At 69.9% G+C, this 115343-nt stretch carries 100 protein-coding genes and 1 tRNA gene (1 of these 101 running past the window's edge); 65 read left to right on the top strand and 36 right to left on the bottom strand.

Going from position 1 to position 115343, the window contains the following annotated elements; genetic code table 11:
- Both GTZ93_RS40365 and GTZ93_RS40360 read right to left on the bottom strand, forming a co-directional pair.
- The coding region annotated (locus tag GTZ93_RS40365; protein ID WP_161663338.1) for a non-ribosomal peptide synthetase crosses the window boundary (this coding region is incomplete at its 3' end): on the bottom strand, positions 1-14931 show 14931 of its 15176 nt. The annotated region extends 245 nt beyond the left edge of the window.
- Between the two features lie 364 nt (positions 14932-15295).
- Positions 15296-16129, bottom strand: a complete 834-nt coding sequence (locus GTZ93_RS40360) for a mechanosensitive ion channel family protein (protein ID WP_139919817.1) — start codon at positions 16127-16129, stop codon at positions 15296-15298.
- 178 nt (positions 16130-16307) lie between these two features.
- Between GTZ93_RS40360 and GTZ93_RS40355 the strand changes: the two genes are divergently transcribed.
- A complete protein-coding gene (locus GTZ93_RS40355) occupies positions 16308-17471 on the top strand; it encodes a lipase/acyltransferase domain-containing protein (protein WP_120581166.1) in 1164 nt (387 codons plus the stop codon).
- 11 nt (positions 17472-17482) lie between these two features.
- Here GTZ93_RS40355 and GTZ93_RS40350 read toward each other — a convergent pair whose 3' ends face one another.
- Positions 17483-18019 (bottom strand): hypothetical protein, encoded by a 537-nt coding sequence (locus tag GTZ93_RS40350; RefSeq protein WP_161663337.1) that lies wholly within the window; start codon positions 18017-18019, stop codon positions 17483-17485.
- A 261-nt stretch (positions 18020-18280) separates the two neighbouring features.
- Between GTZ93_RS40350 and GTZ93_RS40345 the strand changes: the two genes are divergently transcribed.
- Together GTZ93_RS40345 and GTZ93_RS40340 are read left to right on the top strand one after the other, a co-directional pair.
- A tRNA-Arg gene (locus GTZ93_RS40345) sits at positions 18281-18354 on the top strand.
- 145 nt (positions 18355-18499) lie between these two features.
- Positions 18500-19024 carry a hypothetical protein gene (locus GTZ93_RS40340; protein ID WP_139915579.1) on the top strand — a complete coding sequence of 175 codons (525 nt, stop codon included), beginning with the start codon at positions 18500-18502 and terminating at the stop codon, positions 19022-19024.
- Positions 19025-19063: 39 nt separating this feature from the next.
- Here GTZ93_RS40340 and GTZ93_RS40335 read toward each other — a convergent pair whose 3' ends face one another.
- The 24 genes from GTZ93_RS40335 to GTZ93_RS40220 form a co-directional block, all read right to left on the bottom strand.
- Complete coding sequence (locus GTZ93_RS40335) at positions 19064-19840, bottom strand: DUF3626 domain-containing protein (protein WP_257978963.1); 777 nt, start codon at positions 19838-19840, stop codon at positions 19064-19066.
- Between the two features lie 64 nt (positions 19841-19904).
- Positions 19905-21002 carry a glycosyltransferase family 4 protein gene (locus tag GTZ93_RS40330; protein WP_139915581.1) on the bottom strand — a complete coding sequence of 366 codons (1098 nt, stop codon included), beginning with the start codon at positions 21000-21002 and terminating at the stop codon, positions 19905-19907.
- A gap of 121 nt (positions 21003-21123) precedes the next feature.
- Positions 21124-22407: a hemolysin family protein gene (locus tag GTZ93_RS40325; protein WP_139915582.1), complete on the bottom strand. Its 1284-nt coding sequence runs from the start codon at positions 22405-22407 to the stop codon at positions 21124-21126.
- A gap of 84 nt (positions 22408-22491) precedes the next feature.
- A complete protein-coding gene (locus GTZ93_RS40320) occupies positions 22492-22875 on the bottom strand; it encodes a response regulator (RefSeq protein ID WP_120567753.1) in 384 nt (127 codons plus the stop codon).
- A gap of 95 nt (positions 22876-22970) precedes the next feature.
- Positions 22971-23822: a metallophosphoesterase family protein gene (locus GTZ93_RS40315; protein ID WP_139915583.1), complete on the bottom strand. Its 852-nt coding sequence runs from the start codon at positions 23820-23822 to the stop codon at positions 22971-22973.
- Positions 23823-23883: 61 nt separating this feature from the next.
- Entirely contained in the window at positions 23884-25071 is a 1188-nt protein-coding gene (locus tag GTZ93_RS40310; protein ID WP_139915584.1) for a ceramide glucosyltransferase, read from the bottom strand.
- Positions 25072-25158: 87 nt separating this feature from the next.
- Positions 25159-25842, bottom strand: a complete 684-nt coding sequence (phoU, locus tag GTZ93_RS40305) for a phosphate signaling complex protein PhoU (RefSeq protein WP_120567750.1) — start codon at positions 25840-25842, stop codon at positions 25159-25161.
- A gap of 29 nt (positions 25843-25871) precedes the next feature.
- The gene (gene pstB, locus GTZ93_RS40300) at positions 25872-26615 is read right to left on the bottom strand and encodes a phosphate ABC transporter ATP-binding protein PstB (RefSeq protein ID WP_120594271.1); all 744 of its coding nucleotides are present in this window, start codon (positions 26613-26615) and stop codon (positions 25872-25874) included.
- A gap of 46 nt (positions 26616-26661) precedes the next feature.
- Positions 26662-27573: a phosphate ABC transporter permease PstA gene (gene pstA / locus GTZ93_RS40295; protein ID WP_139915585.1), complete on the bottom strand. Its 912-nt coding sequence runs from the start codon at positions 27571-27573 to the stop codon at positions 26662-26664.
- Positions 27570-28565 (bottom strand): phosphate ABC transporter permease subunit PstC, encoded by a 996-nt coding sequence (gene pstC / locus GTZ93_RS40290; protein ID WP_169821295.1) that lies wholly within the window; start codon positions 28563-28565, stop codon positions 27570-27572. The genes pstA and pstC overlap by 4 nt, the downstream gene beginning before the upstream one ends.
- Positions 28566-28623: 58 nt before the next feature.
- Positions 28624-29448, bottom strand: coding sequence for a phosphate ABC transporter substrate-binding protein (locus tag GTZ93_RS40285; protein ID WP_139915586.1), 825 nt, complete (start codon positions 29446-29448; stop codon positions 28624-28626).
- A 109-nt stretch (positions 29449-29557) separates the two neighbouring features.
- Positions 29558-30247, bottom strand: a complete 690-nt coding sequence (locus GTZ93_RS40280; RefSeq protein WP_120580417.1) for a response regulator — start codon at positions 30245-30247, stop codon at positions 29558-29560.
- Positions 30248-30545: 298 nt separating this feature from the next.
- Positions 30546-30932, bottom strand: coding sequence for a hypothetical protein (locus GTZ93_RS40275; RefSeq protein ID WP_121752175.1), 387 nt, complete (start codon positions 30930-30932; stop codon positions 30546-30548).
- 172 nt (positions 30933-31104) lie between these two features.
- Positions 31105-31584: a SixA phosphatase family protein gene (locus tag GTZ93_RS40270; RefSeq protein ID WP_120580413.1), complete on the bottom strand. Its 480-nt coding sequence runs from the start codon at positions 31582-31584 to the stop codon at positions 31105-31107.
- Between the two features lie 65 nt (positions 31585-31649).
- Positions 31650-32099, bottom strand: coding sequence for a DUF1634 domain-containing protein (locus GTZ93_RS40265; protein ID WP_139915587.1), 450 nt, complete (start codon positions 32097-32099; stop codon positions 31650-31652).
- The gene (locus GTZ93_RS40260) at positions 32096-32959 is read right to left on the bottom strand and encodes a sulfite exporter TauE/SafE family protein (protein ID WP_139915588.1); all 864 of its coding nucleotides are present in this window, start codon (positions 32957-32959) and stop codon (positions 32096-32098) included. Before GTZ93_RS40260 ends, GTZ93_RS40265 begins: the two co-directional genes overlap by 4 nt.
- A gap of 96 nt (positions 32960-33055) precedes the next feature.
- Complete coding sequence (locus GTZ93_RS40255; RefSeq protein ID WP_139915589.1) at positions 33056-33310, bottom strand: hypothetical protein; 255 nt, start codon at positions 33308-33310, stop codon at positions 33056-33058.
- Position 33311: 1 nt separating this feature from the next.
- On the bottom strand, positions 33312-35078 hold the full coding sequence (locus GTZ93_RS40250) for a chloride channel protein (protein ID WP_139915590.1): 1767 nt from the start codon (positions 35076-35078) through the stop codon (positions 33312-33314).
- Between the two features lie 171 nt (positions 35079-35249).
- Positions 35250-36857 carry a S1C family serine protease gene (locus GTZ93_RS40245; protein ID WP_139915591.1) on the bottom strand — a complete coding sequence of 536 codons (1608 nt, stop codon included), beginning with the start codon at positions 36855-36857 and terminating at the stop codon, positions 35250-35252.
- Positions 36858-37037: 180 nt separating this feature from the next.
- Positions 37038-37988: a metallophosphoesterase family protein gene (locus tag GTZ93_RS40240; RefSeq protein WP_139915592.1), complete on the bottom strand. Its 951-nt coding sequence runs from the start codon at positions 37986-37988 to the stop codon at positions 37038-37040.
- A 13-nt stretch (positions 37989-38001) separates the two neighbouring features.
- On the bottom strand, positions 38002-39363 hold the full coding sequence (locus GTZ93_RS40235; protein WP_139915593.1) for a sensor histidine kinase: 1362 nt from the start codon (positions 39361-39363) through the stop codon (positions 38002-38004).
- Between the two features lie 7 nt (positions 39364-39370).
- Positions 39371-40051 carry a winged helix-turn-helix domain-containing protein gene (locus tag GTZ93_RS40230; RefSeq protein ID WP_120576306.1) on the bottom strand — a complete coding sequence of 227 codons (681 nt, stop codon included), beginning with the start codon at positions 40049-40051 and terminating at the stop codon, positions 39371-39373.
- A 128-nt stretch (positions 40052-40179) separates the two neighbouring features.
- Entirely contained in the window at positions 40180-40668 is a 489-nt protein-coding gene (locus GTZ93_RS40225; RefSeq protein ID WP_120576305.1) for a hypothetical protein, read from the bottom strand.
- On the bottom strand, positions 40665-41594 hold the full coding sequence (locus GTZ93_RS40220) for a hypothetical protein (protein WP_139915594.1): 930 nt from the start codon (positions 41592-41594) through the stop codon (positions 40665-40667). The genes GTZ93_RS40225 and GTZ93_RS40220 overlap by 4 nt, the downstream gene beginning before the upstream one ends.
- Positions 41595-41723: 129 nt before the next feature.
- Here GTZ93_RS40220 and GTZ93_RS40215 point away from each other — a divergent pair, with 129 nt between their 5' ends.
- The 28 genes from GTZ93_RS40215 to GTZ93_RS40080 all read left to right on the top strand — a co-directional run bounded on the left by GTZ93_RS40215 (position 41724) and on the right by GTZ93_RS40080 (position 65988).
- Positions 41724-42323, top strand: coding sequence for a YceD family protein (locus GTZ93_RS40215; protein WP_121779992.1), 600 nt, complete (start codon positions 41724-41726; stop codon positions 42321-42323).
- A 58-nt stretch (positions 42324-42381) separates the two neighbouring features.
- A complete protein-coding gene (gene rpmF / locus GTZ93_RS40210; RefSeq protein WP_014395447.1) occupies positions 42382-42570 on the top strand; it encodes a 50S ribosomal protein L32 in 189 nt (62 codons plus the stop codon).
- A 20-nt stretch (positions 42571-42590) separates the two neighbouring features.
- Complete coding sequence (plsX, locus tag GTZ93_RS40205) at positions 42591-43652, top strand: phosphate acyltransferase PlsX (protein WP_139915595.1); 1062 nt, start codon at positions 42591-42593, stop codon at positions 43650-43652.
- Between the two features lie 43 nt (positions 43653-43695).
- Complete coding sequence (locus GTZ93_RS40200; protein WP_139915596.1) at positions 43696-44697, top strand: beta-ketoacyl-ACP synthase III; 1002 nt, start codon at positions 43696-43698, stop codon at positions 44695-44697.
- Between the two features lie 28 nt (positions 44698-44725).
- Complete coding sequence (gene fabD, locus GTZ93_RS40195; protein ID WP_120576300.1) at positions 44726-45664, top strand: ACP S-malonyltransferase; 939 nt, start codon at positions 44726-44728, stop codon at positions 45662-45664.
- Positions 45661-46410: a 3-oxoacyl-[acyl-carrier-protein] reductase gene (gene fabG / locus GTZ93_RS40190; RefSeq protein WP_120576299.1), complete on the top strand. Its 750-nt coding sequence runs from the start codon at positions 45661-45663 to the stop codon at positions 46408-46410. Before fabD ends, fabG begins: the two co-directional genes overlap by 4 nt.
- A gap of 106 nt (positions 46411-46516) precedes the next feature.
- A complete protein-coding gene (gene acpP / locus GTZ93_RS40185; protein WP_014395452.1) occupies positions 46517-46765 on the top strand; it encodes an acyl carrier protein in 249 nt (82 codons plus the stop codon).
- Between the two features lie 86 nt (positions 46766-46851).
- The gene (fabF, locus tag GTZ93_RS40180; protein WP_139915597.1) at positions 46852-48108 is read left to right on the top strand and encodes a beta-ketoacyl-ACP synthase II; all 1257 of its coding nucleotides are present in this window, start codon (positions 46852-46854) and stop codon (positions 48106-48108) included.
- A 104-nt stretch (positions 48109-48212) separates the two neighbouring features.
- Entirely contained in the window at positions 48213-48659 is a 447-nt protein-coding gene (gene rpiB / locus GTZ93_RS40175; RefSeq protein ID WP_121762699.1) for a ribose 5-phosphate isomerase B, read from the top strand.
- A 57-nt stretch (positions 48660-48716) separates the two neighbouring features.
- Positions 48717-49973, top strand: a complete 1257-nt coding sequence (glyA, locus tag GTZ93_RS40170) for a serine hydroxymethyltransferase (protein WP_120576296.1) — start codon at positions 48717-48719, stop codon at positions 49971-49973.
- A gap of 9 nt (positions 49974-49982) precedes the next feature.
- Positions 49983-50486 (top strand): transcriptional regulator NrdR, encoded by a 504-nt coding sequence (nrdR, locus tag GTZ93_RS40165; protein ID WP_120576295.1) that lies wholly within the window; start codon positions 49983-49985, stop codon positions 50484-50486.
- Positions 50487-50496: 10 nt separating this feature from the next.
- The gene (ribD, locus tag GTZ93_RS40160) at positions 50497-51660 is read left to right on the top strand and encodes a bifunctional diaminohydroxyphosphoribosylaminopyrimidine deaminase/5-amino-6-(5-phosphoribosylamino)uracil reductase RibD (protein ID WP_120576294.1); all 1164 of its coding nucleotides are present in this window, start codon (positions 50497-50499) and stop codon (positions 51658-51660) included.
- Between the two features lie 40 nt (positions 51661-51700).
- Entirely contained in the window at positions 51701-52366 is a 666-nt protein-coding gene (locus tag GTZ93_RS40155) for a riboflavin synthase (RefSeq protein WP_121762696.1), read from the top strand.
- 26 nt (positions 52367-52392) lie between these two features.
- Positions 52393-52893 (top strand): 6,7-dimethyl-8-ribityllumazine synthase, encoded by a 501-nt coding sequence (gene ribH / locus GTZ93_RS40150; protein ID WP_139915598.1) that lies wholly within the window; start codon positions 52393-52395, stop codon positions 52891-52893.
- 5 nt (positions 52894-52898) lie between these two features.
- Positions 52899-53324, top strand: coding sequence for a transcription antitermination factor NusB (nusB, locus tag GTZ93_RS40145; protein WP_120576291.1), 426 nt, complete (start codon positions 52899-52901; stop codon positions 53322-53324).
- Positions 53321-53812: a M17 family peptidase N-terminal domain-containing protein gene (locus GTZ93_RS40140; protein ID WP_120567723.1), complete on the top strand. Its 492-nt coding sequence runs from the start codon at positions 53321-53323 to the stop codon at positions 53810-53812. Before nusB ends, GTZ93_RS40140 begins: the two co-directional genes overlap by 4 nt.
- A 54-nt stretch (positions 53813-53866) precedes the next feature.
- Positions 53867-54241 carry a response regulator gene (locus tag GTZ93_RS40135; protein WP_120567722.1) on the top strand — a complete coding sequence of 125 codons (375 nt, stop codon included), beginning with the start codon at positions 53867-53869 and terminating at the stop codon, positions 54239-54241.
- Positions 54238-56469 (top strand): chemotaxis protein CheA, encoded by a 2232-nt coding sequence (locus GTZ93_RS40130; protein WP_139915599.1) that lies wholly within the window; start codon positions 54238-54240, stop codon positions 56467-56469. The genes GTZ93_RS40135 and GTZ93_RS40130 overlap by 4 nt, the downstream gene beginning before the upstream one ends.
- Positions 56470-56503: 34 nt before the next feature.
- Entirely contained in the window at positions 56504-57067 is a 564-nt protein-coding gene (locus tag GTZ93_RS40125; protein ID WP_139915600.1) for a chemotaxis protein CheW, read from the top strand.
- Positions 57064-57585 carry a chemotaxis protein CheW gene (locus GTZ93_RS40120; RefSeq protein ID WP_139915601.1) on the top strand — a complete coding sequence of 174 codons (522 nt, stop codon included), beginning with the start codon at positions 57064-57066 and terminating at the stop codon, positions 57583-57585. Before GTZ93_RS40125 ends, GTZ93_RS40120 begins: the two co-directional genes overlap by 4 nt.
- A gap of 45 nt (positions 57586-57630) precedes the next feature.
- Positions 57631-58020: a hypothetical protein gene (locus tag GTZ93_RS40115; protein WP_139915602.1), complete on the top strand. Its 390-nt coding sequence runs from the start codon at positions 57631-57633 to the stop codon at positions 58018-58020.
- Between the two features lie 159 nt (positions 58021-58179).
- Positions 58180-60171, top strand: coding sequence for a HEAT repeat domain-containing protein (locus GTZ93_RS40110; protein ID WP_139915603.1), 1992 nt, complete (start codon positions 58180-58182; stop codon positions 60169-60171).
- A gap of 13 nt (positions 60172-60184) precedes the next feature.
- Positions 60185-61057, top strand: coding sequence for a CheR family methyltransferase (locus tag GTZ93_RS40105; protein WP_180945998.1), 873 nt, complete (start codon positions 60185-60187; stop codon positions 61055-61057).
- Positions 61057-62100, top strand: coding sequence for a chemotaxis-specific protein-glutamate methyltransferase CheB (cheB, locus tag GTZ93_RS40100; RefSeq protein ID WP_139915604.1), 1044 nt, complete (start codon positions 61057-61059; stop codon positions 62098-62100). Before GTZ93_RS40105 ends, cheB begins: the two co-directional genes overlap by 1 nt.
- Before the next feature lie 69 nt (positions 62101-62169).
- On the top strand, positions 62170-62553 hold the full coding sequence (locus tag GTZ93_RS40095) for a response regulator (protein ID WP_120576283.1): 384 nt from the start codon (positions 62170-62172) through the stop codon (positions 62551-62553).
- Positions 62554-62580: 27 nt separating this feature from the next.
- Positions 62581-63354: an ABC transporter ATP-binding protein gene (locus GTZ93_RS40090; protein ID WP_120576282.1), complete on the top strand. Its 774-nt coding sequence runs from the start codon at positions 62581-62583 to the stop codon at positions 63352-63354.
- Positions 63351-65072, top strand: coding sequence for a putative ABC exporter domain-containing protein (locus GTZ93_RS40085; RefSeq protein ID WP_139915605.1), 1722 nt, complete (start codon positions 63351-63353; stop codon positions 65070-65072). Before GTZ93_RS40090 ends, GTZ93_RS40085 begins: the two co-directional genes overlap by 4 nt.
- A gap of 25 nt (positions 65073-65097) precedes the next feature.
- The gene (locus GTZ93_RS40080; protein WP_139915606.1) at positions 65098-65988 is read left to right on the top strand and encodes an NAD(P)-dependent oxidoreductase; all 891 of its coding nucleotides are present in this window, start codon (positions 65098-65100) and stop codon (positions 65986-65988) included.
- A gap of 14 nt (positions 65989-66002) precedes the next feature.
- On the opposite strand, the gene GTZ93_RS40075 is transcribed toward GTZ93_RS40080, so the two are convergent.
- Genes GTZ93_RS40075 through asnS form a run of 3 tightly spaced genes read right to left on the bottom strand, consistent with a single transcriptional unit; the run spans position 66003 to position 68081 of the window.
- The gene (locus tag GTZ93_RS40075) at positions 66003-66203 is read right to left on the bottom strand and encodes a hypothetical protein (RefSeq protein WP_139915607.1); all 201 of its coding nucleotides are present in this window, start codon (positions 66201-66203) and stop codon (positions 66003-66005) included.
- A gap of 52 nt (positions 66204-66255) precedes the next feature.
- Entirely contained in the window at positions 66256-66642 is a 387-nt protein-coding gene (locus tag GTZ93_RS40070) for a hypothetical protein (protein WP_139915608.1), read from the bottom strand.
- A 38-nt stretch (positions 66643-66680) separates the two neighbouring features.
- Positions 66681-68081: an asparagine--tRNA ligase gene (asnS, locus tag GTZ93_RS40065; protein WP_139915609.1), complete on the bottom strand. Its 1401-nt coding sequence runs from the start codon at positions 68079-68081 to the stop codon at positions 66681-66683.
- Positions 68082-68298: 217 nt separating this feature from the next.
- On the opposite strand from asnS, the gene leuS reads away from it, so the two are divergent.
- The 3 genes from leuS to lptE all read left to right on the top strand — a co-directional run bounded on the left by leuS (position 68299) and on the right by lptE (position 72031).
- Positions 68299-70800: a leucine--tRNA ligase gene (gene leuS / locus GTZ93_RS40060; protein ID WP_139915610.1), complete on the top strand. Its 2502-nt coding sequence runs from the start codon at positions 68299-68301 to the stop codon at positions 70798-70800.
- Between the two features lie 18 nt (positions 70801-70818).
- A complete protein-coding gene (locus tag GTZ93_RS40055; RefSeq protein WP_139915611.1) occupies positions 70819-71409 on the top strand; it encodes a hypothetical protein in 591 nt (196 codons plus the stop codon).
- Positions 71410-71509: 100 nt separating this feature from the next.
- The gene (gene lptE, locus GTZ93_RS40050; RefSeq protein WP_139915612.1) at positions 71510-72031 is read left to right on the top strand and encodes an LPS assembly lipoprotein LptE; all 522 of its coding nucleotides are present in this window, start codon (positions 71510-71512) and stop codon (positions 72029-72031) included.
- A gap of 46 nt (positions 72032-72077) precedes the next feature.
- Here the strand turns inward: lptE and rpsT are convergent, their stop codons facing one another.
- Together rpsT and mazG are read right to left on the bottom strand one after the other, a co-directional pair.
- Entirely contained in the window at positions 72078-72344 is a 267-nt protein-coding gene (gene rpsT / locus GTZ93_RS40045; protein WP_120576275.1) for a 30S ribosomal protein S20, read from the bottom strand.
- A gap of 172 nt (positions 72345-72516) precedes the next feature.
- Positions 72517-73707 (bottom strand): nucleoside triphosphate pyrophosphohydrolase, encoded by a 1191-nt coding sequence (gene mazG, locus GTZ93_RS40040; protein WP_139915613.1) that lies wholly within the window; start codon positions 73705-73707, stop codon positions 72517-72519.
- Between the two features lie 106 nt (positions 73708-73813).
- Between mazG and GTZ93_RS40035 the strand changes: the two genes are divergently transcribed.
- The 20 genes from GTZ93_RS40035 (at position 73814) to GTZ93_RS39940 (ending at position 98306) form a co-directional block, all read left to right on the top strand.
- The gene (locus GTZ93_RS40035) at positions 73814-75976 is read left to right on the top strand and encodes a tetratricopeptide repeat protein (RefSeq protein ID WP_161663336.1); all 2163 of its coding nucleotides are present in this window, start codon (positions 73814-73816) and stop codon (positions 75974-75976) included.
- Between the two features lie 3 nt (positions 75977-75979).
- Positions 75980-77098 carry a DUF4388 domain-containing protein gene (locus GTZ93_RS40030; protein ID WP_120576352.1) on the top strand — a complete coding sequence of 373 codons (1119 nt, stop codon included), beginning with the start codon at positions 75980-75982 and terminating at the stop codon, positions 77096-77098.
- A 96-nt stretch (positions 77099-77194) separates the two neighbouring features.
- Entirely contained in the window at positions 77195-78274 is a 1080-nt protein-coding gene (locus GTZ93_RS40025) for a PhoH family protein (protein WP_139916098.1), read from the top strand.
- A gap of 214 nt (positions 78275-78488) precedes the next feature.
- Complete coding sequence (locus tag GTZ93_RS40020) at positions 78489-81002, top strand: HDIG domain-containing metalloprotein (RefSeq protein ID WP_139916099.1); 2514 nt, start codon at positions 78489-78491, stop codon at positions 81000-81002.
- Complete coding sequence (ybeY, locus tag GTZ93_RS40015) at positions 80999-81880, top strand: rRNA maturation RNase YbeY (RefSeq protein WP_167548707.1); 882 nt, start codon at positions 80999-81001, stop codon at positions 81878-81880. Before GTZ93_RS40020 ends, ybeY begins: the two co-directional genes overlap by 4 nt.
- Before the next feature lie 51 nt (positions 81881-81931).
- Positions 81932-83254 carry an Lnb N-terminal periplasmic domain-containing protein gene (locus GTZ93_RS40010; RefSeq protein ID WP_139916100.1) on the top strand — a complete coding sequence of 441 codons (1323 nt, stop codon included), beginning with the start codon at positions 81932-81934 and terminating at the stop codon, positions 83252-83254.
- A gap of 50 nt (positions 83255-83304) precedes the next feature.
- A protein-coding gene (gene prfB, locus GTZ93_RS40005; RefSeq protein ID WP_257979037.1) for a peptide chain release factor 2 occupies positions 83305-84427 on the top strand; the annotation gives its coding sequence in 2 pieces (ribosomal slippage) (positions 83305-83373 and positions 83375-84427; 1122 coding nt in all).
- 156 nt (positions 84428-84583) lie between these two features.
- Entirely contained in the window at positions 84584-85216 is a 633-nt protein-coding gene (locus GTZ93_RS40000; RefSeq protein ID WP_139916101.1) for an RNA polymerase sigma factor, read from the top strand.
- Positions 85213-85593: an anti-sigma factor family protein gene (locus tag GTZ93_RS39995; protein WP_120576357.1), complete on the top strand. Its 381-nt coding sequence runs from the start codon at positions 85213-85215 to the stop codon at positions 85591-85593. The genes GTZ93_RS40000 and GTZ93_RS39995 overlap by 4 nt, the downstream gene beginning before the upstream one ends.
- A gap of 89 nt (positions 85594-85682) precedes the next feature.
- Positions 85683-87242: a lysine--tRNA ligase gene (gene lysS, locus GTZ93_RS39990; protein WP_139916102.1), complete on the top strand. Its 1560-nt coding sequence runs from the start codon at positions 85683-85685 to the stop codon at positions 87240-87242.
- 12 nt (positions 87243-87254) lie between these two features.
- Positions 87255-89624: an ABC transporter permease gene (locus GTZ93_RS39985; RefSeq protein WP_139916103.1), complete on the top strand. Its 2370-nt coding sequence runs from the start codon at positions 87255-87257 to the stop codon at positions 89622-89624.
- A 2-nt stretch (positions 89625-89626) separates the two neighbouring features.
- Positions 89627-90301, top strand: a complete 675-nt coding sequence (locus tag GTZ93_RS39980; RefSeq protein ID WP_121781039.1) for an ABC transporter ATP-binding protein — start codon at positions 89627-89629, stop codon at positions 90299-90301.
- A gap of 76 nt (positions 90302-90377) precedes the next feature.
- Positions 90378-92849 (top strand): outer membrane protein assembly factor BamA, encoded by a 2472-nt coding sequence (gene bamA / locus GTZ93_RS39975; RefSeq protein ID WP_233596847.1) that lies wholly within the window; start codon positions 90378-90380, stop codon positions 92847-92849.
- A gap of 119 nt (positions 92850-92968) precedes the next feature.
- Positions 92969-93535 carry an OmpH family outer membrane protein gene (locus tag GTZ93_RS39970; RefSeq protein ID WP_139916104.1) on the top strand — a complete coding sequence of 189 codons (567 nt, stop codon included), beginning with the start codon at positions 92969-92971 and terminating at the stop codon, positions 93533-93535.
- A gap of 15 nt (positions 93536-93550) precedes the next feature.
- Positions 93551-94615, top strand: coding sequence for a UDP-3-O-(3-hydroxymyristoyl)glucosamine N-acyltransferase (gene lpxD / locus GTZ93_RS39965; protein WP_139916105.1), 1065 nt, complete (start codon positions 93551-93553; stop codon positions 94613-94615).
- Entirely contained in the window at positions 94615-95082 is a 468-nt protein-coding gene (gene fabZ, locus GTZ93_RS39960; protein WP_120550015.1) for a 3-hydroxyacyl-ACP dehydratase FabZ, read from the top strand. Before lpxD ends, fabZ begins: the two co-directional genes overlap by 1 nt.
- A 34-nt stretch (positions 95083-95116) precedes the next feature.
- Positions 95117-95893 carry an acyl-ACP--UDP-N-acetylglucosamine O-acyltransferase gene (gene lpxA / locus GTZ93_RS39955; protein WP_120576362.1) on the top strand — a complete coding sequence of 259 codons (777 nt, stop codon included), beginning with the start codon at positions 95117-95119 and terminating at the stop codon, positions 95891-95893.
- 30 nt (positions 95894-95923) lie between these two features.
- The gene (locus tag GTZ93_RS39950) at positions 95924-96727 is read left to right on the top strand and encodes an LpxI family protein (RefSeq protein ID WP_120576363.1); all 804 of its coding nucleotides are present in this window, start codon (positions 95924-95926) and stop codon (positions 96725-96727) included.
- A 74-nt stretch (positions 96728-96801) separates the two neighbouring features.
- Positions 96802-97827, top strand: a complete 1026-nt coding sequence (locus GTZ93_RS39945; RefSeq protein WP_139916106.1) for an OmpA family protein — start codon at positions 96802-96804, stop codon at positions 97825-97827.
- Positions 97828-97835: 8 nt separating this feature from the next.
- A complete protein-coding gene (locus GTZ93_RS39940) occupies positions 97836-98306 on the top strand; it encodes a hypothetical protein (RefSeq protein WP_120576365.1) in 471 nt (156 codons plus the stop codon).
- Here the strand turns inward: GTZ93_RS39940 and GTZ93_RS39935 are convergent.
- The 3 genes from GTZ93_RS39935 to lpxB form a co-directional block, all read right to left on the bottom strand.
- Complete coding sequence (locus GTZ93_RS39935) at positions 98299-98928, bottom strand: MarC family protein (RefSeq protein WP_121753388.1); 630 nt, start codon at positions 98926-98928, stop codon at positions 98299-98301. The genes GTZ93_RS39940 and GTZ93_RS39935 overlap by 8 nt on opposite strands.
- Before the next feature lie 12 nt (positions 98929-98940).
- Complete coding sequence (locus GTZ93_RS39930; protein ID WP_139916107.1) at positions 98941-99645, bottom strand: polyprenol monophosphomannose synthase; 705 nt, start codon at positions 99643-99645, stop codon at positions 98941-98943.
- Between the two features lie 71 nt (positions 99646-99716).
- Entirely contained in the window at positions 99717-100877 is a 1161-nt protein-coding gene (gene lpxB, locus GTZ93_RS39925) for a lipid-A-disaccharide synthase (protein WP_139916108.1), read from the bottom strand.
- Between the two features lie 63 nt (positions 100878-100940).
- Between lpxB and GTZ93_RS39920 the strand changes: the two genes are divergently transcribed.
- The 9 genes from GTZ93_RS39920 to GTZ93_RS39880 all read left to right on the top strand — a co-directional run bounded on the left by GTZ93_RS39920 (position 100941) and on the right by GTZ93_RS39880 (position 111934).
- Positions 100941-102827, top strand: coding sequence for a DUF4388 domain-containing protein (locus tag GTZ93_RS39920; RefSeq protein ID WP_139916109.1), 1887 nt, complete (start codon positions 100941-100943; stop codon positions 102825-102827).
- Positions 102828-102829: 2 nt separating this feature from the next.
- Complete coding sequence (locus tag GTZ93_RS39915) at positions 102830-104614, top strand: ABC transporter ATP-binding protein (RefSeq protein WP_139916110.1); 1785 nt, start codon at positions 102830-102832, stop codon at positions 104612-104614.
- 220 nt (positions 104615-104834) lie between these two features.
- Positions 104835-106010, top strand: coding sequence for a PHP domain-containing protein (locus GTZ93_RS39910; protein ID WP_139916111.1), 1176 nt, complete (start codon positions 104835-104837; stop codon positions 106008-106010).
- Between the two features lie 20 nt (positions 106011-106030).
- Entirely contained in the window at positions 106031-107299 is a 1269-nt protein-coding gene (locus GTZ93_RS39905) for a 3-deoxy-D-manno-octulosonic acid transferase (protein WP_139916112.1), read from the top strand.
- Positions 107296-108297 (top strand): glycosyltransferase family 4 protein, encoded by a 1002-nt coding sequence (locus tag GTZ93_RS39900; protein WP_139916113.1) that lies wholly within the window; start codon positions 107296-107298, stop codon positions 108295-108297. Before GTZ93_RS39905 ends, GTZ93_RS39900 begins: the two co-directional genes overlap by 4 nt.
- Positions 108297-109328, top strand: coding sequence for a glycosyltransferase (locus tag GTZ93_RS39895; protein ID WP_139916114.1), 1032 nt, complete (start codon positions 108297-108299; stop codon positions 109326-109328). Before GTZ93_RS39900 ends, GTZ93_RS39895 begins: the two co-directional genes overlap by 1 nt.
- Positions 109325-110404, top strand: a complete 1080-nt coding sequence (gene lpxK / locus GTZ93_RS39890; protein ID WP_139916115.1) for a tetraacyldisaccharide 4'-kinase — start codon at positions 109325-109327, stop codon at positions 110402-110404. The genes GTZ93_RS39895 and lpxK overlap by 4 nt, the downstream gene beginning before the upstream one ends.
- Positions 110405-110435: 31 nt before the next feature.
- Entirely contained in the window at positions 110436-111449 is a 1014-nt protein-coding gene (locus GTZ93_RS39885; protein WP_139916116.1) for a bifunctional heptose 7-phosphate kinase/heptose 1-phosphate adenyltransferase, read from the top strand.
- Positions 111446-111934: an adenylyltransferase/cytidyltransferase family protein gene (locus tag GTZ93_RS39880; protein WP_139916117.1), complete on the top strand. Its 489-nt coding sequence runs from the start codon at positions 111446-111448 to the stop codon at positions 111932-111934. The genes GTZ93_RS39885 and GTZ93_RS39880 overlap by 4 nt, the downstream gene beginning before the upstream one ends.
- A 169-nt stretch (positions 111935-112103) precedes the next feature.
- On the opposite strand, the gene GTZ93_RS39875 is transcribed toward GTZ93_RS39880, so the two are convergent.
- The gene (locus tag GTZ93_RS39875; protein WP_139916118.1) at positions 112104-113213 is read right to left on the bottom strand and encodes a glycosyltransferase family 9 protein; all 1110 of its coding nucleotides are present in this window, start codon (positions 113211-113213) and stop codon (positions 112104-112106) included.
- An 82-nt stretch (positions 113214-113295) separates the two neighbouring features.
- Here GTZ93_RS39875 and GTZ93_RS39870 point away from each other — a divergent pair, with 82 nt between their 5' ends.
- Both GTZ93_RS39870 and gmk read left to right on the top strand, forming a co-directional pair.
- On the top strand, positions 113296-114174 hold the full coding sequence (locus GTZ93_RS39870; RefSeq protein ID WP_120576379.1) for a YicC/YloC family endoribonuclease: 879 nt from the start codon (positions 113296-113298) through the stop codon (positions 114172-114174).
- Entirely contained in the window at positions 114171-114794 is a 624-nt protein-coding gene (gene gmk, locus GTZ93_RS39865; RefSeq protein ID WP_120576380.1) for a guanylate kinase, read from the top strand. Before GTZ93_RS39870 ends, gmk begins: the two co-directional genes overlap by 4 nt.
- Positions 114795-115343: the final 549 nt, after the last annotated feature.

Below are 115343 nucleotides of genomic sequence, written 5' to 3'. Positions count from 1 at the left end.
AGCCCAGGGCATCAGCTCACCGCCGGTGAGCAGCTGACTCACGCCCGCGAGCGCTTCGCCCTGGTTCAGGGCCATCTGTTCGAACAACGCGGTCGTGAGGAACAACGCCGACACCCGGTGGCGGCGAAGCTGCGTGGCCAGTTCCTCCAGGGAGAGCGCATGGGGCGGAGCGAGCACGAGCTTCGCGCCGTGCAACAGCGCGCCCCAGATTTCGAGCGTGGAGGCGTCGAAGGCGACGGGCGCGAACTGGAGCCAGACTTCATCCGGCCCGAAGCGCATGAAGGTGCTGCCGAGCACCAGTCGGGTGATGCCTCGGTGGGGCACGCAGACGCCCTTGGGACGCCCCGTGGAGCCCGAGGTGAACATGACGTAGGCCAGGGACTCGCCATCCACGGAGATGTCGAGCGCATGCTTGGGCCGTGCGGCGATGACGTCCTGCTGCGCGTCCAGCCAGACGCGGGTGCCAGAAGCGGGCAGCTTGGCGGCGAAGGGCTGGTGGGTGAGGACGACGCCGACGTCCGCGTCCTCCAGCAAGGTGGCGATGCGCTCCACGGGCGCATTGCGATCCACGGGCACGAAGGCGGCGCCCGCCTTGAGGATGGCGAGGATCGCTGTCACCAGCTCGAACGAGCGCTCGATGGCGACGCCGACGCGCGCACCCGGGACGATGCCCAGCGCGCGCAGGTGATGGGCGAGCTGGTTGGCACGGACTTCGAGCTGCGCGTACGTCAGCGTGGCGTCCCCTTGCTCAAGGGCCACGGCGTCAGGAGTGCGCTGGACCTGCCGGGCGAAGTGGATGTGGACGGGCACGTCCGTGGGACTGGCGACGGTGGTGTCGTTCCAGTCCACGAGGATGCGCTGGCGTTCCTCGCGGGAGAGCAGCGTCAGCTCGGCCACGGACTGCTCGGGCCTTGAGGCCACGGCCTCCAGCAGCGTGCGCAGGTGGCGGGACATCCGCTCCACCGTGTCCTGCTTGAACAACGCGGTGCTGTACTCCAGCCACCCGACGAACCCCTGCGCCGAGTCCTGCAACGTCAGGGTGAGGTCGAACTTGGCGGAGCGCGCCTCTGCGGCCACCTGCCGGAAGGCGAGGCCCGGGACGCGCAGCTCCTCCGTGGGCGCGTTCTGCAGCGCGAACATCACCTGGAACAGCGGGCTGCGGCTCGCGTCGCGCACGGGCTGCACGGCTTCGACGAGCTTCTCGAAGGGCAGGTGCTGGTGCTCGTAGGCGGCGAGCGTGGTGCCTCGCACCTGGGCCAGCAGCTCGCGGAAGGTCGCCATCGGCTCCACGCGTGCGCGCAGGACGAGCGTGTTGACGAAGAAGCCGATGAGGCCCTCGGTCTCCGCCTGGGTGCGTCCGGCGATGGGGGAACCCACGCTGATGTCATCCTGGCCGGCGTAGCGCGACAGGAAGACCTGGTACGCCGCGAGCAGCACCATGAAGGGCGTGGCGCCTTCGCGTCCGGCCAGCGCCTTGAGGGCTTCGGACGTCTCCCTCGGAATCTGGATGGAGAGGGCCGCGCCTTCATGCGACTGGATGGACGGGCGCGGATGATCCGTCAGCAGTTCCAGCGCGGAGGGCGCCCCCGAGAGTTGCTGCTTCCAGTAGGCGAGCTGGGTCTCCAGCGTTTCGCCCTGGAGCCACTGGCGCTGCCACGCCGCGAAGTCCGCGTACTGCACGGGCAGCGGTGACAGGTCCGGCGCGATGCCCTGGGTGAAGGACTCGTAGAACGTCACCAGCTCCCGGACGAGGACGCCCATGGACCAGCCGTCGGAGACGATGTGATGCATCGTCACCAGGAGCAGGTGGTCCTCGGCCGCCAGCCGCACGAGGGCGGTGCGCAGCAGCGGGCCCGTTTCCAGATGGAAGGGCTGGTGCGCATCCTCTTCGACCTTCCGCCGGGCTTCGGCTTCCCGCTGGGCCTCGGGCAGCGCGGACAGGTCCACGAGCGGCAAGCCCCACGTAGCGGGTGCATGGACGTGCTGGACGGTCTGGCCCTGGTGCTCGCGGAAGGTGGTGCGCAGAGAGTCGTGACGGGTGACGAGCGCTTCGAAGGCGCGGCGCAGCGACTCCACGTCCACCTGGCCCGTCAGCCGGAGCGCCGTCGGGAGGTTGTACGACGCATCTCCTGGAGTGAGCTGATCCAGGAACCAGAGGCGCTGCTGGGCGAAGGACAGCAGCCGTGGACCCTCTTCGGCCGTCCGGGTGAGTGGGGGCAGGCGGAGACTCGGCGTCTGGACCTGGAGGCGCTGGGCGAGCGCGGCCACCGTGGGGGCCTCGAAGAGGGCCCGCAGCGGCAGCTCCGTGCGGAAGGCGGCGCGCACGCGGGAGACGAGCTGGGTGGCCAGCAGGGAGTGGCCACCGAGCGCGAAGAAGTCGTCGTGGATGCCCACGCGCTCCACGCGCAGCACCTGCGTGAAGAGGGCCGCGAGCTGCTCCTCGGCGGCGGTGCGCGGCGCGACGTAGGTGGAGGCGAGCGCGATGCCCTGGGGCGCGGGAAGGGCTTTGCGGTCCACCTTGCCGTTGGCGTTGAGCGGCAGGGCCTCCAGCACCAGGAAGGTGGAGGGCCGCATGTGCTCCGGCAGGAACTGCTTGAGCCAGTCCTTGAGAACGTCCGCCGTCAGTGCGGAGTCCGTGCCTTCTGTGGGCACCACGTAGGCCACGAGCCGCTTGTCGCCGGGGATGTCCTCGCGAGCCAGCACCACGGCGGCATGCACCTGGGGATGCTTGAGGAGCGTGGACTCGATTTCACCCAGCTCGATGCGGAAGCCGCGGACCTTCACCTGGAAGTCGGCGCGGCCCAGGTAGTCGAGCATCCCGTCCACGCGCCAGCGCACCACGTCGCCCGTGCGGTAGAGGCGTGCACCGGGCGTGGAGGTGAAGGCATCCGGAATGAAGCGGTCCGCGGTCAGGTCGGGGCGGTTGAGGTAGCCGCGCGCCACGCCTTCACCACCGAGGAAGAGCTCACCCGCGACGCCCACGGGCACCGGGCGCAGGGACTTGTCCAACACGTACGCACGGACGTTGGGCAGGGGCCGGCCGATGGTGGGAATGGGAGAGGCGTCGAAGGCGCAGGCGGTGGCGTCGACGGTGCACTCGGTGGGGCCGTAGACGTTGAAGGCGCGCAGACGCGGGTGCTGAGCCAGGCGGCTCCAGGTGCCGGGATCCACCGCCTCGCCGCCCACCAGCGCGCGCTGGGGGAGGGTGTCCTTCTCCAACAGGCCTTCATCCACCAGCAGGCGCAGGTGCGCGGGAGAGCAGTCGAGGACGTCCAGCGCGTCGTGAACGATGCGCTTCACCAGCTCACCGGCGTCGGAGCGGGCCTCGTCGGGGACGATGCAGAGGGTGTGGCCGTCGAGCACCTGCACGAGCTGTTGGACGGAGGCGTCGAAGGACAGCGGGGCGTTGACGCTGACCCGCTCCGCCGCGCTTCGGCCCTGGTGCACGGTGGTGGCCAGCCCCTGCCGCAGGTTCATCACGGAGCGGTGCTGGATCATCACGCCCTTGGGGCGGCCGGTGCTGCCGGACGTGTAGATGACGTAGGCGAGTTGCTCGGAGGACACGGCCACGCCGGGCGCTTCGCGGGATTCCCCGTCGAAGTCCGCCACGTCCGGGTCAAGGCAGACGACGTGCGCCGTGTGCGGCGGCAGGACGTCGCGCAAGCGCTGCTGGGTGAGCACGACCGGCGCGCCGGTGTCCGTGAGGACGTGGGCGAGCCATTCGCGCGGATAGCGGGAGTCGAGCGGCACGTACGCGCCGCCGGCCTTGAGGATGCCAAGGATGCCGATGAGGGCCTCCACGGAGCGCTCCACGCACAGCACCACGCGCACGTCGGGGCCGACGCCCAGCTTCACCAGCCGGCGCGCCAGTTGGTTGGAGCGCGCGTCCAGCTCCTGGAAGGTGAGCTGCTGGTCGCGGCAGACGACGGCCAGGGCCGCAGGCGTGCGAAGGGCCTGGGCCGTGAAGGCCTCGTGGAAGCAGGTGTCGCGCGGGAACTCCGCGTCCGTCCTGTTCCAATCGACGAGCAGTTGCTGTCGCTCCGGAGCGGTGAGCAGCGGCAGGCGAGAGAGTGTCGAGCCCGGCTGAGCGGCGATGGCCTCCAGCAGGACGCCGAAGTGGCCCACCATGCGCTGGGCGGTCGATGCGTCGAAGAGATCGCTGCTGTACTCCAGGACGCCCATGAAGCCCTGGGGCGACTCCTGCAGCGTCAGCGTCAGGTCGAACTTCGCCGAAGCCGATTCGAGCGGGAGCTGTTCGAACGACAGGCCCGGCACGTTCAGGGCCTCCGTGGGCGCGTTCTGCAAGACGAACATCGCCTGGAAGAGCGCGCTGCGGCTCAGGTCGCGCACGGGCTGCACGGCTTCGACGAGCTTCTCGAAGGGCAGGTGCTGGTGCTCGTAGGCGGCGAGCGTGGTGCCTCGCACCTGGGCCAGCAGCTCGCGGAAGGTGGATTCCGGCTGGACGCGGGCGCGCAACACCAACGTGTTGATGAAGAAACCGATGAGGCCTTCGGTCTCCGCCTGCGTGCGGCCGGCGATGGGCGTGCCCACGCTGATGTCGTCCTGTCCGGAGTAGCGCGACAGGAGCACCTGGAAGGCGGCCAGCAGCAGCATGAAGGGGGTAGCGCCTTCACGCTGGGCCAGGACCTTGAGCGCATCGGACACGGGCCGCGCGAGCCGCAAGGGGACCGTTGAACCCCGATGTGACTGCACGGGCGGACGCGGACGGTCCGTGGGCAACTCCAGCGCGGCGGGAGCACCCGCGAGCTTCTCCTTCCAGTAGGCGAGCTGGGCCTCCAGTGTTTCGCCCTGGAGCCATGCCTGCTGCCAGACGGCGAAGTCCGCGTACTGCACGGGCAACGGCGCGAGGTCTGGCACCTGATCCGCGTGGAACGCCGCATAGAGCGCCGTGAGCTCACGAACGAGGACGCCCATGGACCAGCCGTCGGAGACGATGTGGTGCATCGTCACGAGGAGCAGGTGCTCCGCATCGCCCAGGCGCACCAGGGACGTGCGCAGCAGCGGACCGGCTTCCAGGTCGAAGGGGCGCAGGGCCTCCACGTTCGCGAGGCGCCGCGCCTCTTCTTCCCGCTGGGGATCGGGCAGTGAGGACACGTCGAGCAGAGGCATCGTCCACGCAGTGGGCGCGTGGATGTGCTGCGCGGGCTGGCCCTGATGCTGGACGAGCGTGGTGCGCAGCGTCTCGTGCCGGGCGACCAGCGCTTCGAACGCACGGCGCAGGGATTCGATGTCCACCTGGCCCTTCAGCCGAAGGGCCGCGGGGATGTTGTACGCGGCGCTGCCGGGCTGGAGTTGGTCCAGCAGCCACAGGCGCTGCTGGGCGAAGGACAGTGGCGGCGGGCCTTCGTGAGCGACACGAGTGAGCGGTGGCAGGCGTGCGCCGGACGTGGCGGTACGCAGGCGCTCAGCAAGGGCGGCGACGGTAGGGGCTTCGAAGAGGGAGCGCAGAGGCAGCTCCGCATCGAAGGTAGCGCGGATGCGAGAGACGAGCTGGGTGGCCAGCAGGGAGTGGCCACCGAGCGCGAAGAAGTCGTCGTGGATGCCCACGCGCTCCACGCGCAGCACCTGGACGAAGACGCCCGCGAGCTTCTCTTCGGTGGCGTCGCGAGGAGCGACGAAGTCCGCGAGCGGCGAGGCGTCCGGGACGGGGAGGGCCTTGCGATCCACCTTGCCGTTGGCGTTGAGAGGCAACGCCTCCAGGGGGACGAAGGCGGCGGGCACCATGTACTCGGGCAGGTGCTGCTTGAGGTGGGCGCGGAGGACGGAGACATCGAGCGCCTCACCTACGACGTAGGCGACGAGGCGCTTGTCCCCGGGGACGTCCTCACGAGCGAGGACGACGGCTTCGCGCACGGAAGCGTGAGCGAGGAGGGAGGCTTCGATTTCGCCCAGCTCGATGCGGAAGCCGCGGACCTTCACCTGGAAGTCGAGCCGCTGGAGGTAGTCCAGCTGGCCGTCGGCGCGCCAGCGCACGACGTCGCCGGTGCGGTAGAGGCGGGCACCCGGCGTGGAGGAGAAGGGGTGCGGGATGAAGCGCTCGGCACTCAGGGCCGGCTGGCCGAGGTAGCCCCAGGCGAGGCCTTCACTGGCGAGGAAGAGCTCACCGGGGACACCCACGGGCACCGGCTGGAGGTGGGCGTCGAGGACGTAGGTGCGGGTGTTGGCGATGGGGCGACCGATGGGAGGCCGCGTGCCGTCGTCGCGCGAGGAGGCAGCGACGGGGGTGAAGGTGGCGACGACGGTGCTCTCAGTGGGCCCGTAGTGGTTGAAGAGGGCAGCGGGGAATGAAGGAGGCGGCCCGTGGTGGAGGGCGTCTCCGCCCGTCAGCAGTGCGCGCAGGGCGATGGGGCGAGGCCACTCTTCACGCAGCACGGCTTCGGCCAGAGGCGTCGGCATGAAGCAGGTGGTGATGGCTTCGCGGGCCAGCCACTGAAGCAACTGGGATGGCTCCGCACGCACGGCTTCGGGCGGGACGACGAGGCTGGCGCCAGAGGCGAGGGAAGGCCACACCTCCCAGGTGGAAGCGTCGAAGGCGACGCCCGCGGTGAGGGCCGTGGAGTCCTTGGGCGTCAGCGCGTAGGTGCGCTGGTGCCAGGAGACGAGGTTCATCAATGCGCGGTGGTGGACAGCGACGCCCTTGGGCCGTCCGGTGCTGCCGGAGGTGTAGATGACGTAGGCCAGGTCCTCCGGGCCCACGGGCATCTCCAGCAGCGGCTGCTGGTGCGCCGCAGTCTCCACTTCAAGCGAGAGGACGCGAGCGGAGAGGGGCGGCAGCGAGTCGCGCAGGTGCTGCTGGGTGAGGAGGACAGAAGCACCGCAGTCCTCCAGCATGAAAGCCAGACGCTCCGGAGGGACACCGGGAGAGACGGGGACGTAGGCGGCGCCCACCTTGAGTGCGGCGAGGAGGCCCGCCACCAACTCAGGAGAGCGCTCGGCGAGGACGGCGACGCGGCTGCCACGGGAGACACCGGCCGCGTGCAGTTGGACAGCAAGGCCATGGGCCCAGGCGTCGAGGCCCGCGTAGCTGATGCTTCGATCCCCCATGCGCACGGCGACAGCATCAGGCGTACGTCGGGCGTGCTCCGCGACGACGTGGTGGATGCAGGTGTCGCGCGGGAAGGCGACATCAGTCTCGTTCCACTCAACGAGGAGATGCTGCCGCTCCGCCGCCGTCATCACCTCCAGCGTGGACACGCGAGCGTCGGGCTGGGCGGCGAGGGAGGAGAGAAGGACGCCGAAGTGGCCCATGAGGCGCTGGGCGGTGGAGGCGTCGAAGAGGTCGGAGCTGTACTCGAGGAAGCCGGTGAGGCCCTGAGGCACCTCGAAGAGGGTGAGGGCCAAATCGAAGCGGGAGGAGTTGCCCTCCAGAGGGATGGGCTGGAAGGCCATGCCCGGCACGCGCAGGGCTTCTGCGGGTGCGTTCTGCAGGACGAGCATGACTTGGAAGAGCGGGCTGCGGCTCAAGTCACGCGAGGGCTGGAGGACCTCCACCAGCTTCTCGAAGGGGACGTGCTGGTGCTCATAGGCCCCGAGCGTGGTGGCCTTCACCTGGGCCAGCAGCTGGCGGAAGGTCGATTGAGGCTGGACCTGCGTGCGAAGGACGAGGGTGTTGACGAAGAAGCCGATGAGGCTTTCGGCCTCTGCGTGAGTACGTCCAGCGATGGGAGAGCCGACGCTGATGTCGTCCTGGCCGGAGTAGCGCGAGAGCAGCAGCTGGAATGCGGAGAGCAGCAGCATGAAGGGAGTAGCGCCCTCCCGCTGAGCCAGGCTGCGAAGGGAGTCCGTCAGCTGCGAAGGGAAGTGCACGGGCACCGTGGCGCCGCGACGTGACTGCACGGCCGGACGAGGACGGTCCGTGGGCAGCTCCAGTGCGGCGGGAGCACCCGTCAACTGGCGCTTCCAGTATCCGAGCTGTGACTCCAGCGTCTCGCCCTGGAGCCACTGGCGCTGCCAGAGGGCGAAGTCCGCGTACTGCACCGGCAGTGCTGCGAGCGACGGCTCACGGCCCGCGGAGAATGCGGCGTAGCTCGTGGCCAATTCCTTCACGAGGACGCCCATGGACCAGCCGTCGGAGACGATGTGGTGCATCGTCACGAGGAGGACGTGCGTCTCTTCAGCCAATCGCAGGAGGGCGGTGCGCAGCAGCGGTCCATGGACGAGATGGAAGGGCTGCCGGGCTTCCAGAGTGGCAAGCCGCAGCGTCTCCGCTTCGCGCGCGGACTCATCGAGGGACGAGAGGTCCTGCACAGGGAGCGCCCATGCGGCCGGGGCATGGATGCGCTGGAGGGGCTGGCCCTCTTCTTCAAAGAAGGTGGTGCGCAGCGCTTCGTGCCGCACCACCAGCGCCTCGAAGGCGCGGCGCAGGGCCTCGACGTCCAGGCGGCCCAGGAGGCGCAGCGCGACGGGGAGGTTGTAGGAAGCATCGTCCGGCGCCAGTTGGTCGAGGAACCAGAGACGCTGCTGCGCGAAGGAGAGAGGCTGGGGACCTTCGGTGCGAACACGCGTGAGTGGAGGCAGGCGCGTACCGGTAGAGACGCGCTGCAACTTCTCCGCGAGTGTCGCGATGGTGGGGGCTTCGAAGAGGGCTCGGAGGGGCAGCTCCACGTCGAACGCGGCACGCACTCGGGCCACCAACTGCGTGGCGAGCAGCGAGTGGCCACCCAGCTCGAAGAAGTTGTCCGTGCGGCCGACAGTGGGCACGCGAAGCACTTCGCTCCAGAGGGCCGCGAGCTTCTCCTCCAGCGGTGTCGCCGGAGCCTCGTAGGCGTGCGAAGCCCGAAGCGCGCTCACGTCCGGAGCAGGGAGCGCCTTGCGGTCCACCTTGCCGTTGGACGTCAGCGGCAGCACGTCCAGAGGGACGAAGGCCGCGGGCACCATGTACTCGGGCAGGTGCTGCTTGAGGTGCGCGCGCAGGGCCGTGACGTCGAGGGACTCACCCACGACGTAGGCCACCAACCGCTTGTCACCCGGAGCATCCTCGCGCGCGAGGACGACGGCATCCTTCACAGCGGGGGTTGCGCGCAGGGCGTTCTCGACTTCACCCAACTCGATGCGGAAGCCCCGCACCTTCACCTGCGCGTCGATGCGGCCGACGAAGTCCAGCTGTCCGTCAGCCCGCCAGCGCACCACGTCGCCCGTGCGGTAGAGGCGAGCCCCTTCCTCACCGGAGAAGGCGTCCGGCACGAAGCGCTCTGCGGTGAGGCCCGGGCGTCCCGCATAGCCACGTGCCACTCCGACGCCACCGATGTGCAACTCACCGCGCACGCCCACGGGCACCGGCTGGCCGTGCGGGTCCAACACATAGACGCGCACGTTCGCCAGCGGCTTGCCGATGGACGGCACTTCTCCATCCGCCACCACCTCACCGAAGGTGGCGATGACGGTGGCTTCGGTGGGGCCGTAGGTATTGAGCAGGCGCCGTCCCGGGGCCCAACGCGCGACGACGTCCGCGGGCAGGGCTTCGCCGCCGGAGATGACGGTGCGCACCTTGGGCAGCCCCTCGGACGACGTGGCTGCCAGTGCCGCGGGGGTGAGGCTGACGACACTCAACTCCTGCTCACGCAGCAGCATGGGCAGCGGCGCGCCCGGCATCAGCTTCTCCAGCGGTGCGAGCACCAGCGTGGCGCCGTTGCAGAGCGTGGTGAAAATCTCCTCCACGGACAGGTCGAAGCTGAGGCTGGCGAACTGCAACACGCGGCTGCCGGGCCCAATGCCGTAGGCCACCGCTTCGTGGGTGACGAGGTTGGCGACGCTGCGGTGCTCCACCGCCGTGCCCTTGGGCGTCCCCGTGCTACCCGAGGTGTAGAGGAGGTACGCCATGTTCGCGGGCGTCACTCCCGTCACGGGCGCATTAGTCGGCTCCTTGGCCAGGGACTCGCGCTCCATATCCAGGCAGAGCGCGCGGGAATGCAGCGCTTCGGGGAAGCGGTCCACGAGCGGCTGCTGCGTGACGAGCACCTGGGCCGCGCTGTCCTCCAGCATGAAGGCCAGACGCTCACGAGGTAGGAGCGGATCCACGGGCACCCAGGCACCACCGGCCTTCAGGATGCCCAGCAGACCGATGACGACATCGAGGGAGCGCTCGACACTGAGTGCAACGCGGACCTCGGGCCCCACGCCACGACGGCGAAGGGCATGGGCGAGCTGATTGGCACGCGCATCCAGCTGCGCGTACGTCAGCTGCGTCCCCTCGAATACAGCGGCCACCGCGTCCGGAGCGCGGCGCACCTGCTCTTCAAAGAGCGAGTGCATGCACGCTTCAGGGAACGGCGCCCGCGTCGCATTCCACTCCACCAGCACCTGCTGGCGCTCCTCTCCCGCGAGCAACTGCACCGACGACAGGCGGCGGTCCGGATGCGCGACGAAGCCCTCCATGAGCAGCCGCAGGTGCCGCATCATCCGCACGACGGTCGACCTGTCGAAGAGGTCGGTGTCGTATTCCAACTCTCCCGTGAAGCCCTTCTCGGTCCTCGACAGGGAGAGAGTGAGGTCGAACTTCGCGGAGGCGCCCATGCGCTCCTCGACCTGCACCTTCACGCCCGCGAGCGAGAGGTCCACCTCCGGGATGTTCTGCATGAGGAACAGCACGTTGAACAACGGCGACCCGCGCAGGTCGCGCATTGGCTGGAGCTGTTCGAACGGCAGGTTCTGGTTCGCGAGCACCCCCAGCGTGGTGGTGCGCACCCGGCTCAGCAGCTCCCGCACCGTGGGCTCGCCGCCCATCCGGGTGCGGAGCACGAGCGTGTTGATGAAGTACCCGAGCAGCCCCTCCAGCTCCGCGTCGTTGCGGCCCGCCACGGAGGACCCCACGCTCACGTCGTCCTGGCCGGAGTAGCGGCCAATCAGCACCTGGAGCGCGGCGAGCAGGAACATGAAGGGCGTGAGGCCCTCGCGTGTGCAGAGCGCCTCCACGGCGCGCGACAACTCCAGGGGGAAGGCGACCGGCAACAGGGCGCCAGGATGCGCCCCTCGTGGACCGCGGGGACGATCCGTGGGCAGCTCCAGCACGGACGGCATTCCGTCAATCTCGCGGCGCCACCAGGCGATCTGCCTTTCCAGCTCCGCGCCCGACAGCCACTGGCGCTGCCACACCGCGAAGTCCGCGTACTGGAAGGGCAGCACCGGCAGCACCGGCTTCGCCCCCGCGACGAAGGCACGGTAGGCCTCCGAGAGCTCCCGCATGAGGACGCTCATGGACCAGCCGTCGAACACGGCGTGGTGGATGGTCAGCAGCACCAGGTGCTCATGCACATCCAGCACCAGCACCGACGCGCGCAGCAGCGGCCCCGATTCCAGATTGAAGGGGTGCCGCACCTCGGCCTCCGTGCGGCGCAGCACCTCCGCCTCGCGCTGCTCTGGAGACAGCGCTCGCAGGTCCACCACCGGCAGCACCAGCGGCTCGGGCGGCACGATGACCTGCACGGGCACGTCCTCGGTCGGCTGGAAGGTGGTGCGCAGCGCTTCGTGCCGGTGCACCACCAGCTCCAGCGCCAGGCGCAGGGCCTCCAGGTTCAGCGCCCCGGTCAGCCGCAGCGAGAACGGCATGTTGTACGCGGCCGAGCCCGGATCGAACTGCTCCATCACCCAGATGCGCTGCTGCGCGAAGGACGTGGGCAGGTTCCGATTGCGCGGCACCGGCACCACCGGAGGCGGACCGGCGAAGCGCGCATCCTTCGCCGAGGCCGCGATGCGCACCGCCAGCTCCGCCACGGTAGGGGACTCGAAAAGCGCCTGCAGGGGCAGGTCCACCTGGTACGCCGTGCGCAACCGCGACGTCAGCCGCGTGGCCAGCAGCGAGTGCCCTCCCAGCTCGAAGAAGCTGTCGGTGGCGCCCACCCGCGGCACATGGAGGAGCGACGCGTAGAGCTCCGCGACCTGGGCCTCCATCGGCGTGCGCGGCGCGACGAACTCGCGTGCTGCTTCCGTGGACACGTCCGGCGCGGGCAGCGCCTTGCGGTCCACCTTGCCGTTGGGCGTCAGGGGCATCGCGTCCAGCACGACCAGCGCGGACGGCACCATGTACTCGGGCAGCCGCTCCTTCATGAGCGCGCGCAGGGCCTGGGACTCCAGCGCCTGTCCGGGCCGCGCCACCACGTAGCCCACGAGGCGCGCGTCGGCGCCGTTGCCGCGCACCACCACGGCGGCGTCGCGCACGCCCGGGGCCTGGCTCAGCACCGCTTCAATCTCTCCCAGCTCGATGCGGTAGCCGCGCAGCTTCACCTGGTTGTCGACGCGGTTGAGGTACTCCAGCACGCCGTGGGCGGCCCACCGCACGCGGTCGCCCGTGCGGTACACGCGCAGGCCCGGCACGCCGCCGTACGCGTCCGGGATGAAGCGCTCCGCCGTCTGGTCCGGACGGTGGAGGTAGCCCCGGGTGACGCCCTCGCCGCCGATGAACAACTCACCCGGCACGCCGCGCGGCACCGGGTTCAACCCGCTGTCCAGCACGTACACCTGCGTGCCGGAGATGGGCCGGCCAATCGGCACGCTGCCCGTGCCCGACGCCACCGCGTGCGCGGTGGACCACACCGTCGTCTCCGTGGGGCCGTACACGTTCCACAGCACGCGGCAGCGCTGGAGCAGCGACTCGGCCAGCTCGCGCGGCAGGGCCTCGCCGCCGGTGAGGGCCGTCAGCTCCGGGCCTCGCCAGTCCGTCTCCAGGAGCAGTCGCCAGGTGCTGGGCGTGGCCTGGAGAACCGTCGCCCCGCACTGCCGCAGCAGCCCCGCCAGCCGCGAACCGTCCACGGCGATGTCCCGCGACGCGATGACGACCTGCCCGCCCACCGACAACGGCAGGAACAGCTCCAGCACCGCGATGTCGAACGACAGCGTGGTGACGGCCACCAGCACGTCCTGCGAGGACATGCCCGTCGCCTCCCGCAACGCCGCCAGGAAGCGCGCCACCGTACCGTGAGGCACCTGCACGCCCTTGGGACGCCCGGTGCTTCCGGAGGTGAAGAGCACGTACGCCACGGCCTCCGGTGGCACCGCGTCGCGCAGCGGTGTGCCGTCCTCCGCCGCGATGGCCTCCGCGTCTCCGTCCAACGACACCACGCGCGCCGGATGCGGCGGCAGGATGGACGCCAGCGAGCTCTGCGACACCAGCACCGGCATCCCGCTCGTCTCCACCATGTACGCCAGGCGGTCCGGGGGGAACGCCGGATCCAGCGGCACGTAGGTGCCCCCTGCCTTCAGCACGGCGAGCACCGCCACCAGCATGTCGAGCGAGCGCTCCACGCACAGGCCCACCCGCACCTCCGTGCCCACGCCCAGCCGACGCAGGTGGCGCGCCAGCCGCGAGGCCCGTGCCTCCAGCTGCGCGTACGTGAGCGACTGGTCCCCGAACGTGGCGGCGACCGCGTCCGGCGTGAGGTCCGCCTGGGCTTCGAAGGCGCCGTGCTGCGTGCTCCACGGCAGCGGGGCAGGGCGGGGCGGCTGCCAGGAGAGGAGCACCTCGTGGCGCTCGGTGTCGGTGAGCAGCGGCAGGCGGGAGACGGCCTCGTGCGGACGGCGGACGGCGCCCTCCATCAGCACGCGCAGGTGCTCCGCCATGCGCGCCAGGGTGGGCGCGGTGAAGAGGTCGGTGTCGTATTCGAGGAAGCCCTTGAGGCCCGCTTCCGTCTCCAGCACCTGGAGCATCAGGTCGAACTTCGACGTGAGCGTGTCCAGCTCCATCGCCTCCAGCTTCACGCCCTCCACGGACGCCGCGCCGCGGAAGGAGGCCTGGAGCGTGAGCATCACCTGGAAGAACGGTGTGCGCCCCTGGGTGCGCTCCGGACGCAGCTCCTCCACCAGCCGCTCGAAGGGGAACTCCTGGTGCTCATGGGCCGCGAGGACCGTCTCCCGCACCTGGTGCAGCAGCGCGCGGAAGGACGCGGAGGGCTCCACCTGCGTGCGCATCACCACCGTGTTGACGAACAGCCCGATGAGGCCCTCCACCTCGCCGCGCGTGCGGCCCGCCACCGGCGAGCCCACCGTCACGTCCTCCTGCCCCGCATAGCGCGACAGCAGCACCTGCCAGCCCGTCAGCAGCACCATGAAGAGCGATGCGCCCTCCTGTTGCGCCAGCGCCTTGAGCGCCTCCGTCAGCTCGCGCGACAGCAGGAGCTCATGCCGTGCTCCCCGGCCACTGCGGGCCGCGGGGCGGGGCAGGTCCGTGGGGAGCTCCAGAGCGGAGGGCACTCCCGCCAGCTGCCGCTTCCAGTAATCGAGTTGCTTCTCCAGCCGGGGACCCTGCATCCACTCGCGCTGCCAGACGCCGAAGTCCGCGTACTGCACACCCAGCGGAGGCAGGGGCACGGCCTGTCCTCGCGCGAAGGCTCCGTAGTGGAGCGCCACCTCGCGCACCAGCAGCGTCATGGACCAACCGTCGGAGACGATGTGGTGCACCACCACCACGAGCAGGTGCTCCCTGGGCGCGGACGTCAGCAGCAGCGCGCGCAGCAGCGGGCCCTTCGCGAGGTCGAAGGGCCGGGCCGCGGCTTCACGGGCCAGGCGCCACGCTGCTTCCGGTGGCGAGCCGGTGAAGTCGTGATGCTCCAGCGCGAGCGCCGGCTCCGGAGACACCACCTGCACGGGGCCGGACTCGTCCTCGCGGAAGGTCGTGCGAAGCACTTCGTGTCGGCGCACCACTTCGCGCAGCGCGCGCTCCAGCGCGGCCACGTCGAGCGCGCCCTCCAGGCGCACCGCCATGGGCACGTTGTAGAGGGACGTGCCGGGCTGCAGCTGATCAATGAACCACAGGCGCTGCTGGGCGAAGGACAGGGGCAGCGGGCGCGTGCGGTCCTGTGCTGGGATGAGGCCTTGGACGGAGTTGCCGGCGACGGCCTTCTGCGCGGCCATCTTCCTGAGCAGCTCTGCGCGCTTCTCCGGTGAGAGGTTCGCGATCCGCTTCGACAGATCCTGGCTCATCTCATGTACTCCGCGCTCGGGGACGCCATCGCGGGCGCCACCCGGGGCGGTGGCGTTCGCGAGAAGTAAGGCCTGCCGCTGATTCCGGGATGACGCCCTGCGCCGTTCTCTCGCGAGAAGCGGAGGGTGGGTCAAATCCGCACTGGCCACACTATTCCGTGGGCAACCGAGCTGTCATGGGGGCGCCCAGCCGGAAGTGCGAATGAATTCGCGTATTTATGGGAAGAGGCGGGATCCCCGAACTCATCACCGGAAGGACTCACGGTGTCGCTCAGAGGGGAGCCTGCTCGCGGGGTCGTCCTCCCGCCAGGAGGGGGAGCAGGCCGGACGCCGGCCTGCTCGCCACCCGTCACCGACTGCGTTTTCAGCCCGCCTTCGCCAGCTGCGGCGGCGGCGCGGTCAGCAGGGCCGCCGTGGGCACGGTGTAGTTCGCGGCCAGGAGGATCTCCGCGATGGCATCGCCCACGTTGGCCTGCGTGTCGTTGTACTCGGTGGGCTTGCAGAAGATGCACACCGCCAGGATGGGGCCCTGGAACGTGAACTCCGCGACCTCTACCTGCGGCACGGGCTTCTCCTGGACGCCCTTCACCGTGGCCATGCGATCCACCAGGGACTGCTGAAGCACCCGCACGTCCACGCCGTGCATCAGCGGCACCTTCACCGTCATCTTGCGGTACGGGTGGTGGCTGTAGTTGATGATGTTGTCGCTGAACATCTGGTTGTTGCCCACGGCGATCCGCACGTTGTCCGACGTGTCGAGCGTGGTGACGAACAGGCCGATCTCCTGGACGATGCCCACGACGCCGCCCGCTTCAATCTCTTCGCCCACGCGGAAGGGGCGCAGCACCAGCAGGAAGATGCCCGCGGCGAAGTTGGCCAGCAGCCCGGACCAGGCCGCGCCAATGGCGATACCCGCGGCGGCGATCAACGCGGCGAAGGACGTGGTCTCCACGCCCATCAGCCCCAGGATGCCGACGATCAGCATTATCGTGAGCGTGCCGGTGAACAGCGAACCGACGTAGCGGATCAGCGTGGCGTCCAGCTGCCGCCGCTGCAGGCCCATGTCCAGCACCTTGCGGAAGCCGGCGATGACCGTCCGCCCGATGAACCAGACGAACAGCGCCCCAATGACCTTGAGCAGCAGCGGGAGCGCTTCGGTCAGGGCAAGTGACTTCAATTGAACGACGATTTCATCCATGGCTCGAACTCCCTTGACCCGGACCGGGTGTGCGACGTGCCTTTTGCACGGGACTGGTCGGGGCATGCAAGCCGGGTTGCCTTGAATCCATATTTTTCCACGAGGGCAGTCATGACCCGCCCGGGGTCGTGATGGCTGGGCCTTGCGTGGAGGGAGCGCGAGGCTGAGGTTGCGGCGCATGCGCCTCCTCCCGGTCGCGGTCTCGCTGTTCCTGAGCGCCTGCACGGCCTCCCGCGTCGCGGTGCCTCCGCCCGCGGGCGAGGAGGTGACGGTCTTCGTCCCTGGGTACCGCGGGTCGTTCCTCGCGACGGCGGACGGCGAGCATGAGCGGGCCTGGGTGTCCGTGGGCGACGTGCTGACGCGCGGTGAGCGGTCGCTGGCGCTGCCGTTTCCTGGCCAGCGGGCGACGCCGGGCTTCGGGCCGCTCGAGGCGGACGGGCCGGTGACGCGCTTCACGGTGCTGCCGTGGGTGGCTCGCTACGACGTCTACAAGCGCTTCCTGGAGTTCGGGCGCGAGCGGCTGCCGGGCTTCGTCGTCTTCGACTACGACTGGCGGCAGGACAATCGCGTGACGGCGAACCGGCTGTGCGCGCTGCTGGATTCGCTCGCGGAGGCGCGGGGTGGCCGGGTGAAGGTGAACCTGGTGGCGCACAGCATGGGCGGGCTGATCACGTTGCACTGCCTGCGCTACGGCACCGGTGACGACACGGGCGAGCCCACGTGGGCGGGCGCGCGGCACGTGAAGCGCGTGGTGTTCCTGGGCACGCCGTTCCGGGGCGCGCCGGGCATGTTCGACGACTTCACCCTGGGCACGCCGGTGGGACGCAACCGGTCGCTGCTGTCACCGGAGGCGCTCTTCACCTTCGCGTCCGCGTTCCAGCTCCTGCCCATGGAGAGCGACTTCTTCGTGGACGCGAGCGGCCAGCCGGTGACGTTCGATGCCTACCGTCCGGGCGCGTGGGTCGACGGCGGGTGGGGCGTGTTCCAGGACGCGGCGGTGCGGGAGCTGCCCGCGTATCGCCAGTGGCTGGAGCGCATGCTGGAGGCGCGCTCGCAGCTGGCGCGCTCACTCTCCGAGCACGATGAACCGCCGCCGCCCTTCCGCACGCTGGCGGTGGTGGGCGTGGGGCATCCGTTGATCAAGTCGTTCCGGCTCATCGACGGGAAGCCCACGTTCGAGGACCCGGTGCTCGCGGACGGAGACGGTTCGGTCCTGACGGCGCGGGCCATGCCGCCCGGGCCGCTCCACGTGGACCGGCTGGAGACGCAGGCGGACCACGTGGGGATGATGGGTGACGAGGAGGTCCAGGAAGCCGTCGCGCGCTTCGTCACCGGCGACTGAAGCGGGGCGATTCAGTCGCCCTGGATGGCGGCCTGCCAGTCGCCGTCCGAGGAGATGCCCACGCGCATGCCGATGTAGCTCTTCTCCTTGCGCATGTCGGTGATCATCTCGTCCGGATAGATGCCCTTGAGCAGGGCGAAGTCCGCGTCGGTGGCGCCTTCACGGAAGGCGGTGGGCCACCAGTACAGATTGCCCTCCTGGTAGAAGGGGAGGTTGAGGACGTGGACCAGCCGCGCCAGCACCGGCTGCGGGCTGTCCTTCCACTCCTCCTGGATGCGCCAGGTGGTGGCCATGTCCTGGTCGGGGTCGTAGGAGAAGCGCACGCTCGGGCCCTTCTCGTCCCCCAGCTTCTGGAGGCCCGCGTAGTCGCACGCGACGGCGGCCTTGATGATGCGCTCGCGCATGGACGCCACGGCCGGAGGCAGGGGCTTCGCGGTGGGCTTGGGGATGGGGCTCAGCCGGCTCGCCGAGCACGACGCCGCGGCCGGGGCGCTCGGCTTGGAGGCAGGCGGTGCAGGGGGAGGGGCGGGCTTGGGCGGGGTGGGCATGGTCGGGCTCGGGGCGGGGGACGCCACGGGCGTCTGGGGTGACTCCGTGCAGGCCAGGCAGGCGGCGAGGAGGCAAGCGGATAGCAGGGGAGCGCGGTTCATGTCCCCGGGTCTAGTCCATCATGCGGAAGGGGCGGATGGGGCGCGCGCCGCCTCTGTGCAGGAGCCATCAGGCGGGGCGGACAGCCACGGCCTGTCAGGATTGCGTGCTTGCGTCGTCTGGGGACTTCGGTTACTCCTCCGACACCGGAAAGCGGTTCTGCGCGATTAGCTCAGCTGGATAGAGCGTTGGCCTCCGGAGCCAAAGGCCGCAGGTTCGAATCCTGCATCGCGCGCAGATGTAAGGGCCCGGAATCACTGGGGAAATCCCAGGGATTCCGGGCCTTTGCTTTTGGGGCGTGCGCTAATCGCGGCGGTATGCCGGCGGGGCTTGGACGTTCCAAGGGATGGCGTTGCCTCATCCCACCTGGAGCCTGGATCATGAACCCTCAGAAGACGTCGTCGCCCCGCGCGGTCTCCCTGCTGGCCCTCCCGGTCCTGCTCTTGATGGGCATGGGCTGCGCGGCCCAACGCCAGCAGGTCGCGCTGGAGGATGAGGTCCGCGAACACGTGTATCGCAAGCAGCTCGCGGACGTGTGGCCCACGGCGCTTGCACTGCTCAAGGACAAGGGCTTCTCGGTCATCGCGGATCCCACCCGCTACGAGGCCCGGACGGAGTGGGCGCAGATCACTCCGCCCTCCTCGCTGGGAACCCACTACGCGACCTTCTTCGTGGTGGGCACCGAGCGCGGCTCCGGTGAATGCACCATCCGGTACTACCGCAACGAGCGCTCCATCGCGGTCGCCCCCAGTCGGCCTGATCAGTCAGAGCCGCGCCTGGAATACCAGCCGGATGGCATCCAGGGCTCGCGGCTCGTCCCCGCGGACCGCGACCGCGACCTGGAGTGGCAACTGCTCCAGCGCCTGGAGCCGGACTTCGCCCGCACCCTCGCGGCGAAACCGTGAGCCCGCCGTTGCTCGCGCTGGTGGCGCAGGGTCCTCCCCTTATCGAATGCCCCAGCTCCGGCCGAAGCGGGCCAGGCAGTGCCAGACCTTCTTGAGTTGCTGCGGCTCCACCGACGCGTCCGCACGTGCCCGGCCCAGGATGAACGGCGTGAGGCGTTCATCGTCCGCGAGCTGCTCCGCGAGCCGGAGGATGTCGTCACCCCGGTAGCTCGCGTGAGGCCGCAGCTCGTTCAGCGTGACGGCGTAGCCCGGATGCCATTCCACGCGGACGCCCAACGCGCGCGCTTCGTCCTCGATGGGGGTTCCCTCGTAGCTGGGGTCGAGCACCAGGGCCTCGATGTCCTCTGGAATCCGGAGGTCGCCATGGACGTGGGCCTCGACGTACCAGTCCAGCGGATCCTCGAAGGGCGTGGCCTCCGCCAGGCCAATCAGCGCCATCCGCTCGGAGGTCCCGAAGGACGTGGGCTCGAAGACGCTGTCCGGGAAGCAGAAGCTGGAGCGGTCCAGCGCTGCCTCCGTCAGCCGGAAGTAGCTGGAGCCGAAGCGGGGTGAGCCCCCATGGGCCTCTCCGCGGAAGTTCAGCGAGCCGTACTTGGGGCGCTCGCTGCCGTGGCGCGCATCATAGAAGCCATTGAAGAGACGGCTCTCCCACCGCCAGCGGGCTCCGTCGGGAAACGCCGTGAGTCCGCCGTTGCTCGTGCGCGTCTCGAACTGGGAGCGGTACCGGCCGTCACGCCGCATCGCGGTCAGGATGCCGCTTCCCTCGAAGAGGACATCCGGATGGAAGTGCAGGGTGACCCGGAGCTGGCGATCCATGGGACCGCCCCGGGCCTGCGGGTGCACATGCTCCAGGGCGGGATGGCGCGAGCGCATGTCCCGCTCAGACGCCCGTCACCTGACGGATGAACGCGAGCATCCGCGAACACGTCGTGTCCAGGTCCATGTGCGCCTCGGCCATGCGGCGGGCCTCCAGTCCCATGGCCTCCAGTGTAGCCGGGCGCTGCACCAGCGCGTCCAACATGTGCGCCAGCGCCGTGTAGTCCCCCGCTGGCACGATGCGCCCGTCCACGCCGTCCCGCACCAGCTCACCCACGCCGCCCGCGGGCGTCGACACCACCGCCAGGCCCGCGGCCTTCGCCTCCGCGATGGCCCACGACGACATGTCCGCCATCGTCGGCAGCACGAAGAGGTCCGCCGCCTGCGCCAGGCCAATCAGCTCCGGCGAGTTCGGCTGTAGGCCCACGTGCACGCGCACCCCCGGCGGCGCCTCGAAGGGCGTGGACGTCACCATGTCCAGGTGCCAGCCCTTCCGCCGCGTATCGCGCGCCCAGCGCAAGAGCAGCTGGCCGCCCTTGCGCCCCAGGTCGCCTCCCACGAAGAGCAGCCGCACGACTCCGTCCCGGCGCTTCTTCTCCGGCGCGGGCCGCCACAGCGTCGTGTCCACGCTGGGCCAGACGACATGCACGCTCGTGTCGGGCACGCCGTACTCCTCCACCAGGGAGCGCTTGGTGAACTCGGAGAAGGACAGCAGCCCCTTCGCGATGGCGTACGTGCGCCGGTGCAACACGTTCTTCGCCCGGCCCAGCCAGCCCGCGTGCTGCGTGCGCAGGCCGTAGTAGCGCAGGTATTCCTCCAGCCCGCTCGGCGTCGCATCCGTGGAGATGACGCTCGGCACGCGGCGCATGAAGTCGTGCGACAGGTGCGCCATCCGCTGCGTGTGCACCACCGCGGCCCGCACCGGTTCCGTGGCGCAGGCCTGGTTCAGCGCACTCCGGGCGCGCAGCCCTCCGCGCACCGACAGCCGCGAGCGCACCAGCGGCAGCTGCTCCCAGACGTCATCCGCGTGCTCGTCGATGGGCAGCCACACCGGCACGATGTCGTCGCGGCGCGCCATCGCCCGCTTGAGGTTGTCCAGGAACACCGCGTTGCCGAGCGTCGTCTCGATGACGAATGCGATGCGTGGAGCTGAGGACTGCATCCGCTGCGCGCGCCTCCCCAGGGCCAGGGTGTCCCTCCCGGGCATATAGGTGCCCGGTGCGGTATTACCAACGGCACCCCAGGGCACCCGTCCGGATTCGCACGAAGAGGAGGGACCGCCGTCACGCCTCCGGCTGCGCGGGCTGTGCCGGCAGGTGGAAGCGCACCTGGCGCACGCGGCGCGGTGACGCCTCCATCACCTCCAGCACCGTGCCGTCCGGCATGGGCAGCTTCGTGCCCGGCTCCGGGATGGCGCCTCCCGCGAGCGCGATGCACAGGCCCGCGACGGTGGAGTAGTCCTCGCTCTCCTCCAGCTCCAGCTCCAGCGTGCGGTTCACCACGCGCAGGCTCGCCTCGCCCTGCACCACCGCGACGGTGGGGCCCTCGCGCCGCACCAGCTCCTCCGGCGTCTCGGACTCGCTGAGGATGTCCCCCACCAGCTCCTCCACCAGGTCCTCCACCGTCACCAGCCCCACCACGCCGCCGTGCTCGTCCACCACCACCGCCAGCTGCATCCGCCGCCGCTGCAGCTCCTTCATCGCAGCGATGGCGCGCATGGACTCCACCAGGAACAGCGGCGGGCGCAGCACGTCCTCCATGACGATGAGGTGTCCCTCCCAGGCCACGCCCAGCAGGTCCTTGGCCACGATGTAGCCCACCACGTTGTCCAGCGTGCCCTCGTACACCGGCATCCGCGAGTGCCCGTGCTCCAGCAGCACCTGGCGGATCTCCTCGTTGCTCGCGTGCCGGCGCAACGAGATGATGTGCTCGCGCGTCACCATCACCTCGCCCAGCGTCAAATCCCCCAGCGCGAAGGCCCGCGACGCAATCTCCCCCGCGCGCGGATCCAACGTGCCCTGCTTCGACGCCTCCTCCACCAGCTGCAGCAACTCGTCCGGTGACAGGCGCGACTCGGAGAAGTTCGTCTTGTCCCCGAAGAGCTTCAGCACCACGTTGGAGCTCGCGGTGAGGAACCACACCAGGGGCCGCATCACCCACGCCAACGCCTTGAGAGGCCGGCCCAGCGTCAGCGCGTACTGCTCGGAGTAGCGCAGCGCCAGGGACTTGGGCACCAGCTCTCCCAGCACCAGCGACAGGTACGACACCAGCGCGACCACCAGCGCGAACGCGACCTGGCTCGCCGTGGCCTCCGGCACACCCAACCCGGCCAGCACCCCCGACAGCCGGTGCGCGATGCTCGCGCCGCCGAAGGCCGCCGCCGTGGAGCCAATCACCGTGATGCCAATCTGCACCGTGGCCAGCAGCCGCTCCGGATCATCCCGCAGCGCCGCGACGGCCTTCGCGGACTTGCTGCCCTGCTCCAGCAGCTCCTTCAGCCGCGTCTTGCGCACGGACAGCAGGCCCAGCTCGGCGCCCGCGAAGACGCCGTTGGCCAGGACCAGCAAGAGGATGATAACGAGCTCCGTGACGATGGCGGACCTCCCGGCTGGACCCACCCCGCCACATCGCGGCGGGTGACACGTCCAGTCCTACACCCCCAGCGATTGCAGGAGGAGCGACAATTGGTCGCGACTCGCGCCCTTGGGCAGGTAGTAGTGGGGACCGGACATGAGTGCGCTGCCCACATCCTGCGCCGCCGCGGAGGTGAGGAAGACGATGCGCGGGTTGGTGGACGCGCGTGGAAGCTTCTCCACCACCTCCAGGCCGCTCATCCCCGGCATGTTCAGGTCCAGCAGCATGACGCCGAAGCGCTCGCCCCGCCGCAGCGAGTCGAGCGCCTCCTGTCCGTCCGCTGCCTCGGTGGTCTCATAGCCGAGGTCCTCCAGGCTCACCCGGAGGAACTCCCTCCAGTCCGCATCGTCATCCACGACCAGGACCTTCCGAGCCCCATCATCCAGCGCGAGTCGCCCCAAGCATCCTCCTGACCTGAGGAGAACCTTCCGGGGCCCTGCTGGCATTCGCGACACTTGTACTCAGGGACAGCCTCCAGCAGGCAGCCGGGCAGGCCCTAGAACAGCGCCATGCCCAGCTGGCCCACCAGGTACTGGAGGGCGGGCCTGACGTTGTGGACCGCCGTGCGCGGCTTCGCGGGCTCCGACGCCTGGCACCACGCGGGCTCGCCCACCAGCTGGCCGGCCATGTGGCTGAAGACGCGGAAGCGGCCCAGGTCCGTGCTGCTGCCCGAGTTGTAGACGCGCAAGGAGCGCTCGCCCGGGGTGCCCAGGTCCGCCTCGCTGGGGATGTGGCGGTGGCCGTGCAGCACCAAATCAGCCCGGCCGCCCACGCGCTCCAGCAGTCGGCTTCCCAACGCGAGCTCCGACGCGTGGGGCAATCCGAACTTCGTGGCGATCCACTCCGGGAAGCTCTCCAGCGGCAGCGGCATCACGTGGTGGTGCAGCAGCACCGCGACCAGCGTGTCCTTCGGCGCCTGCTCCAGCGCGCGGTCCACTTCGTCCACGACGCCTTCCGTCAGTTCGCCGTGGCTGTGGAAATAGTTGCGGTTGTGCTCACCGGTGGAGTCCACGCAGACCAGGAAGAGGCCCGCCTTCTCCACCGTGTGGACCTTGCGACCCTCCATGAAGACGCTGCCCACATCCTCGCCGGGCCGGTCATGGTTGCCGGGGATGAAGGTGAGGCGTCCAGTCTCCATCCAGGGAGAGAAGTGTTCACGGAAGCGCTGGAACTCGGCGTGGGAACCGCGGTGCGTGAGGTCTCCCGTCACCACCACGTGATCCACCTCCTGCGCTGTCAGGGCCTTCACCAATGAGGACGCGGATGCATCGCTCTCGCGGCTCATGTCCAGGTGAAGATCCGAAAGATGCGCCAGCTTCAGGGAGGGCATGTTGAAGGAGATAGGCATCGATTCTTCGAGCGGCGAGGGTTGCTGTACGAAGGTTCGTCAAAAGTTGGGCCAGCGTCGTTCACCCCACCCCGTTGCTGGGGATCCACTCCGTCGCGGGAGTGCCACGAGCACGCATCGGCACCAGGCGCGTGCCTGACACCACGCGCAACCGCGTGCCGCGCCAGTCCACCGTGCGCCTGAACGCGCCGTGCCACCACGCGGCGAAGAGCAGCGCGTCCTTCACCAGCACCGCGGGAGCCGCGCGCAAGGAAACGGGCTGGGGCCGCAGCGAGCGGAACACCGCCACGTCCACCCAGACCTTGCCCAGCGCCACCGCCAGCGCCGCCAGGCCCGTGAGCGCGGACGGGTGGATCAACGCGCCCAGCACCGCGAGCGGAACCGGGTTGAGGAGCGCCTGCGCCAGGTACGTCGAGGGCGATACCGCTGTGCGGTGGATGACGCTCCAGCGCAGGTAGCGCTGGAAGAAGGCGTCCACGCTCTTGCGCAGGGACACATTGAAGACAGGGGCGTGCGCCAGCACCACGCGCTTGCCCAGCTTGCGCGTCACCCACTGGCCAATGACGTAGTCCTCCGCCAGCACGTCCTTCACGGAGAAGAAGCCGCCCAGCGCCTCCACGTCCTCGCGGCGCAGCGCCATGGACTTGCCCACCACGATGTCCCGGTCCGCCACGTGCTTCGCGGCGATCATCCCCGCCGCCGCGCTGGAGGACAGGTGCAGGTTGTCCAGGAGCGAACCGAAGGTCTTCTCACCCAGTCCCGCCACCGGGTGCGTCACGCAGCCCACCGTGGGGTCCTCGAATCCAGCGGCGATCTCCTCCAGGTAGCCGTCCCCCACGCGGGTGTTGCTGTCGCTCACCACCCACAAGTCGAACCGGGCCTCGGACGACAGCGTCACCAGCTGGTTCACCTTGGGGTTGAGGCCGGGCTCGCCCTCCTGGAGCACCACGCGCATGACGTGGGGCCACTTCGCCTGCGCGGCCCGAGCCACCGCGTAGGCGGGGTCGCGAGCGTCCTTCACGCCCAGCAGCACCTCGTAGTGGGGGTAGGGCAGCCGCGCGAAGCAGGCGAGGTTCGCCACCAGGTCGTCATCCACGCCGCACAGCGGCTTGAGGATGGACAGGCCGGGGCGGTGCGTGGGGCTAGCGGGGACGGTGCGGCGGTGGCGGCGCACGAACAGCGCCTGGAGGAGGAGGGCGACGAGGCCCACTGCGGACGCGGCCAGGAGGAGGCTGGATGCGATGAGCATGTCGCCACCCTAGAGGTCCCAAAAGGCGGGACCGGGGCGGCGGGACGGCGGGACGGCCAACTCGCCGTGACACGCCGGTGAAGCCGCCTACTCCAGGTCGCGGCTGCGCGGGTGGCGCACGTCCTTGCCACGCACCATGTAGATGACCATCTCCGCCACGTTGAGCGCGTGGTCGCCAATGCGCTCCAGGTGCTTCGCGATGAACATCAACGCCGTGGCCCGGCGGATGTTGCGCGAGTCCTCCATCATGTACGCCAGCAGCTCGTTGAAGATTTTCAGGAAGAGGGCATCCAGCAGGTCGTCCCCCTTGAGGACGTCCTCCGCCTTGGCCGCGTCCCCGGACACGAACGCGTCCAGCGCCTTCTTCACCTGCTGCTGCGCCAGCTCCGCCAGCTTCGGTGTGTCCACGTACGGCGCCAGCGGCGGCGCCTGGTTCAGGTCCATGGCGCGCTCGGCGATGTTCACCGCCAGGTCGCCAATGCGCTCCAGGTCGGTGACGATCTTGAGCGCCGTGGTGATGAGGCGCAGGTCGGAGGCGGCCGGCTGGCGCAGCGCGAGGATGCGGCGGCACAGGTCGTCGATGTCGACCTCCAGCCGGTTCACCTCGCGGTCCGCCCCTACCACCTGCTCCGCCAGTGCCGAGTCGCGGTCGGTGAGGGCGCGGGTGCTCTGGGAGATGAGGGCCTCCACCTTGGCCCCCATGGCGAGCAGCTTTTCGCGCAGGTTGCGCAGGTCCTGCTCGAATGCCTTGTCGGTGTGCGTGGCCGCCATGTCGTCCTGTTCCGTCGCGCGGGAGGGCTTCAGCCGAACTTCCCGGTGACGTAGTCCTCCGTGCGCTTCTCGTGGGGATTGGTGAAGATCTGCTCCGTGGGACCGCACTCCACCAATTCCCCCATGTAGAAGAAAGCCGTCCGGTCGCTCACACGCGCTGCCTGCTGCATGTTGTGGGTCACGATGGCGATGGTGTACGTGGCCTTGAGCTCGTGGATGAGCTCTTCGATCTTCGCCGTCGCGATGGGGTCCAACGCGGACGCGGGCTCGTCCATCAGCAGCACCTCCGGCTCCACCGCCAGCGCGCGCGCGATGCACAGGCGCTGCTGCTGACCGCCGGACAGGCCCAGGGCGCTTTCCTCCATCCGGTCCTTCACCTCGTCCCACAGCGCCGCGCCGCGCAGGGACTTCTCCACCCGGGCGGCGAGCTTCGCCTTGTCCTTGAGGCCGCCCACGCGCAGGCCGTAGGCGACGTTCTCGAAGATGGACTTGGGGAAGGGGTTGGACTTCTGGAACACCATGCCCACCCGCCGGCGCAGGTCCACCACGTCCAGCGAGCGGTCGTGGATGCTGCGGCCGTCCAGGAACACGCTGCCGTCGTGGTTCGCGCCCGGGATGAGGTCGTTCATCCGGTTGAGCGAGCGCAGGAAGGTGGACTTGCCGCAGCCGGACGGGCCGATGAGCGCCGTCACCTTGTGCTCGAGGATGGGCAGGCTCACCTGCTTGATGGCCACCTTGCTGCCGTAGCGCAGGGTGAGCTCGCGGGCTTCCATCTTGTTGCGAGGCGTGGCGGAGGAGAGGGGCATGGGATGAAGAGCGTCAGTGTCCGGCAGCGGCCTTGCGGCGCGTGCGCGTGCGGATGACGACCGCGACCAGGTTCAGGGCGAAGGTGAGGAGCAGCAGCACCAGCACCGTCGCGTACAGCAGCGGGCGGGTGGCCTCCACGTCCGGCGACTGCGTGGCCAGCACGTAGGTGTGGTAGCCCAGGTGCATGAACTGAGAGTTCAGGCTCGTGGGCAGGTCCGGCAGGAAATACGCCGCGCCGGTGAAGAGGATGGGGGCCACTTCCCCCGCGCCGCGGGAGACGGCCAGCACCGCGCCGGTGAGGATGCCCGGCAGCGCGCCCGGCAGCACCACCCGCGCCAGCGTCTGCGACTGGGTGGCTCCCAGCGCCAGGCTCGCGGTGCGCTGCTCCTGAGGCACGGCGCGCAGCGCCTCTTCCGTGGACACGATGACGACGGGCAGGGTGAGCACCGCCAGCGTGAGCGACGCCCAGAGGATGCCCGGCTGGGCCCAGTGCAGCTCCTCGTAGCCCAGCGCGTGGTCCAGGCCCTTGCCCACGAAGAGGATGAAGAAGCCCAGGCCGAAGAGGCCGAACACGATGGAGGGCACGCCCGCCAGGTTCGCCACCGCCACGCGCACCGCGCGGGCCAGGAAGCTGGTGGGCCGGGCGTACTCATGCAGGTACACCGCGGTGAGCACGCCCACCGGCATCACCGCCAGGGTCATCAGCAGCGTGAGCGCCGCGGTGCCGAAGAGGGCGGGGAAGATGCCGCCGCCCATCATCCCGTCCGACGGCGCCTGGGAGAGGAACTGCCAGGACAGGTGGCTCCAGCCGCCCCGGAGGACGTCCAGGAGGATGAGGGCGAGCATCGCCACCATGACGAACGCGGCCAGCCCCGTGAGGGACACGAGCGACAGGCCCACGACCTTGCGTGTGGCGTGCTTCACCCCGCACCTCCCTTGAGCCGCTGGATGACCTTCTTCGTCCACACCCCCGCGAGCATGTTGAGCACGAAGGTGAAGAGGAACAGCTCCACGCCGATGAAGAAGAGCAGCGCGTAGTGCGGGCTGCCCACCACCACCTCGCCCATCTCCGCGGCGATGGTGGCGGACAGCGACCGCACGGAGTCCCCCAGATTCCAGGACACGATGGCGGCGTTGCCGGAGGCCATGAGGACGATCATCGTCTCACCGATGGCGCGCCCGAAGCCCAGCACGCACGCGGCGAGGATGCCCGGGGCCGCCGCGGGGAGCACCACCTTCCAGGCCGTCTCCCAGGGCGTGGCGCCCAGCGCCAGGGAAGCCTCCCGGTAGCTGCGCGGCACGGCGGTGAGCGCGTCCTCCGTCACCGTGAAGATGACCGGCACGATGGCCAGCGCCAGGCCCAGGCCCGCCACCACGGCGTTGAGCCGGGACGTGAAGCCGAACGTCTCCTGGAGGAAGGAGGCCATCACCATCAGGGCGAAGAAGCCCAGCACCACGGACGGGATGCCGGCGAGCAGTTCGATGGTGGGCTTGAGGATTTCGCGCAGGCGGCGGGGGGCGAACTCCGCGGCGAACAGCGCGCCGAAGATGCCCAGGGGCACGGCCACCAGCATGGACACGGCCGTCGTCTTCAGCGTGCCGATGAAGAGCGGAATCATGCTGACCTTGGGTACGCCGGACACCGGCTGCCACACGTAGCCCAGGGGCTTCCCCTTCCGCACCATCTGGGGAAGGAACATCTTGGAGAAGCTGGCCTCTTCGCGCGCCGCCGCGTCGGTGACGAGCGTCAGCGCCTCCTTCGCCACGAAGACGAGGATGAGCACCAGCGCGGCGATGCCCGTGAAGGCCACCGCGGTGATCAACGCGGCGATGGCCTTTTCCTTCAGCTGGCGCCGGCGTGCCGCGGGCGACAGCATGGGCAGCGCCACCGGGGGCGCGAGGTCCTGCTCCTGCATGACGGCCTGTCTATCCAACATGGGAACCCCGCGCCGGGTGACAATCGCGTGACGCCAACTACTTCACAGGGAAGTAGCCGACCTGGGTGACGATGGCCTGACCCTCGGCGGACAGCGCGAAGTCGATGAACGCCTTCACTTCGCCCGCGGGCGCCTTGCCCAGGTAGAAGAACAGGTCGCGCGACAGCGGGTACTTGCCGCTCTTCACGTTCTCCGCGCTAGGGGCGAAGGTCTCGTTGCCCTTCTTCACCTTCAGCTCCTTGATGCCCTTGCCGTACGCGGCGCCGCCGTAGCCGATGCCGTTCTTCTCCTTGGCCACCGCGTTGACCACCGCGGCCGTGCCGGGGAGCGTCTGCGCCTCCGGGGCGAAGTCCTCGCCGCCCAGCACGTGGTCCTTCACGAAGACGTAGGTGCCGGAGGAGTTCTCACGCGAGTACGGGACGATGGGGGCGTCCTGTCCGCCCACGTCCTTCCAGTTCGTCGTGTCGCCCAGGTAGATGGCCTTGAGCTGCTCCGTGCTGAGCGCGTCCACCTTGTTGGTGTCGTTGACGTAGAAGGTGACGCCGTCCTTGGCCACGGACAGCGCGGTGGGCGCGGTCTTGTTGCGGGCGCTGATCTTCGCCGACTCCGCCTCCTTGATCTCCCGGCTGGACATGGCGATGTCGGTGGTGCCGTTCTGCAGGGCCGCCAGGCCCGTGCCGGAGCCGCCGCCCGTCACTTGAATCTTGGTGGCGGGGTTCTTCTTCATGAACGCCTCCGCCCAGCGCTGGGCGAGGATGACCATGGTGTCCGAGCCCTTCACCGTCACCGTGCCTGCCTGGGCGGTCAGCGGGAGGACGGCAAGCCCGAAGGCGACGAAGCTTGAGAGCAGAGTCTTCTTCATGAGGTGTCTCCTCCTCGAAGGGTGTCGAGGTCGCGTGACGATCTATGGACCCGATGTGGCCGTTTGACGGCCCTTGTGTGACAAATGGGTTACGGCAGGGAGCGCCTGGCTAACCGGCCGCCGGATCCACGATGCGATAGCCGACACCGCGCACCGTCTCCAGGAGGGCACGGGCAGGGCCCAGCTTGTCGCGCAGGCGCATCACGTGCGTGTCGATGGTGCGCGTCTCCAGCGCGCTGGACAGGCCCCAGACCTGCTCCAGCAGCTGTTCACGGGTCTGCACCCGGCCCAGGCGGGCCATGAGGTACTCCAGCAGGCGGAACTCCAGCGCGGTGAGGGGCGTCTCCTTCTCCTCCACGAAGAAGCGGTGCTGGGTGACGTCCAGGCGCAGGGGGCCCAGCGCCAGGGGCGGGTTGCCCTCCTGGGGCGAGGACGAGCGCCGGAGGATGGCCTTGAGCCGCAGCACCAGCTCGCGCACGGAGAAGGGCTTGACGACGTAGTCGTCCGCGCCGACCTCGAAGCCTCGGATGCGGTCCGCCTCCTCGCTCTTCGCGGTGAGCATGACGATGAGCACGTCACGCAGGCGGGGGTTGGCGCGCAGGTGGCGGCAGACCTCGATGCCGGACAGGTCCGGCAGCATCAGGTCCAGCAGCACCACGTCCGGGGTCTGCTCGCGCGCGGCGGTGAGCGCCGCCTCCCCGGTGAAGGCCACGCGGGTGGTGAAGCCCGCGCCGCGCAGGTTGAAGTCGATGAGCTCCGCTAGGTCGCGCTCGTCGTCGACGATGAGTACGTGGGACATGGCGGGCACGTACTGTGCGCGCATCGCTTCGCGCCTACGTGACGCGCCGGCAACAAGTGCGTCACGTCCGTCACGGAAGGGTGTGCGCGAATACGACGGGCGCGGACGGACCCCGGGGAGAAGGGGGGCGGGGCCGTCCGCGCCACTTGTCCTCGCCTGGGCTGCACGAGGCCACCTTCGGCGTGCGGCCTGGCGCATCCGCGCCGTGACCGTCGCCATTCATTTCGTTGGGCACCACCTGCATGACGGCGTCCACGCCGCGCGGCTCATGGACCTCAGGCGCGGGGGACGGCGGACGTCAGACGGCGGCGGCTTCGTCCATGCCACCGCGGCGCGGCAGTTGTTTGCGGCGCAGCGCGATGCCTGGCTCATCCGGAGCGTCAGGCGGGGCCACGGGGGCCACGCCGCGCAACGCGGGTTGGAGCGAGGCGAGGAACGCGGCCAGGCCGCATTCCGTGGGGACCGGTTCGATGAACAGGCCGCCCGAACGGCGGTGCTTCTCCGCGAAGACCTTGATGCCGACGTCGGCACGGGGGTGGTCTTCCTCGAAGGGGCCCTGATTGCCCTGCCCCTGGCTCATCGGGACGGTGGGCGTGAAGGGCTTGTTGGGCGCCATCACGCCGGGCAGCAACCCGAGCCCGACGACGACCCCTGCCATCAGCATCAGCTTCAGCAGACTGCTCATGCGTGCCACGACCGACGCGCACGCGCGCTCCAGGCCGTGTCTGGCGCCGGGAACCGCGAGGGCTGTGGCCTGGGGGGCATGCATGAGGCGCCGAAGCGAGCATCCTACCGCAACGGCTCTTCCCGCATGCGACCCAATCCCGGAAAAGCACCTCGTCGCCCGCGAGGGTGGATCACGGGCGCCGCAGGGACCGCCCCGGCGCCGCCATCCATTGCAGGGTGAATTCGCGGCCCTCGGGCCGCAGGGCGACCGCGCAGCCCTTGCGGAGCTTGTCCGGCAGGGCATGGCCCAGCGCGAGCGCGGCGGCGCGCTCCAGCGAGGGATTGTGTCCCACCAGCGCCCAGCCCGGGCCCACGTCGAGCGCGAGCTTGAGCACGTTGCGGGCCGCGCCCTTCATGGGGACGAGCGCGGGGTGGACCTCCACGTGGGACAGGCCGAGCGCGTCCGCGAGCAGCTCCGCGGTCTGCACCGCGCGCACCAGGGGGCTGGTGATGATGCCCATGAGCGGCGTGAGACGCGCGAGCTTCTTCGCGTGCTGACGGAAGGCGGCGCGGCCCTGCGGGGTGAGGGCGCGGGCCTCGTCACCCAGGGCGTGGGAGTCCTCGGCCACGGCGTGGCGCACGAGGAGGATGGGCAGATCACGTTCGGCCATGGGCGCGCGTTGTAGTGCTTTTCGCGCCCGCGTGGATGTGACGAACGGGTGGACTGCTGAGTGGACTACTCCACACCGCCCAGCAGGAAGGCGAGCAGGAGCAGCGCGAGCACGCCGGTGGTGATGGCGGCGAAGGCGCGGTCCTTCTGCGCGCGGAAGATGCCCAGGGACAGGGCCACGCGCAGCACGGGCACGGTGATCATCACCAGGAGCCCGGCCATCACGAAGGACTGGCCGCGCACGGCCATGACGCCCTCGAAGACGTCCGTCAGTTGGTGCGGCGCGTCGTCCGGCGAGGTGAGGCGCTGGAGCGCGGTCGAGGACGAGAAGTAGTCCGGGTGCCGGAAGAAGGTCATCACCATGCCGCACGTGACGAGCGACAGGCTGAGCAGCACGCCGCCGCGCAACAGCTGGCTGATGAGCAGCTCCGGCGTGAGCGGCACCACCTCGTCCTGCGCGACGGCGGTGGTGGTGGTCTCCCGAGGAGACGGAGGTTCGCCGGTGACCGAGCTCATCCGTGGATTCCCTTGGACAGCATCTCGTACGACACCCACAGCAGGACGGCCACGAAGAGCCTGCGCAGGGAGCCGCTCTTGAGCTTCGTAAGGTAGCGCGAGCCCGCGAACGCGCCCAGCGTGACGCCCACGCAGACGGGGCCGGCGATGAACGGGTCGATGTCGCCTCGCGCGAAGTAGATGCCCGCGCTGGCCGCCGCCGTGACGCCAATCATGAAGTTGCTGGTGGCGGTGGAGACCTTGATGGGCAGCCCCATGGCCAGGTCCATGGCCGGCACCTTCAGCGCGCCGGAGCCGATGCCCAGGAGCCCGCTCACCGTGCCCGCGACGTACATGAGCCCCAGGCCCACGAGCGGACGGTGCACGCGGTACGCCACCTCGCCGCCGGTGGACACGTCGTAGTAGCTGCCGTGCAGCGCGAGCCGGTCCGCGAGGGCATCCGGCGGCGGCTCTTCGCGGGGTCTGCCGTCCTCGCGCAGCTTGCGCAGCATCGCGAGCGCCGAATAGGCCATCACCGCGCCGAAGAGGAAGTACAGCGCGCGGCCGCTCACCACGCCCGCGAGCATCGCGCCCGTGACGGCGCCCGCCACGGTGGCCAGCTCCAGGAACATGGCCACGCGCATGTTGGCCAGCCCGTCGCGCACGTACGCCGCCGCCGCGCCGCTGGACGTGGCGATGACGGACACGATGGAGGCTCCCACCGCGTAGCGGATGTCCACCTTGAGCACGAGCGTGAGGACGGGGATGAGGATGAGGCCACCGCCCAGGCCCAGCAGCGAACCCATCAGGCCCGCTCCAATGGAGATGCACAGCACGATGGCGACGAAGTTGAACGGAGTGGCGTCCAAGACGGCGGCCATCTTCCTCCTGGTCCTCCTGCATGCAAGCGCTTCACGCGCAGCCCGTCTGGTTGCCTGCCCTGGACCGCCCCCCAAGGGTGAGGGGACGGTGGTCCTTCAACGTTGCCGGGGCGCGTTGGACGGCTTCGTGTCGTGTGCCGGCGGCGTGTCCGGGGGCTGCGGTATCTGCCAACCCTGGAAGAGCGGCCAGCCCCGGTAGGGATTGCCCCGGGTGGGTTCTTCCGTGGGTTCCGTTGGCTCCAGGCTCTGACCGGGGTGCGGAGGCGTGCGCAGCAGCACCCACGCCAGCACGACGCACAGCAGGCTCATGGCGACGATGCTCCACGCGCGCGTGCGGGGCTCCAGCTCCATCCTAGAAGCGCCCCCGCTTGAGCAGGTCGCCCTTGGAGAGCGAACCCAGCAGGTGCCGGCGTCCGTCCACCACGGGCAGGCGGTCCAACTCCGTGTGGCCGAACCGCGCGGCGACCTCCGCCAGGGACAGGTCCGGGGTGATGGGCTGCACACCGGTGTCCATCACGTCCGCGGCCACGGTGGCCTGGAGCAGCGAGTGGTCCGGCAGGTGGCCCTTGAGCGCGTCCAGGGTGATGACGCCCAACAGGCGCCCCTCCGCGTCGGTGACGTAGAGGTCCGCGCCCGCGGGCTGCTCCAGGAGCAGCACCACCACCTCGTCGAAGGGCGCGGAGGGTGGCACCCGCTGCGTGGCCGGTGACAGGAGCGAGCGCACGCCCTCCTCCCGCAGCCAGTGCGGCACGGAGGCGGGCACGCGCACGTCGCGCTTCGCGAGCACGGACGTGTAGAGCGACTCCGGCTCCAGCCGGCGGCTGACGACGGCGGCCACCACCGCGGCGAGCATCAGCGGGAGGATGAGGTCGTAGTCGCCGGTCATCTCGAAGATCATCAGCACCGCGGACACGGACGCATGCGTGGTGCCCGCGAGCACCGCGCCCATGCCGAGCAGCGCGTAGGCCCCGCTGGGCGCCGCCCCGCCCGGAAGCGCCCGCTCCACCATCATCCCGAACGCGCCGCCCAGGAGCGCGCCGAAGAAGAGGGACGGGGTGAAGAGACCGCCCGGCACCCCCGCGCCCGCGCACAGCGACGTCACCGCCAGCTTCGCCAGGGGCAGGATGAGCAGCAGCGTGAGGGGCAGCGTCCCGTGCAGCGCCATGTTCACGGAGTCGTAGCCGTTGCCCATGAGGTACGGCCCCGCGATGGCGGTGGCGCCCACCACCGTCATCGCGACCAGCGGCATGAACGGGGTGAGCCACGAGGGCAGCTTGTCCAGCAGGTCGGACGTGAAGTTGATGCCGCGCACGTAGAGCGCGGAGGCCCCGCCCACGAGCACGCCCAGCATGAGCGCGAGCAGCAGTTCGCGCGGGTGGGTGAGGGCGTAGTGGGGGATGACGTAGCTGGGGTGGTCCGCGATGAGGGTGCGCGACACGAGCGTCGCCACCACGCACGACACGACGATGGGGCCGAAGAGCTCCAGCGCGAAGCTGCCCAGCAGCACCTCCAGACCGAAGAGGGCCGCGCCAATGGGGACGTTGTACGCGGACGCGATGCCCGCCGAAGCGCCGCACGCCACCAGCACGCGCGCCTGGCCCGGCCCCAACTTCAGCCATCCGGACATCGCGGAGCCACTGGCCGCGCCCGTCTGGAGGAGCGCGCCCTCGCGGCCCAGTGGAGCCCCCAGCGCCACCGCGATGATGGACACGAAGCCGCGTAGCAGTGCTCGGGGGAAGGGCAGCCGGCCGGACTTCACCCAGATGGACTCGATGATGCCCGCGGTGCCGTGGCCTCGCAGGGGCTGGCCCACCACCAGCGACACCAGCGTCACCAGCGCGCCGCCCAGCACCGGCACCAGGAACCGGCGCCAGCCCGGCGACGCGAGCGCGCCCTCCAGGAAGTGCTCGGAGTTGGTCTGCCAGAACAGGTGCTGGGTGAAGCGCAGCACGGCGAGCAGCGCCACCGCGCCCAGGCCGGAGATGAGGCCCACGCCCACCACCAGCACCCAGAAGCGCCGCTCCTGTCCCAACAAGCCCCGGAGGATCCGCCGCAGCCAGGGCGAGGGTGCCCCCGTCCTCAGGTCGGGATGTACGGCTCCGGATGCGGGTTCGGGCATGGCCTCCACACCTGTCCAATGTACGGAGGAGGGAAGGGCCTTCCCGGGACCGCACGGTATTTCCCGGAGGCTTCCGCTTGGCCGCCTGTCCTCCGGACGGACTACCGGTCCGACGGAGCCCTGGCCACGGCCCGCTGCATGCTTTTCGCGGGCGGTCGCGTTCCGGATGGACTACTTGCCCGACGGAGTCCTGGCTCCCTTTCCCTGCGTGCTCTTCGCGGGTTGGCGAGCACCGGAGTCACGAGGCGGGGCGCCCGTGGAGGGCTGGCCTTCCGGTTCACCCGTGAGGCCCAGGTGGATGCCGGGCGGCGGAGGGTTCTTCAGCACGGACTCCGTCCTCGTCGCGGGCTCGGTGATGTCCGGCGCGAAGCGGTCCGCCAGCTCCGCGGCGGCGTCGCTCATCTCGCGGTGCGCGACGATGGTTCGCTCCAGCGTCTTGCCCAGCCGGGCCGACGTGTCGAAGGTCTGCCGGGATTCATCCGAGCCCGGCAGCGAGTCCTGGTACGAGAACGCGAGCGTCGCGTCCCGGCGCAGCGCATCCAGCAGCCGGGCCAGCTGCTGTTGCAGCTCCGCGTCCTGCTCCGCGCGAGGGCGCTCCAGCAGGCCCCGCTCGCCGCCGAACCAGACGCGCCCCACCTTCCCGAAGCCCTCGTCCGCGGAAGGGAGGGGCACGTCCTCCATCACGAGCAGCGGGTGCACGCGGCGCGGGAAGTCCTGCTCATACAGCGCGAAGAGCAGGGTGCCGTCCGCACGAGGGAACACCGCCGCGGTGCGCGAGCCGAAGGGGAAGAAGGGCGTGGCGGACACCTCCGCGCGCTTCGCCACGCGGGCGCGGGCCAACGCGTCCAACGGCGTCGTGTCCTCCATGGCGCGCTTGGGCGTGCGGCGCAGGTTGGTCATCAGGTCGCGCGCCTGGTCGATTCCCACCACCACGTTGAGCGCGCTGCCTCGCGAGTAGCCCGCGTGGTAGACGCCCACCAGCTCGAACTCGCCCGTCTTGCAGGAGATGGCGAGCACGGGCGACCCCGAGTTTCCCTGCGACAGGAGCGCGTCGATGACGAAGTCGTCGTGGTACCACTCCTTGTACTCGTCGCGGTCGTAGGCGGAGATGACCTTGCCCATGTTGGTGGCGTTGAAGACGCCCAGTGGGAAGCCGCGCACGTCCACCACGTCGCGCTCGCGCACGGCGGCGCTCCGGCCCACCTTCCACGGCATCACCGTCAGGGGCGTCTTGGACTTGATGACGGCCAGGTCCAGCTGCGGATCCACCACCGCCTTGGACAACGGAACGTCGTCGCGGTCGTAGTGGTCCGCCTCGTTCTCCACGATGCTCAGGCCGTCCTTCACGCGCTTGCAGCCGGAAGGCACGCCGTCCACCGGGCGCGCGTCGCTGGTGACGTCCGGCCACTCCACGACGTGCTCGTTGGTGAGCAGCAGCGTCTCCCCGGCCTGCTGCTTGTAAGCGAACGCGGTGCCGTGCGCGGACACCGGCGTGCGAGTGCGGCGCACGTTGCCCTCCGCGCCGTAGGACAAGCACTCGTACACGGCGGTGCTGCGCACGCAGTACGTGTACTTCTTCTTCATCGCCTGCTCGAAGGCCCGAGCCTTGGGGGACAGCGCGGCGTAGCTGTCCGCGTATTCGCCTTCGCAGTACGGCGCGGGCGGCGGCGCTTCGACCGTGGGCGCCTCCGTGGGCGGCGGAGTCGTAGGGGGCGCCTCTGCTCCAGCAGCGGTCAGGGACACCGCTACCACCGACAGTCCGACCATCCACCCGACCATGGCCCCTCCCGCGTTGTCGTCGCCTCAGGTGTTGCTAAGGCCCGGCGCGCCCGAGTGCATCTGTGCGTGCGGGAGGCCAAGCGGATTTCGGGCTGCGAAAAGCCCGCTGTCCGTCAGAAGTGACGGCGCGCCTGTCCATTCCCGGACGGGCCGTCCTCACGCACACGGTGTGCATGGGCCTCACCCGTCCAGGTCGTTGAGCGCGTCGGGCGGCAGCGGCGAGGCGCCCGTCACCGTGCCGTCCAGGTCCAGGGGCAGCGTGGACGGATCGACCTCTGGCGGAGGGTTGTTCTCGAAGGGCGCGGCGAGCATGGGGCGCGCACCTCCGGTCCCCGGGGGCGGACGCAGCACGGGCCCCGGAGGAGGCAGCCCCGAGTGCCGCCGCGCGGCCTCCATCAGGGCGTTGTGGTGGCGGTACCTCGCCTCCACGAGCTTGTGGATGAGCAGCGGCCCCCCGGGCACGCGGCGCGCGGTGAGGGCCTGGGTGGCCTTGCGCACCGGGTAGCGCACGCGGCGGATCTGCACGCGCCAGCCCTTGGGGGTGAAGGTGAAGACGCCGTAGGCGGGGCGCAGGTCGCCGTCGCGAGGAATCCCGGCGCTGGCCACGTCCGCGATGAGCATCCGGCCCACGCGCCGGCGGTAGGGGAAGTGCAGGTGCCCGAAGGCGCACGCGGCCGCGTCCAGGTGCGTGAAGAAGCGACGCACCGCGACGTCGTCCAGCGTGGGGTCCAGCGACTCCTCCAGGTTTCGGGGATTCGCGTGGCAGATGAACAGGTCCTGTCCCTTGCGCGGCGTGTAGCGCAGGGAGAAGGGCATCTGTCCCAGCTGGTGGAGCAGCGTGTCGCCCAGCTGGTCGCGCGTCCAGCGCAACAGCTCCGTCTTCCAGTGGTCGCGCTCGCGGTACGCCCCGCCCAGGTAGTTGCCGGCGAGGTACGCGTCCGTGTTGCCCATGATGAGGGCGTGGCACTTGCTGAAGAGCAGCTCCACCGTCTCGCGCGGGTGCGCGCCCCGCAGCGCCAGGTCTCCGGCCGCGACGATGTAATCCGGCGCCACCGATTTGGTGATGTCGTCCAGCACGGCCTCGCAGGCCGGAAGGTTCCCGTGAATGTCCGCGAGGATGGCGACCCGCATGGCCGCCCCCATCCTAGCCCGTCGCAGCCGTCGGGCCAGCCGCCGAGGGTAGAAAAATGACAAAGGTACTGCCCGCGTTCGGCTGGCTCTCCACCTTCACCTCGCCGTCCATCGCGCCCATCAGATGCTTCACGATGGAAAGGCCCAGTCCCGTCCCCCCCATGTCCCGGCTGCGGCCCTTGTCCACCCGGTAGAATCGCTCGAAAATCCGGGAAAGATGCTTGGGCTCGATTCCCACGCCTGTGTCGCGCACGCGCACGACGCACCGGCCGCCCTCGTACGCCCCGTCCACGTCCACCCTGCCGCCCGCGGCCGTGTACTTCACCGCGTTGTCGAGCAGGTTGAGGAGCACCTGCTCGATGGCCCGCCCATCCCCCATCGCCACCAGCCCCGGCGGCACGTGCAACCCGATTTGCTGGTTCTTGCCCTCGGCCTTGGGGCGCACGCCTTCCGCGGCGCGGGAGACGGCCAGGGCCAGGGGGACCTCCGTGCGCTGGAAGGTCATCTCGCGCGCCTCCAGGCGGGAGAGCTCCAGCAGGTCCTCCACCAGCTCGGAGAGGCGCTCGGACTGGCGGTGGATGATCTCCACCATCTTCGGCGCCACCTGGGTGTCCTGGAGCGCGCCGCCCTGGAGCGTCTCCGCGTAGCCTCGGATGGCGGTGATGGGCGTGCGCAGCTCGTGGGAGACGTTGGCCACGAAGTCCTTGCGCACCTTCTCCAGCCGGCGCAGGTCCGTGACGTCGTGGAAGACGGCGGAGCTGCCGGGCAAATCCCGCCCCACGGGCGTCACGCGCACGGCCAGGGTGCGGGAGTAGAGCCCCTCGAGCGTCAGCTCCAGCCGCGTGGAGGCGCCTTCATGGCAGGCGCGGGCCACCGCGTCGTTGAGCGCCTCGTTGCGGATGAGCGCGAGCGGCCGCTGGCCCACGATGGCGCCGTGCGCGGGCAGGAGCATCTCCGCGAGCGCGTCGTTGTGGCGCACCACGGTGCCCTCCGCGTCCGTCACCCAGAGCCCCTCCGCCATGCCGTCCAGCACGGCGGTGAGGATGCGAGCCTCCTGGTTGAGCGCGGCGGCGCGCATGGACAGCTTGTCGTCCAGCGTGTCGATGGCGTCTTCCAGCTGCGCCAGGTCGTCCGTGCGCTCCAGGCCCGCGGGCTGTGCCACGTCCATGCCCGCCGCCAGCGACTGCGTTTTCTGGGTCAGCGCGCGAAGCTGTCGCTCCATGGCCACGCGGCTCGTCCCCAGGGCCAGCGCGGAGCCCGCCAGCGTGACGAGCCCCGCGGCGAGCGCGCCCGCCGGGTGCCCGAAGAGCACGAGCAGCGTCGAGACCAGCAAAGGAGGGACGAGCAGGGCCAGGAGCGTGAAGCGCAGGGGCATGGCGGCCTCACGGAGGGCTGAGCTTGTAGCCCACGCCGCGCACGGTCTCGATGATGTCGCCTGCGGGGCCCAGCTTCTCGCGCAGGCGCTTGATGTGCGTGTCCACGGTGCGCGTGTGGATTTCGGCCTGGATGCCCCAGACGTCGGACAGGAGCACCTCGCGCGTCTGCACGCGGTCGCTTCGCTCCAGGAGCGTGCGCAGCAGGCGGAACTCCAGCGCGGTGAGGATGACCTCCTCGCCCTTCACCCGCACCTGGTGGCGCGACGTGTCCAGGCTGATGTCGCCCGCGACCAGCTCCGCGGCGGGGCCTTCCTCCGCGTCCGCGCGGCGCAGCACGGCCTTCACGCGCAGCAGCAGTTCGCGCACGGAGAAGGGCTTCACCACGTAGTCGTCCGCGCCCAGCTCCAGGCCCTGGATGCGGTCCGCCTCCTGGCCCTTGGCGCTGACGATGACGACCGCGGCCTTCTTCAGCTCCGCGTCGCTCTTGAGCATGCGCAGGACTTCACCGCCCGCCACGTCCGGCAGCATCAGGTCCAACAGCACCAGGTCCGGAGGATGGGCCCGCGCCCGGGCGAGCCCCCCCGCGCCGGTGTTCGCCGTGTCCGTTTCGAAGCCCGCCGCGCGGAGGTTGTAGTCGACGAGTCCGGCCAGGTCCTGCTCGTCCTCGATGATGAGGATGCGCGCCATGAAGGTGCTCCCGCGAAGGGATGGAATGCGTGGCGTCCCGTAACAGATTCGTTCCGGCGCGCCCGGGACATCCATGTGACATCCATGCACCATGCCCGCTCCCCCACCAGGGGACCTGGGACCGGGCGTCAGCGCGGAAACACCGGGTCGCAGGACTGCGTGGTCAGCTCGATGGGCGCCGCCACCAGGGTCGCGTTGGTGCCGGAGTTCACCACGCGCAGGTAGTTGCAGGAGCTGCCCAGGAAGCGGGTGGGCGTGTCGGCCGTCAGCGCCTCGATGACGAGCGCGTAGTCGCGGCCCACCGGCACGTCCACGGAAAGCCCCATGGCCGCGCCGCCGGGAGCCGAGGGGAAGCGCAGCGTGCGCCCCGAGTTGCCGTCCGCGTCCTTCAACTCCAGCAGGTCGCTGGAGGACACCTGGGAGGACAGGCAGGTGCGCTGCAGCTCCGTGCAGTTGCGCTTCGTGCCGTCCTTCAACACGGCCACCTGGTACGCGCCCACCTGGCTGGCGACGGCGCGGCTCAAGGTGATGTCCAGGCCCAAGGGCAGGGCCTCCGAAGTGGCGTCCGGGCCGCAGCCGGCGAGCAGCGCCAGCATCAGCAGGGTGGGGCGTCTCATGGTGCTGCGTCCTCCACGCGGATGGTGATGGGCACCCGGCCGCGCTCCTCGGAGGAGGACAGGGCCACCACGCCGGCCGTGCCGCCAATGGCCACCGCGCCCACGGCCACCCAGAGCCAGGGGCTCTTGTACCAGGGGCGGCTCGTCCCTTCCGTCAGGGCCGTGGTGGGCGCGGCCTTCGACGCCACCTGGAAGAGGAGCGGGTGGAACGGATCCCCGCGTCCTGCGAGCCGGCGCTGCGCCGCGTCCACGACCTCGAAGTAGTACTCCACTTCATAGGGCGTGGACTCCACCGGCAGCTCATACGCGGGCAGCACGGCGAGGTAGTGCTCGGCCCGGGCGCGGTCGCGCACGAAGTCCACTGAGGAGAAGCCCTGCGCCCCGGCGCGCCGGTAGAACAGCCGGGCCCGCGCGCCCAGCGCCATGTCCCGGAGGACGGCGTCCACCTCCACGCGGTCTCCCGGCGCCGGGTCCGGGATGGGGTCCACCTCCAGGGTGACGGGGTGGACGCGGCGGTGGCGGAGGTCCTCCTTCAGCTTCGCGAAGAGGCCGCGGACCTTCGGCGGCGCGGAGCGGGGCAGCTCGAAGTCCGGCCGGGCCTGGAGCAGCTTCTCGTACGCCCCGCGCGCCAGGGCCTCGTCGCCCAGGTAGAGGGCGGTGAGCCCCTGCAGGCGGTAGAGCTCCACCAGCTCGTCGTCCGTGACGTCGGGCGCATCCAGCCCGCCCTGCACCACGCCCAGGGCCTCCTGGAAGCGGCCGGCCTCCAGGAGTTCCTTCGCGGAGTCGATGGCGGGGCTCGTGGGGCCCAGCTGGAAGAGGAGGGGAGACGGGGGCAGGGGCGCACGGGCCTGAGCTGGCAGGGCGAGCGTCAGCCCGAGCCCCCAGACACAGAGTGCGCCCCGCCAACCTCGGGCGGGGTTGCGCATCAGATGGAAAGCTAGCAGAGCGGTGTTGAGTGGATCCACGCGGCTCGGCTCGCGAGTCCAACCCGGCGTGTTGACTGAAGGGGGGGAGTCCCTCTATGTTGCGCGCCCTTTTGCCGGGAAGCCTTGTAGATGGTCGTAAAGATTGAACAAATCAAAGAAGCAGGGCTGAAGCTCGACGAGCCCATCGCTCCTGGCCTCCTCAAGGAGGCCCTGGAGGGCCAGGCGTCCGGTGAGGGCACTGGCTTTCAGGCGACCGCTCCGTCCACGCTCCACGCCACCCTGCGCAAGCTCAGCGGCGGCGTGCTGCTGAACGGCAACTTCACCGTCCACCTGGGCGCGCCCTGCAAGCGCTGCCTCGCGGACGTGAAGCTGGACCTGCCCGTGTCCTTCATCATCAACCTGGTGCCGGAGTCCCTGGCCCGGGGAGACGACTTCAAGGACGACGACGAGAAGGTCATGGAGAAGAAGGAACGCACCCAGGGTGAATCCGGGGGCACCTTCGAACTGGACGGCACGGACGAGCAGGTTTTCGATGGGAAGACGATCGATCTGGATCCGATCCTCCGGGAACAGGTATTGCTCGCGCTCCCGATGAGCGCGGTCTGTCGGGAAGACTGCCAGGGGCTCTGCTCGCAGTGCGGCCAGAACCTCAATGAAAAGAAGTGCGGCTGCGAGCCGAAGGTCGTGGACCCTCGACTGTCGCCGCTGAAGAACATCAAGCTGAACTGACGGTCCCTATGCCCCTCGCAGGTCGCGAGGGGGGACGGGTCCGATGCCGAGGTGAGCCGTGGGAGTTCCCAAGAAGCGGACGTCGAAGATGCGCCGGGACCGTCGTCGGGCCGGCAACAACAACCTGCGGACCCCCGTGCAGGTCATCAAGTGCTCCAAGTGCAAGGAGCCCGTGATGCCGCACCGCGCCTGCGCGGCCTGTGGCAACTACGGTGGCCGTGAAGTCATCGCGACCGCCGCGGAGTAGTTGAAAGCGGAAGGCTGCCGGTGCGGCTCGTCCTCGACGCGATGGGTGGCGACCACGCCCCCGACGCCGTCGTGGACGGGGGCGTGCTGTTCGCGCGAGCGTATCCCGGGCACGAACTCGTGCTGGTCGGGGACGCCATGCGTGTACGCCCTGTCCTGGAGCGCGCCGGCTCGCCTCCCAACATCCACCTCCACCACGCGTCCGAAGTGGTGGAGATGGACGACCCCGCGACCGCCGCGTTCCGGCGCAAGCGGGACTCCTCGCTCCGGGTGGGCTTCGAGCTCGTCCGGCAAGGGGAGGCGTCCGCCCTCGTGTCGGCGGGCAACTCCGGCGCGGTGATGGCCGGTGGCATGTTGACGCTCGGCCGGATTCCCGGCGTGGAGCGTCCGGCCATCGCGGCCCTGTTCCCGGCCTTGAAGGGCGAAGGCCGCTGCCTGCTGCTGGACGCGGGCGCCAACGTGGACTGCCGTCCCTCGCACCTGGCCCAGTTCGCCGTGCTCGGCGAGGCCTATTCGCGCACCCGCCTGGGCGTGAAGCGTCCCCGGGTGGCGGTGCTCTCCAACGGCGAAGAGGAGTCCAAGGGCACGCAGCTCACGCGGGACGTCAGCGCGCTGCTGCGCCGCTCGGACCTGGAGTTCGTGGGCTACGTGGAGGGCAAGGACCTGTTCTCCGGCGACGTGGAGGTCGTCGTGACGGACGGCTTCACCGGCAACATCGTCCTCAAGACCTCCGAGGGCGTGGGCATGGGCATCACCGGACTCCTGCGCTCCGCCATCGAGAAGCGCGGCGGCCTGCCGGAGAAGCTGGGCGCGCTCCTGCTCAAGCCCACCCTGCTGGGGCTGCGCCGCGTCATGGACTACGCCGAATACGGCGGCGCGCCGCTCCTGGGCCTCCAGGGAGTGGGCATCGTCGCGCACGGCCGCTCCTCTCCCCGCGCCATCCACAACGCGCTCGTCACCGCGCTGCAGCATGTGCGCGCGGGCGTGCAGGAAGAGCTGACGCGCTGCATTGCCAACGCCGCCGCCTGGCTTCCTCCCCACCAAAGGGGAAGGAAGGCGGACGGGGACGAAGGGGCCGATTAGAGCGCGTCGGCCATGCGTTGGACTCCGACGACTCGGAGGCCTCGTGGCACGCACGCACATCATCGGAACGGGTTCCTATGCTCCCGCGCAGGTCCTGACCAATCAGGACCTGGAGCGCCTGGTGGACACCAGCGACACGTGGATCCGCGAGCGCACCGGCATCCAGGAGCGCAGGCAGGCCGCCCCCGATGAGGCGACGAGCGACCTGGCGGTGAACGCCTCCCGTCACGCGCTGGAGATGGCGGGCGTGGCGCCCGGCGACCTGGACCTCCTCATCGTGGGCACCGTCACCGCGGACATGCCCATGCCGTCCTGCGCCGCGCTGGTGCAGTCGAAGCTGGGGGCGAAGCGCGCCTTCGCCTTCGACGTGTCCGCCGCGTGCGCGGGTGGGCTGTATGCGCTGAGCGTGGCGGACCAGTTCGTGCGCTCGGGCCAGGTGAAGCGCGCGCTCGTCGTGGGCGCGGACCTGCTCACCCGCGCGGTGGATTGGACGGACCGCAACACCTGCGTCCTCTTCGGGGACGGTGCGGGCGCCCTGGTGTTGGCGGCGGAACAGGACGCGGACGAAGACGCCATGGCGCCGCGCGGCATCCTCTCCACCCATCTGCGCACCGACGGCGACCTCGCGAACCTGCTCTGCATCCCTGCCGGTGGCTCGCGTACCCCCGTCACCGCGGACAACGTGGATGCAAATCTTCACAAGCTCAAGATGAACGGGAAGGAAGTGTTCCGCTTCGCGGTGCGCGCGTTGGTGGAATCCACCCAGACGTCCTTGGGGGCCCACGGGATGGATACGACGCAGGTGGACCACGTCATCGCCCATCAGGCGAACCTGCGAATCCTGGAAGCCGTGATGGAGCGGCTGGAGATTCCCAAGGAAAAATGCTGGCTCAACCTGCACAAGTACGGCAACACGTCGTCCGCCTCGCTGCCCATGTCGCTGGACGAGGCGCAGCGCGCCGGCCGCCTCAAGCGCGGCGACGTCATCGCGATGATGGCCATTGGCGCGGGGATGGCGTGGGGCAGCGCGGTGGTGCGCTGGTAGGCAGGACGACACAAGGAAGGACCGCAACATGGCGAAGGTCGCGTTCGTGTTTCCCGGGCAGGGCAGTCAGGCCGTGGGGATGGGCAAGGACCTCTACGAGCAGTTCCCTGAAGCGCGGGCCGTCTTCGACGCCGTGGACGACGCGCTGCACGAGAAGCTCTCCACCTCCTGCTTCGAGGGCCCGGAAGACGCGCTGAAGCTCACCGCCAATACCCAGCCGGCCATCCTCACGGTGTCGGCCGCGGTTCACGCGGTGTTCCAGAAGCGCGGCCCGGCCCCCGCGTTCGTCGCGGGCCACTCGCTGGGCGAGTACTCCGCGCTGGTGGCCGCGGGCGCCATGAACCTCCAGGACGCGGCGCGGGCGGTGCGCGCGCGCGGCACCTTCATGCAGGAGGCGGTGCCCGTGGGCACGGGCGGCATGGCCGTCATCCTGGGCCTCACCCCGGACGCGGTGAAGGCCGCCTGCGACGCGGCGGCGGAAGGGCAGGTCGTCTCCCCGGCCAACTACAACTCGCCCGAGCAGACGGTCATCGCGGGCCACGCGGCCGCGGTGGAGCGCGCGGGCGCGAAGTGCAAGGAGGCCGGGGCCAAGCGCGTCATGCCGCTGCCCGTCTCCGCGCCCTTCCACTGCGCGCTGATGGACCCCGTGAAGCCGCGCCTGGCGGAGGTGCTGGCGGGCGTGCGCATCCTGGCGCCGTCCGTGCCGGTGGTGAGCAACGTGGAGGCGAAGCCCAACGCGGACGCGTCCCGCGTGGTGCCGCTGCTGCTGGAGCAGGTGAGCTCGCCGGTGCGTTGGATTGAGTGCGTGGAGTCGCTGAAGGCGAACGGCGTCACGCACGTGGTGGAGCTGGGGCCGGGCAAGGTGCTGGGCGGACTCATCAAGCGCATCACCAAGGACATCGAATCGTTCAACGTCGAGAACGCCGCGACCCTGGAGAAGGTGCTCGCCGCGTTGGGGGCAGCATGAGCGGCTTCAAGGACAAGGTGGTGCTGGTGACGGGCGGCTCGCGCGGCATCGGCCGGGCGTGCGCGCAGGCCTTCGCGAAGGCGGGCGCGTCCACCGTGGTCATCAGCTACGTGGGCAACGAGGCCGCCGCGCAGGAGACGGTGGGCCTGCTCCAGCAGGCGGGCGCGAAGGCGGAGGCCGTGCGGTTCGACCTGGCGGACACCGCCGCGTGCGCGGGCGCCATCGATGGCGTCATCAAGGCGCACGGCCGGCTGGACGTGCTGGTGAACAACGCGGGCATGGCCATTGACGGTCTGGTGATGCGCGTCAAGGACGAGGACTGGGACCGGCAGATGGACACCAACCTCCGGGGCGCCTTCGCGCTCATCCGCGCCGCCAGCCGGCCCATGATGAAGCAGCGCTCCGGCGCCATCATCAACATCACCTCGGTCGTGGGGGAGATGGGCAACCCGGGCCAGGCGGCCTACTCGGCGGCCAAGGCGGGGCTCATCGGCCTGACCAAGTCCGTGGCCAAGGAGCTGGCCAGCCGGAGCGTCCGCGTCAATGCCGTGTCCCCCGGGTTCATCGGGACCGATATGACGTCGCACCTGGACGACGAGCTGCGCCAGAAGATGGTGGGCGGCATCGCGCTCGGCCGCCTGGGCAACCCGGAGGAGGTCGCCGGGGCCGTGGTGTTCCTCGCGAGTGATGCGGCGTCCTACATCACCGGCGAGGTCCTGAAGGTCAACGGCGGCATGTACATGTAAGCCAAGGTTGGATTGGCGCCGGGCGTGGGATATACCGCGCCCGCCTTGAAGACGGCCCGCGACTCAAAACGGCGGGCCCCATCTGTAGCTGGAGGGTTCTGCACGTATGTCCACCACCGCAACCGACGTGGAAACCAAGATCAAGTCCATCATCGCCGACCAGCTCGGTGTGGGTGAGGATGAGATCAAGCCCGAGTCGTCCTTCATCGAAGACCTGGGCGCGGACAGCCTCGACATCGTCGAGCTGGTCATGGCGATGGAAGAGGAGTTCGAGGTCGAGATTCCGGATGACGAGGCGGAGAACATCAAGACCGTCGGCGACGCCGTGAACTACGTGAAGACCCACAAGAAGTAGGCAGTCGCGACACCCGGAAGTCCGGGGCCTGGGGGAGCGTCCTCACCGGCGCTTCCACGCCCCATCGCGGTCAGCGGAGAAGAACAGTGTCAAACCGTCGAGTCGTCATCACCGGAACCGGCATCATTTCTGCGCTGGGCACCGGCACCGAGAAGAACTGGCAGGCGATGCTGGCCGGTCAATCCGGTATCAGCACGATCACCCGTTTCGACCTGGGGAAGCTCGACGCGCGCATCGCGGGCGAGGTGAAGGACTTCCAGCCCGAGCAGTTCATCGACAGGCGCGAAGTGCGCCGGATGGACCTGTTCGCCCAGTACGCGATGGCCGCGGCCGACATGGCGGTGAAGGAGTCGGGCCTGCCCATCGGTCCTGACGCGCCCCATGGCTACCTCCCGGAGCGCGTGGGTGTCATCGTGGGCTCCGGCATTGGCGGCATCTCCTCTCTTGAGGAGCAGCACCGCAAGGGGCTGGAGAAGGGGTTCGACCGGCTGTCGCCCTTCTTCATCATCCAGATGATCGTCAACATGGCGCCTGGGCTCATCTCCATGCGCTTCAACTGCAAGGGCCCCAACTGGGCCCCGGTGTCGGCGTGCGCCACCAGCGCACACGCCATCGGCGAGGCCTGGAAGTCCATCCGCCTGGGTGAGACGGACGCGGCCATCGCGGGCGGCGCGGAAGCGGCCATCACGCCCCTGGGCATGGGTGGCTTCTCCGTGATGAAGGCCCTGTCCACGCGCAATGACGACCCGGCGCGCGCCAGCCGTCCCTTCGACAAGGAGCGCGACGGCTTCGTGATGGGCGAGGGCGCGGGCATCGTCATCCTGGAGGAGATGGAGGCCGCGAAGAAGCGCGGCGCCAACATCCTGGCGGAGGTGGTGGGGTACGGCGCCAACTCGGACGCGTACCACGTCACCCAGCCTGCCCCGGAGGGCGAGGGCGCGGCGCGCTGCATGCGCCTGGCGCTGGCGTCCGCGGGCATGCGGCCGGACGAGGTGGGCTACGTCAACGCCCACGGTACGTCCACGCCGTTCAACGACGCGAACGAGACCAAGGCCCTGAAGGCCGTGTTCGGCGACCACGCGCGCAAGCTGGCGGTGTCGTCCACCAAGTCCATGACGGGCCACATGCTCGGCGCGGCGGGTGGCGCGGAGGCGGTGGTGAGCGTGCAGGTGCTCACCAAGAACGTGCTGCCGCCCACCATCAACATGACATCGCCGGACCCGGACTGCGACCTGGACTACGTGCCCAACACGGCGCGCGACGCCCGCGTCGACGCGGTGATGAGCAACTCGTTCGGCTTCGGCGGCACCAACGCGGTGCTGGTGTTCAAGCGCTTCAGCTGACCGCCCTTCCGGCCCGCTGCTCCCGGTGACGGGCAGCGGCGGGCAGGGGCCCTCCTTCCCGGCCCCGCCCTCACGGCGCGGGCCCCGCCTTCCGGAGTCCGGCCGTGAAAGTCATCCTCGCCTCCGACCATGCGGGCATCGAGCTGCGCCAGGAGCTGGTGGCGCTCCTGAAGGAGCGCGGCGCCGACTTCCAGGACCTGGGCCCCCAGACGCGCGAGTCCGTGGACTACCCGGACTTCGCCTCGCAGGTGGCCCGCCAGGTGGTGTCGGAAGAGGGCACGCTGGGTGTGCTGGTGTGCGGCACCGGCATCGGGATGAGCATCGTGGCCAACAAGCACCGGGGCATCCGGGCGGCCCTGTGCACCACCGAGTTCGAGGCTCGGATGACCCGCGCGCACAACGACGCCAACGTGTTGTGCCTGGGCCAGCGCGTGGTGGGCGCGGGCGTGGCGCGCGGCATCCTGGAGGCCTTCCTCTCCACCGCCTTCGAGGGCGGCCGCCACGAGAAGCGCGTCCAGAAGATTCGCGACGTCGAGGCCCAGCAGCGCTGAGGGCCGTGAGGCGTCCCTTCGCAGTCCCCTTCGTTCGTACGCCAGGAGGCAACCCCCATGGAGAACACCCGCACGCTGTCCCAGGTGGATCCTGAAATCGCCCAGGTGCTCCGGCACGAGACGGAGCGTCAGGAGGAGGGGCTGGAGCTCATCGCCTCGGAGAACTTCGTCAGCCCGGCGGTGCTGGAGGCGGTGGGCTCCGTGCTCACCAACAAGTACGCGGAAGGCTACCCCGGCAAGCGCTACTACGGCGGCTGCGAGGTGGTGGACGTGGCGGAGAACCTGGCCATCGCGCGCGCGAAGGAGCTGTTCGGCGCGGACGCGGTGAACGTGCAGGCGCACTCCGGCAGCCAGGCCAACATGGGCGCCTTCATGGCGCTGATGAAGCCGGGTGAGACGATGCTGTCCCTGGACCTGAACTCCGGCGGCCACCTCACCCACGGCGCGGCGTTCAACTTCTCCGGCAAGCTCTACAAGGTCGTCCACTACGGCCTGTCCCGCGACACGGAGACCATCGACTTCGCGCAGGTGGAGTCGCTGGCCCTGGAGCACAAGCCCAAGGTGCTGGTGGTGGGCGCGAGCGCGTACCCGCGCACGCTCGACTTCGCGAAGTTCCGCGAAATCGCCGACAAGGTGGGCGCCGCCATGCTGGTGGACATGGCCCACATCGCGGGCCTGGTGGCCGCGGGCGTGCACCCGTCGCCGGTGCCCTTCGCCGAAATCGTCACGACGACGACGCACAAGACGCTGCGCGGTCCTCGCGGCGGCATGGTGCTCAGCCGTGAGGCCTTCGCGAAGACCATCAACAGCCAGATCTTCCCCGGCATCCAGGGCGGCCCGCTGATGCACGCCATCGCGGGCAAGGCGGTGGCCTTCAAGGAAGCGCTGTCGCCGGAGTTCAAGACGTACCAGAAGCAGATTGTCGCCAACGCGCAGGCGCTGGCGGAGGCGCTGAAGTCCGCGGGCCTGCGGCTGTGCTCGGGCGGCACGGACAACCACCTGATGCTGGTGGACCTGCGCGCCAAGAAGCTCACCGGCAAGGTGGCCGAGGACGTGCTGGGCAAGGCGGGCATCACCGTCAACAAGAACATGATCCCCTTCGACCCGGAGAAGCCCACGACGACCTCTGGCGTCCGGGTGGGCACCCCGGCCATCACCACGCGCGGCATGCGCGAGGCGGAGATGGCGGTGGTGGGCCGGCTCATCGGCCAGGCGCTGGACGCCGCGCAGGACGACGCGGCGCTCGCGCGGGTCAAGGGGCAGGTGAAGGAGTTGGCGCAGGGCTTCCCGCTGTACGCCTCGCGGTTGAAGTAACCCAAGCCCGTGCGCTGCCCCTTCTGTCAGGACCCGGAGAACAAGGTCATCGACTCGCGAGAGTCGCACGAGGGCTCCGTCATCCGGCGGCGCCGCGAGTGCCTGGTCTGCAAGCGCCGATTCACCACGTATGAGCGGGTGGAGGAGCTCTACCCGCTCATCGTGAAGAAGGACGGGCGCCGCGAGGCCTTCGACCGCGAGAAGATGCTCAACGGCCTGAAGAAGGCGTGTGAGAAGCGCCCGGTGTCCGCCGCGCAGCTGGAGGCGACGGTGGAGGACATCGAGCGGCTGCTCCAGGGGATGGGGGAGAAAGAGGTTCCCTCCTCATCCATTGGCGAGCACGTGATGCGGCGGTTACAGCAACTGGACGAGGTGGCGTACGTTCGCTTCGCGTCCGTGTACCGGAGCTTCCGGGACATCTCCGAGTTCATGCACGAGCTGAAGGACCTGCTCGAGGACCAGGAGCGTGAGCGCAAGGCGAAGCCGCCTGTGACTCCGCCCAAGGACGGTTAGGAAGGGCGGTATGCGCTTGCTCACGAGGTCACGGTTGCAGGCGGTGAAGACGCCCCGCTCCAAGCGCGCGGCGGACTTCGACCACGCGGTGGCCGAGTTCTTCATGCGCATCGCCCTGGAAGAAGCCGCCAAGGGCCTGGGCCGCACCAGCCCCAACCCCGTCGTGGGCGCGGTGCTGGTGAAGGGCGGGCGCATCATCGCGCGCGGCCACCACAAGAAGGCCGGTACGGCGCACGCGGAAGTCGTGGCGCTGGAGGCGGCGGGCTCCAAGGCGCGCGGCGCGGACCTCTACACGACGCTGGAGCCGTGCGACCACTACGGGCGCACCCCGCCGTGCAGCCTGGCGGTGCTGGAGGCCGGCGTGCGGCGCGTGTTCAGCGCGTCCTCGGACCCCAACCCACTGGTCAGCGGCAAGGGGCTCAACCGGCTCAAGCGCGGCGGCGTGGCGGTGGTGACGCACGTCCTCAAGGACGAGGCGGACGCGCTCAACCGGCCCTTCTTCAAGATGATGCGCACGGGCCTGCCGTGGGTGACGCTCAAGGCCGCGGTGACGCTGGATGGGAAGATCGCCGCGCCCTCGGGCGACTCGCGCTGGGTGACGGGCGAGGCTTCGCGCGCGTGGGTGCACCGGCTGCGCAACCAGGTGGACGCCATCCTCGTGGGCGCGAACACCGTGCGCATGGATGACCCGCAGCTCACCACCCGGCTGCCGGGCGGCGGGGGCAAGGACCCGGTGCGCGTGGTGGTGGACTCGCACCTCAAGCTGTCCCCGGGGCACACCGTCTTCACGCAGCGCAGCCCCGCGCGCACCGTCATCGCCACGCTGGAGGACCCGGAGGGACGGCGCGCCCGGCGCTTCCTGGCCCAGGGCGTGGAGGTGTGGAACGTGCGCGCGAAGCAGGACCGCGTGGACCTGAAGGCGGTGCTGAAGCGCGTGAAGAAGGAAGGGCTCAACCACGTGCTCGTGGAGGGCGGCGCGGGCCTGTACGGCACGCTGCTTCGCGAGCACCTGGCGGATGCGCTCGCCCTGTTCCTCGCTCCCAAGCTGGTGGGGGCCGGGGGCCTGTCGTGGGCGGGCGAGCTGGGCGTGAAGGACATGGCCCATGCCCTGGCCGTGAAGGACCTGACGATGGAGAAGGTGGGGGACGACGTCCTCCTGCGCGCGCTGCTCTGAAGGCCAGCGCCCGGACAGGGCATCCGTTAAGGTTCCGGCCATGTTCACCGGACTCATCCAGGACACTGGCACCGTCACCCGCGTCACCACCGGCGCGATGACCGACTTCTGGATTCGCACCTCGCTGGGCGCGGAGGCCTTCGCCCTGGGGGAATCCATCGCCGTGGACGGCGCCTGCCTCACCGTCGTGGAGAAGGGCGGGGACACCTTCCGCGTGCAGGCGGCCCCGGAGACGCTGCGGCGCACCACCCTGGGGGCCCGGAAGACGGGCGACAAGGTGAACCTGGAGCGGGCGCTCGCCCTGGGGGACCGGCTGGGTGGACACCTGGTGTCGGGCCACGTGGACGCCGTCAGTGAAGTGCTGGAGACGTTCGCGGAGGGCGGCTCGTGGGTGATGGTGTTCCGGCTGCCCCCGGAGCTGGCGCCCTGCTTCATCGAGAAGGGCTCCGTCACCATCGACGGCATCAGCCTCACGGTGAACGCGGTGGATGCCAGCACCTTCCGGGTGCAGCTGATTCCGGAGACCCAGGAGCGCACCACCCTGCACGGCAAGGGGCCCGGGGCCCGGGTGAACCTGGAGGGCGACCTCATTGGCAAGTACGTGGCCCGGCTGTACGCCCTCCGGGGCGCCCCGGAGGCCGCCGCCCAGGGAGCGGGGCTGACGGAGGCGGTGGTGCGGGCCGCGGGTTTCAGCCCTCGCGGGTAGGGGCTCGGGTGGTGTAAGAGCGCGCCATGCCTCGCTATTTCGAAGGGGATTTCCTCCCCCCCCAGGGCCGGTTCGCCATCTGCGTGTCCCGGTTCAACAGCTTCATCACGGAGGAGCTCTTGAAGGGCGCCGTGGACACCCTGGTGCGCCATGGCGTGAAGGACGACGCCATCGACGTGTACCGCTGCCCCGGCACCTATGAGCTGCCCGGCCTCACCCGCCGCGTGTCGGAGGGTGGCCAGTACGGGGGCATCATCGTCCTGGGCGCGGTGATTCGCGGCGGCACCCCCCACTTCGACTACGTGGCCGGCGAGTGCGCCAAGGGCATTGGTTCGGTGGCGTTCAGCGCCGCGGCGGGCCCCCGGCCGGCGGCGGTGACGTTCGGCGTCCTCACGTGCGATACCGTGGAGCAGGCCATCGACCGGGCGGGCGTGAAGGCGGGCAACAAGGGCGCGGAGGCCACGCTGGCCTGCATCGAGATGGTCAACCTCTTCGCGCGGATGTCCGGCGCGGAGCGAAAGGGATAACCGCGATGGGCGCGCGCAGAACGGCACGAGAGCGGGCGCTGCAGGCGCTCTACAAGTTGGAGATGACCCAGGGCGCCACCACGCGGGAGGCCCTGGACGCGGCGTGGGCCGCCTCCTCGGAGGACGGTACGCCGGAGCCGGACGCGGTGAAGTTCGCCAAGGAGATCGTGGAGGGCGTGGAGGCCCACCGCGAGGAGATTGACGGGCTCATCGAGCGCCACAGCCACAACTGGCGCCTGGACCGCATGTCCCGCATCGACCGGAACGTGCTGCGGCTGGGCATCTTCGAGCTGAAGTACCGCCCGGACATCCCCCGCAAGGTGACCATCAACGAGGCGGTGGAGCTGGGGAAGAACTTCGGCAACGAGGAGTCGAGCGCCTTCGTCAACGGCCTCTTGGACCGCGTCGCGGTGGCGCTCGGGAAGCCGTGAGCCAGACGCAGACCCTGGACGTGGGCCTGGAGGGCCTGGACGCACTGAACGGGGTGGACGCCCTCTGCCTCTTCGTGGCCGAGGACGACCGCCCCCTGCCGTCCTCCGCCGGCTACGTGGACTGGCGGCTGTGCGGCGCCCTGTCGCGCGTGCTCCAGGGTGGGTTCTTCACCGGCGTGAAGGACGACTGGCTCCTGTTGCCGTCGGACGGGAAGCTGACCGTGCCGCGCATCTTCGTGGTGGGGCTGGGCTCCCGGAAGCGTCTGGACGCGGCCTCACTGGGTGAGGCGCTGGCGGGCGCGGCGAAGGTCTTGAGCCGCGCGAAGGTGGAGTCCGTGGCCTTGGAGGTGCCTCAGGGGTCTTCCCTGAGCGACTCCGCTCGGGCGGAGGCGTACCAGCGGCAGTTCCTGCCCGCGTTCAAGGGGGGACGGGTGTCCCTCCTCGCGGACAAGGGCCTTGTCGGGTCGCTGTCATCCCGGAAGGGTTGACGCACAGCGGCCAGACAGGGGTTCTGCTAGCATCCGGCCCTTGAGGCGCGCGCGATGAAGTTCAAGGTGTTGATCGTCGAGGACTCCAAGGTGTCGCGCGAGCACATCGCCGCGACCGTGGAGGCCGTGGACGGCGTCGAGGCCGTCACCACCGCCAGCGGCTTCGAGGCGCTGAAGCTGCTGCCGCGTCAGCGCTTCGACCTGATCATCACCGACATCAACATGCCCGACATCAACGGGCTGGAACTCATCAACTTCGTCAAGAAGAACCCCAACTACCGGGACGTGCCGCTCATCATCGTCACCACCGAGGGGCGTGAGCAGGACCGTTCGCGGGGCATGGCGCTGGGCGCCGCTGGCTACCTGGTGAAGCCGTTCCAGCCGGCGGACCTGGAGGCGCTCCTGCGGCGCTTCCTGAAGCCGCTGTGACGCCTGGGGGCAAGGCGCTCTCGGAGTTCGTCGCCGAGGCCACCGAAATCCTGGATGCGCTGGGGCGCGACCTGCTGGCCCTGGACGAGGCGCGGGGCCTGGAGGCGGACCCCGAGCACATCAACGGCATCTTCCGCGCGGCGCACTCGCTCAAGGGCCTGTCGGGCCTCTTCGGCCAGGAGCGCATCACCCAGCTGGCGCACGCGGCGGAGGACCTGCTGGACCGGCTTCGGCTGGGCCGGCTGACGCTGGATGACCAGGTCCTGGACACGCTGGTGGACGCGCTGGACACGTTCCAGGCGCTGCTCGGGGAGGCGTCCCGGAGCGAGGAGGGCCCCGAGCTCTCCCAGCGCACCCGCGACATGGAGGACCGCATGGCGCGGCTGGGGTCGCCCCCGCCCGCCGTGGAAGAGGATCCGCTGGAGCGGCTGGAGCTGGACGCGACGGTGCGCGCCGTCTTCACCGAGTACGAGGAGCACCGGCTGCGCGAGAACGTGCGGCGCGGGGTGGCGCTGTGGCGGGTGCGCGCGGCGTTCGACCTCACGGACTTCGACCAGGGACTCGCGGACCTGAACGCGCGCCTCAAGCCCCTGGGCGAGGTCATCAGCACGCTGCCCTCGTCGCGGCCGGGCGGCTCCACCGGCATCGCGTTCGATCTCATCTTCGGCGCGAAGGTGGGCGCGCAAGCGCTGGAGGACGGCCTCCGGGGCACGCCCGCGGAGCTGGCGCCGCTGTCCGTCCGGCCGCCGGAATCGGGCTCGACGGGGCCCGCGTTCGACATGCCTCGGCCACGCGATGCCGCGACCGTGCGCGAGGACGTCGAGGTGCTGCCTCCGGAGGACGAGGACGCGGAGGGGCCGGTGGAGACCCGAGGCCTCGCGACCGTGTCCGCGCACCCGGGAGCAAGCCCTCCGCGCATGCGGGCGGTGACGCCTCCGGCCACGGTGGTGGGGCTCCAGGCCGCCGCGTCCGCGCCCCTCACCGCGGGCCGTCCCAAGGCGGAAGAGACGTCCCTGCGCTCGCTCACGCAGACGGTGCGCGTGGACATCGGGCGGTTGGACGGGCTCATCAACATGGTGGGCGAGCTGCTGCTCATCAAGGCCAACCTCCAGCGGCTGGCGGAGACGTCCCGTCAGGACGGCACCGTCGCGCTGTCCAAGCTCTTCGGCCAGGAGCTGTCGCGAGAGACGCGGCAGCTGGAGCGCAAGCTGGAGGCGCTCCAGGAGGGGCTGCTCGAAGCGCGCATGGTCCCGGTGGGCCAGGTCTTCGACAAGCTGGCGCGGCTGGTGCGCAAGATTGCCCGCGAGGCCGGCAAGGAGATCGACTTCGTCAGCTCCGGCGGCGAGGTGGAGCTCGACAAGCTCATCGTGGAGGAGCTCAGCGACCCGCTGATGCACCTCATCCGCAACGCCATCGACCATGGCGCGGAGGGCCCGGAGTCGCGGCTGTCCGCGGGCAAGTCCCGGCGCGCGACGGTTCGGCTGCGCGCGGAGCAGAAGGGCAACCACGTCGTCATCAGCGTGTCCGACGACGGCTCGGGCATCGACGAGGTGCGCGTGCGCGAGGTGGCGCTGTCGCGCGGGCTCGTCACCCCGTCGCAGGTCAGTGAGATGACGCGGCGCGAGCTGCTCAACCTCATCTTCCTGCCGGGCTTCTCCACCCGCTCCAGCGTCAGCTCGCTCTCCGGAAGAGGCGTGGGCCTGGACGTGGTGAAGAACAACCTGGGCAACCTCTCCGGCATCATCGACGTGTGGAGCGAGCGCGGGAAGGGCACGGCCTTCCACCTGACGCTGCCGGTGACGCTGGCCATCGTGCGCGCGCTGGTGGTGGGCGTCAGCGGCCGCACCTACGCGGTGCCGCTCAACAGCGTGCTGGAAATCCTCTCCGTGCAGCCGCGCGACATCCGCACCGTGGAGCGGCGCGAGGTGCTGGACCTTCGTGGCCAGACGCTGCCCTTCCTGCGGCTGGGGCGCCTGTTCCACCTGCCGGAGCGCGAGGTGAGCCGCCACTTCGTCGTCGTGGTGGGCCTGGCGCAGCAGCGGCTGGGCATTGCGGTGGACGAGCTCTTCGGACAGCAGGACATCGTCACCAAGCCCCTGGGCGGCCGGCTGAGCCGCGTGAAGGGCATCTCCGGCGCCACCGACCTGGGCAACCGCCGCACCGTCCTGGTGCTGGATGTCGCGGAACTCCTGGAAGAGGGCATCGCGCAGGAGCGGCGCCGCGCTTGAGGCGTCCACGCCGGGGGCTGCTATCCTCCTGGGCGTGTCCCGTTTCGAAGCCCTGCTCGACGCGTTCTTCTACCGCCCGGACGAGGACGTCGGTGGCCTGCTGGACTTCGCCGCGGGCAGTGACGACCTGGCGCAGCCGCTGCTGGAGGAGGAGCCCGTCGAGTACCTGGCCTTCCGCCTGGAGGCGGAGTGCTACGCGGTGCCCATCCTCGCGGTGAGGGAGATCTGCAAGGTGCCGCTGCTCACGGAGATTCCGCGCGCGGAGCCGCAGCTGCTGGGCGTGATGAACCTGCGCGGGGAGCTGTTGCCCGTCTACGACGTGAAGCTGCGGCTGCGGCTGGCGGACGTGCCTCCAGTGGTGGCGGGGCCGGACGCGGGCCTGCCGCCCCGGGCCTCGCGCATCCTGGTGCTCAAGACGGAGGACGGGCCCGCGGGCGTATGGGTGGACTCGGTGGCGGGCGTGGTGCGGCTCAAGCCGTCCATGGTGGAGCTGTCGCCCGCGGGGCTGCGGGGAGACCGGGACTGCGTGGCGGGGTTGGGGCGCAAGGGCTCGCAGCTCTACATCCTGTTGGATCCGGAGCAGGCGCTCGCCCCATGACGGACCCCGTGAACCTGATGGTCCGCCGACCGCGCGGCGAGAAGACCTCCGAGACGCCCTCGGCCGAGGTGCAGCTGTGCGCCTTCTTCGTGGGCAACGAGGAGTACGTGCTGGACATCATGCGCGTAGAGGAGATCCTCCCTCCCCAGCGCGTGATTCCCATCCCGCACGCTCCCGCCTTCGTGGAGGGAGTGCTGCACCTGCGCGGCGCGATGCTGCCCGTGGTGGACCTGCGACGGCGCTTGCTGGGCGAGCCCGCGCAGGAGACGCGGCGCACGCGCCTGCTCGTGTGCCGGCTGGGAACGCGGCGCGTGGTGACGCGGGTGGACCGCGTGGCGGAGGTGCTGCGTGTGCGCCGGGCTGACATCAAGCCCGCGCCGGCGCTCATGGCCGGGGGGCGCACGCCGTTCGTGGTGGGAGTGTGCGGACCGCCGGAGCGGCTGCGGCTGCTCTTGGACCTGAAGGCGCTCTTGCTCGCGGAGCTGGAGCGCGACTCCCGCCCGCCGCCCGCTGGCTGAGCGCGCGTTTTCGGCGTGCGCATCCCGGCTTTAGGAGGGGGCCTCATGCGAGACCTGAGCGGGCACCGGAAGTCCCTGGGGTTCCTCTACCTGTTCGTGCACACGCTGATGCTGGCGGGCACGGGCGTGCTGGCGTACGTCACGGCCGCCCTGGGCTTCGTCGCCGCCGCCGGCAGGTCCGCCCCCGCGATGCCGGTGTGGGAGAACCCGCTCGTCCTCGCGATGGCGGGCATCTTCGTGGTGCTCCTGGCGGCGTCCATCGCAGGGCTCGCCCTGGGCCTGGGGCTCGTGCGCGGCCGCCCCGTCTCCAAGGGCCTGGCGACGTTGCTCGCCCTCGTGGCCCTGCCCACTTTTCCGCTAGGTACGGTGCTGGGCGTCTACTCGCTCTGGTTCTTCGGTCAGGAGGGCTGGGCCGCGGACCTCCAGGAGGCCTGAGCGCGCCGCGTGTGGCGAAGGGTGCGAAGGTGAACGTTTCCATCCGGCGCAGGGCTGCCCACCTGCGGTGGGAGCAGTCTCGTGGGACGCGACTCCCCCGGCGGCTTCGAGCAGGATGGAGCCAAACCGAGCAACACGAGCCCCGAAGGAGGACGGCGGATGAGCGACACGGTGCGGTCCCCCGCGGGGCAGGAAGAGGCGCGGTATCGGGCATTGCAGGCGGTGGATCCGCGTGCGCCCGGAGCCCTGGAGACCTTCACCACCGGTCTGCATGACGAGAGCTGGCGCGTGCGCCACGCGGCGGCGGAAGGACTGCGCCGCGTGCCGGATGCGCCGGGCGTCACCGCGCGGCTCGTCTCCGTCCTGGGCAAACGCGGCGAGACGGGCGCTCGCAACGCGGCGGCCGAGGCGCTGGCCGGAATGGGGCCGGTGGCGATCCCGCCGCTGGTGCACCTGCTGGAGCACGAGGATCCGGATCAGCGGAAGCTGGCGGCGGACATCCTGGGCCAGCTGGGCCGTCCGGAGGTGGAGGACGTGCTCCTGCGCGCGCTCTCCGACGACGACCTCAACGTGTGCGTGGCGGCCGCGGAGGCGCTGGGCCGGATGGGCGGGGACGCCGCGGCGCGGGCGCTGGAAGGCCTGCTGGACGCACCCACGCCCCTGTTGCGACTGGCCGCGCTGGAGGGGCTCGCGTCGCTCAAGCGCGCGCCCCCGCTGGAACGGGTGATGGCGCTGGTGGAGGACCCGGGAGTGCAGCGCAGCGCCCTGCGGCTCCTCGGCCTGTACCCCCCGGGCGTGTCCACGGAGCGCATCTGCCGGGCGCTGGCGTCGCCGGTGCGCTCGGTGCGCGAGGCGGCGCTCGTCGCGCTGGGGAAGCAGGCCGTGGGGCTGGGCCCGTACGAGCGCGGTGAGCTGGATGCGGTGGCGCGCTCGGTGCTGAACGGCATCCCGGGAGTGGCGGCGCACGTGGCGCAGGCCCTGGATGGCGATGACGTCCGGGTGCGGGCCGGCGCGCTGGTGGCGGCCGGAGCGCTGGGCGAAGCGTCGCTCGCGGTGGCGGTGGCGGAGGTGGCGCGCGAGGACCGGCTGCTGCGCGAGGTGCTCTTCACGCTGGGCCAGCTGGGGCCTGAGGGCCGGCGCCTGCTGCTCGGGAGCATGGGCACGCTGTCGCTGCCCGCGCGCACGGTGGCGGCCGAGGCGCTGGTGCTGCTGGTGGACTCGACGTCGGTGCCGGAGCTGTGCGCGCTCCTGGAGTGGGCGGAGGACGACCTGCGCGCGGTGGTGGTGCGCGCGCTGGGACGCACGCACTCGCCGGACGCCGTGGCGCCGCTGGTGGAGCTGCTCTCGGACTCCGCGCTGTCGGGCATGGCGGCGCGAGCGCTGGAGCAGCTGACCGTGGCCCACCCGCTGACGGCGCTGGCCGCGCTGGAGGCGGCGGTGGAGCAGCGCACGACGCCCGCGGCGGTGGCGGTGCTGGGCCGGTTGGGTGGCGCGCGGGTGTTGCCCGTACTGCGGCGGATTGCTCGCGATGAAGACGCTTCCTGGCGCGCGGCGGCGGTGGAGGCCGCGAGCCGGGCGGACGGCGAGGCCGGCATGGAGCTGGCGCGCGGCGCGCTGGCGGACGAGTCCCCCAAGGTGCGCATCGCCGCGGTGCGCTCCCTGGGGCAGCAGGGCGGCAGGGAGGCCGCGACGTTCCTGGGGCTCGCGCTGAAGGACGAGGACCGCGGTGTGCGCGTGGCCGCGGTGGAGGCCGTGGGCGTGGCGGGCGCGAAGGAGCGCTCGCCGGACCTGGAGGCCCTGGTGCGCCATGGCGACGGCGCGCTCGCGATGCTGGCGGTGCGCGCGCTGACGAAGCTGGGCACGGTGGGCGCGGGCGTGCTGTGGGACGCGCTCAGCCATCACGACGCGGAGGTGGTGAAGGCGGCGTTGGCGGCGCTCGGGTCGGCGGAGGCCTCGGCGGATGGGGCGGCGCTGGCGGTGTCGCTGCTGGGGCATCCCCGCTGGGACGTGCGGGCGACCGCGGCGCGCGTGCTGGGTGGGCTGGGGCGGCCGGAGTGCCTGCCCGCGCTCGAACAGGCGATGGCGGTGGAGCAGGACGCGCTGGCCCAGGTGGCGCTGGCGGAAGCGGTCGTCCGGTTGTCGGGGCGCTGAGGGGAGGACTCGGATGCCACGCTTCGACGAGGGCCGCCCTGAGATGACGCTGGAGGAGTTCCGGCTGCTGCGTGACCACGTCTACGCGCACTGCGGAATCCTCATCCACGAGAACATGAAGTTCGTGATGGAGCGCCGGCTGTGGCCCCGGCTGGAGGCGCTGGGGATCCAGGACTTCGGCTCCTACCACCGCTACCTGCGCTACGACGCCCAGCGCAGCGCGGAGCTGGAAGCGGCGGTGGAGTCCCTCACCACGCACGAGACGTACTTCTTCCGCGAACCCGCGCAGCTCAAGGCCTTCTGCGAGGAGTTGCTCCCCATCCTGGAGAAGCGCAACGCGCACACGCGGCGGCTGCGGCTGTGGTCGGCGGGGTGTTCCTCCGGTGAGGAGGCGTACACGCTGGCCATGCTGCTCAAGGAGAGCGGCCGCTTCGACGACTGGGACGTGGAGGTCCTGGGCACGGACCTGTCGCGCCGCGTGCTGGCCGTGGCCCGCCGCGCCGAGTACGGCCCCAGCGCCCTGCGCGCGACGCCGCCGGACCTGCTGGAGCGCTATTTCGTGCCCGCGGGGGTGAACCGCGTCCGCGTGCGCGACGACGTGAAGGCGTGGGTGAACTTCGGTCACCACAATCTGTCGGACGTGGCGGGCAGCCAGCTGGTGCCGCGCTCGGACGTCGTCTTCTGCCGCAACGTGATGATCTACTTCGACCTGGCCGCGCGCCGCCGCGTGCTGGGCGTCATCCGCGACCGGCTCTGTCCCGGGGGCTACCTGCTCCTGGGCCACGCGGAGAACCTGCTCAGCCTGGGCGCGGACTTCGAGCTGGTGCACCTGAAGGGCGACCTCGTCTACCGCCGGCCCGAGCTTCCGGGCGGGGAGGGCCGCTGATGGGACGCCCGCTCACGGTGCTCGTCATCGACGACTCGGCCACCAACCGCCGCACGCTCACCACGCTGCTGGAGTCCTCCCAGGAGGTGATGGTGCTGGACTGGGCCCAGGACGGCGAAGAGGGGCTCAAGAAGGTCCTGGACCTGAAGCCCGACGTGGTGACGCTGGACCTGGAGATGCCCCGGCTGGGCGGCCACACCTTCCTGCGGCTGCTCATGCGCGCGGCGCCCACGCCCGTCATCGTCATCTCCAGCTACGCGCACCGCTCGGACGTGGGCAAGGCGCTGGAGCTGGGCGCGTTCGACTTCATCGCCAAGCCGCCCCAGGTCACGCCGGCGGCGCTGGAGCACCTGCGGCGCGAGCTCATCGACAAGGTGCTCGCGGCGCGCCACGTGAAAGCCGGGGGACGCCACGGGGCCGCGCCGCGCGGCGTCGTGCTGTCGGGGGATGTGCCGCAGATCATCGCCGTGGGCGCGTCCACCGGCGGGCCTCCCGCGGTGCAGCGGCTCCTGGAAGGACTGGCCACCGAGCCGACCGTGAGCGTGCTGGTGGGCCAGCACATGCCGTCGCAGTTCACCAAGGCCTTCGCGGAGCGGTTGGACCGCATCGGCCCCTTCACGGTGAGGGAGGCGTGCGAGGGCGACATGGTGAAGCCGGGCCACGTCTACATCGCGCCGGGAGGCCGCCACCTGCTGCTGTCCGACCGCACCGGGCGCCTGGAGCTGCGCACGCCGTCGCCCGTGCCCGCGGACAAGTACGCACCGTCGGTGGACCGGCTCTTCGAGAGCGCGGCGGACGTGCTGGGCCCGCGCGCGGTGGCGGTGGTGCTGACGGGGATGGGAGCGGATGGGGCGCAGGGCGTACGCGCGGTCCGCCGCGAGGGCGGCGAGACGTGGGCCGAGTCCGAGGACACGGCGGTGGTGTACGGCATGCCCAAGGAGGCCATCGCCACGGGCGCGGTGAGCCGGGTGCTGGCCCTGGACGCCATCGGGACGGAGCTGGCCGCGCTGGTGCGCCGCCGACGGCAGTCCGGCGGGCAGTGAATCGCTGGCTGCATGACAGCCGCCGCACAATCCCGGGCCGGATGGCGTGCGGGTGCTAGGCTGGTGTCCATGTCGCAGCAGATCCGCGCGCTGGTGGTGGATGACTCGCAGGCCATGCGCCGCAGCATCATGTACGCGCTCCAGCGTCTGGCCGGGGTGGTCTGCATCGAGGCACAGGACGGCGTGGAGGGGCTGAAGAAGCTCTCCACGCAGGGCCGCTTCGACCTGGTGATGACGGACATCAACATGCCGTTGATGGACGGGCTGAAGCTCATCCACCACATCCGCCAGACGGAAGAGCACCGGGCGGTGCCCATCGTCGTGGTGACGACGGAGGGCGCGGCGGCGGACCGCGAGCGGGCCATGGCGCTGGGAGCCACGGCCTACCTGGTGAAACCCGTGCAGGCCCGCGTGGTGCTGGACACGGTGAAGGAACTGCTGAAGCTCGGCTGAGCTTCGACAGGAATCCCAAGGGCACGCATGGAACCGGCGCTGGACGTCGAAGGGCTGGAGAAGACGTACGGCGCGGTGCGGGCGGTGCGCGGCCTGTCCTTCCAGGTGGCACCGGGCGAGGTGCTGGGACTGGTGGGGCCCAACGGCGCAGGCAAGACGTCCACGCTGCGGTGCCTGGCCGGAATCCTTCCGGCCTCCGAGGGGCGCGTGCGGGTGGCGGGCTTCGACGTGGCGCAGGCGCCGGTGGAGGCGAAGCGCCAGCTGGCCTTCCTCCCGGACGAGCCGCGCTTCTTCGAGTACCTCACCGTCTGGGAGCACCTGAACTTCACCGCGCGCCTCTACGGCGTGGAGGATTGGGAGGAGCGGGGCCGCGAGCTCCTGGCGGAGATGGAGCTCACGGGCCGGGAGAAGTCATTGCCGGGTGAGCTGTCGCGGGGCATGAAGCAGAAGCTGTCCATCGCGTGCGGCTTCCTGCACCAGCCCCGGCTCATCCTCCTGGATGAACCGCTGACGGGGTTGGATCCGCTGGGCATCCGCCGCATGAAGGCCTCGCTGCGCCGCCGCTCGGAGGAGGGCACGGCGTTGGTGCTGTCGTCGCACCTGCTCCCGCTGGTGGAGGAACTGTGCCACCGGCTGCTCGTCATCGCCGGAGGGCGCGCGGTGGCGCTGGGTTCGCTGGCGGAGATTCGCGAGCAGATGGCGGGCGGAGCCGGGGACGGCGCGTCGCTGGAGGAGCTGTTCGTGCGCATCACCAGCGCGGCGTCGGAGGAGGCGGAGGCGCGGGGGACCGAACCGGCGTGAGCTTCCCGAGCGCGGTGGCGTTCCTCTGGGTGAGGACGTGGCGCAACCGGGTGGTGCGCCAGGTGCAGCGGTTGAAGCGTCCGCGCTACCTCCTGGGCGCGCTGGTGGGGCTCGCGTACCTCTACTCGCTGGTGGGGCGCAGCGTCTTCGTGCAGGGCACGGGCCGCGCGGTGTCGCCCAACGCGAGGCTGTTCGCGGAGTTCTCGCTGGAGGTCTCCGTGCTGGGCACGCTGGTGACGGCGTGGGTGCTGGGCGCGGACCGGCCCGCGCTGACCTTCACGCAGACGGAGGTGCAGACCTTCTTCGCCGCGCCCGTCACGCGCAAGGCGCTCCTGCACTACAAGCTGCTGCGCGGCCTCTTGAGCGCGATGCTCGCGGCGCTGGCGGCGACCCTCTTCGTGGGGCGCTTCACCAGCCCCCAGCCGGTGCTCTTCTTCCTGGGCGCGGCGCTGGCCATGGGGACGCTCTACCTGCACGGCACGGCGGCGTCCTTCGTGCGCGCGTGGCTCGTGTCTCAAGGGCGCTGGGGCAGCGTGGTGCGGTGGGCGGTCGTGGCGGCGGTCCTGGTCGCGGGGATGGGCACGCTGCTGTCCACGCTGAGCGACCACCCGCTGCCGGAGAACCTCTCCACGCCCTTCGCCGTGCGCGAGTGGTTGCGCGACGTGCTCAACGCCCCCGGGCCCCGAGCGGTGCTGTGGCCCGGCCGGGCGCTGGTGGCCCCCGCGATGGCGCGAAGCTGGGAGGGCTTCCTGCGCTACCTGCCCGCGTCGCTGGCGCTGCTGGTGGCGCACTACGCCTGGGTGCTCGCGGTGGAGGTTCCCTTCGAGGACTCCGCGGTGGCCGGGGCGGAAGCGCGGACGCGGCGGCGGGCACAGCGGGCCGCGCGCTCGGGCAATCTGCGCGTGGGCCGGGTGCCCTTCGTGCTGAAGGCCCGGGGGCGTCCAGAGGTCGCGCTCCTGTGGAAGAACCTCATCGCGCGCAGGCGCATGGGCAGCGGGCTGGCGATGCTGCTGTCCTTCGGGGTGCTGGGCGCCGTGTTCGCGCTGGTGATGGGAGACACGCGGCTGTTCTCCAACAGCCGTGAGTTCCTGGGGCCCATGGCGCTGATGGTCGCGGTGGCCATGGCCGTGATTGGCCCGAGCGCGTTTCGCACCGACCTGCGCATGGACCTGCCGAAGCTGGAGCTCTTGCGCGCATTGCCGCTCACGGGGCGGCAGGTGGTGGGCGCGGAGCTGGCGGCGTCCGCGCTGACGTTGGGCGTGGCGCAGTGGGTGATGTTGCTCGTGGCGCTGGTGCTGGGCGTGGGCGCGGACGACGTGACGCTCGCGCCATGGTCCACGCCGGTGGTGCTGGGCCTCTTGTCGGTGTTGCCGGCGCTGGGCCTGGCGGGGCTGTTCGTGCAGAACGCGGCGGTGGTGCTGCTGCCCGCGTGGATTCCGGCGGACTCCGAGCGGGCGCGCGGCGTGGAAGCGCTGGGCCAGCGGCTGCTCACGCTGGTGGGCACGCTGGTGGTGACGTTCCTGGGACTGTTGCCGGCCGCCGTTGTAGCCCTCCTCGTGGGCTATCCGCTGTTCACTGTCATGGGGCGCTGGGCGGTTCCGCTCGCGGGGCTGGCGGCGGCGGGAGCACTCTTCGCGGAGGTGGCGCTGGGCGTCGCCGTCCTGGGCCGCGCCTTCGAGCGGCTGGACGTGTCGGAAGAACAGTCGAACGAAGCGTGAACGCGAGCACGAAGGGAGCATCTCCATGAAGGTCGGCTTCATCGGGTTGGGGAACATGGGTACGCCCATGGCGAAGAACCTGGCCGGCGCGGGCCATGAGCTCGTCGTCTGGAACCGCACCGCCTCCAAGGCGGATCCGCTGAAACAGCAGGGCGCGCGCGTGGCGAAGACGCCCGCGGAGGCCGCCCGCGACGCGGAGGTCGTCGTGTCCATGCTCGCGGACGACCACGCCGCGGAAGAAGCCGTGCTGGGGAAGGACGGCATCGTCAGCGCATTGCCGAAGAACGCCGTCCATGTCTCCTCCAGCACCATCTCCGTCGCGTTGTCGGAGCGCCTGACGAAGGCGCACACGGACGCGGGGCAGGGCTACGTCTCCGCTCCCGTCTTCGGCCGGCCAGAAGCCGCCGCGGGCAAGCAGCTCTGGGTGGTCGCCGCGGGCCCGAAGGCGCAGGTGGAGCGGGTGCGTCCGGTGCTCACGGCGCTGGGGCGCGGCCTCACGGAGCTGGGGGAACGGCCGTCCGCCGCGAACACGGTGAAGCTGTCCGGCAACTTCCTCATCGCGTCGATGATGGAGGCGCTGTCGGAGTCCTTCGCGCTCGCGGAGAAGTGCGGCGTGGAGCGCGCCGCGTTCCTGGACGTCTTCAAGTCCGTCTTCGCCAAGGCGCCCATCTTCGAGAACTACGCGGGCGCCATCGCGAAGGGGCAGTACACGCCCGCGGGCTTCGCGCTGCGCCTGGGCCTCAAGGACGTGACGCTGGCGCTCGAAGCGGGAAGGGCAGCGGAGGTGCCGCTGCCACTCGCGAGCCTGCTGCGAGACCATTTCCTCACCGGCGTCGCCCAGGGGCGCGGCGATGAGGACTGGTCCGCGCTCGGCGCGCTCGCTCAGGAGCGCGCCGGCATCACGAAGAAGGCCTGAGCCACGAGGGCTGCCTACTCCTTCTTCTTGCGCAGCACCTCCGCGGGATGGTTGCGGCGCTCAGGTCCAAGGAAGACGGACAGGACCATCACCAGGGGATTGGGCAGGACGACGAGGATGAGGATGAGGACGAGCCGGCAGGCGCGAATGCACCTGCGCAGGCCCGCCTTGAGGACGCGCCAGAGGGCACGTCCCGCACGCGAGAGCGGCGGCATGGAGGACTCCAGGAACCGGGTGGACTTCCAGGGACGGGACCTCTGGAAGCCCTCAGTGCAGGAGTGCGCGATGCAGCAGGAAGTAGCGGCGCGGTGGCCCCGGGAGCCGCGAGGCCCGCGCAACGCCGCCATGCGACGTCCCCGCGTGGACTCGCGGGGGCCATGACGACGGCTGGGGGGCGTCGGTCCGGGCAGGTGCCTCCGCCTGGTGCCGGACCTCGGGAGCGCGCCGCTCGACGAGGACCGCGACCGCCGCCTGGGGCCCTGGCAGGGGATGCGCGGAGGCACCGGCACCCAGCGCCAGCGCGACGCACGCCAGCGCGAGCCTCAGCCAGCGAGCCACCTGATGCGGGTGCCAGGACACGGTGCCCAACGTAGCCAGGGCATCGAGCCGGTCAATCCTGCCCCGAAAAGAAAGGGCCTCCAGTGGACGCGCCACGGGAGGCCCTCGCTGACTTCAGTGCGCCGCGGCGCGGACTAGAACGTCGCGGAGCCCGGGACGCGCGGGTAGGGGATGGCGTCGCGGATGTTCTGCAGGCCGCACATGTAGACGATGAGCCGCTCGAACCCCAGGCCGAAGCCCGCGTGCGGCACCGTGCCGTAGCGGCGCAGGTCGCGGTACCACTGGTAGTGCGCGGGATCGAGGCCGAACTTCCTCATGCGCGCGTCCAGCACGTCCAGGCGCTCCTCGCGCTGGCTGCCGCCGATGATCTCGCCAATGCCCGGGGCGAGCACGTCCATCGCGGCCACGGTCTTCCCGTCCTCGTTGATGCGCATGTAGAAGGCCTTGATGGCCTCCGGGTAGTTCATCACCACCACGGGCCGGCCCACGTGCTCCTCGGTGAGGTAGCGCTCGTGCTCCGTCTGGAGGTCCTTGCCCCACTCCGGCGCGTACTCGAACTTCTTCTTCGCCTTCTGGAGGATGGAGACGGCATCCGTGTAGTCGATGCGCTCGAAGCTGGAGCCGATGAACTTCTCCATCCGCTCCGTGACGCCCTTCTGCTGACGCTCCTCGAAGAACTTCATGTCCGGCGCGCACTCGTCCAGCACGGCCTTGAACACGTACTTGAGGAACCGCTCCGCCAGCAGCGCGTCCTCGTTGAGGTCCGCGAAGGCGATCTCCGGTTCAATCATCCAGAACTCGGCCAGATGCCGCGTGGTGTTGCTGTTCTCCGCGCGGAACGTGGGGCCGAACGTGTAGACCTTGGACATGGCCAGGCAGTACGCCTCCACGTTCAGCTGCCCGGACACGGTGAGGTAGGCCTCCTTGCCGAAGAAGTCCTTGCCCCAGTCGATCTTCCCGTCCTGACCGCGCGGCGGGTTGGTGGCGTCCAGCGTGGACACGCGGAACATCTGCCCGGCGCCCTCCGCGTCGCTCGCGGTGATGATGGGCGTATTCACCCAGCAGAAGCCTTCCGAGTGGAAGAAGCGGTGCACCGCCTGCGCCGCCGCGTTGCGCACGCGGGTGATGGCCCCGAAGGTGTTGGTGCGCACGCGCAGGTGCGCCACCTCCCGCAGGAACTCCAGCGAGTGCTGCTTCGGCTGGATGGGGTAGGTGTCCGGGTCGTCCACCAGACCCAGCACCTGCACCTCGTCCGCCTGGATCTCGAAGGCCTGACCCTTGCCCTGGGACTGCACCAGCGTGCCCCGGCAGATGACGGAGGCGCCCGCGGTGAGGTGCAGGATTTCCTTCTCGTAGTTGGGCAGCGAATTGGGCGCGACGACCTGGATGGGGTCGAAGACCGACCCGTCGCTCACGTTCACGAAGCTGATGCCCGCCTTGGAGTCGCGGCGCGTCCGCACCCAGCCGCGCACCTCCACCTTCGAGCCCGCTTCGACGGCCCCCGACAGGGCCTTCTTCACACTCACGACCTGCATGGTGCTCTCCCTCTGCTCCAGACCGGGAAGGCGAGTTAGTCGTGCCCGGCCCCAAGGGCAAGCACCGAGCGAAGCCTGGCCCCGGCCCGGGGCCTGCCGGGTCCCCGCCCATCCGGGTTTCCCGGTCAGGGCCCCGGGGCCGCCAGCCGTCCAGGCTTTCGACGCGCCAAGACTTGTTGCCCGCGTGTCCTACCTCCCGCTAAGAGACCGAGAAGCCATGGCGATGAACGAGCGTTACGAGCCGCAGTCGATTGAAGGAAAGTGGCAGACCCGCTGGGAGCAGGAGGGCCTCTTCCGGGCAGGCAGGCGCCCGGATGCCCCGAAGAAGTACGTCCTGGAGATGCTGCCGTACCCCAGTGGCCAGATGCACATGGGGCATGTGCGCAACTACCTCATCGGGGACGTCTACGCGCGCTACTACCAGATGCGCGGCTTCGACGTGCTGCACCCCATGGGCTGGGACGCCTTCGGCCTGCCGGCGGAGAACGCGGCCATCAAGGACGGCGTCCACCCGGCCATCCGCACCCGCGAGAACATTGAGTCGTTCAAGGCGGAGATCAAGACGCTCGGCTACAGCTACGACTGGACGCGCGAGGTCAACACCAGCCAGCCGGAGTACTACCGCTGGAACCAGTGGTTCTTCCTCCAGATGCTCGCGCGCGGGCTCGTCTATCGCCGCTTCAGCAAGGTGAACTGGTGTACCGGCTGTCACACCGTCATCGCCAACGAGCAGGTGAAGGACGGCCGCTGCGAGCGCTGTGACTCCGAGGTGCAGGACAAGGAGATGCCCGAGTGGGCGTTCCGCATCACGAAGTACTCGCAGGACCTGCTCGACTCGCTCGACACGCTCAAGGAGTGGCCGGACCGCATCACCTCGGCCCAGCGCAACTGGATTGGCCGCTCGGACGGCGCGGAGGTGGACTTCCGCGTGCAGGGGCATGACGCCGCCCTGCGCGTCTTCACCACCCGCGTGGACACGCTCTACGGCTGCACCTACGTGGTGCTCGCGCCGGACCACAAGCTCGTGGCCCAGGTGACGACGGCGGACCGCCGCGCGGACGTGGACGCGTTCGCGAAGAAGATGGCCGCGCAGAACAAGACGGAGCGGCTGGGCGAGGACGCGGAGAAGGAGGGCGTCTTCACCGGCGGCTACGCGCTGAACCCGGTGACGGGCCAGCCGGTGCCCATCTGGATCGCCAACTTCGTGGTGAGCGACTACGGCACCGGCGCGGTGATGAGCGTCCCTGCGCACGACGCGCGCGACTTCGCCTTCGCGCGCAAGTACTCGCTGCCCGTGCGCGTGGTCATCCAGCCGGCGTCCGGTGACAAGCTCGGCGCCGGTGAGACGCTCGACGCGGCGTACACGGAGGACGGCGTCCTCGCGGACTCCGGTGACTTCACCGGCATGCCTTCGGCCGAAGTGCGCGTGAAGCTGGCCGCGAAGCTGGAGTCGCAGGGGCAGGGCAAGGCCACGGTGACGTACCGCCAGAAGGACTGGGGCTTCAGCCGCCAGCGCTACTGGGGCACGCCCATCCCCATCGTCTACTGTGAGAAGTGCGACCCCGAGCGCAAGGGCATCCCCGTCCCGGTGGAGCAGCTCCCGGTGCGGCTGCCGGACATCGACACGCAGGCCGTGCTCACCGGCAAGGGTGAGCCGCCGCTCGCGAAGGTGCCGGAGTTCGTCAACGCGACCTGCCCGAAGTGCGGTGGCCCCGCGCGCCGGGAGACGGAGACGATGGACACCTTCGTCGACTCCTGCTGGTACTTCGCGCGCTACCTGTCGCCGAAGTACGACGTGGCGCCCTTCGACCCGAAGGATGGCCAGCGCTGGCTGCCGGTGGACATCTACGTGGGCGGCCCCGAGCACGGCGTGATGCACCTGCTCTACTTCCGCTTCTGGACCCGGGTGATGAAGCTCCTCGGCCTGTCCCCGGTGGACGAGCCCGTCACGCGGCTGATCACCCAGGGCATCGTCAACGGCGCGGATGGCCGGAAGATGGGCAAGCGCTACGGCAACGGCGTGGCGCCCAACACCATCGTGGCGAAGTACGGCGCGGACACCGCGCGCACCTACGTGCTCTTCGCGGGCCCGCCGGAGCGCGACTTCGACTGGTCCCACGAGCAGGTGGAGGGCGTGTTCCGCTTCCTCAAGCGCGTGTGGACGCTGGCCGCCACGCACCACGCTTCCTCGGCGGAGGCCACGTACTCGGGCCCCTACGAGGGCAAGGCGCTGGAGACGCGCCGCGCGGCCCACAAGTGCGTCAAGCGCGTGACGGAGGCCATCGAGCGCCTGTCCTTCAACACCGCCGTCGCGGGCGTCATGGAGTGCGTGAACGCGCTCTACGCGGTGGGCACGCCGGAGACGCCCGCGGAGAAGGCGGCGATGGGGGAGGCGGTGCGGCTGCTCGCGCGCATCCTCACGCCCCTGGCGCCGCACATCGCGGACGAGCTGGCGGAGGCCTACGGCGCGAAGGCGTCCACCGTCACGGAGTCCTGGCCGGAGTTCGACCCGGCGCTGGTGGTGGACGACGTGATTCCGTACGCCGTGCAGGTGAACGGCAAGCTGCGCGCGGAGGTGCGCGTGGCGGCGGACGCGGGCGAGGCGGATGTGCGCGCGGCGGCGGAGGCGGACGACAAGGTGAAGGCCGCCCTCGAAGGCAAGACGCTGCGCAAGTTCGTCTTCGTCCCCAAGCGGCTGGTGAACTTCGTCGTCGGCTGACGGCGGGAGGGAGGGGCGGTGCCCGCGGAAGTGCTCGTCATGTGCTCCGCCTGCGGGCGCCCCCAGACGGCGGCCCGGCGCCGCTGTGCCTTCTGCAACGCGGAGCTGCCGGAGGCGCCCCTGCCGCCCCGGTCCCGCGAGGCTTTGGAGTCGCCCGCGCCGTTGCCGGGCGTCACCCCGCTGGTGCTGGACCTGGGCAACCGGCGCGCCCTGGCGGTGAACGACAGGCAGCTGTCGTTCCAGGGGCGCCCGGGCGGAGGCCCGACGCTCGACGTGCCCTGGGCGAGGGTGCGGCGGCTGGAGTGGCGCACGCGGCCCTACTTCGAATCGCTGGGGCTGCTCGCCTTCACCGCGCTGGGCCTCTTCTGGGCGCCCACGCAGGCGGTGCGGATCATGGCCTTCATGGCGGGCGTCATCGGCCTGGGGCTCGCGGCGCTGTACCGCCACCATGGCCTCACGCTGGAGCTGGATGACGGCACGCGGATGCAGTGGCCGCTGGGCATGGCGCTGAAGGGCTCGGCCCGCGAGGCACGGCTCACCGCGGCCCGCGACACGCTGGCGGCTGCCGGACGCATGCGAGGAGTACCGCTGGCCGGCTCCGGCGCTTGAGGGAGCCCGCGCCGCGGGACAACGGGCCCGGTCTCGAAGCCGCGCCGCTGGCCGGCCCCGGCGCTTGACGGAGGATCGCGGCCGGGTAGGGTGCGCGCCCATGCGGCCCTCGAGGAGCGCGGTTCAGGTGGGTGCGGTGAAGGCGTTCCGGTGGGGCGTGGTGGCCGTGGCGATGCTGGGAGCCGGGTGCGGCTACCGCTTCAGCCCGTGGGGCTCCGCGCTGCCAGAGGGCACGGGCCAGGTGTGCGCGCCCATCTTCGCCAACGAGACGCCGGAGCCCGCGCTGGAGAACCTCTTCACGCGCTATCTGCGGCAGCAGCTCATCCAAGCGGGCCGCCTGGCCAGCGCTCCGAACTGCACGTCCACGATTGAGGGGGCGGTGCTCAACGTCTGGGCCTCCCCGACCATCATCGGCAACAACTACCGCGTCTCCACCACGGTGCGGCTGCGCCTCGTCAAGGAGGGGCAGCTGCTCGGGGAGACGGTGGTGTCAGGGACCGAGGACTACCTCCAGGGACGCGGAAACGTCCTGGAAGCCGAGGCCAACCGTCAGGCCGCGCTGGCGCGTCTGGCGGAGCTGCTCATGCGCGACGGGTACGATCGGCTGGCCAGCACCTGGTGAGGACCGGGGAGCCCGGTCCTCAACGCGCGGTGGTGCTACGGGACGACTAGGCCTTCTTCTTCGCGGCGGCCTTGGCCAGCCGGGAGATGCGGCGCGCGGCGGTGCGCTTGTGCAGGACGCCCTTGCTGGCCGCCTTGTTGAGGGACTTGGAAGCCGCCTTCAGCGAGTCCGTCAACTTCGAACCGTCCTTGGAGGCAATGGCCTCGCGGGCGGACTTGACGGCGTCCTTCACGGACGTCCGGACGTTCACGTTCCGGGCGCGGCGCTTCAGGGACTGGCGGTAACGCTTCTCTGCAGACTTGGTGTTCGCCAAGGCAATGCTCCAGCGGAAGGCAAGGCAAGGAAAAAGAGGGGCCGTCCTTACTGCGACGCCCCCGTTGCGTCAAGGCACGCGTGCGATCGCGATCAGGATTTCCAGTTCCGGAACCCCCGGGAGGCCTCCGGAATGCCTCCCGGGGCCCCACCGACGCCTCACGCCGGAAGAATCATGCCGGAGGGGCGGCGTATTCCCACCGCAACCCGGCGGGATCCACGAACTGGAAGCCCGCCTCGGTGTTGGCGCACGGCACCAACCGTCCCGGATGGTGGGCCCGGAACAGCTCCAGGAGCCGGGCGACCCCCCCGAAGGAGGGGGCCTCCAGGGTGAGGGCTACCGCGGACGCCGCCTGTCCCTGGACACCCGGCATGAAGACGAGCCCCAGGCCCGCGCCCGTGTAGGCCGCCGTGCCATCCGTCGTCCGGGTGGGCGTCCAGCCCAGCCAGGAGGCCACCTCATCCCAGAAGGCCTTCTGGGCCGCCACGTCCGGCACCGCCAGTCGCAGGGTGGCCACGGAGGCGCGCGGCGGGTGGCTGGGCGGGGGCAGCGCCTTCTCCACGGCCTTCGCGGCCTGCCAGTGCCGCTCCATGTGCTCGAGCGTGGCGCCTCCGAAGGGGACGTTCTCCTCGTGCAGCTTCGCCTCGATGTACTGGAAGCGCGTGACGAAGCGGCGCGAGGCCATGCGCAGCGCGTCCTCCGCGGGCGTCTTCACGAAGCGCGCGAGGTTCGCGAGCGAGAACAGGACGTCCCCCAGCTCGTGCTCGATGGCGTCCCGGCCGCCTGACGCGATGGCCTCGTCCAGCTCGCGCAGCTCCTCGTCCAGCTTGCCGCGCACCCCGGCCAGGTCCGGCCAGTCGAAGCCGATGCGGCTGGCCTTCTCCGTCAGGCGCTCCGCGCGCAGCAGGGACGGGGCCGCGGTGGGCACGCCGTCCAGCACGGAGCCCGCGCGCCCGGTCTTCTTCTTGCGCTCCTCCGCCTTCATCTGCGCCCAGTTGGCCAGCACCTGCTCGGCGCCGTTCACCTTCACCTGCTGATCCCCGAACACGTGCGGGTGCCGGCTGGTGATCTTGTCGCTGATCGCCGCGCAGACGTCCGCCATGGTGAACTCGCCCAGCTCCGCCGCCAGCTGCGCGTGGAATACAATCTGGAAGAGCAGATCCCCCAGTTCTTCACACAGCGGGCGCCACGGGCCGCCGTCGGAGACGCGGTCCATTTCATCCAGGACCTCGAACGCCTCCTCGGTCAGGTAGGGGCGCAGCGAGCGCAGGTCCTGTTCGCGGTCCCACGGGCAGCCGCCTTCGGCCCGAAGAAGCCGCATGATCTCCACCAGTCGTTCCAGCTCGCTTCCAGGCGCCGCCATTCATTCACTCCCGAGCAATCCCCCCGCCACGGGATCCTGTAGCACGGGCGGAAGGCACCACATGATTTCGGATCGTCCAGCCTGTCGCCTATCATCGGACGTCCGGATGCTCCGCTCGTTCCTCGGCCTGTGTTGCAGCCTCGTGCTGCTTGTCCCCGCTCGCGCCCCTGCGTTGATGCAGGAGCCGCTCCTGCGCATCGAGGAGAAGGTCATCGAGCCGGAGCCGGATCCCAGCACCTTCCAGGCCACGGAAGATGATCCGGTGGAGGACACCGGCTCCGAGGAGGCCGACGAGCCGGAGCCCGAGCCCCGCCCCGACCCCCGGCGCCGCGTCATCGCCCCGCCGCCCGTGAAGCCCGTCGCTCCCGCTGCCCCCGCCGAACCCGCGCCCCCGCCCGTCATCGTCCCGTCCCGTCCCGTGCTCACCCCGGTGATGGCGCCGAAGGTGACGGACGCGGAGCTGCTGGCCACCTGGGAGAAGTGGAAGTCGGCCCGTTCCCGCAATGATCTCGCCGCGGCGGAGGCCGCCCAGAAGGAACTGCTCACGCTGCGCGAGGAGGTGCTCGCCTCCGACCTGGAACCCCTGAGCATGGGCTTCGTGCGCGAAGCCGGGGTCCGCCGCCGCGCCGGGGACCTGAAGGGCGCGCTCGCGCTCCTGGATGTGGCCGTGGCCCTGTCGCCCGGGCTGCCCGCCGCGCGCTTCGCCCGGGCGGAGGCGTACGTGGTGGAGGATCCGCTGAACGTGCCGCGCGGGCTGGGCGAGTGGAAGACCGCCCTCGTGACCCTGCTCGGAGATGCCCGCTACCGCCGGCCCGCGCTCACGGACCTGGGCGCGCTGGTGCTCGCGGCGTGGGCGGCCACGGCGGTGGCGGTGGTCGCGGTGCTGTTCCTGCGGCGGATCCGCTACGCGCTGCATGACTTCCACCACCTGCTCCCCCGGGCGGTGACGCGCTGGCAGTCCGGACTCCTGGGCCTGATGCTCCTGTCGCTGCCCGCGGTGCTGGGCGTGGGGCTGGTGCCGGTGCTGCTCCTGCTCTTCGCCTCGGTCGCGCTGTACGTGGGCCGCGCCGAGCGCTGGGTGGCCGCGGTGCTGCTCATGGGCCTGGGCGTGATGCCGCTGGCCGCGGGGACGCTGACGCGCTTCACCGTCTTCGCCGGCACGCCCGCGGAGGACGTCTATCTGCTGGAGCGAGGGGGCCTGTCCGCAGGGGGCGCGGCGGCCCGCGTGCGTGCCCGCGCGGAGGTTCGCACCGCCCGCTTCCAGGAGCTGGGCGCGCTCGCCTGGTACGAAACGCGACGGGGCCTGCTGGAGGAGGCGCGGGCGGACTTCAAGGCCGCCTCCGCCCTCAAGTCAGGCGACGCGCGGATGCTCACGCGCTTCGGCAACGCGCTCATGGGCCTGGGCGACGTGGACGGCGCGGTGCTCCTCTACACGCAGGCGTCCAAGGCGGATCCGTCCATGGCGGATCCGCACTACAACCTGGGGCAGGTGTACCGGCGCCGGGCCCGGCTCCTGCCGGATGATCAGCTGGGCAAGGAGCTGGACCGCTCCACCTCCGCCATCGCCCAGGCGCAGACCCTGGACAACTCGCTCCTGCGCCGGGATCCGCCCCCGGAGGACCGCCCCCTGCTCAACCTCCTGCTGCTGGCCCCGACGGTGCCGGAGCGCGACTGGATGGAGCTGGCGGACGGCACCCAGGAGGGCGCCCGCGTGGAGGGCCAGGTGGGCCGGTGGCTGTCGCCCATCCTGCCTGCGGGCCCGGTGGGCTGGGGGCTGACCGCGGCGCTCGCGGCCCTGGTCGCCGTCTTCGGAGAGGCCTCCTGGCGCATGAAGGCGTCGCGCGGCTGCGAGCGGTGCGGAAACGCCGTCTGCCTCCGCTGCGACAAGGACCTGTCCGTGGGCAGCGCGATGTGCGGCCAGTGCGTCCACGTCTACGCGCGCAAGAGCCAGGTGCCCAAGGAGTTCCGCTCGCGCAAGCAGGGCGAGGTGGACCGCCACCAGGCCTGGACGAAGCGGGTGACGTACGCGCTGGGCAGCCTGGTGTCCGGCGCGGGCCACGTGGGCACGGGCCTTCCTGTGCGGGGCGCCCTCTATGCCTTCCTGTTCAGCTTCGCGGTGGCCGCGCTGGTGCTCCACCGGGGGCTCGTCCGCACGCCGTACGGGGATGCTCCGCTGTACCTCAAGCTCGTGCCCGCGGGCACGGTCCTCTTCTTCGTCTACCTGCTGACCCTGCGCGGCCTGCGCCGCCACCAGCGGGGGGAGGCCTGAGCCATGGCCCTCAAGGGCACCCTCAAGGATTTTGGAATCGGCGACATCCTGCAGCTGATTGGTCAGCAGCAGAAGACGGGCACGCTCCACCTGCGCAACAAGGACCAGGAGGTGCGCGTCGGCTTCCAGGACGGCCACATCATCAAGGCCGAAAGCCTCACCCGGAAGCGCAAGGAGCTCATCGGCGCCATGCTGGTGCGCGCCGAGATCATCACGGAGACGCAGTTGGTGGCCGCGCTGGAGGTCCAGAAGCGCACCCTCAAGCGGCTGGGTGACGTGCTGGTGCAGAGCCACGCCCTCACCGCGGAACGCTTCCAGCACATGGCCCAGCTCCAGGTGACGGAGACGCTCTACCGCCTCTTCACCTGGAAGGCGGGCACCTACGAGTTCATCCAGGAGCCCGTGGAGCCCGGCCCCGAAGGCATCACCCCGCTGCGCGCGGAGACGGTGCTGATGGAGGGCTTCCGGATGGTGGACGAGTGGCCCGTCATCCGGAAGCGCATCCACCGCGACGACATGACCTTCGAGCGCGTCAAGGCGCTCCCGCCGCCCCGCGCCAACGCCGACGAGGGCGGAGAGCTGGGCGTCATCGGTCCGACGGAGCGCCACGTCTACGAGGAGATCGCCGTGGGGCGCGACCTGCGCCGCATGGTGGACCTCAGCGGCCTGGGCGAGTTCGAGACCTGCAAGGCGCTCTACAACCTGGTCAAGGGCGACTATGTGCGCGCCATCGACCCGGAAGGCCGCGCGCCCGTGCCGGAGGACAACCGCCTCGTCGCGCGGGTGGCCGGCCCCCTGGGGCGCATCGCGGTGACCATGGCGGTCATCGCGGGGCTGGCCTTCATCGCGTCCCGCTGGGTCGGGGGAAGCGGGCACGAGCCCGGCGCCTCCCGGTTGGGGGATCCCGCCGCCCAGCGTCAGATTGCCCACGCGCAGCGCGTCCGCATCGAGGCCGCGCTGGAGGTGTTCCAGTTGGAGAAGGGAACCCTCCCGGAGCGGTTGGATGCTCTGGTGGATGCCGGATTGTTGAGTCCGGAGGAACTGCGCTACCCGTGGCGGGAGGAGTATTATTACCGTCGCACGGACGCCCGGCAGTTCATCCTCCTACCGCCCGTGCGCTAGCCTGCGGGCAGGCTCGCCGTCGAGAGATGGCGGGCGTGGGGGGAGGGGCGGCGTTAAATTGAGGGCAAGCGATCACTGAACGAGGAATGACGCGCATTGCGAAATCCCGCCACGCTGGAAGTGCCCGCAGCCCGCGCTGAAACCACTCCCACCTCCGCCAAGGTGGACGTCCGTGACAACGAGACGACCCAGGTCCTTTGCGGAAATCAGAACGAAAACCTCAAGCTGATGGAGCGGCGCCTGGGGGTCCGGGTGGGGCAGCGCGGTACGGAGCTGCTCCTGTCGGGGCCCGCGGACGCGGTCGCCTTCGCGGTGCGCCTCGTGGAGAACCTGGAGGGGATGATCCGCGCCGGACGCCCCGTCTACCGCGAGGACGTGGAACAGGCCATCAAGGTCCTGGGCCGCGGCACGGAGTCGTTGCAGGAGGTGATGCTCGGCACCGTCCTCAAGAGCTCCGGCAACCGGCAGATCGCCCCCAAGAGCATCGCGCAGAAGCGCTACGTGGACGCCATCCGCAACCACGACATCGTCTTCGGCGTGGGCCCCGCCGGCACCGGCAAGACGTACCTCGCCATGGCCATGGCGGTCGCCTTCCTCCAGGAGCGCAAGGTCAAGCGCATCATCCTGGCGCGCCCCGCAGTGGAGGCCGGTGAGAAGCTCGGCTTCCTCCCCGGCGACCTGGCGGAGAAGGTGAACCCGTACCTGCGCCCGCTCTACGACGCGCTGCACGACATGATGGCCGTGGAGCGCGCCCAGTCCCTGGTGGAGCAGGGAGTGGTGGAGGTCGCGCCGCTCGCGTTCATGCGCGGCCGCACCCTCAACGACGCCTTCGTCATCCTCGACGAGGCGCAGAACACCACCGTGGAGCAGATGAAGATGTTCCTCACCCGCCTGGGCTACAACAGCAAGGCGGTCATCACCGGCGACGTGACGCAGGTGGACCTGCCCACGGGCAAGCTGTCCGGCCTGAACCACGCGCGCTCCGTGCTGAAGAACATCGACGGCATCCACTTCTCGGAGTTCTCCGACGTGGACGTCGTGCGCCACCCGCTCGTGCAGGAGGTCATCCGCGCCTACGAGCGCTCCGAGGCCTCCCAGAAGGCCGCCCCGGCGGCCCGCGAGGCTGCCTCGGCCTCCGAAGGCGCTGCCCCTGCGGTGGAACGCACGGAGTCCTGACGTCGTGACGCCGCACCCGCCACCCCCGCTCCCAGCCTTGCGCCGGGACGGGGGTGGAGTCGCTGGGTGACCCACACTGCTGCCTGTTGGCTTACCTGCAAATATCGCAGAGCGAACTGGCGTCCGGGCGGCGGCTGTCCCACCCTCACGAATTTTCCCCGTCGCTGCTTCCTTCTAGGGAGCCTGACGTCTTCGCAGGGTGAGGAGTTCCCCCATGGCCGATCCTGAATCACCAACCCCCGGGCCCAGTCCGCTGGACGCGCTCGCGGTGCGCCTGGGGCTCGGGCGGCGTGGGGAGTGGGGTCGGCGCATCGTGCAGGCCTTGTTGCTGCTCGTCGTCTCGGTGGGGGCGGGCTTCGTCATCTCCCCGGGCCTCTACAGCCAGCAGATTCCGGCGCTCACCACGGAGAACCTGGGCAAGCCCTTCCGGGCCAACTCGCCCGCCGGCTTCAAGGCCGCGCGCGATTACGACATCGTCCACCAGTCGATGACGGAGCAGCGCCGCCGCGAGGCCCGGAGCGCCGTGCGCCCGGTGTACGACCTCAACCCTGCGGTGGTGGGCAACCTGCGCGCGTCCGTGCGGGCGGGCTTCGCCTCCGCGCGTGAGCACCTGGAAGAGGAGAAGGACGCCCGCGCCGAGGAGACCCCACCGGAGGAGGGCCAGACCAAACGCCGCCGCGCCACGTCGCTCACGCCGGAGGCCCTGGAGCGCCAGCGCCGCGACCGCGAGGAGATGCAGGCCCGGTTCCAGGAGCAGCTCTTTGGCCAGCGGGACGCGGGGCTGGAGTCCGAGGACTTCCAGGCGCTTGTCGCCAACGGCTTCTCGGAGGAGTCGGAGACCGCCACCCTGGTGCTGCTGGACCGGGCCTACCGCGCGGACGGCAGCCAGGTGTACGTGGCCGGCTCGCGGGAGGAACTGGTGCGTGAGGCACCCCAGGGCCTCACCGTGCGCGACGTGCAGCACAAGAACGAGGAGACGCTGCCCGCGGGCGCCGCCCAGGTGGTGGACATGCGGGAGGCGCACCAGGAGATGGACCGGTTCGCCTCCGTGCCCGGCAACGTGATGCCGGAGGCCCCGGCGGTGCAGCGCCGCGCGGTGCTGCGCATCGCCAAGCGGCTCGTGCGCCCCAGCCTGACCATCAACATCGCGGAGACGGACCTGCGCCGCCGGCTCGCGGGCGACGCGGTGAAGGATGCCGTCATCGCCATCAAGAAGGGCCAGCGCGTCATCGGCGACGGCGAGCTCGTCAACGAAACGCACCTCGTCATGCTGCGCGGGATGCGCGCGCAGACGGACCGCCTGGACCTGCTCCAGCTCCAGGTGGGCGGCACGGGCCTGGTGGCCCTGCTGGTGGTGGCCTTCTACGGCTTCTGCCGCGCGGCCTTCCGCCGCTTCCGCCCCACGCGCAAGGACGGCATGTTGCTGGGCCTGTTGCTGGTGGGCCTGTTGGGCCTGCTCCAGGTCTGGGTCTCCATCGCGGACGCGGTGCAGGACCGCTACACGGCGCTGCCCATCGAAGCGTTCTATTACGCCTTCCCTGTCGCGGCGGGCGCCATGCTGGTGCGCTTCATCCTCGCGCAGGAGCTGGCGCTGTTCTTCGCCATGGTGTTCGCGTGCCTCGCGGGCGTGATGCTGGGCAACTCGCTGGCGTTCGGCATCTACACGCTGGTGGGCTCGCTGGTGGCGGCGGATCGCATCGTCAAGGCGAAGGACCGCGTGGGCATCTTCCGCGCGGGCCTCGTCACAGGCATCGCCAACCTCATCGCGGTGATCTTCCTGTTCCTCGTGGAGGGCAAGGGCCTGGCCGGGGACACGCTGATCACCGCGGTGTGCGCGTTCTTCGGCACCGCGCTCGCCGTCCCGGTCATGGTGATGGCGCTGACGCCGCTCATCGAGGCCACGTTCGGCTACGCGTCGGACATCAAGCTCTTGGAGCTGGCGAACCTGAACCACCCGGCGCTCAAGGAACTCATCGTCCAGGCGCCCGGCACGTACCACCACTCCATCATCATCGGCACGCTGGTGGAGAACGCGGCGGAGACGATTGGCGCGAACCCGCTGCTGGCGCGCTCGTGCGCGTACTACCACGACATCGGAAAGGGCCGGAACCCGCTCTACTTCGGGGAGAACCAGAAGGGGGAGAACCGGCATGACGGGCTGGCGCCCGCGATGAGCGCGGTCATCATCAAGCGCCACGTGACGGAAGGCCTGGAGATGGCCCGGCAGTACCGCCTGCCCAAGCTGGTGGCGGACGCGATTCCGCAGCACCACGGCACGCGCACGGTGGGCTTCTTCTTCCACAAGGCCATGAAGGAGCAGGAGGGCAAGGAAGGCGCGCCCCCCATCGACGAGAGCATCTACCGCTACCCGGGCCCCAAGCCGCAGTTCCGCGAGGCGGCGCTGGTGATGATCGCCGACGCGGTGGAGGCCTCCACGCGCTCCATGCCGGACCCCACCAGCGCGAAGCTCCAGGCGCAGGTGCAGAAGATCATCAACATCATCTTCTCCGAGGGCCAGCTCGACGAGTGCGACCTGACGCTCAAGGACCTGAACCTCATCGCCCAGTCCTTCCTGCACACGCTGGAAGGCATCTACCACACGCGCCCCGTCTACCCGGCGGGCGCGATGGGTGGGGGCAAGGGCGGAGGCGCGCCGCTGATGATGGCGCCCGCCCCCGCCAAGACGGAAGCGAAGGACACGAAGGTGCGAACGGCGGGCATGTCATGAGCCGCAAGGTGGAGGGCGTGAAGCTGCGCAAGGGCAAGGTGATTCCGCGCGACGACGGCAAGCGCATCGAGGAGTTCGTTGGCGTGGCCAGCACGCAGACGGAGTCCGCGTCCGTGGCGCGCATGCGGGCGCCGCCGGGCTGGAGCGAACCCGCGCAGAAGCCGGAGTTCGACGAGGTGGTGCTCGTCCTCACGGGCGAGCTCACCCTGGTGGTGGACGGCAAGCGCGAGCGCATTGGCGCGGGCGAAGTGGGCCTGGTGCCGCGCGGCAAGCGCGTGGTGTACCGCAACGACTCGCAGGGCGCGTGTGACTACTGGTCCATCTGCGCCCCGGCGTTCCGCGTGGAGCTGGCGCACATGGAGAAGCCGGCGCCCAAGGCGAAGGCCGCGGACAACCACGTGACGGTGCAGGTGGCGCACGGCCAGGGCGCGGACTACGAGCGCCTGCTCACCACCTGGTCCCGCGACTACCTGAAGCGCCTGGGCCTCACCGACTGTGAGCTGTCGCTGTCGCTCGTGGGGGACCGGGCCATCCGCCGGCTCAACCGCACCTGGCGCCAGAAGGACAAGGCCACGGACGTGCTGTCCTTCCCCGCGGGCGACCTGCCCAAGGGCACCCCGGGCCCGCGCCCGCTGGGCGACGTGGTCATCTCCCTGGATACGGCGAAGCGGCAGGCGAAGGAGTACGGCCGCACGCTGGAGTCGGAGATGGGCCGCTACCTGGCGCATGGCCTCCTGCACCTGTTGGGGCATGACCATGAGAAGCCTCGCGACGCGAAGCGCATGGCCGCCCTGGAGGAGCAGCTTCTGGGTGAGCGGGGCATGGTGGCGGACTCGCTGACCATCGACTCGCGCGCCCGCCGCGCGAAGCTCATCTGAAATCCCCGCCGGGGGGCTTGCGGCCCCCCGTGCCTCGTGTTGGATGGAACGATGCCCCGCCTGTCGTCTCTCATCGTCGCAAGCCTGTTGGGTCTCCTGCTGTCCGCGTCCCCCGCGCGCGCCGCGTCGGTGCCGCCGTGGGGCACGGGCGAGAGCCGGGGCGAGGACCTGTCCATCTGGCTGGTGACCTTCAGCCCAGGCGACGACGTCTTCTCGTGGTGGGGCCACGGCTCGCTGGTGGTGGAGGACCGCGCCCGCCACATGCAGCGGCTCTACAACTACGGGATGTACTCGTTCGACGACCAGACGGTGGTGCACTTCGCCAAGGGCCGCCTGGAGTTCTGGGTCGGCGAGTCGAGCGTCAACGGCACCTTCCGCTTCTACAAGTCGCTGGGGCGCGACGTGCGCGTGCAGGAGCTCAACCTCACGCCGGAGCAGCGCGTGACGGTGGCGAAGAAGCTGGCGGACAACGTGCTGCCGGAGAACCGCGACTACCTCTACGAGCACTACAGCGACAACTGCGTGACGCGGCTGCGCGACATGATCGACGTGGCCGTGGGCGGCCGGCTGTCAGAAGCGGAGAAGGCTCCGGCCCGCATGACGCTGCGCGAGCACACGCGGCGATACACGTCGGTGAGCCCGCCCGTGAGCTTCCTGCTCGACTTCATGATGAATGACTCCATCGACAAGCCCATCACCCGCCGCGAGGAGGCCTTCCTCCCGGACGAGCTGGAGCAGCAGGTGGCGGAGCTGAAGGTGCCGGGCCCGGACGGGCAGCCGGTGTCGCTGGTGGAGAAGCAGTGGGACTTCTACGCGTCGCCCACGCGCCCCCGGCCCCCCGCGCAGCCTCCCGCGTTCGGCCCGTACATCCTCGCCCTGGGCGTGCTCCTGGGCGGCGCCGCGCTGGGCCTGGCCGCGTGGGAGAAGAAGGGCAGCCGCGCGGCGCGCATCCTCCTGGGCCTGGAGAACGTGGTGGTGGGCCTGGTGCTGGGCATCCCCGGGCTGGCGCTCGTCATCATGTGGGTGGGCACGAACCACGTCGTCACGCACCACAACGAGAACCTCTTCCTCGCGAACCCGCTGACGCTCCTGGCCGTGCCGTACGGCCTTCGCCTCACCTGGAACAGCGCGAAGGCGCGGGCGCGGCTCAAGTGGGTGTGGGGCCTGCTCGTGGCCACGGGCGCGCTGGGACTGGTGCTCAAGGTGCTGCCCTGGTCCGACCAGGACAACTGGCGCGCCATCGCGCTCATCCTGCCCATCTCCCTGGGCATGGCCGGCGCGTTCTGGCTGGACCGGCTCCGGGCGCTCGTGCCAGGAACGGCGCGCACGCCGCCCCGTCAGGATGCGCAGGCCTCCTCGCTCAAGGCCTCCTGAAACACCCCGGCTTTCCCAACTGTTTCGCAACGAAGGAGACGACGAACACCATGGCGAACGATTCGATGGAGACGATCCACGCCCTGAAGGAGCGCCTCAACGCGCTCCGGGGGCATCTTTGACCTCGACCGCAAGCGGTCCCGCATTGCGCTGATCGAGCGTGACTCCACGCAGCCCGACTTCTGGAACGACAACACCAGGGCGCAGGGCCTGCTGAAGGAGAAGTCCACGCTGGAGGCCAGCGTGGGCGCCTTCGACAAGACGATGCGAGGGCTGGACGACGCGCAGACGCTGCTGGAGCTGGCGGCGGAGATGAACGACGAGGCGAGCGCGCAGGAGGCGGAAGGCACGCTCGCGTCGCTGGAGGGCGAGGTCGCGAAGCTGGAGCTGGCGCGGATGCTCTCCGGGCCGCAGGACCGCAGCAACTGCTTCATGGACATCAACCCGGGCGCGGGCGGCACGGACTCCATGGACTGGGCCGCCATGCTCCTGCGCATGTACACGCGCTACGGCGAGACGAAGGGCTGGAAGGTCGAGATCAGCGACGCGTTGCCGGGCGAAGAGGCGGGCTTCAAGAACGTCTCCCTGCGCATCGAGGGCGAGAACGCCTACGGCTACCTCAAGGCGGAGGTGGGCGTGCACCGGCTGGTGCGCATCAGCCCCTTCGACGCCAACGCGCGACGGCAGACGGCCTTCGCGTCCGTGGACGTGTACCCGGAGGTTGACGACAGCATCCAGATTGACCTGCCGGAGAAGGACTACGAGTTGAAGTTCATCCGCGGCAGTGGCGCGGGTGGCCAGAAGGTCAACAAGACGTCGTCCACTGCGCAGCTGCGGCACCTGCCCACGGGCATCATGATCACCTGCCAGACGGAGCGCTCGCAGTCGGCCAACAAGGACATGGCCTTCCAGATTCTGCGCGGCCGCCTGTACGAGCTGGAGATGAAGAAGCGCGACGCCGAGCGCGACGCGGCCGAGGCGGCCAAGAAGGACATCTCCTTCGGCTCGCAGATCCGCAGCTACGTGCTGGCGCCGTACCGGATGGTGAAGGACCTGCGCACCGGCGTGGAGACGGGCAACGTGGACAAGGTGCTGGACGGTGACCTGGAGGAGTTCGTCACCGCGCAGCTCCTGGGCGTGAAGAACCCCAACCGCAACGCCTCCGCGGACTAAGGCCAGGGCGCCCCGTCCGGATGCATCCCACCCCTCCCGGGCCTTGAGTCCGGGAGGGGTTTTCCATGTCCGGGAACCTTTTTTCCGGGGCCGGTGTCAGGGGGCGGGGCAGGGTGGTGCGGTAGGATGGAGTAGGCCCTACACGGGGAGGCGCGGGTGTCACCGGGCGGAGTGCTCGACGTCGGACAGCAGGCCCTGGCCCCCGAGGCCCAGGCCGACCCGCGCCGCGAGGAACAGGCGCTGCTCGTCCGGCTGCGGCGCGGCGACCCGGAGGCTTTCGAGTTGCTGGTGCACCAGCACCAGGACCGCCTCTACGACTTCTGCTTCCGCATGGTGGGCGACCGCGAGGAGGCCCACGACCTGGTGCAGGAGATTTTCGTCAGCGTGCACCAGAACGTCCGGCGCTTCCGCGAGGACGCGCGCCTGTCCACGTGGCTGTTCCGCATCTCCAAGAACCACTGCCTCAACCGGCTGAAGTACCTCCAGCGCCGGGGGCGGGGCCGCTCGGAGGTCTTCGACGAGATGAGCGCCGCCGCCATCGCGGAGGGCGGGGGCGCCCCGCCGCAGCCGGACGCCGCCCTGGACGCGGCGCGTGAGCGGGCCCGGGTGCAGCGGGCCATTTCCCAACTGGACCCCGATGCGCGCATGCTGGTGGCGCTGCGAGACATCGAGGGCCTGAGCTACGACGAGATTGTCGACATCACCGAGCTGCCCGAGGGGACCGTGAAGAGCCGGCTCCACCGGGCACGCGAGAAGCTGGCGGACCTGCTGGGGCGCTTCGAACCATGAGCGGCGGCGGGTGGAGGTCAACGGACGTGGAACCTCGATTGGATCACCGGGAGGCGAAGGCGCTGTTCCTGGCGCTCGCCGACGAACAGCTGCCTGCCCCCCAGGAGCAGGCGGTGCGCAGCCACCTGGACGGCTGTGAGGAGTGCCGCCAGGGGTGGGACCGGTACGCCCGCACGGTGGAGCGGGTGCGCACGGTGGAGCGGGAAAAGGCCCCGCCCGCGCTCGCGTCGCTCGTGGCCGCCCGCGTGCGCCGCCAGCGCCGCTTCGGCCTGAAAGGCCTGCACCTGGCGCATGCCCAGCACCGCTTCCCGGTGGAAATCCTCATCCCGCTGCTGTTGGCCGCGGCGGTGGGCGCATTTCTCTTGATGTCTTCCTGACGGTCATTTCCGGGGCCGCTACCCCCTGGGATGCGTTGCGTACCGGGGGAGGCTTGGCTACGGTGCCGCGCCTTTCACACGAGCGCGTCATGGCCGACACCGAGAACAAGACCCCCCCAGGTGAGAAGAGCGGCGAAGCGGCGGACTCCAGCTCCAAGGAGCAGGAGATCTACCAGCAGCGGTTGGACAAGGCCGCCAAGTGGCGCGAGGCCGGCTTCAACCCCTATGGCAACGGCTACGCGCCCAAGGACGTGGCGCAGCGGCTCCACGACGACCACGGCCAGAAGACCGCCGAGGACCTGGACAAGGAAGCTCCCCAGGCGGACGTCGCCGGCCGCATCGTGGCCATGCGCTCGTTCGGCAAGGCCGCGTTCATCAAGCTTCGCGACCGCTCCGGCGAAATCCAGGTGCACGTGAAGAAGGACGCGCTGGGGGACCTCTATGAGGTCTTCAAGCAGTGCGACCTGGGTGACTTCGTCGCGGCGCAGGGCACCGTCTTCAAGAGCAAGACGGGCGAGTTGTCCATCGCGGCCGCGAAGTTCATCCCGCTCACCAAGTCCCTGCGCCCCATGCCGGAGAAGTGGCACGGCCTCACGGACGTGGAGATCCGCTACCGCCAGCGTTACCTGGACCTCGTCTCCAACCCGGACGTGAAGCAGGTCTTCCTGAAGCGCAGCAAGCTGGTGAGCTTCATCCGGAACTTCCTCGACGGGCGGGACTTCGTCGAGGTCGAGACCCCGATGATGCACCCGCTGGTGTCGGGCGCGGCGGCGCGGCCGTTCGTCACGCACCACAACACCTACGACGTCGACCTCTTCATGCGCATCGCGCCCGAGCTCTATCTGAAGCGGCTCGTGGTGGGCGGCATGGAGCGCGTCTACGAAATCAACCGCAACTTCCGCAACGAGGGCGTGAGCACCCGGCACAATCCGGAGTTCACGATGCTGGAGTTCTATCAGGCGTACGCCACGTACGAGGACCTGATGAACCTCACGGAGGAGATGCTCTCGGAGGCCTCCCGCCACGTCACCGGCGACTCCAAGGTGAAGTACGGCGAGCACACCATCGACTTCGGCAAGGGCTGGAAGCGCATCCCCATGCCGGAGGCCATCCGGGAAGCCGTCCCCGGCCTGTCCGACAAGGACATGGTGGACGTGGACCGCCTGCGTCACGAACTGCTCAAGACGGTGCATTCAGAGGTGGAGCGCCGCGCCGTGGACGCCATGAACCAGGGTGAGCTGGTGGGCGCCCTCTTCGAGGCCCACGTCGAGCACACGCTCATCCATCCCACCTTCATCACCCAGTATCCTACCGCCGTCTCCCCGCTCGCCCGCCGCAACGACCAGAACCCGGAAATCACGGACCGGTTCGAGCTCTTCGTCGCGGGCCGGGAAATCGCCAACGCCTTCTCCGAGCTGAACGACCCCCTGGACCAGAAGGGCCGCTTCCAGGCCCAGCTGGACGCGAAGCAGCGGGGCCAGCAGGAGACCATGGACTACGACGAGGACTACATCCGCGCCCTCGAACACGGCATGCCGCCCACGGCCGGTGAAGGCATCGGGATTGATCGCGTCGCTATGTTGTTCACGGACGCCGCCAGCATTCGTGACGTGATTCTCTTCCCCCTCCTCAAGCCGCTGGCGAAGTAGCCACGAGGCCTCGTGCACCCCGCCGAACGGCAGACCGATTATCGCTGGCCCCTCCTGTGGGCCGGCGCCCTCGTGGCCCTCGTGGGAGCCATCCTCCTGGGGGTGGCCATCTCCGAGTCCGAGGCGTGGGCCGAGGTGGCCGGCGCCCTGGGCCTCTCCTTCGTGGGGTGGGGCGGGCTCGTCCAGTCCTTCGACGCCGGGGCGCTCGCCCTGGGCGCCCAGAAGGCCTCGGCCGTGGCCGGCCCCAAGGCCCTGGTGGCCGGGACACTCGTCTGGCTGGCCGGCTGGGGCCTCATCGCCGCCGGCATCCGCCGCGCGCCGGCCTCCGGTGAAGGGCCCAGCCCCGCCGCGGGTGCGCCCCTGTACCCGCGCCTGGCGCGCTACCGGGACTTCTACTGGAGCACGCTGGGCGCCTACGGCGGCGGCATCCTGCTGGCGGAGCTGGCGCTGCTGCTGCTCCAGACCGTGCTCTCCAGCGGCGTGCCGTCGGATCTGGGCGGCGCGGCGCGCGAGGCGAGCGGGGGGCTGTCGCTACCTCCCACCATCGCCTTCGCCATCGCCTTCATCGTGAGCATGGGCGTGGCGTTCGCGTCCGGCTTCGTGGGCGCGTCCCGGGCGCAGCGGCTGTCGTTCCCGGAAGCCACCATCGGCGTGTTCTATCTGGGCCTGCCGGTGCCCATCCTCCTGTCGCTGATGGAGCGGGTGCCGTCGCTGCAACTGGCGCTGGGCTACCGGCTGCGCGAGGTGACGTACGTCGCGGGGCTCATCGGCCGGCCGGAGCTGGCGTACTGGCTCGTCTTCGCCGCGCTGGTGCTGGCGCTCGTGCTGGGCATCAACACGGGCTTCATCGCGGCGGGCAGCGGCCGGGTGGACCTGCGGCTGGGCTTCGAGCTCTTCGTCGCGCGCCGGCACGTGGCGGTGTTCCGCCCGTCGCTGCTGTTGGGCGCGCTCGCGGTGCTGATGTTCGGCATCGTCCCGCCGCTCATCGTCTACTTCATCATCCGCGGGGCGGAAGCCGCCGTGGAGCGCACGCGCGTGAAGTCCCTGGGCCTGGCGGATCCACTCGCCGCCGCGTCCGCGCAGCACCGCATGAAGCTGCATGAGCAGTCGCCCACCATGATGATGACCGCGCTGTCCGTGGGCGGCGTGGGCGTGGGCGTGATGGCGCTCATCATCGTGCTCAGCGTGATGAGCGGCTTCGAGGCCGACCTCCAGCAGAAGATCCTCGGCACCAACGCGCACGCGGTGGTGTCGCGCTACGCCGGGGACTTGCCGGACTACGACAAGGTGATGCAGCAGGTGAAGCGCGTGCCCGGCGTCGTGGGCCAGACGCCCTTCATCATCAACCAGGTGATGATCGCCTCGGAGGGCAACGTCGACGGCGTCATCATCAAGGGCATCGACCCGAAGACGGTCGGCTCGGTGACGGACCTGCCGCAGAACATCCTGCCCGGCGGCGACCTGGGCCACCTGGAGCAGCCCGCGAAGATCCTCCCCAGCAGCGCGGTGGAGGACGCGGAAGGCAAGAAGGACGCCGAGGAGGAGGACCCCATCATCGGCAAGCCCTCCAAGCCCGCGAAGCCCATGGTGCTGCCGGGCATCATCATCGGCCGGGAGTTGGCGGCGTCGCTGCGCGTGGTGGTGGGGGACCGGGTGAACGTCGTGTCGCCCCTGGGGACTGAGCTGGGGCCGTCCGGGCCCATCCCCAAGAGCCGCGCGTTCCGGGTAGCGGGCGTCTTCTACTCGGGCATGTACGAGTACGACTCCAAGTTCGTCTACATCCTGCTCAAGGAAGCGCAGGACTTCTTCGCCGTGAAGGGCGCCACCGGCATTGAACTGAAGGTGGCGGACATCGACGACGCGCGCCGCATCGCCAACCAGGTGGTGCGCGTGCTGGGCGGCTACCCCTACCGCGCGCGCGACTGGGGCGAGATGAACAAGAACCTCTTCTCCGCGCTGCGCCTGGAGAAGCTGGTGATGGGCATCATCCTGTCCATCATCATCATCGTCGCCGCGGGCCTCATCGTCGCCACGGTCATCATGCTGGTGCTGGAGAAACGGAAGGAGATCTCCGTCCTCAAGGCGCTGGGCGTCCCGGACGGTGGCATCGTGAAGATCTTCCTCGCCGAAGGGCTCCAGATTGGCGTGGCCGGCGGCGTGCTGGGCCTGTTCTCCGGCCTCGCGTGGTGCCTCTTCATCGAGAAGGTCGGCATCAAGCTGGATCCGGAGGTCTATTACATCCCCGCGCTGCCGGTGCGCATCGAACCGGTGCAGACAGCGCTGGCGGTGATCATCGCGGTGCTCGTCACCTACCTGGCGTCCATCTACCCGGCCCTCAAGGCGAGCAGCGTGGAACCGGTGGAAGGTCTGAAGGCGGAGTAGCCATGGCGCTGTTGTCCATCCGCAACGTCTTCAAGAGCTACTTCCTGCACGGCAAGCGCATTGACGTGCTGCGCGACGTGTCCCTGGACATCAACGCCGGCGAGCTCATCTCCATGATTGGCGCGTCCGGCGCGGGAAAGAGCACCTTCCTGCACGTGCTGGGCACGCTGGACGCCCCCGCCGCCGGTGAAGTCCTCTTCGACGGCAAGTCCGTCTTCTCCATGAACGACGCGGAGATCGCCGAGTTCCGCAACCGCACCATTGGCTTCGTCTTCCAGAGCCACTACCTGTTGCCGGAGTTCACCGCGCTGGAGAACGTGGCCATGCCCGCGCTCATCCAGCGCAAGGACCGCACCCCTTCGTACGCCTACGCCCGTGAGCTCCTGGAGCGCGTGGGCCTGGGCAGTCGCGTGGACCACCGCCCCGGTGAGCTGTCCGGCGGCGAGGCCCAGCGCGTGGCCCTGGCGCGCGCGCTGGTGCTCAAGCCCGCGGTGCTGCTCGCGGACGAACCCACGGGTAACCTGGATCCCACGACAGGCGAGGGCATTCACCAGCTGCTCCGGGACGTCAACCGGGACCTGGGAATCACCGCCGTCGTCGTCACGCACAACGAGACGCTTGCTCGCTCCATGCCCCGCCGTCTGAGACTGGCCGGCGGGCAGGTGTCGGAGGCCTGATGGCCGCTCGCTTTTGGATTGAGGGGCCCTCCCCCCATCCCGTACATTGCCCCGCCTTTTCCTGGCCGGACTGCACTTGAGGCTCACCGTTCTGCGCAAGTCATTGCTCCCGCTGCTGGCGGTCGCCCTGTGGGCGTTTGGGCCCGTTGCTGCCTACGCCCAGGTGGACGTCGACGCGGGTTCGCCCGTCGTCCTCCCCCCGTCTACTCCCGCCGCCACGCCCGTATCGCCTCCGGATGGGGGCCCTCCCTCGGGCGCGGACGCGCCGCTGGCGTCCTCTCCGGACGACGAGGACACCAACGTCTCCCCCTCGGATCGCGTGGTGGAGATCCGCATCGAGGGCAACCGCCGCGTGGAGTCGGAGGCGGTCCGCCGCGCCATGCGCACCCAGGTCGGTGACGCGCTCACCCGCTCCGCGGAGGACCTCCGCGCCATCTGGGCCCTGGGCTACTTCACGGACGTGCAGCTGCTCGCGCAGCGCCTGGCCAACGGCATCGCGTACGTGGTGCGCGTGTCGGAGCGGCCCACCATCCGCGCCGTGGCGCTCCAGGGCAACGAGGAGCTCAACGCGGAGGACCTGAAGGAGCAGCTGGATCTCAAGGTCGGCACCATCCTCGACATCGAGGCCGTGCGCGCCACGCAGAAGAAGATCCAGGAGAAGTACGTCGAGAAGGGCTACTTCCTGGCGGAGGTGACCTACAAGCTGGAGCCGGTCGAAGGCGGCGCCGCGGTCACCGTCGTCTACATCATCAACGAGCACTCGAAGGTGATGGTGAAGCAGATCATCCTTCAGGGCGCGGAGAAGGTGTCCCCGGAGGAGCTCAAGGCGACCATGATCACGAAGGAGGGCGGCTTCCTGTCCTTCTTCACCGGTGAGGGCACCTACCGCGAAGAGGCCTTCCAGCGCGACCTCGCCGTCATCCAGATCGCCTACTACGACCGCGGCTTCATCAACGTGCGCGTGGACAAGCCCACCGTGCAGCTGTCCGCGGACAAGCGCGACATCTACATCACCCTGCACATCACCGAGGGTGAGTCGTACGACATCGGGAAGATCGACTTCGCGGGCGACCTGGAGCGCCCGCCGGAAGAGCTGCTGCGGCTGATGAAGTCGCGCCCCAAGGAGCGCTTCAACCGCGGCCAGCTCTCCACGGACATCTCCGCCATCTCCGACGTGTACTTCGACAAGGGGTACGCGTACGCCAACATCAACCCCGTCACCTCCGTGAACGCGGAAGACCGGACGGTGGACCTCACCTTCGACATCCAGAAGGGCCCGCTCGTCAACATCGAGCGCATCGACGTCGTCGGCAACACGAAGACGCGCGATAAGGTCATCCGCCGCGAGCTGCGCGTCTACGAAGGCGAGCTCTACAACGGCACCGGCGTGAAGCGCAGCCGCGAGCGCGTCACCGCCCTGGGCTTCTTCGAGACCGTCGAAATCACCCAGCACCCGGGCAGCACCGACAACGCCATCGTGTTGCAGGTGGAGGTGAAGGAGAAGGCCACCGGCACGTTCCAGGTGGGCCTTGGCTTCTCCAACGTGGAGAACTTCATCTTCACGGCCCAGGTGTCGCAGAACAACTTCCTCGGCTGGGGCCAGAGCGTGTCCGCGTCCGCCCAGATCTCGGGCCTGCGCTCGCTCGTCCAGCTGTCGTTCTACGACCCGTACTTCCTGGACACGAACTACCTGCTGTCCGCGGAGTTCTTCCGCGTGCAGGCGGACTACGAAGGCTTCATCCGCAATTCCACGGGCGGCACCATCTCCCTGGGCCGCCAGCTGGTGGACGACGTGCTCGCCACGGTCGGCTACTCGCGTGAGTACGTGGACGTGCAGGCGGGGCAGGGCATTGGCGCGGTGCTGCTCGCCAACCAGTTCCAGTCCGGCGTCACCAGCGCGCTGCGCCTGTCCGTGTCCTTCGACCGGCGAGACAACCGGCTCTTCCCGTCGCGCGGCTTCATCCACTACGGCTCGGTGGAGACGGCGCCCTCGTTCCTGGGCGGCACGTTCCTCTTCAACCGCTACACCGCCTACTCGCGCCTGTACTTCCCCCTGCCGCTGGGCTTCGTCTTCAAGACGAACGCCACGATGGGCTACGTGCAGCAGCTGGACTCCAGCAAGCCGCTGCCCATCAGCGAGCTCTATTACGTGGGCGGCATCAACACGATCCGCGGCTACTACCTGCGCAGCATCAGCCCCACGCTGCTGGTGCCGCGCGCGGACAACCCGGACGCCAACGTCACCGAGTTCCGGGTGGGCGGCAACAAGCAGCTCATCTTCAACTTCGAGCTGGAGTTCCCCATCTTCGAGAAGGCCGGCCTGCGCGGCGTGCTCTTCTACGACGCCGGCAATGCCTTCGGCTCAAACGAGAAGTTCTTCGAGGACCGGCAGGACAAGCTGCCCCTGGGCCTCTTCCACGCGGCGGGCTTCGGCTTCCGCTGGTTCTCGCCCATCGGACCCCTGCGCTTCGAGTGGGGAATCCCGCTGACCAAGCGGCCGTCGGACGACTCCATCCTGTTCGAGTTCACGATCGGTAACTTCTTCTGATAGGCATTGACCCCAAGGCCTTCCCGGTACGTCCTCCTCCGCCCCACCCGGGCGGAAGTGAACAGGCCGGGATGGCGGACGTCGGAGCCTGCAGCACCCTTTCCGAGGAGCCGTAACCCATGTCGCTTCGAAGCACCCTGGCGGTCGCCGCCGCTGTCCTGTCGCTCGCCCTCCCGGTTGCCGCTTCGGCCGCCGAGCTCAAGGTTGCCTACGTCGACCTGCAGCGCGTGCTGCTGGAGGTGGATGACGGCAAGGCCGCCAAGGCCCGTCTCCAGAAGTGGCTGGAGGACCGTCAGAAGGAGATCGACAAGGAGCAGGAGACGCTCCGCAAGGAGAAGGACACCCTGGACAAGCAGGCCAGCGCCATGAGCGAGGCCACGCGCACCCAGAAGGCCACCGAGCTCCAGAAGAAGGTGATGGAGCTGGCGCAGAAGTACGAGCGCAGCCGCGCCGAGGCCGCCAACAAGGAGCGCCAGGAGATGGAGCCCATCGTCAACCGCATCGACCAGGTCATCGCGTCCATCGCGGAGCGGGACGGCCTGGGCATGGTGCTGGACAAGCGCGACTCCGGCATCGTCTTCGCGCTGTCCCAGTACGACATCTCCAACGAGGTCGTGCGCAGCTACAACAACAGCGCCTCCAAGAAGCCCGCGCCGGCGGCCAAGGACGCCCCGGTCAAGAAGTAGGCGTTGGACACCCCCGTGCCATCCGCATCCAACGCGCACCGGCTGGGGGACATCGCCACCCACGTCCGGGGTGAGCTCCTCGGCGACCCCGGACTGCTCGTCCATGGCCTGAACGGCCTGGAGGAGGCAGTCCCGGGGGAGGTGTCGTTCTACGGCAACCCCCGCTACCGCAAGCAGTTCGAGGCCACCCGCGCCTCGGCGGTGCTGGTGGGGATGGATGCCACCGCTCGCGACGGCGTGGCCCTGGTGCGGGTGCCCAACCCGCACCTGGCCTACGCGAAGCTCCTCGCCCTGTTCCACCCGGCCACGCGGCCCGCCGCGGGCATCCACCCGGCGGCCCACGTGCACCCGGCGGCCACGGTGCACCCGGAGGCCACGGTGAAGGCCGGGGCGGTGGTGGAGAAGGGCGCCCACGTCGGCGCCCGCACGGTGCTGCACTCCGGGGCCTATGTGGGTGAAGGCGCGCGCGTCGGCGACGACTGCGTGCTCTACCCGCACGCCACGGTGCGCGAGAACTGCGTGGTGGGCTCGCGCGTCATCCTCCACGCCTCGTCGGTGGTGGGCGCGGACGGCTTCGGCTTCGCGTTCGACGCGGAGGGCGAGGACGGCCCCCGCCACTTCAAGATTCCCCAGGTGGGCATCGTCCGCATCGAGGACGACGTGGAAGTCGGCGCCTGCACCTGCATCGACCGCGCGACGGTGGGTGAAACGGTGGTGGGCCAGGGAACGAAGCTCGACAACCTGGTTCAGATCGCCCACAACGTGCGCGTGGGCCCGCTGTCGCTCATCTGCGCGCAGGCGGGCGTTTCGGGTTCGGCGGAGGTGGGCACCGGCGTGGTGCTCGCGGGGCAGGTGGGCGTGGTGGGCCACATCCGCGTGGGAGACCTGGCCAAGGTGGGCGCGCAGTCGGGCGTCGCCCATGATGTGCCGGACGGGCAGGTCGTCAGTGGCAGCCCCGCCATCCCCCACAAGGAATGGCTGCGCGCCAGCGCCGCGTCGGGGCAGCTGGCGGACCTGCTCAAGGAAGTGCGCGCCCTTCGCAAGAGGGTGGAGCTGTTGGAGAAGGAGAAGGGCGGATGATGGACATTGGCGAGATCCAGGCGCTGCTGCCGCACCGCTACCCGTTCCTCCTGGTGGACCGGGTGGTGGAAATCGTGCCGGGCCAGAAGCTCACGGCCTACAAGAACGTCACCATCAACGAGCCCTTCTTCAACGGCCACTTCCCGGGGCACCCGGTGATGCCGGGCGTGCTGATCCTCGAGGCGCTCGCCCAGGCCACGGCCATCCTTGCGTATAAGACGGAAGCCATGGACCCGACGCGGCTCGTCACGTACTTGATGGGCGTGGACAACGCGCGCTTCCGCAAGCCGGTGGTGCCCGGGGACCGGCTCCAGTTGGACATTGAAGTCATCCGCCACAAGGGCGCCATCTGGAAGACGAAGGGTGTGGCGTCGGTGGATGGCGCCAGGGTGGCGGAAGGGGAGTTCCTCGCCACCGTGGTGGACAAGAACAAGGCCGCCAAGGGCGACGAGAGCGCGGCGCCGTAGGGCGCGTCATTCGCGCTGCTGAGGAGAGAAGGACATGGCGCAGGTTCATCCCACCGCGGTCGTCCATCCGGGAGCCCGGCTCCACGACACCGTGGAGGTGGGGCCGTTCTCGGTCATCGGGCCCCATGTCGTCATTGGCGCGGGCACCCGCATCGGGCCGCACGTCGTCATCGAGGGCCGCACCACGTTGGGGGAGCGCAACCACCTCTTCCAGTTCTGTTCCGTGGGCGCGGCGCCCCAGGACCTGAAGTACGCGGGCGAGGACACGGAGCTCGTCATTGGCGACGAGAATCAAATCCGTGAGTTCGTCACGGTGAACCTGGGCACGGTGGCCGGTGGTGGCGCCACGCGCCTGGGCCACCGCAACCTGCTGCTCGCCAACAGCCACATCGCGCACGACTGCGTCGTGGGCAATGAAGTCCTCCTCGCCAACGGGGCCGCGCTCGCGGGCCACGTGGTGGTGGAGGACGCGGTGAAGATTTCGGGCCTCGTCGCGGTGCACCAGTTCACCCGGCTGGGGCGCTACGCGTTCATCTCCGGCGGCTCCATGGTCACCATGGACGTGCCCCCGTACTGCACCGTGCAGGGCGACCGGGCCACGCTGGTGGGCCTGAACACCGTAGGCCTGGAGCGCGGCGGCTTCACCGAGGAGCAGATTGGCCGCGTGAAGGAGGCCTACCGCATCCTCTTCCGCTCCAAGCTGGGGCTTCAGGATGCGCTCGCGCAGCTTCGCGGGGAGCTCTCCAGCCACCCGGAAGTGGAGCACCTGGTGCGGTTCGTGGAGACGAGCAAGCGCGGCGTCACGCGCTAGGCCTCTTCACGAGGGAACGGAGGGGAGTGGGTGGAGCGCATCGGGCTTATCGCCGGTAACGGCCAGCTTCCCTTCCTCTTCGCGCGGGCCGCCCGTGCGCGCGGCCTGGAGGTGGTGGTGGCCGCGCACCGGGGAGAGACGGACCCGGCGCTGGAGCAGGAGGTCGGCCACTTCGCCTGGGTGCGTGTGGGGCAGGTGGGCCGCATCCAGAAGGTCTTCCGCCAGGCGGGTGTCACCCGAGCGGCCATGGCGGGCGGCATCGGCCGCGTGCGCGCTCTCACGGATGCCCGTCCGGACCTGGGCGCGGTGCGCATCATCTCCCGCCTGCGCAGCTTCCGGGACGACGCGCTCCTGCGCGCCGTGGCCGCGGACTTCGAATCCCAGGGCATCACCATCATCGCGCCCACGGACTTCCTGGGCGAGGTGCTGTGCCCCGAAGGGCACCTGGCGGGCCCCACGCTCAAGCCCGCGCAGGAAAAGGACGTGGCCCTGGGCCGCGAGGTGGCGGTGCTCCTGGGGCAGGCGGACGTGGGCCAGACGGTGGTGGTGCGTGACGGCCACGTGCTCGCGCTGGAGGCCGTGGAGGGCACCGACGAGACCATCCGCCGGGGCGCGAAGCTGGGCGGCCCGGGCGCGGTGGTGGTGAAGCGCTGCAAGCCGGAGCAGGACCTGCGCTTTGACTTGCCCGCCGTGGGGCCCCGCACGCTGGAGGTCATGGCGGAGGTGGGTGCCCGGGTGCTGGCGCTGGAGGTAGGGCGCACGGTGCTGTTGGACGCACCTGCACTCTTCGCGGGAGCCACCGCGCGAGGCATCACCCTGGTGGGCGTGCGGTAGGCTTCCGCGGGAATCCGTTCCCCCGGGCTGGAGTTGCCTCCCCACCTCCCCCGCGACGCCGAGGTTGACGCCGCATGTCCGTTCGACTCCTACCTCTCGTGGCCCTGCTGTGCCTGCCGCTCACCGCCTCCGCGGAGGCCATCCGGGTATCGCTGGAGGGCAAGGCGGCGCTGGGTGAAGGCGTGCCCACGCTGGTCATCCACATCGAAGAGCCCATCGACGGCTTTGAGGTGAAGCTCAAGCGCAGCGACGGCAAGGCGGTGGAGCTCAAGGGGGGCGGCAAGCCGGGCATCTCCCGCCGCCTCGCCCTGGAGCAGCCGGAAGGGAAGTTCCACTACGAGGGCGAGCTCACCGTGCGGTTCCCGGGCGGGGCGGAGCCGGGCTCCATGCCTCTCTCGTTCGACACGGAGCTCAACGGCCCGCTGAAGCTGGAGGTTCGCCCGGAGGACGTGGACGTGCCCGGGCGCAAGCTGCGCTTCACGCTGTCGCGCCCGGCCGCGAAGACGGAAGTGACGGTGAAGATGGACACCGGCAAGACGGCCTTCGCGGGCGACGTGGACTTCAAGGGCGCGCCCGCGGGCACGCCGTTGGAAGTGAAGTGGCTGCCGGCGGAGGGCAAGGTGATGCACATCCGCCTGAGGGCCTACGACACCTCCGACTTCTACACGGGCGTGGACCTCTACCCTTGGCAGGTGGACATCCCGCACGAGGAGGTGACCTTCGCCTCCGGCCGCTCGGACGTTCCCTCGGCGGAGAAGGGCAAGCTGGACGCCAGCTACAAGAGCATCACGGAGGCGTTGAATAAGTATGGCCGCTGGGCGTCGCTGCGCCTGTACGTGCTCGGGCACACCGACACGGTGGGCAGCACGAACGACAACCGCGAGCTTTCGCTCAAGCGGGCGAAGAGCATCGCGACCTACTTCCGCCAACGCGGCCTGAAGGTACCAGTGTTCTACGAGGGCTTTGGTGAGCAGTCCCCGGCGGTGCCCACGCCGGACGAGACGGCGGAGGCGGGCAACCGCCGCGCCGAATACATCATCGCGGTGGAGGACCCGTCGCTGACGAACGCGCCCTTCGCCCCTCGCTGGCGCAAGCCTTGAGGTGTCACATGGTGGAACTTGCTCGCATCCGTTGGGCGCTCGCCGTGGCGGGCCTGGGCTTCTTGGGGACGGTGGGCTGCGCGCACTCCGTGCCCCTTGAGCAGCGCGTGCAGGCCGAGGACGAGAAGTGCACGCTCCTCCAGGCGCTGATGCGCCAGCCCGCGCCCGCGAAGGCCATCCAGAAGTTCGTCGCCGAGGGCAAGGAGGAGAGGGCCCCCGTGGTCGTCTACGTGCGCCACCCGGAGGAGGCCACGCTGGAGCGCTTCTTCACCGGCGACACCCAGTGCGCGAACGAGTCGTTCAAGGTCGTGCAGGAGAACGTCGTGGACGCCGTGGTGGTGTACCTGCAGGAGGTCCAGGGCGGCTACGCGTACGACGCGCAGCGCTCCAGCCCGGACCGCCTCACCATGGACGGCCGTCCCCAGGGCACCGTTCGCAAGGACGGCGCCGTGTGGGTGGCGGGCGCGGACGCTATTTGAGCAGGTCCTTCGCCCCGTCCGCGATGAACTGCACCGCGATGGCGGCCAGGATGAGGCCTGACACGCGCTCCAGGATGGCGACGCCGGACTGACGCAGCACCCGCTGCACCAGGCTGGACGCGTTGAGGATGAAGTAGGTCACGGTGAAGGTCAGCACCACCGCCGCGACCACTGGCAGCGCGGAGACGAAGGACGTCCCGGAGCGCGCCATCAGCACCATGGCGGTGGCGATGGCGCCCGGCCCCGCGAGCAGCGGAATGGCCAGCGGGACGATGGCCACGTCCTCCTTCACCACGCCTTCTTCTTCTTCCGTGGGGCTGGTGCGCGTGGAGGACGGACGGGCGCGCAGCATGTCCAGGGACGTAATCAGCAGCAGGATTCCGCCCGCCACGCGGAAGGCGCCCAGCGACACGGCGAACACCTGGAAGATGACGCGGCCGAAGACGGCGAAGAACAGCATCATCCCGCACGCCACCAGGCAAGCGCGCAGCGCGGTGCTGCGAATCTGCTGCTTGGTGTCCCCCGCCGTCATCGCCAGGAACAGCGGCACGACGCCAATCGGGTCCACCACGAAGAAGATGGCGGACAGCGACACGAGGAAGGTGGACACCATCGCGGACATCGACATGGTGCTTTAGACCGTGAAGCGCAGCTTCCAGACCATGCCCAGCGCTTCGACGAAGATCTTCTTGTTCATCTTCGAATGCCCCACGCGTCGGTCCTCGAACACGATGGGGACCTCGCGCACGGTGAAGCCCTTGCGCAGGGTGCGGTAGGTCAGCTCAATCTGGAACGCGTACCCGGTGCTGCGCACCTCATCCAGGTTGATGCTCTCCAGCACGCGGCGGTTGAAGCACTTGAAGCCGCCGGTGAGGTCGCGCACGTCCACGCCCAGGATGCTGCGCGCGTAGAGCGAACCGCCGCGGCTGATGATCTTCCGGCCCACGCCCCAGTTCACCGTGCCGCCGCCATCCACGTAGCGCGAGCCCAGCACCAGGTCCGCGCCGCCTTCCGCGGCGTCCATGAAGGTGGGCAGGTAGCGCGGGTCGTGGCTGAAGTCCGCGTCCATCTCCAGGATGTACGTGTAGCCCTCGGCCAGGGCCCACCGGAAGGCGGCCAGGTACGCACGGCCCAGGCCCTCCTTCTTCTCGCGGTGGAGCACGCGCACGCGCGGGTTCTTCGCGGCCAGCTCATCCGCGAGCTGTCCCGTCCCGTCGGGCGAGTTGTCGTCGACGACGAGGATGTCCACACGGGGGTCCGCCGCCAGCACCGCCTGGGTGATGGGGCCGATGTTGTCCCGCTCGTTGTAGGTGGGGATGCAGACCAGCGCACGGTTCATGACCCGGCGGACATACCCCAAACCCGGCGCTGGAACAGCACTCCCGACGCCAACCCGGTCGGTTCTCCGGCTCAGGCGACAGGGCGCGGGGGCAGCAGCTCCAGCACCGTCTGGGCCGCGCGGTGGGCGGCCCCCACCTCGCCCAGGCGTCCGCGCACCTCGGCCAGACCCTGGACCATGGCGTCGCGGGGCTCGCCCGGCAGCCACACGCGCCGCACCTCGGAGGCGATGTTCTCCGGAGTCATCTCCCCCTGGAGCAGCTCCGGCACCACGCGCCGGCCCGCCAGCAGGTTGATGAGCGACACGAAGGCCACCTTCAGCATCAGCCGGCCCACCCAGTACGTCACCATCGACACGCGGTACACGACGACGAGCGGCCGCTCCATCAGCCCCGCTTCCAGCACCGCCGTGCCGGAGGCCACCACCGCGGCGTCGCTCGCGCCCACCACCTCCGGGGCGCGCCCGTCCACCAGCACCGGCGTCACACCGCTGCCCTCGAAGCGGGAGAGGATTTCCTCCTTCGCGATGGTGGGCGCCACCGGCACCACCACCTGGAGCCCCGGCCGCTCGGAGGCCAGCTGCTTCGCGGCCCCGACGAGGGTGGGCAGGATGCGGCGGATCTCACTCATCCGGCTGCCGGGCAGCAGCGCGAGCGTGGGAGCGTCCTGGGAAAGGCCCAGGCGCTGCCGGAACTCGAGGGCGCTGGCGGCCTTGGGCATCTGCTCCAGCACGGGACTTCCCACGTAGCGTGCGGGCACCCCGGCCTCCCGGTAGAAGTCCTCCTCGAAGGGCAGGATGCAGAGCATCCGGTCCACCAGCCGCTGGATGGTGCGCACGCGGCCCCGGCGCCAGGCCCAGATCATCGGGGACACGTAGTAGGCCACGGGGATGCCCAGGGCCTTGAGCTTCTTGGCCAGGCGCAGATTGAAGTCCGGGATGTCCACCAGGATGGCGCAGACGGGACGGCGCTCCTCGGCGGCCTGGGCCAGGTCCTTCATGATCCGCAGGATGCGGGGGATGCGGGGGAGCACCTCGGTGATGCCCATGACGGACACTTCGCGGGCGTCGTGGATGAGTTCCACTCCCCGGGCGGCCAGCCGGGCGCCTCCCATGCCGAAGAAGGTGAGGTCGGGGCGCAGGGCCTGGAGTGCGGCGACGAGCTCCGAGGCGTGGGTGTCACCGGAGGCCTCGCCGGCCACGACGAGGATGCGGGGGGAGGATGGCTGCGTCATGGGAGGCAAGACCCTCATCGTAGCTGATGCGCGGAGGGAGGGAGGTTGTAGACTGCGGCCCCCTTGAAGACGCTTCTGCTCGCTGAGAGCCACCCCCCGACCCTGGAGCACCTGACGGGCTTGCTCTCGCAGGCCGGGTACACCGTTCGGGCGGTGAATGACGCCGTGATGGCGTTGGAGCACTTCTCGGCGGACAACCCGGACGTAGTGGTGCTGGGCGTGGACCTTCCGCGAGTGGAGGGACAGCACGTCGTGCACCTCATCCGAGGGCACAGCCAGGGTGGGCGTGTGCCCATCGTGGCCATCGACAAGGGGCACCTGGGCCGCGCGAAGGGCGTGAGCTCGGTGCTGGACCTGAAGGTCAACGCGTACATCCCGGATCCGCTCAAGCCGGGCGAGCTGGTGCCTCGCCTGGAGGCACTGGTGAAGGCCGCGCAGGCCATCGCGCTCACGGGCCTGTCCGCCACGCTGTCGAGGCCCGCGGTGGCGGCGGGGGACCTGAAGGCCTTCCCGCTGCCGGCGCTCCTGCACTCGCTCTACCGGTTGCGTCGTGACGGCGTGCTGGTGGTGGCCCTCAAGGGTCTGTCGCGCCGGGTGTTCTTCCTGCGAGGCGGGCCGGTGAACTTCGACTCCTCCGCGAAGGAGGACGCGCTGCCACGCTTCCTGCGCGAGCGTCGGGTCCTCACGGAGGCGCAGGAGCAGCCGGTGGTGGAGTCGCTCGCCTCCGGCCTGCGCATCGGCGCGGCGCTGGCGGACGTGGGCGTGGAGGCGGTGGGCGAAGACCTGCTGGCACTTCTGCGCGACTTCACCCGGGACCGGCTAGGGCGCGTGCTGGCCATGCGCGAGGGCCGTTACGCGTTCTACGCGGGCGACGAGTTCTCCTCCGAAGTCGCCTCCGTGGATCAGCCCGCCCTCGCGCCGCTGCTGGAGGCCGCGCGCCGGAGGATGCCCCTGCGGGTGGTGGCGAACGCGCTCAAGGCGCACCTGAACGAGTACCCGGTGCGCTCGGCGGACTTCGGCCGGGACCTCCAGTCGATGGCGCTGGACACGGAGGACATCAAGCTGGCCATGCAGGTGAATGGCCGCATCGTGCTCAAGGACCTGCTGGCGCACGGGCGCGCGGAGCTGCGGGCGGCGTACACGCTGCTGTGGTTCCTCAAGCTGACGGGCGGGGTGACGTTCTCCGCGACGCCGGTGGCCACGGGGACGGACGTGTTGAGCGCGGCGGCGGTGCCGGACGTCATCGCGCCCCGCAAGCGCAAGAGCCTGCCCGCGGAGACAGCGGCGGCGCTGCGCGAGGAAGCGGTGCGCATCATCACGCGCAGCTACTTCGGCGGGCTGGGGTTGGACCTCGCGGCGGACAAGGAGGCGGTGGAGCGCGCGTATCACGAGACGGCGATGCGCTTTCACCCGGACACCTACGCGGAGTTCGACATCTCCGACCTGCGCGACCTGTTGGAGCAGGTGCAGGAGAAGCTGTCCGCGGCGTACCGGGTGCTGAGCGTGGATGAGAAGCGCCGCGCCTATCTCCAGTACTTCTTCAGCCGGCAGGAGGTGGTGGGCCGCGCGACCGCCATCAACGTGGACGCGGAGCTGGCGCTGCGCCGGGGCGAGTCCGCGATGAAGCGGGGCGACTACAAGGCGGCCATCCAGGGCTTCGAGGAGGCGGTGTCGCTCAACGGCGGCGAGCCCGAGTACTACTCGTACCTCGCCTGGGCGAAGTACCGGGGTTCGCCCGGGCCGCTGATGCAGCGGGCGCTCGCGGCGCGCAAGGTGCTCAAGCAGGCGCTGACGTTGGACCCGTACCTGGAGCGGGCGCAGATCATCGCGGCCATCATCGAAATCGACCTGGACGACGTGCCGCTCGCGCGCAAGAAGTTGATGAAGGTGCTGGAGCTGAACCCGTATTCGGTGCTCGCGAGGGCGGCGTTGCAGAAGGTGGTGAAGTAGTCATGCATCACGCGCTCTGGCGGTTGCTCCGCTACGCGAAACCGCACGCGGGAATCCTCGTCCTGGCCTTCGCGTGCATGGCGGTGTTGGGGCTCGCGACGGGCGCGTACGCGTACCTGCTGGGCCCGGCGCTGCGCTTCCTGTTGTCGGGAGGCGAGGAGGGCTTCGCGAGCGCGCACCGGGTGCCATGGCTGTCGAACCTGCCGCGCGAGGCGGCGCTCTGGGGTTTCCCGGTGCTGGTGCTGTGCGTGGGCGCGGTGAAGGGCGTGGGGTACCTGGGCCAGTTCTACTTCATGGGCCTGTTCGCGCAGCGAGTGGTGAAGGACCTGCGGCGCGACCTGTTCCTGCGGCTCACGGCGCTGTCGCCGTCGCAGCTGTCGAAGGAGCGGACGGGAGATCTGCTCAGCCGCTTCTCCTCGGACGTGATGGCGGTGGAGCTGGCCGCCATGTACACGGTGGGCTCATACCTGCGAGACACCATTCAGGTGTTGGTGCTCGCGGGAGTGGCGCTGGCGATGAGCCCGATGCTCGGAGGGCTGATGCTGGCGGTGATTCCGCTGGCGGCGCTGCCCGCATCGAGGCTGACGCGCAAGGTGCTGAAGGGAACGCGAGAAGGGCAGGCCCACCTGGGGCAGCTCGCGGGCCAGCTGCACGAAGGGCTGGGAGGACTGCGCACCATCCAGGCCTTCAACGGCCAGGAGGCGGAGCTGGCGCGCTTCGAGTCCTACGCGAAGGCCCACGAGGAAGCGGTGGTGGGCGCGGCCTGGGCGCGAGGAGGTGTGCCGGGATTGATGGAGGTGCTCGCCGCGGCGGCGCTCGCGGGAGCGCTGGGGTACGCGGCGGCGACGCGAGCGATGGAGCCGGAAGCGCTCCTGTCGCTGCTGACTGCGGTCATCCTCGTGTACCAGCCTGTGAAGGACCTGGGCCGGGTGACGCAGTTCGCGGTGCAGGCGGGAGCGGCGGGAGAGCGCCTCTTCGCGCTGCTCGACCTGAAGCACCCCGTGGAGGACGCAGTCGGCGCGGGGCCGGCGCCAGCGCTGCATGAGTCGCTGCACATGGAGGGCGTGCGCTTCTTCTACGGCGAGCGCCGAGCGTTGGACGGGATGACCCTGGACCTGAAGGTGGGACAGGTGGCTGCGCTGGTGGGAGGCAGTGGAGGCGGCAAGAGCACGGTGACATCGCTGCTGCTGCGCTTCGAGCGTCCCCAGCAGGGGCGCATCCTCCTGGATGGAGTGGACGCGGACACATACACGGCGGCGAGCGTCCGGAGTCAGTTCGCGCTGGTGACGCAGGAACCGCTGCTCTTCCACGGCACCGTGCTGGAGAACCTGCGGCACGCGAGGCCCGAAGCGACGAAAGAGGAAGTGGAGGCCGCGGCGAAGGTGGCGAACGCGGACGCCTTCATCCAGGGCCTGCCGCAGGGCTACGACACGCGCATCGGCGAGCGAGGCGTCATCCTGAGCGGAGGTCAGCGCCAGCGCCTGTGCATCGCGAGGGCGGTCCTGTCCAAGGCCCCGGTGATGGTGCTGGACGAAGCGACCAGCAGCCTGGATCCAGAGAACGAGCGCGAGGTGCAGGCCGCGCTGGCGAAGGTGCTCCCCGGCAGGACGGCGCTGGTCATCGCGCACCGGCTGTCCACGGTGACGAGCGCGGACGTCATCCACGTGGTGGAGGCGGGCCGCATCGTGGAGAGCGGAAGCCACGCGGAGTTGCTCCAGAAGGAGGGCCGCTACGCCGCCATGTGGCGCCTGCAGACATCAGGCCCCGTCGAGCGGGGAGCGGCGTGAGCAAGGCGGGCTCGGTGACGCAGCCCCTCGCTCTGGCGATAGCGCTTGGAAGGCCGCTGCGTCGCCACATGGCGCATGTGGACCTCAGGCCCCGTCGAGCGGAGAGCGGCGTGACCAATGTCGTCACGGCGGAGCAGCCCCCCGACCTGGCGATAGAGCAAGGAAGGGCGCTCCGCCGCCACGTGTCGCTGGACGTAAGGCCCTTCGAGTGGGGGGCGGTATGAGCAAGCCAAGCACGGCCAGGCGGCCCCTCTTCCTGGCGATCCGCGCGGTGTTCGGTCTGCTGTTCCTGCTCCTGGGAGTCGCGGGCTTCTTCGCCTTCGCGGCGGGCTTCGCGGACTACCCCGTCGTCGAGCCTGCACCGGACGCGAAGCCGTGGATCCGCGGCGCGTACCACGTGCACACCACGCGCTCGGACGGGAACGGGACGCCCGCGAAGGTCGCCCGGGAGGTGAAGGCCGCGGGCCTCGACTTCGTGGTGCTCACCGACCACAACGACTTCAAGCCGCCCGCCGCGACCTGGGTGGACGGCGTGCTGCTCATCCCCGGGGTGGAGATTTCGACCAGCGCGGGCCATCTGGCGGCGTTCGGCATGCAGAGGCCCATCGAAGGCGTGAAGCCCTGGGGCCCACCGGAAGAGGCGGTGGCCGCGGTGGAAGCCGCCGGAGGCACGGCGGTCCTCGCGCATCCGGTCCAGACGAAGAACCCCTGGAAGGACGATGCGACGGCGCACCAGGTCCCCGGCTTCGAGCTGTACTCCGCGGACACCTTCTTCCGGCAGGCGCTGCGAAGCCCGGTGAGCCGGCTCCTGCCCGCGGTAGGCGCCTCCCTGGTGAACCCGGTGCACGGCGTGATGCTGCTAGCGGTCCCAGAGCCACGCCCGACAGAGCGCTTCCTGGAACTGGCGCGAGAGCGAAAGCGCATCGCCCTGTGTGGCAATGACGCGCACGGAGTGCCCGCGTACGAGGACATCTTCAACGCGCTCGACATGGAGCTCCCGCCGGACGTGCTGCCGGGCCCCCTGTCCCAGAACGCGCGCGAAGCCGCGGCCCAGGTCACGCAGGTGCTGGCGAGCGGCCAGGCCCTCTGCGTCTTCCGAGCGCTCGGATCGCCAGCTGACTTCGCCCTGGAAGGCTACGACGCGAACACGAGGGAAGCCCCCGTGGGCACGGTGCTGACGGTCCGCCTCCCGGAACACACCCCGGGCACGGTGGAGGTCCGGGTGTGGGGCGACGGCCGCCTGCAACCCGACGGGCAGCACATCGAGCTGACCGGTCCCGGAGCAGTCCAGGTGGAGGTCTGGGCCCACGCGCCCGGACGTTTCTTCGGCCACGAGTGGCGGCCCTGGCTTGTCCCCAGCCCGGTGCGAGTGGTGCCGAGACCGCCGGGCATCTGATAGAGCGCGGGACGTCGCCCATGCGCCTGCTCTACGTCGTCGCCACCTACGTCCTCTTCGCGCTGCTGTTCCCGGTGCTCTGCGTGTACCGGAAGACGCGTCACGGGCTGAAGCAGCGGCTGGGCTTCTACGGGCCGGGCGACCTGCCGAAGGGAGAAGGCCCGCTGCTGTGGTTGCACGGAGCCAGCGCGGGAGACCTGCTGGCCCTGGCGCCCATGTTCGGCCCCCTGCGCCAACGCTTCCCAGGCTGCCGCATCGTGCTCTCGACGATGACGGACAGCGGCCATGCGATGGCAAGGGACCGCCTGGCGAAGCAGATCGACGGAGTCGTGTACGTGCCCTACGACCTCTGGGGCGCGACGCGGAGGGCGGTGCGAGCCCTCCAACCGGACCTCCTCGTCCTCGAGTACACGGAGGTCTGGCCCAACCTCATCCGCGCCGCGAAGCAGTCCGGAGCCAGCGTGGTGATGACCAACGGGCGCTTCTCCCCCGCGAACGTGGGGAAGTACCGGACGCTCTTCGGCCTCATCGACAACCCGCTGAAGGACATGGACCTGCTGCTGATGCGGCAGGACGAGGAAGCCGAAAGAGCGAAGGCCCTGGGCGCACCGGCCGAACGGGTCCTCACCACCGGAAACACCAAGTTCGACGCCCTCGCAGCGGGCCATGCCCCCGAGGACGAAGCCCTGCGAACCGCCCTCGGTCTGTCTCCAGCGGATCCGGTGTGGCTCGCGGGAAGCACGCACGAGGGCGAGGAAGAAATCCTGTTGCAGGTGTATCAGCGTCTACGGGAGCGCTGGCCCACGCTGAGCCTGGTCATCGCGCCGCGCTACCTGAACCGGGCGGAGCGGATCCAGACCCTCGCAAGGGAGCGGAACCTGACCGTGGGCCTGCGCTCACAGGGCAACCCGGAGCGAGCGCCGGTGGTGGTGATGGACTCGATGGGCGAGCTGTCCCGAGCCTACCGCCTGGCGACGGTGGTGTTCGTGGGAGGCTCGTTCACGAAGCGAGGCGGCCAGAACATCCTGGAGCCAGCGGGGCAGGGCAGGCCGGTGTTGTTCGGCCCGCACATGGACAACTTCCGAGACAGCGTCGCGGTGCTGCAAGGCAACGGAGGCATTCAAGTTGCGGATGGAGAAGCCCTGCACGCCGCGCTGGAGGACCTCCTCGCCCATCCCGAACGCCGGCAGCAACTGGGAGCCCAGGCCGAAGCCACGGTGCGCCGCATCTCCGGAGCCAGTGAGCGCAACGCGGAAGCCATGGCCGCGCTAAGGAGGGCTCCTCGATGACGCTCATCGTCCATCCCCACTTCCACAAGCGGTACACGGGAGTGACCCGGCACGTGGAGTCCGTGGTGCCAGCACTGGCCCAGGGCGACGAGACACGGGTCATCGGCTCCGGCCTGACGGAAGCCCTGCCACGCATCACCTGGGGAGAGCTGATCCGCCGCTCGCACCAGGAGCCCATCGTCTGGCACGCGCACCGGAACAACGAGCTGCTCGCGGGGATGCTCCTGAAGGCCTTGGGAGGAAGGGTCCAACTCGTCTTCACGAGGCATACGTCGGTGGCCCCCACGAGCTTCACCCGCTGGCTCGCCAGGGGCGCGGACGCGCTCGTGTCGCTCACAAAGCAGATCTCCGACGTCATCGCGCTCCCCTCCACGGTGATTTCGCACGGCATCGACCTCAAGCGCTTCCACCCACCGGAAGACCGAGACGCGGCCTGGGCCCGACTCCAGCAGGGAGGCCGCTACGGCATCGGCGTCATCGGACGCATCCGCAAGGAGAAGGGGCAGGGCGACTTCATCGAAGCGCTGAGGCCGCTGTTGCCGCAGCGGCCGGACTGGCAGGCGGTGCTGGTGGGGCTCGCGAAGGGGCCGGACCTGGCATGGGTGAACGGGCTGCGCCAGGGCATCGAGGACCGGGTGCGCCTCGCGGGAGAGCAGTCCACCATCGAGCCCTGGTACCAGGGCCTGAGCATCCTGGTGCATCCCTCCTACGCGGAGGGCTACTCGCTGGTGCACGTGGAGGCGATGGCCTCCGGGTGCTGCGTGGTGGCCTCGAAGCTGCCGTACCTGGACACGCTCATCGAGCACGGCCGCACGGGCTTCTTCTTCGAGCCCGGAGACGTGAAGGGCCTGCGCGACCTGTTGGACGAACTGACCCTCGAACCGGAGCGGGCCCGTCAGGTCGGCCGCAACGCGCAGGAAGAAGCGCGCGGCCGCTGCGGCGTCGAGCACGAAGCCCGGGCGCTCCGTGATCTCTACCATTCGCTGGTGAAGCGCTGATGCGCATCCTGCACCTGCTCGCGAGTCCCTTCTGGAGCGGCCCGGCGGAGAACGTCGCGCTGTTGGCCCAAGCGCAGCGGGCCCTGGGCCACGAGGTCACGGTGGCGGTGGACCGCAAGCGCCGGGACATCGCCGCCGAGGAACCCGCCGTGCCCCGCTTCCAGCAACTGGGCCTCCTGGACGAGGGAGACCTGTCGTTGTCCGTGAAGTCCCCACCGTGGGAAATCTGGAGCGACCTGCGAGCCCTCCGCCGCAGGACGGTGGACGTGGTCCACGCCCACTTCACCCATGATCATCTCGTGGCGCGCTGGGGAACGCCGAAAGGCGCGGTGCGGATCCGCTCCATCCACGCGCCCCGTTCGCTGCGTTCCTCGCTACCCGAAGCAGGCGCGTACACGGTGCCCGCGAGCCACCTGAGGGAGAAGCTCGAAGGCCGGCATCGCCCCGTCCAGGTCCTGCCCGCGTTGGTGGACCCGATGTTCAAGCCCTCCCAGGACCGCAAGGCCCTCCGAAGGACCCTGGGCCTCGAAGACGCGCATCTGGTGGGGATGATTTCCACGTTCCAGAAGAGCCGCCGTCACGAGCTCGGAGTCGAAGCCTTCGCCGCGTTCCGCCAGCAACGTCCCGAAGCCCGGCTCGTGCTCGTAGGCGACGGGGCCCTGCTCGAAGCGACGCGGACACAGGTGACAGAGCGAGGCCTCACCGAACAGGTGACGTTCGCGGGCTACCAGCAGGGAGCGGACTTCGCGAAGTGGCTGCAGGCCCTGGATGAAGTCTGGATCCTCGGTCTGGGAAACGACTGGAGCGCGAGGGCCGCGGCCCAGGCCAGGGCCTGCGGCGTCCGAGTGGTTGCGTTGAACGAGGGAGCGCTCCCGGAGCTGTCGGACGCGAGGGTGGAAGCGCCCACGGTGGAAGCCGTCCTCACCGCCACGCTGTCCGGAGCAAAGGCAGGCACCCGGCACCCGACGAACGAGCACATCGCCCGGGACATCCTGGCCCTCTACCAGAAGGCCGCGGAGCCACGGCGATGACGGGCGGACCCACGGCCCTGGAGCGGATCTTCTATCCGCCGGCACCGGAGCCCTGGACCCGTCGTGCCCTTCTGTCACCGCTCACGCTGTTGTCCTGGACCTACAGCGGAGCGGTCCGCCTCCGAGGTGCCCTCTACGACTCGGGATTGAAGCGAGCCGAACAAGTCGAAGGCCTGCGGGTCATCTCCATCGGCAATCTCAACGTTGGAGGCACGGGCAAGACCCCCGCGGTCCTCCATCTCGCGGAGATGCTGATCAGCGAAGGACGCAAGGTCGGCATCCTCACCCGCGGCTACGGACGCGAGTCCCAAGAGCCACTCACGTTCACGGGAGCGGAGCCCCTGCCCGCGGTGACGGAAGCCGGAGACGAACCCCTGTTGCTCGCGCGCAGGTGCAAAGGGGCCCGGCTCTTCGTGGGAGCGGACCGCGTCGCGGCGGCATTCCGGGCCCGGGACGACTTCGGCCTCGACACGGTCCTGCTGGACGACGGCTTCCAGCACCGCCGCCTGCACCGTGACGAAGACCTGGTGGTCGTGGACGAAGCCGTGGGCCTCGGCAACGGCCAGCTGCTCCCAAGAGGCCCGCTGCGCGAGCCCCCATCGGCCCTGCGCCGTGCCACGCTCCTCTGGCTGAGAGCCGCTTCCGGAGATGCCGCCCCCAATCCATGGCTCGAAGGCGTGACTGCTCCCAGGGTCCGGACGCGCTATGGACCCACGGCGTGGTGGGACCCTTCGGGGACCGAGCACGCGACGAAAGCGCTCGAAGGAAAGCCGGTGCTCGCCCTGGCGGGGCTGGCCCGGCCCGGAGGGTTCCTGAAGACCGTGACGACACTCGGAGCGGAGGTCCGGGACGCGGCCCTCTTCCCGGATCACCATCGCTTCACGGCGGACGAGCTTCGCCAGGTCGAAGCCCGGGCTCGCCAGCACGGAGCGCTCGTGGTGACGACGGAGAAGGACGCGGTGCGCCTGCCCGCCGGCTTCGACGCCTGGGTGGTACGCCTGGGAGTGGAGGTCCTGGAGGGCGAAGCGCATCTGAAGCGGGCGCTCGGGCTGCAGGGAGAGACGCGCGACTTGTGAGGGCTGGACCGCTGTGGGACAACGCGCGCCCATGCCAGCGGCCCCGTCTTCACGTCCGGCAGCTTCGTCTTCGCGCCTGCCACTCGCCTTCGCGCGCCGTCGGGTGTTGCTGGTGGGAGACCTGGTCGCCGACCACTACCTCTACGGACAGACGGACCGGGTGAGCCGCGAGGCCCCGGTGCTCATCGTCCGGTACGAGTCGTCAGAGGTGAATCTCGGCGGCGGGGCCAACGTGGCGGCCAACATCCGAGCGCTGTCGGGGCAGGTGACGGCGGTGGGGGCCCTGGGCGTGGACTCGATGGGCCGCGAACTGCGCAAGCTCTTCGATGCCGCGGACATCCGGCTGCACGCGGTCAGCAGCCGAAGCATCCAGACGGAGACGAAGACGCGCATCCTCGCGGGAGGCATCAGCACCACGAGGCAGCAGATGCTCCGCGTCGACCGGGGCCAGCGAGGCCCCCTCCCGCCCCGGATGCGCAAGGCCATCGCCAGGCAGGTCGAAGCCGCCGCGAAGGACGCGGACGCGGTGGTGGTCTCGGACTACGGAGCAGGTGTCGTCAGCGACGAAGTCCGGACAGTGTTGCGAAAGCTCGCCGCGGACGGCCTTCCGGTCTGCGTGGACAGCCGCTACGCGCTCATGGCCTTCGCGGGCCTCACGGTGTGCAAGCCCAACGAGCCGGAACTGGAAGCGCTCACGGGCCGTCCGGTGCGCACGAAGGAGGACCTGCTGGAGGCCGGTCACGAAGCGGTCCGTAAGCTGGGCTGCCAGGCCCTGCTGGTGACGCGAGGCCGGCACGGCATGGCCGTCTTCGACGCGAAGGGCGGCGTGGACCTCATCCCCGTGCACGGAGCGAAGTCAGCAGTGGACGTGACGGGAGCGGGCGACACGGTCATCGCGAGCTTCGCGTTGTCACTCGCGGCCGGAGCCTCGTTCGGTGAAGCCGCGAGGCTCGCGAACGTCGCGGGCTCGCTGGTGGTGCAGAAGCCCGGCACGGCGACGGTCTCCCGCGAAGAACTCCTCGAAGCGCTGCGGAGCCCAAGATGAACACCCTGGACAAGCTTCGTCCCCTCGCCGCCATCGCGGAGGAGCGGGAACGCTGGCGCGAGCAGGGTCGCACGGTGGCCCTGGCCAACGGCGTCTTCGACCTGCTGCACGTCGGGCACGTCCGCTACCTGGAAGGGGCGAAGGCCCTGGCGGACGTGCTGGTGGTGGCGGTGAACTCGGACGCTTCCACCCGGGCCTACAAGGGGCCGGGCCGTCCGCACATCCCGGAAGCGGAGCGCGCGGAGCTGGTCGCGTCGCTGGCCTGCACGGACCGCGTCGTCGTCTTCGACGAGCCGAACGTGCGAATCATCATCCGCGCCCTCAAGCCCGACGTGCACGTGAAGGGGACGGATTACACGCCGGACTCCATTCCGGAAGGTGACGAGGTCCGGGCTTACGGAGGCAGGACGGCGGTGGCGGGAGACCCGAAGGACCACAGCACCACGGACCTGGCCCGCAGGCTCGGCCGCGAAGGCGCGAAGTAGCCCATGGACCTGGACCCGGTGCTGAGGTCCATCCTGGGATGTCCCCACTGCAAGGGCCCGCTCGAAGCGCACCAGGGCCCCCCGCCTGAAGTCCGCTGTGGCAGGTGCCTGCGAGCCTGGCCCGTGGAGGAAGGCGTCCCCCAGATGGTGCCCGAGCAGGAGCGACCGCTCACCCCGTGAGCGAGGCCCGCTCCGCGACGAACGACCGGACCTCCGCGGCCACGCGCTGCTCCAACCCCACGCCAGAAGCCCCATCCACGATGGGCGTCAGGTCCACCATCCGGTGGGGCGCCACCGCATGGCCCCAGCGCTCCATGTCGATGCGCAGGAAGAACGCGAGCGTGGGCGCGCCCACGGCGACCGACAGGTGCATGGGTCCGGTGTTGTTGCAGACGGTAAGGCCGGCGGTCCGCATGAGCGCACCCAGCTCATCGATGCTCGTCGCCGGAGCCAGCTCCGCTCCCGGAGCGCCGGAGATCACGCTCCGAGCCAGGGCCTCCTCTCCAGGCCCCCAGGTCACGACCGGCGAATAGCCGAGCGAAATCAGCTCCCGGGCCGCCGCCGCGAATGCCTCGGCCGGGATGCGGCGCTCACCCAACCGTCCCCCCGGGTTGATGACCGCGCGCCGCGAACCCGCCACGGAGAACGTCGCCAGATAGCCGCGGAACGCCTCGCCCAGCACCGGCTCCCGGAACGAAAGCCCCTCGGCGACAGCTCCCTTCGTCAGGGGCGTCAGCAGGTGGGTGCGCTGAATGGCCTCGTGCCGCGTGTCGGACCGGGCAGGCACGGACACCGACTGCAGCAGCGACACCGGCGAGATGCCGGGTCCAATGACGACCGCCTTGGGGCCCACCATTCGCGCGATGAGCGCGCTCGTCACGGATGGAGCGCTCCAGTTTGCGCAGTCCACCACGGTGTCATAGCCCGCGCGACGGAGAGCGCGGATGCCAGGCGCCAGGGGCCCCAGCCAGAGCAGGCGCCGGTCGAACGCCAGGACCGCGTCCGCGTCGGGGTGTCCCTGGAGGACGCGAGCCACCTTGGCGTGCACCAGCACGTGCACTTCCGGAGGCGGGTGGAGATGTTCCTTGAGGGTCCGCATCAAGGGCGTGGTGAGAAGGGCCTCGCCCACGCGGTTGTCGGGCCGGACGAGCAGGACCTTGCGCGGATGGGGGAGGGGCGTTCCGGGAGAACGGCGACGCCCGGGGCGCCAGAACAGGAGGGAAGCCAGGAGCGTCAGTGCCAGCTTCGCCCACGTTTCAAGCCGCTTGTGCCACGCCATCGGCGGCGGACCCTACCAGAATTGGAACGGACACAAGACGCTGGCTTGACCTTGGGACCGAAAGCCCCTAGCACCCGGCCCGATGCTCAAGAGCATGACCGGATTTGGCTCGGGCCGCGCCCGCGTGGGGGACGAAGAGGTCTCCGTGGAAGCACGCTCGCTCAACCACAAGTTCTGTGAAGTGAAGGTCCGGCTGCCGCGCGAGCTGTCCGCGCTCGAGCCCGCCCTCGTGAAGCAGGTGAAGGACCGCCTCGCGCGAGGCTCGGTGGAGATTTTGGTGCGCCGGCAGGCCGCCACCGTCTCAGGCAACGTCCCCACGGTGGATGTCGCCCTGGCCCGCGAATACGCGCGCGCCTTCCGTGAAGTCGCCGAGGCCATGGGCCAGTCGGTGGAGATCGCCTGGTCGCAGGTGGCCAACCAGCCGGGCGTCATCCGCTTGGAAGAGAAGGGCGTGGACGTGGAGTCCGCCACCCAGGCCACGCAGACCGCGCTCCAGCAGGCGCTCGCGGCCCTGGAGACGATGCGGAACACCGAAGGCGAGTCCATTAACGCGGACCTGGACGCCCGGATGAAGCTCATCGAGGGCTGGAGCCAGGACGTGGCCCGGCTCGCGCCTCGCGCGGTCAGTGACTACCAGCAGCGGCTCACCGAGCGTGTCGCGGAGCTCGCGCGCGGCGTCGCGGTGGATCCGCAGCGCCTGGCGCAGGAAGTGGCCCTGTTCGCCGAGCGCACGGACATCGCGGAAGAGGTGACCCGGCTCGCGACCCACCTCGAGCAGTTCCGGCTCCTGATGGCGAGCCCCGAGCCGGTGGGCCGGCGCATGGACTTCCTCGTGCAGGAGATGCACCGCGAGGTGAACACGACAGGCTCCAAGAGCCAGCACGCGGAAATCTCCGCGCGCGTGGTCTCGATGAAGGCCGAGGTCGAGCGCATCCGCGAACAGGTGCAGAACGTCGAATGAACGAACCCACTGGACTCCAGCCTGGCCTGCTCCTCGTCCTCTCCGCGCCGTCCGGAGCGGGAAAGACCACCCTCGCGCACCGCCTGCTGAAGGAGATGCCGGACGGCATCTTCTCCACCAGCGTCACGACCCGGCGCCCCCGGGGCAAGGAGCAGGAGGGCGTGGACTACCACTTCGTGGGCGTCGCCGCCTTCCAGGAGAAGATCGAGAAGGGGGAGTTCGTGGAGTGGGCCGAGGTCCACGGCCACTTCTACGGCAGCCCCCAGTCCGTGGTGGACGAAGCCCGCACGCGCCATGGCACCGCCATCTTCGATATCGACGTCCAGGGCGGGCAGGCCATCAAGCGCAAGCACCCCGACGCGGTCCTCATCTTCGTGCTGCCCCCCTCCATGGAGGAGCTGGAGCGGCGGCTGCGAGACCGTCAGACGGACGCGGATGAGACCATCCGTCGCCGGATGCTGGCTGCCCGCTCGGAGATCGAGCGGGGAATCGCGTCCTACGACTACATCGTGGTGAACGACGACTTCGAGCGCGCTTATCAGGAGCTGCGCTCGGTGGTGGTCGCGGAGAAGTGCCGGCGGGGGAGGGTGGACCTCTCCAAGCTCAGGTTCGGGAGCTGAAATCCGCCGGGGGAATGGGTGGAACCGCCCCACGGGTTCCCCCTCCACCACGTCGCACCGCGCCGGCAGTCAGCATCAAATTTCTTGCGCTGGCCGATCGCCTGATGGATAAGCCGCCCACCTCGCGGCGACACGCAGGCGCCACTCCGGTGGCACCTGAGCGACGCAGAAACGGGGAGAGGCGCAGTCGGCCTCATCGGTGACGGGAAGTTGACATTCTCCGAACCGATTCTTAGATGGTGCCGCAGCAGGGCAGTCGATCAGCGGGCGTTGAAGGTGTCGGAGCGGGTTGCCGCCTCACGGGAGGCGGAGCAGATCGGGAAGTAGAAGCAGCGGTCGAACGGTTGACAAGCGGTCGAACGGTTGACACAGGATGCGGCGGTGGTAGAAGCCGCGCCCCTCACCTCGAAGCCCGCGCACTGGCGCGGAAGGCACTTCGGGGAGAGAGCAGCACCGACAAGGAAATAGGGCGGTCAACGAGCGAGTTGACAGCGAACGCGGCGAAGAGATAGAAGCCGCGCCCCACCGAAGAAGCAGCGGTCCGGAAGG

The sequence above is a fragment of the Corallococcus exiguus genome (assembly GCF_009909105.1).
Classification (GTDB): domain Bacteria; phylum Myxococcota; class Myxococcia; order Myxococcales; family Myxococcaceae; genus Corallococcus; species Corallococcus exiguus.
This window is presented reverse-complemented; position numbering and strand designations above follow the sequence as displayed.

Coding starts and splice junctions, on each gene's coding strand:
- fabG (WP_120576299.1), top strand. CDS start 45,661: ATGAGCGGCTTCAAGGACAAGGTGGTGCTGGTGACGGGCGGCTCGCGC.
- GTZ93_RS40075 (WP_139915607.1), bottom strand. CDS start 66,203: ATGCCGCCGCTCTCGCGTGCGGGACGTGCCCTCTGGCGCGTCCTCAAG.
- GTZ93_RS39885 (WP_139916116.1), top strand. CDS start 110,436: ATGCCAGCGGCCCCGTCTTCACGTCCGGCAGCTTCGTCTTCGCGCCTG.
- GTZ93_RS39905 (WP_139916112.1), top strand. CDS start 106,031: ATGCGCCTGCTCTACGTCGTCGCCACCTACGTCCTCTTCGCGCTGCTG.
- lysS (WP_139916102.1), top strand. CDS start 85,683: ATGGCCGACACCGAGAACAAGACCCCCCCAGGTGAGAAGAGCGGCGAA.
- GTZ93_RS40285 (WP_139915586.1), bottom strand. CDS start 29,448: ATGAAGAAGACTCTGCTCTCAAGCTTCGTCGCCTTCGGGCTTGCCGTC.
- GTZ93_RS40360 (WP_139919817.1), bottom strand. CDS start 16,129: ATGGATGAAATCGTCGTTCAATTGAAGTCACTTGCCCTGACCGAAGCG.
- GTZ93_RS40315 (WP_139915583.1), bottom strand. CDS start 23,822: ATGCCTATCTCCTTCAACATGCCCTCCCTGAAGCTGGCGCATCTTTCG.
- GTZ93_RS40115 (WP_139915602.1), top strand. CDS start 57,631: ATGCGAGACCTGAGCGGGCACCGGAAGTCCCTGGGGTTCCTCTACCTG.
- GTZ93_RS39930 (WP_139916107.1), bottom strand. CDS start 99,645: ATGAACCGTGCGCTGGTCTGCATCCCCACCTACAACGAGCGGGACAAC.
- leuS (WP_139915610.1), top strand. CDS start 68,299: ATGGCGATGAACGAGCGTTACGAGCCGCAGTCGATTGAAGGAAAGTGG.
- fabZ (WP_120550015.1), top strand. CDS start 94,615: ATGGACATTGGCGAGATCCAGGCGCTGCTGCCGCACCGCTACCCGTTC.
- GTZ93_RS40095 (WP_120576283.1), top strand. CDS start 62,170: ATGTCGCAGCAGATCCGCGCGCTGGTGGTGGATGACTCGCAGGCCATG.
- phoU (WP_120567750.1), bottom strand. CDS start 25,842: ATGGCGGCCACGCACACCGACAAGGCATTCGAGCAGGACCTGCGCAAC.
- GTZ93_RS39945 (WP_139916106.1), top strand. CDS start 96,802: ATGTCCGTTCGACTCCTACCTCTCGTGGCCCTGCTGTGCCTGCCGCTC.
- GTZ93_RS40090 (WP_120576282.1), top strand. CDS start 62,581: ATGGAACCGGCGCTGGACGTCGAAGGGCTGGAGAAGACGTACGGCGCG.
- nusB (WP_120576291.1), top strand. CDS start 52,899: ATGGGCGCGCGCAGAACGGCACGAGAGCGGGCGCTGCAGGCGCTCTAC.
- GTZ93_RS40265 (WP_139915587.1), bottom strand. CDS start 32,099: ATGAGCTCGGTCACCGGCGAACCTCCGTCTCCTCGGGAGACCACCACC.
- pstC (WP_169821295.1), bottom strand. CDS start 28,565: ATGCAGGAGCAGGACCTCGCGCCCCCGGTGGCGCTGCCCATGCTGTCG.
- GTZ93_RS40350 (WP_161663337.1), bottom strand. CDS start 18,019: ATGCCCACCCCGCCCAAGCCCGCCCCTCCCCCTGCACCGCCTGCCTCC.
- GTZ93_RS40280 (WP_120580417.1), bottom strand. CDS start 30,247: ATGTCCCACGTACTCATCGTCGACGACGAGCGCGACCTAGCGGAGCTC.
- lpxK (WP_139916115.1), top strand. CDS start 109,325: ATGACGGGCGGACCCACGGCCCTGGAGCGGATCTTCTATCCGCCGGCA.
- asnS (WP_139915609.1), bottom strand. CDS start 68,081: ATGCAGGTCGTGAGTGTGAAGAAGGCCCTGTCGGGGGCCGTCGAAGCG.
- GTZ93_RS39895 (WP_139916114.1), top strand. CDS start 108,297: ATGCGCATCCTGCACCTGCTCGCGAGTCCCTTCTGGAGCGGCCCGGCG.
- GTZ93_RS40340 (WP_139915579.1), top strand. CDS start 18,500: ATGAACCCTCAGAAGACGTCGTCGCCCCGCGCGGTCTCCCTGCTGGCC.
- gmk (WP_120576380.1), top strand. CDS start 114,171: ATGAACGAACCCACTGGACTCCAGCCTGGCCTGCTCCTCGTCCTCTCC.
- GTZ93_RS39910 (WP_139916111.1), top strand. CDS start 104,835: ATGAGCAAGCCAAGCACGGCCAGGCGGCCCCTCTTCCTGGCGATCCGC.
- GTZ93_RS40335 (WP_257978963.1), bottom strand. CDS start 19,840: ATGGATCGCCAGCTCCGGGTCACCCTGCACTTCCATCCGGATGTCCTC.
- GTZ93_RS40010 (WP_139916100.1), top strand. CDS start 81,932: ATGCCCCGCCTGTCGTCTCTCATCGTCGCAAGCCTGTTGGGTCTCCTG.
- GTZ93_RS40135 (WP_120567722.1), top strand. CDS start 53,867: ATGAAGTTCAAGGTGTTGATCGTCGAGGACTCCAAGGTGTCGCGCGAG.
- cheB (WP_139915604.1), top strand. CDS start 61,057: ATGGGACGCCCGCTCACGGTGCTCGTCATCGACGACTCGGCCACCAAC.
- glyA (WP_120576296.1), top strand. CDS start 48,717: ATGGAGAACACCCGCACGCTGTCCCAGGTGGATCCTGAAATCGCCCAG.
- GTZ93_RS40275 (WP_121752175.1), bottom strand. CDS start 30,932: ATGAGCAGTCTGCTGAAGCTGATGCTGATGGCAGGGGTCGTCGTCGGG.
- GTZ93_RS40030 (WP_120576352.1), top strand. CDS start 75,980: ATGGCCCTCAAGGGCACCCTCAAGGATTTTGGAATCGGCGACATCCTG.
- GTZ93_RS40235 (WP_139915593.1), bottom strand. CDS start 39,363: ATGCCCCTGCGCTTCACGCTCCTGGCCCTGCTCGTCCCTCCTTTGCTG.
- GTZ93_RS40120 (WP_139915601.1), top strand. CDS start 57,064: ATGACGGACCCCGTGAACCTGATGGTCCGCCGACCGCGCGGCGAGAAG.
- GTZ93_RS40105 (WP_180945998.1), top strand. CDS start 60,185: ATGCCACGCTTCGACGAGGGCCGCCCTGAGATGACGCTGGAGGAGTTC.
- GTZ93_RS40155 (WP_121762696.1), top strand. CDS start 51,701: ATGTTCACCGGACTCATCCAGGACACTGGCACCGTCACCCGCGTCACC.
- GTZ93_RS39915 (WP_139916110.1), top strand. CDS start 102,830: ATGCATCACGCGCTCTGGCGGTTGCTCCGCTACGCGAAACCGCACGCG.
- GTZ93_RS40110 (WP_139915603.1), top strand. CDS start 58,180: ATGAGCGACACGGTGCGGTCCCCCGCGGGGCAGGAAGAGGCGCGGTAT.
- lpxB (WP_139916108.1), bottom strand. CDS start 100,877: ATGACGCAGCCATCCTCCCCCCGCATCCTCGTCGTGGCCGGCGAGGCC.
- GTZ93_RS40310 (WP_139915584.1), bottom strand. CDS start 25,071: ATGCTCATCGCATCCAGCCTCCTCCTGGCCGCGTCCGCAGTGGGCCTC.
- GTZ93_RS39870 (WP_120576379.1), top strand. CDS start 113,296: ATGCTCAAGAGCATGACCGGATTTGGCTCGGGCCGCGCCCGCGTGGGG.
- GTZ93_RS40225 (WP_120576305.1), bottom strand. CDS start 40,668: ATGAGACGCCCCACCCTGCTGATGCTGGCGCTGCTCGCCGGCTGCGGC.
- ybeY (WP_167548707.1), top strand. CDS start 80,999: ATGAGCCGCAAGGTGGAGGGCGTGAAGCTGCGCAAGGGCAAGGTGATT.
- GTZ93_RS40080 (WP_139915606.1), top strand. CDS start 65,098: ATGAAGGTCGGCTTCATCGGGTTGGGGAACATGGGTACGCCCATGGCG.
- fabD (WP_120576300.1), top strand. CDS start 44,726: ATGGCGAAGGTCGCGTTCGTGTTTCCCGGGCAGGGCAGTCAGGCCGTG.
- GTZ93_RS39940 (WP_120576365.1), top strand. CDS start 97,836: ATGGTGGAACTTGCTCGCATCCGTTGGGCGCTCGCCGTGGCGGGCCTG.
- GTZ93_RS40250 (WP_139915590.1), bottom strand. CDS start 35,078: ATGCCCGAACCCGCATCCGGAGCCGTACATCCCGACCTGAGGACGGGG.
- GTZ93_RS40245 (WP_139915591.1), bottom strand. CDS start 36,857: ATGGTCGGGTGGATGGTCGGACTGTCGGTGGTAGCGGTGTCCCTGACC.
- ribH (WP_139915598.1), top strand. CDS start 52,393: ATGCCTCGCTATTTCGAAGGGGATTTCCTCCCCCCCCAGGGCCGGTTC.
- GTZ93_RS39880 (WP_139916117.1), top strand. CDS start 111,446: ATGAACACCCTGGACAAGCTTCGTCCCCTCGCCGCCATCGCGGAGGAG.
- ribD (WP_120576294.1), top strand. CDS start 50,497: ATGCGCTTGCTCACGAGGTCACGGTTGCAGGCGGTGAAGACGCCCCGC.
- GTZ93_RS40330 (WP_139915581.1), bottom strand. CDS start 21,002: ATGCAGTCCTCAGCTCCACGCATCGCATTCGTCATCGAGACGACGCTC.
- GTZ93_RS40220 (WP_139915594.1), bottom strand. CDS start 41,594: ATGCGCAACCCCGCCCGAGGTTGGCGGGGCGCACTCTGTGTCTGGGGG.
- GTZ93_RS40355 (WP_120581166.1), top strand. CDS start 16,308: ATGCGCCTCCTCCCGGTCGCGGTCTCGCTGTTCCTGAGCGCCTGCACG.
- GTZ93_RS39935 (WP_121753388.1), bottom strand. CDS start 98,928: ATGTCCGCGATGGTGTCCACCTTCCTCGTGTCGCTGTCCGCCATCTTC.
- GTZ93_RS39995 (WP_120576357.1), top strand. CDS start 85,213: ATGAGCGGCGGCGGGTGGAGGTCAACGGACGTGGAACCTCGATTGGAT.
- GTZ93_RS40270 (WP_120580413.1), bottom strand. CDS start 31,584: ATGGCCGAACGTGATCTGCCCATCCTCCTCGTGCGCCACGCCGTGGCC.
- GTZ93_RS40240 (WP_139915592.1), bottom strand. CDS start 37,988: ATGCGGGTCGCCATCCTCGCGGACATTCACGGGAACCTTCCGGCCTGC.
- pstB (WP_120594271.1), bottom strand. CDS start 26,615: ATGGAAGCCCGCGAGCTCACCCTGCGCTACGGCAGCAAGGTGGCCATC.
- GTZ93_RS40035 (WP_161663336.1), top strand. CDS start 73,814: ATGCTCCGCTCGTTCCTCGGCCTGTGTTGCAGCCTCGTGCTGCTTGTC.
- acpP (WP_014395452.1), top strand. CDS start 46,517: ATGTCCACCACCGCAACCGACGTGGAAACCAAGATCAAGTCCATCATC.
- GTZ93_RS40215 (WP_121779992.1), top strand. CDS start 41,724: ATGGTCGTAAAGATTGAACAAATCAAAGAAGCAGGGCTGAAGCTCGAC.
- GTZ93_RS39980 (WP_121781039.1), top strand. CDS start 89,627: ATGGCGCTGTTGTCCATCCGCAACGTCTTCAAGAGCTACTTCCTGCAC.
- GTZ93_RS40255 (WP_139915589.1), bottom strand. CDS start 33,310: ATGGAGCTGGAGCCCCGCACGCGCGCGTGGAGCATCGTCGCCATGAGC.
- lptE (WP_139915612.1), top strand. CDS start 71,510: ATGCGGCCCTCGAGGAGCGCGGTTCAGGTGGGTGCGGTGAAGGCGTTC.
- GTZ93_RS39875 (WP_139916118.1), bottom strand. CDS start 113,213: ATGGCGTGGCACAAGCGGCTTGAAACGTGGGCGAAGCTGGCACTGACG.
- GTZ93_RS39900 (WP_139916113.1), top strand. CDS start 107,296: ATGACGCTCATCGTCCATCCCCACTTCCACAAGCGGTACACGGGAGTG.
- GTZ93_RS40230 (WP_120576306.1), bottom strand. CDS start 40,051: ATGGCGCGCATCCTCATCATCGAGGACGAGCAGGACCTGGCCGGACTC.
- GTZ93_RS40260 (WP_139915588.1), bottom strand. CDS start 32,959: ATGGCCGCCGTCTTGGACGCCACTCCGTTCAACTTCGTCGCCATCGTG.
- lpxA (WP_120576362.1), top strand. CDS start 95,117: ATGGCGCAGGTTCATCCCACCGCGGTCGTCCATCCGGGAGCCCGGCTC.
- GTZ93_RS39970 (WP_139916104.1), top strand. CDS start 92,969: ATGTCGCTTCGAAGCACCCTGGCGGTCGCCGCCGCTGTCCTGTCGCTC.
- GTZ93_RS40020 (WP_139916099.1), top strand. CDS start 78,489: ATGGCCGATCCTGAATCACCAACCCCCGGGCCCAGTCCGCTGGACGCG.
- mazG (WP_139915613.1), bottom strand. CDS start 73,707: ATGGCGGCGCCTGGAAGCGAGCTGGAACGACTGGTGGAGATCATGCGG.